Annotated in this window: 97 protein-coding genes and 1 tRNA gene (2 of these 98 cut by a window edge); 54 read left to right on the plus strand and 44 right to left on the minus strand. The window is 63.7% G+C overall.

Annotation, left to right across the window (positions count from 1 at the left end):
- Positions 1-24 carry the beginning of an NAD(P)/FAD-dependent oxidoreductase gene (locus ACNFG0_RS00520; RefSeq protein ID WP_416763755.1) on the minus strand. 1266 nt of this gene lie to the left of the window's left edge, so 24 of the gene's 1290 nt are visible here — the first part of the coding sequence; its start codon is at positions 22-24; the stop codon falls past the left edge of the window.
- Between the two features lie 344 nt (positions 25-368).
- On the opposite strand from ACNFG0_RS00520, the gene ACNFG0_RS00525 reads away from it, so the two are divergent.
- The 4 genes from ACNFG0_RS00525 (at position 369) to ACNFG0_RS00540 (ending at position 8098) form a co-directional block, all read left to right on the plus strand.
- Positions 369-1256: a LysR substrate-binding domain-containing protein gene (locus ACNFG0_RS00525; RefSeq protein WP_416763756.1), complete on the plus strand. Its 888-nt coding sequence runs from the start codon at positions 369-371 to the stop codon at positions 1254-1256.
- A 95-nt stretch (positions 1257-1351) separates the two neighbouring features.
- Complete coding sequence (gene aguA / locus ACNFG0_RS00530) at positions 1352-2461, plus strand: agmatine deiminase (protein WP_416763757.1); 1110 nt, start codon at positions 1352-1354, stop codon at positions 2459-2461.
- Entirely contained in the window at positions 2461-3558 is a 1098-nt protein-coding gene (locus tag ACNFG0_RS00535; protein WP_416763758.1) for an extracellular solute-binding protein, read from the plus strand. Before aguA ends, ACNFG0_RS00535 begins: the two co-directional genes overlap by 1 nt.
- An 82-nt stretch (positions 3559-3640) precedes the next feature.
- Positions 3641-8098, plus strand: coding sequence for an NEL-type E3 ubiquitin ligase domain-containing protein (locus ACNFG0_RS00540; RefSeq protein WP_416763759.1), 4458 nt, complete (start codon positions 3641-3643; stop codon positions 8096-8098).
- Positions 8099-8107: 9 nt separating this feature from the next.
- Here ACNFG0_RS00540 and ACNFG0_RS00545 read toward each other — a convergent pair whose 3' ends face one another.
- The 8 genes from ACNFG0_RS00545 to ACNFG0_RS00580 all read right to left on the minus strand — a co-directional run bounded on the left by ACNFG0_RS00545 (position 8108) and on the right by ACNFG0_RS00580 (position 18254).
- Complete coding sequence (locus ACNFG0_RS00545; protein ID WP_416763760.1) at positions 8108-10081, minus strand: DNA topoisomerase III; 1974 nt, start codon at positions 10079-10081, stop codon at positions 8108-8110.
- 222 nt (positions 10082-10303) lie between these two features.
- Complete coding sequence (locus ACNFG0_RS00550; RefSeq protein WP_196143259.1) at positions 10304-10738, minus strand: GNAT family N-acetyltransferase; 435 nt, start codon at positions 10736-10738, stop codon at positions 10304-10306.
- A complete protein-coding gene (locus tag ACNFG0_RS00555; RefSeq protein WP_196143258.1) occupies positions 10731-11897 on the minus strand; it encodes a cupin domain-containing protein in 1167 nt (388 codons plus the stop codon). The genes ACNFG0_RS00550 and ACNFG0_RS00555 overlap by 8 nt, the downstream gene beginning before the upstream one ends.
- An 81-nt stretch (positions 11898-11978) precedes the next feature.
- A complete protein-coding gene (gene purB / locus ACNFG0_RS00560) occupies positions 11979-13349 on the minus strand; it encodes an adenylosuccinate lyase (protein WP_196143257.1) in 1371 nt (456 codons plus the stop codon).
- 233 nt (positions 13350-13582) lie between these two features.
- A complete protein-coding gene (gene hflD, locus ACNFG0_RS00565) occupies positions 13583-14209 on the minus strand; it encodes a high frequency lysogenization protein HflD (RefSeq protein WP_196155419.1) in 627 nt (208 codons plus the stop codon).
- Positions 14206-15330 carry a tRNA 2-thiouridine(34) synthase MnmA gene (mnmA, locus tag ACNFG0_RS00570; protein WP_196143255.1) on the minus strand — a complete coding sequence of 375 codons (1125 nt, stop codon included), beginning with the start codon at positions 15328-15330 and terminating at the stop codon, positions 14206-14208. The genes hflD and mnmA overlap by 4 nt, the downstream gene beginning before the upstream one ends.
- A gap of 58 nt (positions 15331-15388) precedes the next feature.
- The gene (locus tag ACNFG0_RS00575; RefSeq protein ID WP_196155418.1) at positions 15389-15829 is read right to left on the minus strand and encodes an NUDIX hydrolase; all 441 of its coding nucleotides are present in this window, start codon (positions 15827-15829) and stop codon (positions 15389-15391) included.
- Between the two features lie 199 nt (positions 15830-16028).
- On the minus strand, positions 16029-18254 hold the full coding sequence (locus ACNFG0_RS00580) for an NADP-dependent isocitrate dehydrogenase (protein WP_196155417.1): 2226 nt from the start codon (positions 18252-18254) through the stop codon (positions 16029-16031).
- 429 nt (positions 18255-18683) lie between these two features.
- Here ACNFG0_RS00580 and icd point away from each other — a divergent pair, with 429 nt between their 5' ends.
- Positions 18684-19940, plus strand: coding sequence for an NADP-dependent isocitrate dehydrogenase (icd, locus tag ACNFG0_RS00585; protein WP_196143252.1), 1257 nt, complete (start codon positions 18684-18686; stop codon positions 19938-19940).
- A gap of 70 nt (positions 19941-20010) precedes the next feature.
- Here the strand turns inward: icd and cspD are convergent, their stop codons facing one another.
- Positions 20011-20268 (minus strand): cold shock domain-containing protein CspD, encoded by a 258-nt coding sequence (cspD, locus tag ACNFG0_RS00590; RefSeq protein ID WP_196143251.1) that lies wholly within the window; start codon positions 20266-20268, stop codon positions 20011-20013.
- Positions 20269-20497: 229 nt separating this feature from the next.
- Here cspD and clpS point away from each other — a divergent pair, with 229 nt between their 5' ends.
- Positions 20498-20860, plus strand: a complete 363-nt coding sequence (gene clpS / locus ACNFG0_RS00595) for an ATP-dependent Clp protease adapter ClpS (RefSeq protein ID WP_043212233.1) — start codon at positions 20498-20500, stop codon at positions 20858-20860.
- Positions 20861-20890: 30 nt separating this feature from the next.
- The gene (clpA, locus tag ACNFG0_RS00600; RefSeq protein WP_196143250.1) at positions 20891-23161 is read left to right on the plus strand and encodes an ATP-dependent Clp protease ATP-binding subunit ClpA; all 2271 of its coding nucleotides are present in this window, start codon (positions 20891-20893) and stop codon (positions 23159-23161) included.
- A 161-nt stretch (positions 23162-23322) separates the two neighbouring features.
- Here the strand turns inward: clpA and infA are convergent, their stop codons facing one another.
- The 3 genes from infA to aat all read right to left on the minus strand — a co-directional run bounded on the left by infA (position 23323) and on the right by aat (position 25088).
- Positions 23323-23541 (minus strand): translation initiation factor IF-1, encoded by a 219-nt coding sequence (infA, locus tag ACNFG0_RS00605; protein WP_002553999.1) that lies wholly within the window; start codon positions 23539-23541, stop codon positions 23323-23325.
- A gap of 103 nt (positions 23542-23644) precedes the next feature.
- A complete protein-coding gene (locus tag ACNFG0_RS00610; protein ID WP_084855706.1) occupies positions 23645-24352 on the minus strand; it encodes an arginyltransferase in 708 nt (235 codons plus the stop codon).
- Between the two features lie 55 nt (positions 24353-24407).
- Positions 24408-25088, minus strand: a complete 681-nt coding sequence (aat, locus tag ACNFG0_RS00615) for a leucyl/phenylalanyl-tRNA--protein transferase (RefSeq protein WP_416763866.1) — start codon at positions 25086-25088, stop codon at positions 24408-24410.
- Between the two features lie 384 nt (positions 25089-25472).
- On the opposite strand from aat, the gene ftsK reads away from it, so the two are divergent.
- The 6 genes from ftsK to cysG all read left to right on the plus strand — a co-directional run bounded on the left by ftsK (position 25473) and on the right by cysG (position 32983).
- Complete coding sequence (ftsK, locus tag ACNFG0_RS00620; protein ID WP_196143249.1) at positions 25473-27887, plus strand: DNA translocase FtsK; 2415 nt, start codon at positions 25473-25475, stop codon at positions 27885-27887.
- A gap of 62 nt (positions 27888-27949) precedes the next feature.
- Entirely contained in the window at positions 27950-28573 is a 624-nt protein-coding gene (gene lolA, locus ACNFG0_RS00625; RefSeq protein ID WP_196143248.1) for an outer membrane lipoprotein chaperone LolA, read from the plus strand.
- 11 nt (positions 28574-28584) lie between these two features.
- Complete coding sequence (locus ACNFG0_RS00630; RefSeq protein WP_196143247.1) at positions 28585-29910, plus strand: replication-associated recombination protein A; 1326 nt, start codon at positions 28585-28587, stop codon at positions 29908-29910.
- Positions 29907-30281, plus strand: coding sequence for a fluoride efflux transporter CrcB (gene crcB / locus ACNFG0_RS00635; protein ID WP_196155414.1), 375 nt, complete (start codon positions 29907-29909; stop codon positions 30279-30281). The genes ACNFG0_RS00630 and crcB overlap by 4 nt, the downstream gene beginning before the upstream one ends.
- 26 nt (positions 30282-30307) lie before the next feature.
- A complete protein-coding gene (serS, locus tag ACNFG0_RS00640; protein ID WP_196143245.1) occupies positions 30308-31588 on the plus strand; it encodes a serine--tRNA ligase in 1281 nt (426 codons plus the stop codon).
- Positions 31589-32983: a siroheme synthase CysG gene (gene cysG, locus ACNFG0_RS00645; RefSeq protein ID WP_196155413.1), complete on the plus strand. Its 1395-nt coding sequence runs from the start codon at positions 31589-31591 to the stop codon at positions 32981-32983.
- A gap of 123 nt (positions 32984-33106) precedes the next feature.
- Here the strand turns inward: cysG and ACNFG0_RS00650 are convergent, their stop codons facing one another.
- The 8 genes from ACNFG0_RS00650 to ACNFG0_RS00685 all read right to left on the minus strand — a co-directional run bounded on the left by ACNFG0_RS00650 (position 33107) and on the right by ACNFG0_RS00685 (position 39045).
- Positions 33107-34066: a glutathione S-transferase family protein gene (locus ACNFG0_RS00650; protein ID WP_416763761.1), complete on the minus strand. Its 960-nt coding sequence runs from the start codon at positions 34064-34066 to the stop codon at positions 33107-33109.
- Between the two features lie 96 nt (positions 34067-34162).
- On the minus strand, positions 34163-35164 hold the full coding sequence (locus ACNFG0_RS00655) for a glycosyl transferase family protein (RefSeq protein WP_416763762.1): 1002 nt from the start codon (positions 35162-35164) through the stop codon (positions 34163-34165).
- Entirely contained in the window at positions 35161-35496 is a 336-nt protein-coding gene (locus ACNFG0_RS00660) for a TusE/DsrC/DsvC family sulfur relay protein (RefSeq protein WP_196143241.1), read from the minus strand. Before ACNFG0_RS00660 ends, ACNFG0_RS00655 begins: the two co-directional genes overlap by 4 nt.
- Complete coding sequence (gene tusB, locus ACNFG0_RS00665) at positions 35493-35789, minus strand: sulfurtransferase complex subunit TusB (protein ID WP_196155411.1); 297 nt, start codon at positions 35787-35789, stop codon at positions 35493-35495. Before tusB ends, ACNFG0_RS00660 begins: the two co-directional genes overlap by 4 nt.
- Positions 35789-36148: a sulfurtransferase complex subunit TusC gene (gene tusC / locus ACNFG0_RS00670; RefSeq protein WP_416763763.1), complete on the minus strand. Its 360-nt coding sequence runs from the start codon at positions 36146-36148 to the stop codon at positions 35789-35791. Before tusC ends, tusB begins: the two co-directional genes overlap by 1 nt.
- A 1-nt stretch (position 36149) precedes the next feature.
- A complete protein-coding gene (gene tusD / locus ACNFG0_RS00675; protein WP_196155409.1) occupies positions 36150-36542 on the minus strand; it encodes a sulfurtransferase complex subunit TusD in 393 nt (130 codons plus the stop codon).
- Between the two features lie 87 nt (positions 36543-36629).
- Positions 36630-38009, minus strand: a complete 1380-nt coding sequence (locus ACNFG0_RS00680; RefSeq protein WP_196143237.1) for a nucleobase:cation symporter-2 family protein — start codon at positions 38007-38009, stop codon at positions 36630-36632.
- 364 nt (positions 38010-38373) lie between these two features.
- A complete protein-coding gene (locus tag ACNFG0_RS00685) occupies positions 38374-39045 on the minus strand; it encodes a Bax inhibitor-1/YccA family protein (RefSeq protein ID WP_084855691.1) in 672 nt (223 codons plus the stop codon).
- A 135-nt stretch (positions 39046-39180) separates the two neighbouring features.
- Here ACNFG0_RS00685 and ACNFG0_RS00690 point away from each other — a divergent pair.
- From ACNFG0_RS00690 to ACNFG0_RS00700, 3 genes are all read left to right on the plus strand, one after another.
- A tRNA-Ser gene (locus ACNFG0_RS00690) sits at positions 39181-39268 on the plus strand.
- Positions 39269-39885: 617 nt separating this feature from the next.
- Positions 39886-40245, plus strand: a complete 360-nt coding sequence (locus tag ACNFG0_RS00695) for a DUF6713 family protein (protein WP_416763764.1) — start codon at positions 39886-39888, stop codon at positions 40243-40245.
- Between the two features lie 128 nt (positions 40246-40373).
- Positions 40374-40892, plus strand: coding sequence for a DUF1993 domain-containing protein (locus tag ACNFG0_RS00700; RefSeq protein ID WP_416763765.1), 519 nt, complete (start codon positions 40374-40376; stop codon positions 40890-40892).
- Positions 40893-40985: 93 nt separating this feature from the next.
- Here the strand turns inward: ACNFG0_RS00700 and ACNFG0_RS00705 are convergent, their stop codons facing one another.
- Both ACNFG0_RS00705 and ACNFG0_RS00710 read right to left on the minus strand, forming a co-directional pair.
- Complete coding sequence (locus tag ACNFG0_RS00705; RefSeq protein WP_416763766.1) at positions 40986-42743, minus strand: OPT family oligopeptide transporter; 1758 nt, start codon at positions 42741-42743, stop codon at positions 40986-40988.
- Between the two features lie 368 nt (positions 42744-43111).
- A complete protein-coding gene (locus ACNFG0_RS00710; protein ID WP_416763767.1) occupies positions 43112-43813 on the minus strand; it encodes an EthD domain-containing protein in 702 nt (233 codons plus the stop codon).
- A gap of 285 nt (positions 43814-44098) precedes the next feature.
- Between ACNFG0_RS00710 and ACNFG0_RS00715 the strand changes: the two genes are divergently transcribed.
- The 4 genes from ACNFG0_RS00715 to ACNFG0_RS00730 all read left to right on the plus strand — a co-directional run bounded on the left by ACNFG0_RS00715 (position 44099) and on the right by ACNFG0_RS00730 (position 50495).
- Positions 44099-45478: a purine-cytosine permease family protein gene (locus ACNFG0_RS00715; RefSeq protein WP_416763768.1), complete on the plus strand. Its 1380-nt coding sequence runs from the start codon at positions 44099-44101 to the stop codon at positions 45476-45478.
- Positions 45479-45765: 287 nt separating this feature from the next.
- A complete protein-coding gene (locus tag ACNFG0_RS00720; protein WP_416763769.1) occupies positions 45766-46485 on the plus strand; it encodes a TorF family putative porin in 720 nt (239 codons plus the stop codon).
- Between the two features lie 350 nt (positions 46486-46835).
- Positions 46836-48185: a hypothetical protein gene (locus ACNFG0_RS00725; RefSeq protein WP_416763770.1), complete on the plus strand. Its 1350-nt coding sequence runs from the start codon at positions 46836-46838 to the stop codon at positions 48183-48185.
- A gap of 114 nt (positions 48186-48299) precedes the next feature.
- Positions 48300-50495: an OsmC domain/YcaO domain-containing protein gene (locus tag ACNFG0_RS00730; RefSeq protein ID WP_416763771.1), complete on the plus strand. Its 2196-nt coding sequence runs from the start codon at positions 48300-48302 to the stop codon at positions 50493-50495.
- A 388-nt stretch (positions 50496-50883) separates the two neighbouring features.
- Here ACNFG0_RS00730 and ACNFG0_RS00735 read toward each other — a convergent pair whose 3' ends face one another.
- Together ACNFG0_RS00735 and ACNFG0_RS00740 are read right to left on the minus strand one after the other, a co-directional pair.
- Complete coding sequence (locus tag ACNFG0_RS00735) at positions 50884-52005, minus strand: ATP-binding protein (RefSeq protein WP_416763772.1); 1122 nt, start codon at positions 52003-52005, stop codon at positions 50884-50886.
- Positions 52006-52159: 154 nt separating this feature from the next.
- Complete coding sequence (locus tag ACNFG0_RS00740) at positions 52160-53170, minus strand: helix-turn-helix domain-containing protein (protein ID WP_416763773.1); 1011 nt, start codon at positions 53168-53170, stop codon at positions 52160-52162.
- Positions 53171-53381: 211 nt separating this feature from the next.
- Here ACNFG0_RS00740 and ACNFG0_RS00745 point away from each other — a divergent pair, with 211 nt between their 5' ends.
- The 4 genes from ACNFG0_RS00745 (at position 53382) to ACNFG0_RS00760 (ending at position 56300) form a co-directional block, all read left to right on the plus strand.
- Positions 53382-53726 (plus strand): hypothetical protein, encoded by a 345-nt coding sequence (locus tag ACNFG0_RS00745; RefSeq protein ID WP_416763774.1) that lies wholly within the window; start codon positions 53382-53384, stop codon positions 53724-53726.
- On the plus strand, positions 53716-54366 hold the full coding sequence (locus ACNFG0_RS00750; RefSeq protein WP_416763775.1) for a Dabb family protein: 651 nt from the start codon (positions 53716-53718) through the stop codon (positions 54364-54366). The genes ACNFG0_RS00745 and ACNFG0_RS00750 overlap by 11 nt, the downstream gene beginning before the upstream one ends.
- Positions 54363-55235, plus strand: a complete 873-nt coding sequence (locus ACNFG0_RS00755) for an SDR family NAD(P)-dependent oxidoreductase (protein WP_416763776.1) — start codon at positions 54363-54365, stop codon at positions 55233-55235. The genes ACNFG0_RS00750 and ACNFG0_RS00755 overlap by 4 nt, the downstream gene beginning before the upstream one ends.
- A gap of 84 nt (positions 55236-55319) precedes the next feature.
- Positions 55320-56300 (plus strand): NADP-dependent oxidoreductase, encoded by a 981-nt coding sequence (locus ACNFG0_RS00760; protein ID WP_416763777.1) that lies wholly within the window; start codon positions 55320-55322, stop codon positions 56298-56300.
- A gap of 75 nt (positions 56301-56375) precedes the next feature.
- On the opposite strand, the gene ACNFG0_RS00765 is transcribed toward ACNFG0_RS00760, so the two are convergent.
- Complete coding sequence (locus ACNFG0_RS00765; protein ID WP_196143172.1) at positions 56376-57755, minus strand: DUF1329 domain-containing protein; 1380 nt, start codon at positions 57753-57755, stop codon at positions 56376-56378.
- A gap of 243 nt (positions 57756-57998) precedes the next feature.
- Between ACNFG0_RS00765 and ACNFG0_RS00770 the strand changes: the two genes are divergently transcribed.
- Entirely contained in the window at positions 57999-58862 is an 864-nt protein-coding gene (locus tag ACNFG0_RS00770; RefSeq protein WP_416763778.1) for a diguanylate cyclase domain-containing protein, read from the plus strand.
- Between the two features lie 141 nt (positions 58863-59003).
- Complete coding sequence (locus tag ACNFG0_RS00775) at positions 59004-60905, plus strand: potassium transporter Kup (RefSeq protein ID WP_416763779.1); 1902 nt, start codon at positions 59004-59006, stop codon at positions 60903-60905.
- A gap of 69 nt (positions 60906-60974) precedes the next feature.
- Here ACNFG0_RS00775 and ACNFG0_RS00780 read toward each other — a convergent pair whose 3' ends face one another.
- Both ACNFG0_RS00780 and ACNFG0_RS00785 read right to left on the minus strand, forming a co-directional pair.
- Complete coding sequence (locus tag ACNFG0_RS00780; protein ID WP_196143169.1) at positions 60975-61511, minus strand: AAA family ATPase; 537 nt, start codon at positions 61509-61511, stop codon at positions 60975-60977.
- A 135-nt stretch (positions 61512-61646) separates the two neighbouring features.
- A complete protein-coding gene (locus tag ACNFG0_RS00785) occupies positions 61647-63620 on the minus strand; it encodes a BCCT family transporter (protein ID WP_196143168.1) in 1974 nt (657 codons plus the stop codon).
- Between the two features lie 76 nt (positions 63621-63696).
- Between ACNFG0_RS00785 and ACNFG0_RS00790 the strand changes: the two genes are divergently transcribed.
- From ACNFG0_RS00790 to ACNFG0_RS00835, 10 genes are all read left to right on the plus strand, one after another.
- A complete protein-coding gene (locus ACNFG0_RS00790; RefSeq protein WP_196154422.1) occupies positions 63697-63885 on the plus strand; it encodes a hypothetical protein in 189 nt (62 codons plus the stop codon).
- 55 nt (positions 63886-63940) lie between these two features.
- Positions 63941-64240: a hypothetical protein gene (locus tag ACNFG0_RS00795; protein ID WP_196143166.1), complete on the plus strand. Its 300-nt coding sequence runs from the start codon at positions 63941-63943 to the stop codon at positions 64238-64240.
- A 217-nt stretch (positions 64241-64457) separates the two neighbouring features.
- The gene (locus ACNFG0_RS00800) at positions 64458-67289 is read left to right on the plus strand and encodes a xanthine dehydrogenase family protein molybdopterin-binding subunit (RefSeq protein WP_416763780.1); all 2832 of its coding nucleotides are present in this window, start codon (positions 64458-64460) and stop codon (positions 67287-67289) included.
- Positions 67282-67821, plus strand: coding sequence for a (2Fe-2S)-binding protein (locus ACNFG0_RS00805; protein ID WP_084858839.1), 540 nt, complete (start codon positions 67282-67284; stop codon positions 67819-67821). Before ACNFG0_RS00800 ends, ACNFG0_RS00805 begins: the two co-directional genes overlap by 8 nt.
- Positions 67822-67823: 2 nt before the next feature.
- Entirely contained in the window at positions 67824-69035 is a 1212-nt protein-coding gene (locus ACNFG0_RS00810; protein WP_416763781.1) for a cytochrome c, read from the plus strand.
- Positions 69036-69038: 3 nt separating this feature from the next.
- Entirely contained in the window at positions 69039-70010 is a 972-nt protein-coding gene (locus ACNFG0_RS00815; protein ID WP_416763782.1) for an XdhC family protein, read from the plus strand.
- Positions 70007-70567 (plus strand): nucleotidyltransferase family protein, encoded by a 561-nt coding sequence (locus ACNFG0_RS00820; RefSeq protein WP_196143162.1) that lies wholly within the window; start codon positions 70007-70009, stop codon positions 70565-70567. The genes ACNFG0_RS00815 and ACNFG0_RS00820 overlap by 4 nt, the downstream gene beginning before the upstream one ends.
- A gap of 172 nt (positions 70568-70739) precedes the next feature.
- Complete coding sequence (locus ACNFG0_RS00825) at positions 70740-72287, plus strand: AMP-binding protein (RefSeq protein ID WP_416763783.1); 1548 nt, start codon at positions 70740-70742, stop codon at positions 72285-72287.
- Positions 72288-72302: 15 nt separating this feature from the next.
- The gene (locus ACNFG0_RS00830; protein ID WP_416763784.1) at positions 72303-73466 is read left to right on the plus strand and encodes an acyl-CoA dehydrogenase family protein; all 1164 of its coding nucleotides are present in this window, start codon (positions 72303-72305) and stop codon (positions 73464-73466) included.
- A gap of 103 nt (positions 73467-73569) precedes the next feature.
- On the plus strand, positions 73570-74838 hold the full coding sequence (locus ACNFG0_RS00835; protein ID WP_416763868.1) for an MFS transporter: 1269 nt from the start codon (positions 73570-73572) through the stop codon (positions 74836-74838).
- Between the two features lie 34 nt (positions 74839-74872).
- Here ACNFG0_RS00835 and ACNFG0_RS00840 read toward each other — a convergent pair whose 3' ends face one another.
- Entirely contained in the window at positions 74873-75829 is a 957-nt protein-coding gene (locus tag ACNFG0_RS00840) for a LysR family transcriptional regulator (RefSeq protein ID WP_196143159.1), read from the minus strand.
- A gap of 326 nt (positions 75830-76155) precedes the next feature.
- On the opposite strand from ACNFG0_RS00840, the gene ACNFG0_RS00845 reads away from it, so the two are divergent.
- The 4 genes from ACNFG0_RS00845 to ACNFG0_RS00860 are packed head-to-tail and all read left to right on the plus strand — an operon-like array spanning position 76156 to position 79933.
- Entirely contained in the window at positions 76156-77928 is a 1773-nt protein-coding gene (locus ACNFG0_RS00845; RefSeq protein WP_416763785.1) for a DUF1302 domain-containing protein, read from the plus strand.
- A 22-nt stretch (positions 77929-77950) separates the two neighbouring features.
- On the plus strand, positions 77951-79261 hold the full coding sequence (locus ACNFG0_RS00850; RefSeq protein ID WP_416763869.1) for a DUF1329 domain-containing protein: 1311 nt from the start codon (positions 77951-77953) through the stop codon (positions 79259-79261).
- Positions 79261-79647, plus strand: a complete 387-nt coding sequence (locus ACNFG0_RS00855; RefSeq protein WP_196154413.1) for a YidH family protein — start codon at positions 79261-79263, stop codon at positions 79645-79647. Before ACNFG0_RS00850 ends, ACNFG0_RS00855 begins: the two co-directional genes overlap by 1 nt.
- Positions 79640-79933, plus strand: coding sequence for a DUF202 domain-containing protein (locus ACNFG0_RS00860; RefSeq protein WP_416763786.1), 294 nt, complete (start codon positions 79640-79642; stop codon positions 79931-79933). The genes ACNFG0_RS00855 and ACNFG0_RS00860 overlap by 8 nt, the downstream gene beginning before the upstream one ends.
- Positions 79934-79973: 40 nt before the next feature.
- Here the strand turns inward: ACNFG0_RS00860 and ACNFG0_RS00865 are convergent, their stop codons facing one another.
- Positions 79974-81935 carry an alkyl/aryl-sulfatase gene (locus ACNFG0_RS00865; protein WP_416763787.1) on the minus strand — a complete coding sequence of 654 codons (1962 nt, stop codon included), beginning with the start codon at positions 81933-81935 and terminating at the stop codon, positions 79974-79976.
- A 134-nt stretch (positions 81936-82069) separates the two neighbouring features.
- Positions 82070-82987, minus strand: a complete 918-nt coding sequence (locus ACNFG0_RS00870; protein ID WP_196143155.1) for a LysR family transcriptional regulator — start codon at positions 82985-82987, stop codon at positions 82070-82072.
- A 77-nt stretch (positions 82988-83064) separates the two neighbouring features.
- Here ACNFG0_RS00870 and ACNFG0_RS00875 point away from each other — a divergent pair, with 77 nt between their 5' ends.
- From ACNFG0_RS00875 to ACNFG0_RS00895, 5 genes are read left to right on the plus strand one after another with little or no spacing between them, the layout of a single operon-like run.
- A complete protein-coding gene (locus ACNFG0_RS00875) occupies positions 83065-84303 on the plus strand; it encodes a 3-hydroxyacyl-CoA dehydrogenase NAD-binding domain-containing protein (protein WP_416763788.1) in 1239 nt (412 codons plus the stop codon).
- On the plus strand, positions 84300-86078 hold the full coding sequence (locus ACNFG0_RS00880; protein ID WP_196143153.1) for an acyl-CoA dehydrogenase C-terminal domain-containing protein: 1779 nt from the start codon (positions 84300-84302) through the stop codon (positions 86076-86078). Before ACNFG0_RS00875 ends, ACNFG0_RS00880 begins: the two co-directional genes overlap by 4 nt.
- Positions 86079-86114: 36 nt before the next feature.
- Positions 86115-87278, plus strand: a complete 1164-nt coding sequence (locus tag ACNFG0_RS00885) for an iron-containing alcohol dehydrogenase (RefSeq protein WP_196143152.1) — start codon at positions 86115-86117, stop codon at positions 87276-87278.
- Positions 87278-87709 (plus strand): acyl-CoA thioesterase, encoded by a 432-nt coding sequence (locus tag ACNFG0_RS00890; protein ID WP_416763789.1) that lies wholly within the window; start codon positions 87278-87280, stop codon positions 87707-87709. The genes ACNFG0_RS00885 and ACNFG0_RS00890 overlap by 1 nt, the downstream gene beginning before the upstream one ends.
- Positions 87710-87735: 26 nt before the next feature.
- Positions 87736-88920, plus strand: coding sequence for an acetyl-CoA C-acyltransferase (locus tag ACNFG0_RS00895; protein ID WP_416763790.1), 1185 nt, complete (start codon positions 87736-87738; stop codon positions 88918-88920).
- A gap of 122 nt (positions 88921-89042) precedes the next feature.
- On the opposite strand, the gene gudD is transcribed toward ACNFG0_RS00895, so the two are convergent.
- Together gudD and ACNFG0_RS00905 are read right to left on the minus strand one after the other, a co-directional pair.
- Positions 89043-90413: a glucarate dehydratase gene (gudD, locus tag ACNFG0_RS00900; RefSeq protein WP_416763791.1), complete on the minus strand. Its 1371-nt coding sequence runs from the start codon at positions 90411-90413 to the stop codon at positions 89043-89045.
- A 19-nt stretch (positions 90414-90432) separates the two neighbouring features.
- Positions 90433-91773, minus strand: a complete 1341-nt coding sequence (locus ACNFG0_RS00905) for an MFS transporter (protein WP_196154405.1) — start codon at positions 91771-91773, stop codon at positions 90433-90435.
- A 295-nt stretch (positions 91774-92068) separates the two neighbouring features.
- Here ACNFG0_RS00905 and ACNFG0_RS00910 point away from each other — a divergent pair, with 295 nt between their 5' ends.
- The gene (locus ACNFG0_RS00910) at positions 92069-92791 is read left to right on the plus strand and encodes a FadR/GntR family transcriptional regulator (protein WP_416763792.1); all 723 of its coding nucleotides are present in this window, start codon (positions 92069-92071) and stop codon (positions 92789-92791) included.
- 88 nt (positions 92792-92879) lie between these two features.
- Here the strand turns inward: ACNFG0_RS00910 and dkgB are convergent, their stop codons facing one another.
- The 3 genes from dkgB to ACNFG0_RS00925 all read right to left on the minus strand — a co-directional run bounded on the left by dkgB (position 92880) and on the right by ACNFG0_RS00925 (position 96057).
- A complete protein-coding gene (gene dkgB, locus ACNFG0_RS00915) occupies positions 92880-93683 on the minus strand; it encodes a 2,5-didehydrogluconate reductase DkgB (protein ID WP_416763793.1) in 804 nt (267 codons plus the stop codon).
- A gap of 243 nt (positions 93684-93926) precedes the next feature.
- On the minus strand, positions 93927-94421 hold the full coding sequence (locus tag ACNFG0_RS00920; protein ID WP_196143146.1) for a DUF934 domain-containing protein: 495 nt from the start codon (positions 94419-94421) through the stop codon (positions 93927-93929).
- Positions 94405-96057 (minus strand): nitrite/sulfite reductase, encoded by a 1653-nt coding sequence (locus ACNFG0_RS00925; protein WP_196143145.1) that lies wholly within the window; start codon positions 96055-96057, stop codon positions 94405-94407. Before ACNFG0_RS00925 ends, ACNFG0_RS00920 begins: the two co-directional genes overlap by 17 nt.
- Before the next feature lie 216 nt (positions 96058-96273).
- Between ACNFG0_RS00925 and ACNFG0_RS00930 the strand changes: the two genes are divergently transcribed.
- Positions 96274-97353 carry an ABC transporter substrate-binding protein gene (locus tag ACNFG0_RS00930; protein ID WP_196154401.1) on the plus strand — a complete coding sequence of 360 codons (1080 nt, stop codon included), beginning with the start codon at positions 96274-96276 and terminating at the stop codon, positions 97351-97353.
- Positions 97354-97621: 268 nt separating this feature from the next.
- Here ACNFG0_RS00930 and ACNFG0_RS00935 read toward each other — a convergent pair whose 3' ends face one another.
- Together ACNFG0_RS00935 and metH are read right to left on the minus strand one after the other, a co-directional pair.
- A complete protein-coding gene (locus tag ACNFG0_RS00935; RefSeq protein WP_416763794.1) occupies positions 97622-97840 on the minus strand; it encodes a DUF2970 domain-containing protein in 219 nt (72 codons plus the stop codon).
- A gap of 252 nt (positions 97841-98092) precedes the next feature.
- On the minus strand, positions 98093-101800 hold the full coding sequence (gene metH / locus ACNFG0_RS00940; protein ID WP_416763795.1) for a methionine synthase: 3708 nt from the start codon (positions 101798-101800) through the stop codon (positions 98093-98095).
- Positions 101801-101975: 175 nt separating this feature from the next.
- Between metH and ACNFG0_RS00945 the strand changes: the two genes are divergently transcribed.
- From ACNFG0_RS00945 to nfuA, 3 genes are all read left to right on the plus strand, one after another.
- A complete protein-coding gene (locus tag ACNFG0_RS00945) occupies positions 101976-104276 on the plus strand; it encodes a fatty acid cis/trans isomerase (RefSeq protein ID WP_416763871.1) in 2301 nt (766 codons plus the stop codon).
- A 180-nt stretch (positions 104277-104456) separates the two neighbouring features.
- Entirely contained in the window at positions 104457-105491 is a 1035-nt protein-coding gene (locus ACNFG0_RS00950; protein WP_196143141.1) for an acyltransferase family protein, read from the plus strand.
- A gap of 58 nt (positions 105492-105549) precedes the next feature.
- Positions 105550-106134: a Fe-S biogenesis protein NfuA gene (nfuA, locus tag ACNFG0_RS00955; protein ID WP_043206916.1), complete on the plus strand. Its 585-nt coding sequence runs from the start codon at positions 105550-105552 to the stop codon at positions 106132-106134.
- Positions 106135-106349: 215 nt separating this feature from the next.
- Here the strand turns inward: nfuA and nudE are convergent, their stop codons facing one another.
- From nudE to ACNFG0_RS00970, 3 genes are all read right to left on the minus strand, one after another.
- Positions 106350-106901, minus strand: coding sequence for an ADP compounds hydrolase NudE (gene nudE / locus ACNFG0_RS00960; protein WP_196143139.1), 552 nt, complete (start codon positions 106899-106901; stop codon positions 106350-106352).
- 94 nt (positions 106902-106995) lie between these two features.
- Positions 106996-108123 (minus strand): helix-turn-helix transcriptional regulator, encoded by a 1128-nt coding sequence (locus ACNFG0_RS00965; protein ID WP_196154400.1) that lies wholly within the window; start codon positions 108121-108123, stop codon positions 106996-106998.
- 139 nt (positions 108124-108262) lie between these two features.
- Positions 108263-109306: a Rieske 2Fe-2S domain-containing protein gene (locus ACNFG0_RS00970; protein WP_196143137.1), complete on the minus strand. Its 1044-nt coding sequence runs from the start codon at positions 109304-109306 to the stop codon at positions 108263-108265.
- 187 nt (positions 109307-109493) lie between these two features.
- Here ACNFG0_RS00970 and ACNFG0_RS00975 point away from each other — a divergent pair, with 187 nt between their 5' ends.
- The 3 genes from ACNFG0_RS00975 to ACNFG0_RS00985 all read left to right on the plus strand — a co-directional run bounded on the left by ACNFG0_RS00975 (position 109494) and on the right by ACNFG0_RS00985 (position 111504).
- Complete coding sequence (locus tag ACNFG0_RS00975; RefSeq protein WP_416763796.1) at positions 109494-110324, plus strand: SDR family NAD(P)-dependent oxidoreductase; 831 nt, start codon at positions 109494-109496, stop codon at positions 110322-110324.
- Complete coding sequence (locus ACNFG0_RS00980) at positions 110311-111237, plus strand: alpha/beta hydrolase (protein ID WP_196143135.1); 927 nt, start codon at positions 110311-110313, stop codon at positions 111235-111237. Before ACNFG0_RS00975 ends, ACNFG0_RS00980 begins: the two co-directional genes overlap by 14 nt.
- Positions 111238-111330: 93 nt before the next feature.
- Positions 111331-111504 carry a hypothetical protein gene (locus ACNFG0_RS00985; RefSeq protein WP_196143134.1) on the plus strand — a complete coding sequence of 58 codons (174 nt, stop codon included), beginning with the start codon at positions 111331-111333 and terminating at the stop codon, positions 111502-111504.
- A gap of 4 nt (positions 111505-111508) precedes the next feature.
- On the opposite strand, the gene ACNFG0_RS00990 is transcribed toward ACNFG0_RS00985, so the two are convergent.
- Entirely contained in the window at positions 111509-112099 is a 591-nt protein-coding gene (locus ACNFG0_RS00990) for a TetR/AcrR family transcriptional regulator (RefSeq protein ID WP_230390294.1), read from the minus strand.
- Positions 112100-112267: 168 nt separating this feature from the next.
- Here ACNFG0_RS00990 and ACNFG0_RS00995 point away from each other — a divergent pair, with 168 nt between their 5' ends.
- A complete protein-coding gene (locus ACNFG0_RS00995) occupies positions 112268-114025 on the plus strand; it encodes an FAD-dependent oxidoreductase (protein ID WP_416763797.1) in 1758 nt (585 codons plus the stop codon).
- 141 nt (positions 114026-114166) lie between these two features.
- Here the strand turns inward: ACNFG0_RS00995 and ACNFG0_RS01000 are convergent, their stop codons facing one another.
- Both ACNFG0_RS01000 and ACNFG0_RS01005 read right to left on the minus strand, forming a co-directional pair.
- The gene (locus tag ACNFG0_RS01000; protein WP_196154396.1) at positions 114167-114922 is read right to left on the minus strand and encodes a glucose 1-dehydrogenase; all 756 of its coding nucleotides are present in this window, start codon (positions 114920-114922) and stop codon (positions 114167-114169) included.
- A 65-nt stretch (positions 114923-114987) separates the two neighbouring features.
- Positions 114988-115062, minus strand: partial view of a VOC family protein gene (locus ACNFG0_RS01005; protein WP_196154395.1) — the 3' end only. The gene runs 432 nt beyond the window's last position; 75 of the gene's 507 nt are visible here — the last part of the coding sequence; the start codon falls outside the window, past its right edge; the stop codon is at positions 114988-114990.

Genomic DNA, 115062 nt, shown 5'->3' on the forward strand with positions numbered 1-115062 from the left:
GTGTTGAGCGGATTGCTTGAACATGCGGGCCTCGTGAAATTTTTTGTTATTTATTTCATGAAAAAATAGCAGATAAATTTCACCGCGCCAGTCGCCATCATTTGCAGATAAGATCCTGTTGTGACCCATCGCGCAGAGAACAAGCGGCTAGCGCCGCGCCCCTGTGGGAGCGGCGGTGCGGCGGTCCTACTTGTCCCGCGATCAAGGGCGAAGCCCTTGCCAGGCGACGGTGATATCGGGCCCGGCCCAACCGCGGGACAAGCCCGCTCCCACAGGGCCCTGCAAAATCAAATACTTATGCGTTGTTCTATGAGCGGGCTCGCCCCGCGATTGGCTGCACTGCAGCCCCTTGGACTCAGGAACCCCCCATGCGCCGCCTGCCTTCCCTGACTGCCCTGCGCACCTTCGAATGCGCCGCCCGCCATGGCCACTTCGGCCGTGCCGCTGCCGAGCTGTGCGTGACCGACAGTGCGATCAGCCATCAGATCCGTCAATTGGAGGAGCAACTCGGCGTGCCGCTGTTCGAGCGGGCGGGGCGCCAAGTACGCCCGACCGCTGAAGCCGAGCGCCTGTTGCATCACCTGCAGCAGGCCTTCGAACTGATCGGCAAGGCCTGCGACGAGCTGCGCGATCCGGCGTCCCAGGCCGTGCTGAGGGTCGCGGTGACGGCAGAGCTCGCGCAGAAGTGGCTGGTGGCCCGGCTTGCCGACTTCAGCAGTCGCTACCCGCACATCACCCTGCATTTGCACGAGCAGCCGATCGACGCCGGTGCCCCGGCGGTGGACGTCGACCTTGCCATCACCTACGGCACCAGCGCGCTGGACGCCAGTACCCATTTCGTCCGGCCGCTGCCGCTGTTGCAGTTCTTCCCGGTGTGCAGCCCGGGCCTGTTCAACCAAGGTGGACTCAAGCGCCCACGGGACCTGGTGCGCCATTGCCTGCTGCATGACGACCAGGACGGCCGCACCTGGACCACCTGGCTGGCCACCCACGCCGAAGATGCCTTGCCCACCCGCCAGCTGTATTTCCCCCATGCGGCGCTGGCCTTGGAGGCGGCGGTGCTGGGGCAGGGCGTGGCCATGGGCGATAACCTGACCTGCCAGGCCGACCTGCAAAGCGGGCGGCTGGTGCGGCCGTTCACGGCCAGTGTGACCGCACAGGGCCAATACGCCCTGGTATGCGAGCGCCTGCGCCTGGAGCGGGTGGCCGTGGCCGAATTCGTCGATTGGTTCATCGAACAGATCGCCGAACCCTGAATTCAATTCATCAATCGCTGAGTTTTCATCGTTGGAAGCCCCTGGCGCTGCGGCGTAGCGTGCAGTCATCACTCACCGATGACGAGGTTCGACCCATGGCGCGTACGCTGACCACCACTCCCAAGGCCGATGGCTTCCGCCTGCCTGGCGAATTCGAGCGCAAGACCCGCTGCTGGCTCGGCTGGCCGGAGCGCCCGGATGTCTGGCGCAACGGTGGCAAGCCGGCGCAGAAGGTCTGGGTCGATATCGTCACCGCCATCGCCTCCAGCGAACCTGTGACCGTGTGCGCCTCCGCCGCCCAGTACGGCAACGCCCGCCGTCTGTTGCCGGCCCAGGTGCGGGTAGTGGAGATGACCTGCAACGACACCTGGTTCCGTGACAGCGGCGCCTGTTTCGTGGTCAACGACAGCACCGGCGAAGTACGCGGGGTGGATTTCGAATTCAATGCCTACGGTGGCCTGGATGGCGGCCTCTACTATCCCTGGGACAAGGACGATCAGATCGCCCAGAAGATGCTGGAAATCGAGCACCTGGACCGCTACCGCGCCCCGTTGATCGCCGAGCTGGGCGGCATCCAGAGCGATGGCCAGGGCAGCCTGCTGACTACCGAGCAGTGCCTGCTCAACCGCAACCGCAATGCCCACCTGGGCAAGGAGGAAGTCACCCGCCGCCTGCAGGACTACCTGGGTGCCGAGCAGGTGATCTGGCTGCCGCGCGGCTGCAAGTTCGACGAAACCGATGGTCATGTGGACGACCTGGCCTGCTTCGTACGCCCCGGCGAGGTCGTGCTGCAATGGACCGACGATCGCAACGACCCGCAGTGGGAGATCTACCAGGAGGCCTACGACATCTTGCGCAGCACCCGCGACAGCCGAGGCCGCGAGTTGAAGGTGCACAAGCTGCCGCAGCCGCAGGTACTGGAATGGACCGCCGAAGAGGCCGCAGGCCTCGACCAGGTCGACGGTACCCATCTGCGTCAGGCAGGTACCCGGATCTGTGCTTCGTACATCAACTACTACGCTGGCAACTCGGCCATCGTCGTGCCGCTGTTCGGCGACCGCAACGACAGCGTGGCCCAGGCGACCCTGGCCGAGCTGTTCCCCAACCACCGCATCATCGGTATCGAGCACTCGCGGGAGATCCTGCTCGGTGGCGGCAACGTCGCCTGCATCACCATGCCTCAATACGCTGCCGGAGACCGCTGATGAAACCGACCGCCCTTGCCCTGGCGCTCGCCCTGGGTTGTGCCGTGTCGGCGGCCCAGGCAGCCGACGCACAACAGCCGACCGTCAACCTGTACATCTGGGGCGAGTATCTCGCCCCGGACACCCTGGCCAACTTCGAGAAAGAGACCGGCATCCGTGTGGTGGCCGACCACTTCGACTCCCTGGAAACCGCCGAGACCAAGCTGCTCACTGGCGGTAGCGGCTACGACCTGGTGCTCAGCGCTGGCCAGCACCTGAGCCGGGCGATCGCCAGCGGCGCGCTGCAGCCGCTGGACAAGCGCCAGTTGCCGCACCTGGCGGGCATCGGCGAGGAGTTCCGCCAGCATATGGCGGTGTTCGACCCGGGCAATCGTTATGCCGGTACCTACGCCTGGGGCACCACGGGCGTGGGGTACCAGGAACAGGCGGTGGCGGCGCGGCTCGCGGATGCGCCGCGTGACAGCTGGGCGATGCTGTTCGACCCGCAGGTGGTGGCGAAATTCGCCGACTGCGGTGTGAGTTTTCTAAATGATCCCAACGAGGTGTTCGCGGCAGCCATGCGCTACCTGGGGCTGGACATCAACCAGCAGCGCATGGAGGATCTGAAGGCCGCCGAGGCGCATCTGCGCAAGATCCGCCCGTATATCCGTTATTTCGACAATGACCGCAACATCAACGACCTGGCCAATGGCGAGACCTGCGTGGCGATGTCGTGGAACGGCAACGTGGCCATCGCCCAGGCCCAGGCCGAGCAGGCCGGCAAGACGTTCAAGCTCGACTACCAGATTCCCAGGGAAGGCACGCTCATCTGGCTGGATGCGCTGGTGGTACCCAAGGACGCGCCGCATCCGGAGGCGGCCTGGAAGTTGATGGACTACCTGATGCGACCGGAGGTGATCGCGCCCATCACCGACACCATTCACTACGCCAATGCCATCACGGCAGCAGACAGCCTGGTGGATGCGCAGATCCGCAATGCACCGGGCACCTATCCACCTGCGCAGGTGAGGGCGCGGTTGTACAGCAAGAACGACAATGGCAAGGCGTTCAACCGAGCGCTGACCCGGGCGTTCAGCCGGCTCAAGAGCGGAACCTGAGACGGGTAGTAGCCTGGTACCGGTCGTGGTGGGCAGGGGGTGATTAATCTCGCCCCCTTCCTACACAGTCGGAGGCAGGCACATGGGTAACGTTTCCCAAGGCGTGGACACGCTGGCAGTCGCGCAACAGTTCCAGGATCGCCTGATCGCCAGGCGTTTGCCCGGGTGGATTACCCAGGTGCACGACATGTATTACCCGGATCTGGTGGAGGCGCTGGAGGATGGCCTGGCAAGCCGACAGCGCCTGGCCCGCTACTGGGCCCGGATAGAGCAGATCGACGTTTTCGGCAAACGAATGCTCCAGGCTGCGATGCACGAACAGGTGGGTGCCGATGTCGATATCGACACCCAGTACTTTCGTCGCCAGTACTTCTTCACCTCGCCTGAACAGAGCCCCTGGGCCGGCCGCTTACCCTTGCAGGATACCGATTATTACGACGTCCCTTTGCTGAGTGCTGCCTTACGCAACTTCACGCTGGATGAAACCAAGCCTGATGGCCAGCCAAAGCACAATAGGTTGGTCGACGTATCCGGCAATACCGTGGCACAACCGAGTGCGCGGGCATTTGCCGAGCTGTGCCGGACACTTGACCTGGGCGTGCAATACCAGCAGCACCTCGACTCGGTTTTCAAGTCCTCGGCAGGTAACGGTCTGGATTTCAAGCAGTCCATAGCGCAACTGCAGCGCTCTTCCATGTTGCTCGATGCCTTCAAGGCGTATGAACAAGACGTTTTGTCGTGGGACGAACTGGGTGTGGTGATCGCGCTATATCGGCACGGCAAGCCAGGGGGTTTGGAAGGGGCTCCTGTCATCGCCTGCCGACTAGGTGCATTCGCTTGCGATCTGCAGCAGATCGTCGTGCTGGTTGCCGTCGAGGAGCACCAGCTGGCGAATACCAGCAAACGCGTGCTGGTTCATATACCAGGCGATCCGCACGGCCCCTGGCACACAGCCAGCAACATCAACGACTTCGCCAGAGGCACTTTGGCAAAGCGCTTGGCCCAGGCTGAGTACCGACAGTTCTTCAGGCGATTCGTGCGGTATCGCGACAGCCAACGTTTCTTTTCCGCTGCCCTGAGTCGCCTGGACAACGCGGTAGCGCTGAAAATAAAGGGCCTGGACGAAAGCTTGAAGACCTACCCCACGCCATTGTTCGAGCATCTGGCGGCGGCGCGCGTCGCCCAGGTCAAGGACGATGCTGCAATGATCGCCACGCCGGTGGCGCGACTGGACCGCGCCGTGCAGAAGGCACATGACCAGCGCCTGGAGGCTGAAGGCAGGACGTTGCTGGAAATGGCACAGCTGTTCGTGCCGGAGGTTGGCGAGATCCTTCATCTGGCGCATGTATGGAGCATGCTCGAAGAGGTGTTTCACGCCATCGAGGATTGGCGGGACGGAGACACTACGGCCGCGCTCGATCATGTGGTTCATGTCATCGATGGCATGACGCTCTCGGGCGGGGTGGGCGAGGGGTTCGACACATTGCGGTCGAACTGGGCACGGGCCGAGGTGGTGGACCAGTTGGTGCCAGTCCTGCTGGAGGACGGTACGGAGAAACTGTGGAACCAGGACCTTGCGCCGTTTCTCAGCGAGCCGCCGGCTGAGGCAGCATCGGATGAGCTTGGGGTCCGCAGCCTGGGCGAACGGCACTGGATAGAGATCGATGGCCAGTTCTATGAAGTGCTCAAGCGTGACCATGACACCTGGCATTTGAAATCCCAGGATGGTCATGCCCCGGAAGTACTGCACAACCAGGCAGGCGCCTGGCGGCTTTGGTGCGAGCAGCCGGTGGAATGGACAGATGCCCGGCGTATGTTCCGGCGCCTGGGCGGGGCATTCGGCAAGCTTCGTGACGAACAGATCGACCAGGTCATGGCGATACATGGCCTGGATGCCGACTACCTCAGGGGGTTGCATGTGTATGCCAGGGCACCGGACGCCGAACTGGTCGATACGGTTCAGCGGGTTCGGTTGGTCAACCGCGTGTACGACTTGGCGAGCCGGTTGCATTACGGGCAACCGATCCTGGACCAGGCATTGCTTTCGCGGGTACGAGACTTGAGACCGACGGGTGATACGAGCGATGACAACTTGGCTGACCTGGCCTGGACGCACCGACGCGAACTCTTCCAGCACCTGTACCGCGAGCTGGACGCCGTTACGGATGACACACGTCTCTTGCGCCAGACGTTTGCTGGCCTGCATCGCCTGGCGGCAGAGCAGTTATTGCACATCACCAGCGATGACGACCTGCAAGCGCTGGAGAACGGACAGGTTCCGCCACGCCTGGCTGAATGGGCCGGCGTACATGCCGCACGGATCCGCAGTGTGCGTGCATTCGAGGCGTTGTGCTTTGAAATACCGCAGGGCCTGGACCTTGCCCGCTTGGCAGTGAGCCTGCTGGAAGCGTTCCCCGACGCCGTTGCCGGGCCAGGCTGGGAACTGATCGTTGACGACGGGCAGGCGCCTTCACTGAGGTTCCAGGGCGAAGACGTCATGTTCAGCCTGATCTGCCAGGATGGGCAGTTCCTTTTACGTGATGACCAAGGGCGGGATATCGGTGAACCGGGGGAGTTGTTCCTGACCCTTGCCAGCGCTTTCGCGCAGGGACAGGACGAAGGCTCGGGCGAGGACGAAACCTTTGCGTTGACGTTGCGGGCCCGCTTGGTCGGGCTATTGCTCGACCGCCGCGAGCAAGTGGCGCAGGCGTTGGCCAATGGTCGTGCATTCCTGGCTTTGCCTGATTTGTCTGTAGAGCAGGACGACTACACGTTGAGCAGTGATCTATATCAGGTCGGCAAGCGCCAACCCAAGTCCCTTCAAACACGGTTGCGCTACTTCTATCCAGATTTCAGCGACGAGGAAGTCGAGCAGTGGTTGCAAGGGATTCGCAACAAGGGCCAGATTCCTGGCGTGGTGCTCGGCGAGCTGAAAGTCGAATACCGTGCGTTGTGTGAAAACCTCAATTATTGGGTCTGGGTGGACGGTCTGAGTTCGCCGAGGGAGATAAAGTGCCGTCGTCTGGCCAAGGCGCTTTTGATCACAGCCTGGAAGCGATTGATTCCCCGAAAGACCCGTGCGCGTGACGAGCCGGACGATATATTGACGATCGCGGGCGTCTTGTTTTCGCGGCTGACAACGCTGCCGAGCTTGTTCCCCGGCGTTGAGTTTCCGCACGTTTCAGAATTGTTGCTGCGGGCAATGCCGTTGAAGCGGATACCGAGCACGTTCCTCGCTGCATTCGTCAATTTGCGACGGTTGGAGGTGACCGGTTGCAAGATCGAGCGGGTGCCTTTGCACAAGGCATTCGATACGAAGTTGAACGTACTCGACCTCTCCAACAACAAGATTGACCTGGACGGCATTCAGTCCACCTGGGTGTCTCGCTGCAGGTCGCTGGTCTATTTGAATCTGTCCAACAACCCGTTGGGGCGGGCGCCTGATATTCGATCCTTGCCAATGCTCAATACACTATTACTCAACAACGCCAACCTGGCGTCCATGCCTACAGGAATTGTGCTGCATGCCAGAATCTCCAACTTCGATATACGGGGCAATGCCCTCATCAGCATCCCCGGTACGGTCATTCGTTCGCAGTTGTGGGCGCAGGGCAGGGTCCGTATTGACGATCCTCTATACGCACCTGGGCCGAGGGACTGGCAGGAGCCGAGGGGGAGCGAAGTGCCGATGCGCTTGCGTTGGCAAGACCGTGTCGATCCGACGGTCAGAGACAGCATGGCGTTGGCCTGGGTCGAGCTGGAGCAGTACCCCGAGGCGCATGAGTTCTTCACGTTGGTGGCGAGGGTGGCCAGGTCGATAGGCTTCTCCAAGGAAGACCACGCCACTGATTTGGCCAACCGCTTGTACACCCTGATGGTGGATTTGATGGATGATCCGGCGTTGAGGGCGCACTTGTTTGCATTGGCCGTGAACGCACACTGCGAAGACAATGCCATTACCTGCTTCAGCAATTTGGAGATAAACCGGACGGTATGGGCCGCGGAGCGCGATGGTGTCGCGGAGGAGGCGCTGGTGGGCCTGCTGGGAAGACTGTGGCGGCTGGACCAGGTAGACGAAGCTGCCCGCGAGCATGCATTGAACATGAGAGGCGACGGGCGCGAGGCGGTGGAGGCCTTGCTGTATTTTCGGATCGGGCTCAATGACGCGTTGGATCTGGGCCTCAACCGGTTGACCATTCGCCACCGTATTTTCGCCGAGGCAGATGAGGAAACCCTCGACGCGATACGGGACAGGATCACGTCGGAGCAGACCGAAAGCATCCTGGTCGAGGCCCTGCTGCAGCGCAGCGTATGGGTGAGCCACCTGGAAAAGACCTATGCTCATAGGTTTGAAGTGCCCCAGGCACTCCAGGATGAATACAGCACGCTTTGCGACGCGGGGGACGATGAAGGCGCGGCGCAGCTGTGGGGAGTGATCCAGGCCGTGAAACCGGGCATGTTGCGTACGCTCACCAGCGAGGCACTGAGAAAGTACGGGGCGAGCTGGAAGGTGCCGATCATTTACGACCTGGCGATCTGAGTTCGCCCGTCAGCGAGTTACCTTGCGTCGGCTCGGCCTGACTTTGCCGTTGGCCGCTTTGGTGGCTTCACCCGCCGCCTTGGCCTTGGGGCTACTTTTGCGCTTCTTTTTCCACGGCGCGCCTTTGCCCGAAGCGGGCACGGGCGGGCCGCTGATGGTCAGGCGCATGCCGCTGCAGCGCTGCACCAGTTTGCCCATCCACGCCGACTGCCGGGCGACGAACTCTTCCAGGCTCATTTCGCCGCTCTGCACCATGTCCAGCGCCTGTTCCCAGATGGCCGTGGTGCCAGGGTCGGCGATGGCCCGGGGCACGGCGTCGATCAGGCTGAAGGCCGCCGGGGTGGCGGCCAGGGCCTTGCCGTTCTTGACCAGATAGCCCCGATCGAGCAGGCCCTGAATGATGCTGGCGCGGGTGGCTTCGGTACCGATGCCGGTGGTTTCCTTGAGCTTCTGCTTGAGCAGCGGGTCGTCGACCAGCTTGGCGACGTTCTTCATGGCCTTGATCAGGTCGCCCTCGGTGAAGGGCTTGGGCGGCTGGGTCCATAAGTCCTTGAGTTGCAGACCCTGCACGGCGCAGCCCTGGCCTTCGCGCAGCGGTGGCAATACTTGAGCGGGCGGCGCCTCGCGGCCTTTGGTTGGGGTCAGCGCCTCGGGCAGGGCGCGGCGCCAGCCTGGCTCGACGATCTGCTTGCCCACCGCGCGCAGGGCGTGGCCGGCGCAGTCGAACTCGGCCTGGGTGCGGTCGTACTCGTGGTTGGGCAGGAACTGCGCCAGGTAGCGAGCACGGATGAGCGTGTACACCGCCTTGTACTTGGGTGGCAGGCGCGAGGGGTCGCTGGCGGCGGCGGTGGGGATGATGCCGTGGTGGGCGCTGACTTTGGCGTCGTTCCAGGCACGCGAGCGGCGTTGCGGTTCCAGGTGCGGCTGCAGCGGCGCCAGGCTGGCGTCGGCGCGTTGCAGGGCCGCCAGGATCGCCGGCGCCTCGGCATGCTGGCTGAGTGGCAGGTAGCCGCAGTCGCTGCGCGGGTAGGTGATCAGTTTGTGGGTTTCGTACAAGGCCTGCGCGATGTCCAGGGTTTCCTGGGCGCCGAGGCCGAGCTTCTTCGAGCACACTTCCTGCAGGGTGCCCAGGTCGAAGGCCAGGGGGGCGGCTTCGCGTACGCGCTCGGTGGCGACCTGGGTCACCTGGGCGCTGCCAGCGGCGCCGATGGCGGCAGCGGCCTGCTGGGCCAGGGCCTGGTTCAGGCAACGGCCCTGGTCGTCGCAGGCGTCTTCGGGCGCGCGCCACTGGGCATTGAAGACGCTGCCAGCGCTTTCCAGCTGCACCTCGATGGCCCAGTAGGGCACGGGCACGAAGTCGGCGATGCTACGGTCGCGGTCCACCACCAGGCGCAAGGTCGGTGTTTGCACCCGGCCTACGGGCAATACGCCCTGGTAGCCGGACTGACGGCCGAGCAGGGTGAACAGGCGGCTCATGTTCATGCCGATCAGCCAGTCGGCACGGGAGCGGCCCAAGGCCGAATGGTACAGGCTGTAGGTTTGCTGTCCCGGCAGCAGGCGGGCCAGTGCCTTGCGGATCGAGGCGTCGTCCAGGGCCGAAAGCCACAGGCGCTGGACAGGCCCTCGGTAACGGCAATGCTCCACCAGCTCGCGGGCGATCATTTCGCCTTCGCGGTCGGCGTCGGTGGCGATCACCAATTCCCGGGCTTCGCCGAGCAGCCGCTTGACCGCCTTGAACTGGCTGGCGGTCTTGGGCTTGACCAGCATCTTCCATTTCTCGGGGATGATCGGCAGGTCGGCCAGGTTCCAGCGCTTGTAGCGTTCGTCGTAGCTGTCGGGCGGGGCGGTTTCGAGCAGGTGGCCGATGCACCAGGTCACGCAGACGTCGGGGCCCTGCCAGCAGCCGTCGGCCTTGCGGTTGGCGCCGAGGACCTTGGCGATGTCTTTTGCCTGGGAGGGTTTTTCGCAGAGATACAGGCGCATGGCCGGGATTGCTTCATCGAGAAATGATGAGCACTAGAATGCGCAAGCCAGGGCGTGTAGGCAAGCTTTATCTGGATGGATATACAGTTTTTCGGGTGGCGCAGACCTATAGGAGCGGCCTCGTGCCGCGAAAGGGCCGCAAAGCGGCCCCGGTGCGCCAAGGTAGCTGGGGCTGCGTGCTACCCGCTCGCGGCACGAGGCCGCTCCTACAGGGGTGTGGCGTCAGGCCAGTTCGCGCGAGTCGCGCACCATGTCCACGTGCGGGATGCCGGCCTCGAGGAATTCCTCGCTGACGACGCGGAATCCCAGGCGCTCGTAGAACGGTGTGGCATGTACCTGGGCGCTGAGCATCTGCTGCTTGAGGTCGCGGTTCTGCGCCTCGACGATCACCGCGCGCACCAGCATGTCGCCGACCTTCAGCCCACGCCAGTCCTTGAGCACCGAGATGCGGCCGATGGTGCCGTCGGGCAGCAGCCGGGCGGTGCCGATCGGGTAGTCGCCTTCCAGGGCCAGGAAGTGCAGGGCGTCCTGGTCCTCGGCGTCGAACTCCAGCTCCGGCGGAATGTGCTGCTCGGCAACGAACACCGCTTCGCGGATGCGGCGGATATCGGCGTTGTCTTTGTGCCAGTCGGCGAGGCGAACGCTGATCTTATTCATTGGCAAATCCCAGGCTTCCTTGTTTGACCAGTTGGCAAAGCAGTGTCAGCCCTTCTTCGTCTTCGAGCCACTGTACGAGGTTTTCGATGTGCAGGGCGTCGGCGGCGCACACCAGCTTCAACAGCTCGCGCAGGTGGCCCGAGAGCAGGCGGCTCTGGCCGCTGGCGAACAGCAGCAGGTTGTCGTCGACTTCCGACCAGGCCAGGCGCGCGCTGGGATTGCGAATCAGGATGGCGCCCTGTTCCAGGCTGTCGATCAGGTCGTCTTCGCTCAGCTCCTCGCCCGACACCAGCTCCGGATAACGCGGCTCGGTCATGAACTGGCCGAACCAGGTCAGCAGCAGGCGCTCGTCACCCATGTGCTCGGCCAACAGTGCCTTGAGGCGGTCCAGGGCGTCATGCTGGATCTGGTGGGGGTCGCTGGCCGGCTGGGCGTCGGCGTCGCTGTAGCGCTCTTCCTCGGGCAGGAACTGGCTGAGGAAGTCGGTGAAGTGGGTCAGTACCTCGGCGGCGCTCGGGGCGCGGAAGCCTACCGAGTAGGTCAGGCAGTCGTCCTCGGCCACGCCATAGTGGGCCAGGCGTGGCGGCAGGTAGAGCATGTCGCCCGGCTCCAGGGTCCACTCGTCGCTCTGTTCGAAGTCGGCCAGGATACGCAGGTCGGCGTGCTCGATCAGCGGGCTGTCGCTGTCGCACATCTGGCCGACCTTCCAGTTGCGCTTGCCGTGGCCCTGGAGCAGGAACACGTCGTAGTTGTCGAAATGCGGGCCGACGCTGCCGCCGGGCGCGGCGAAGCTGACCATCACGTCGTCGATGCGCCAGCTGGGCAGGAAGCGGAAGTGCTCCAGCAGTTCGGCCACTTCCGGCACGAACTGGTCCACGGCCTGGACCAGCAAGGTCCAGTCACGCGCCGGCAGGTCGGCGAAGCTGTCCTCGGCGAACGGGCCGCGGCGCAGTTCCCAGGGGCGCTCGCCGTGCTCGAGCACCAGGCGCGACTCGACTTCCTCTTCCAGGGCCAGGCCGGCCAGCTCGTCGGGGTCGAGGGGGCTTTCGAAGTCCGGGAAGGCCTGGCGCACCAGCAGGGGCTTCTTCTGCCAATAGTCACGCAGGAATTCACGGGCTGTCAGGCCACCAAGCAGCTGCAGTGGAGTATCAGGATTCATGTTCAACCTATTGAAAAAACTTAGTTTTTATCCGGGAATAAAAACGCCCGGCCAAGCCGGGCGTTGAACGCGAGGGTCAGCTTAGATGCGCTTGGCCTGGGCTGCCGCGTTACCGATGTAGGTCGCCGGGGTGAGCAGCTTGAGCTCGGCCTTGGCTTCGGCCGGCATGTCCAGGCCGTCGATGAAGGTCAGCAGCGCTTCAGGGGTAATGCCCTTGCCACGGGTCAGCTCCTTGAGCTTCTCGTAGGGGTTCTCGATGTTGAAGCGGCGCATGACGGTCTGGATCGGCTCGGCGAGCACTTCCCAGCAGGCGTCCAGGTCGGCGGCGATGCGCTGGGTGTTGATTTCCAGCTTGCCGATACCCTTGAGGCTGGCTTCGTAGGCGATGACGCTGTGGGCGAAGCCCACGCCCAGGTTGCGCAGCACGGTGGAGTCGGTCAGGTCGCGCTGCCAGCGGGAAATCGGCAGCTTGCTGGCCAGGTGCTGGAACAGCGCGTTGGCGATACCCAGGTTGCCTTCGGAGTTCTCGAAGTCGATCGGGTTGACCTTGTGCGGCATGGTCGAGGAGCCGATTTCGCCGGCGACGGTCTTCTGCTTGAAGTAGCCCAGGGAGATGTAGCCCCACACGTCGCGGTCGAAGTCGATCAGGATGGTGTTGAAGCGGGCGATGGCGTCGAACAGCTCGGCAATGTAGTCATGCGGCTCGATCTGGGTGGTGTAGGGGTTGAACACCAGGCCCAGCTCGTCTTCGATGAAGGCGCGGGCGTTGGCTTCCCAGTCGACCTGCGAATAGGCCGACAGGTGGGCGTTGTAGTTGCCCACGGCGCCGTTGATCTTGCCCAGCAGCGGCACGGCGGCGACCTGGGCGATCTGGCGCTCCAGGCGGTACACCACGTTGGCCAGTTCCTTGCCCAGGGTGGTCGGCGAAGCCGGCTGACCGTGGGTGCGCGACAGCATCGGCACGTCGGCGTACTGGTGGGCCAGGGCGCGGATGGCGTCGGCGATCTGGCGCATCAGCGGCAGCAGCACTTCGTCACGGCCGGCGCGCAGCATCAGGGCGTGGGACAGGTTGTTGATGTCCTCGCTGGTGCAGGCGAAGTGGATGAACTCGCTGACCTTGGCCAGTTCCGGCAGGGTCGCGGCCTGCTCCTTGAGCAGGTACTCGATGGCCTTGACGTCATGGTTGGTGGTGCGCTCGATTTCCTTGACGCGCTCGGCATGCTCGAGCTTGAAATCGGTGGCCAGGCTGTCCAGCAGGGCGTTGGCTTCGGCGGAGAACGCCGGCACTTCGCCGATCTGCGGGTGGGCGGCCAGGCGTTGGAGCCAGCGCACCTCGACCAGGGCGCGGAAACGGATCAGGCCGAATTCGCTGAAGATGGGGCGCAGGGCCTGGGTTTTGCCGGCGTAGCGGCCGTCTACAGGGGAAACCGCAGTGAGCGAGGAGAGCTGCATGGGGTGTTCTCGGACAGTCAGGCTTTTGGAAGGGCGCATATCATACATGAAAAATGCGCCCGAGTCGGGTGGCTGACCAAAGGTCAGGCCATATATCAGGTGCGGCATTGTGTATTGCCTGTTCCGGCTCTATCGCCGGCAAGCCGGCACAGGATTTGCACTGTGCCCAAGGCCGATGCAGTACCTGTGGGAGCTGGCTTGCCGGCGATAGGGCCGGAACTGTCAAACCCCTGTCAGGAGGGGCTGCGCATCATGTCGTACAGTTGGTTGAGCAACTTGCGCCGGCTGAACACCAGCTGCCAGCGGTGCCCGCCCAGTTGGCGCCACAGGCGCGCGGCGCGGATGCCAGCCAGCAGCAGGGCGCGGATCTTCGAGGCGTTACCGGCCTGCTGCAGGAAGCGCATGTCGCCGTGCACCTGGATCCGCTGGCGCAGAGTGCTCAGGGTGTCCTGGTACAAGGCTCCACTGGAAGCGATGACATTATCGTGAACCAGGCCGAAGTGGTCGGCCTGGGCCTGGATCTGCGGCAGGCGCTTGCCGATGGTGTCGAGCATGTCGTCGCGCTTGGCCAGCTGGCGCTCCAGGCCCAGCATCGACAGGGCATAGCGCAGAGGCTCGCGTTGCAGGCTGCTGGGGTCGCGCTCCAGGGCACCGACCAGCGCACGGTAGCCGTCACGCAGGTTCAGGTCGTCGCCGCCGAACACCTCCAGGGTGTCCTTGGGGTCGCGGACCAGGAGGCTGCCGAGCATGCAGCCGATGTTGGCCTCGCTGGCCTGGCCGGTGCGGGCGATGCGGTCGACCAGCACCGCGGCCTGGAACACGCCGCCCAAGGCGACCAGTTGCTCCTGGATGTTGTTCATTGGCGCGGGCTCCAGGGCTCGGCAGCCTCGATCACGCCGCCGCCCAGGCACACCTCGCCATCGTAGAACACCACCGACTGGCCTGGCGTGACGGCGCGCTGCGGCTCGTCGAACACCGCGCGGTAGCCGCTCTCGGTGCGTTCCAGGGTGCATGCCTGGTCGCCCTGGCGGTAGCGCACCTTGGCGGTGAGCCGACGCGGGTTGACCAGGTCGATCGGGTTGACCCAGAAGATATCCGAGGCCAGCAGGGCGCGGGAGAACAACCAGGGGTGTTCATTGCCCTGGCCGACCACCAGCACGTTGCGGGTAAGGTCCTTGTGCAGCACGTACCACGGCTCGTCGCCGGCGTCCTTCAGGCCGCCGATGCCCAAGCCCTGGCGCTGGCCGATGGTGTGGTACATCAAGCCGTGGTGGCGGCCGATCACTTCGCCGTCGGTGGTCTCGATGTCGCCGGGCTGGGCGGGCAGGTACTGCTTGAGGAAGTCGCTGAAGCGGCGCTCGCCGATGAAGCAGATGCCGGTGGAATCCTTCTTCTTGGCCGTGGCCAGGCCGTGTTTCTCGGCGATGGCGCGCACCTCGGGCTTTTCCAGTTCGCCCACCGGGAACAGGGTGCGGGCAATTTCCTTGCCGCCGACGGCATGCAGGAAGTAGCTCTGGTCCTTGTTCGGGTCCAGGCCCTTGAGCAGCTCGGTGAGCTCGCCGGTGTCGCGACGGCGCACGTAGTGGCCGGTGGCGATCAGGTCGGCGCCCAGGGACAGGGCGTAGTCGAGGAACGCCTTGAACTTGATCTCGCGGTTGCAGAGGATGTCCGGGTTCGGCGTACGGCCTGCCTTGTATTCTTCCAGGAAGTGTTCGAAAACGTTGTCCCAGTATTCGGCGGCGAAGTTGGCGGTGTGCAGCTTGATGCCGATGCGGTCGCACACGGCCTGGGCGTCGGCCAGGTCTTCACGGGCGGTGCAGTATTCGGTGCCGTCGTCTTCTTCCCAGTTCTTCATGAACAGACCTTCCACCTGGTAGCCCTGCTCCATGAGCAGAAGGGCGGAGACGGAAGAGTCCACGCCGCCGGACATGCCGACGATGACGCGGGTCTTGGCGGGGTCTTTGAGTGCTGGGCTGGTCATGGCTACCGGTGTGTATCTGGGGGAAAAATTCCGATTCTATCAGGCCGGGGGCTTCGCGTCAGTCGCGTAGCAGTGTGAGGCTGTGCAGCGGGCCGGCGAGGTAGTCGTCCAGGCAGCGTGGCACCAGCTCGCTGCGCCAGCGTGTAGGGTCGGCCAGCAGCGCTTCACGGGTCAGCCAGACAGCGCGCACGATGTCGCTGTCCAGGGCGCGGCCTTCGTGGTGACGCACGGGGCGGGCGGCGAAGCAGATGCGCTGGTAGGTCACGCCGTTGCTGGGGGCGGTATAGAGGTAGATGCCGACCACGCCGGTGAGTTCGACCTCCCAGGCGGTTTCCTCCAGGGTTTCGCGCAGGGCGGCCTGGGGCAGGGTCTCGTTGGGCTCCAGGTGGCCGGCGGGTTGGTTGAACACGTGCTGGCCGGCCTTGAACTCTTCTACGAAGAGGAACTTGCCCTCGTGTTCGACGATGGTGGCGACGGTGATGTGGGGTTGCCAGGTCATTGATATGTCCCTTTGGATTGCTGGGGCCGCTTTGCGGCCCATTGCCGGCAAGCCAGCTCCCACAGGCACTGTGCAAACATAGAGCCTGATGCAGTACCTGTGCAGGCTTGCCGGCGATGGGCTGCAGAGCAGCCCTTGTTCCCAGAAAGCACAAACCCCGGTGCGTGGCCGGGGTTTGTGCTGTTACTTCAAGCGAACCTTACAGGGCGGCGATGGCGCTGTTCAGGGTCTGGCTTGGGCGCATCACCTTGGCGGTCAGCTCGGCATCCGGGGCGTAGTAGCCACCGATGTCGGCCGGCTTGCCCTGGACGGCGGCCAGTTCGGCGACGATGGTCGCTTCGTTCTCGGCCAGGGTCTTGGCCAGAGGGGCGAAGCGTGCCTGCAGGGCAGCGTCGTCGTTCTGGGCGGCCAGTGCCTCGGCCCAGTACAGGGTCAGGTAGAAGTGGCTGCCGCGGTTGTCGATACCGCCGACCTTGCGCGAAGGCGACTTGTTGGTATCGAGGAACTTGCCGGTGGCCTGGTCCAGGGTGTTGGCCAGGACCTTGGCGCGCGGGTTGTCGTAGGTGTTGCCCAGGTGCTCCAGGGAAGCGGCCAGGGCCAGGAATTCACCCAGCGAGTCCCAACGCAGGAAGTTCTCTTCGACCAGCTGCTGCACGTGCTTAGGTGCCGAACCGCCGGCACCGGTTTCGAACAGGCCACCGCCGTTCATCAGCGGAACGATCGACAGCATCTTGGCGCTGGTGCCCAGCTCCATGATCGGGAACAGGTCGGTCAGGTAGTCGCGCAGTACGTTGCCGGTCACCGAGATGGTGTCCTTGCCTTCGCGGATACGGGCCAGGGAGAACTTGATGGCATCGACCGGAGCCAGGATGCGAATGTCCAGGCCGCTGGTGTCGTGGTCCTTCAGGTACTTCTGCACCTTCTCGATCATCACGCCGTCGTGGGCGCGGGCAGGGTCGAGCCAGAACACCGCCGGGGTGTTGCTCAGGCGGGCACGGTTGACGGCCAGCTTGACCCAGTCCTGGATCGGCGCGTCCTTGGTCTGGCACATGCGGAAGATGTCGCCGGCCTCGACGCTCTGCTCCAGCAGCACCTGGCCCTTGCCATCGACCACGCGTACGACGCCGTCGGCCTTGATCTGGAAGGTCTTGTCGTGGGAACCGTACTCTTCGGCTTTCTGCGCCATCAGGCCGACGTTCGGCACGCTGCCCATGGTGGTGGGGTCGAAGGCACCGTTGGCCTTGCAGTCTTCGATCACGGCCTGGTAGATGCCGGCGTAGCAGCGGTCAGGGATGACGGCCTTGGCATCTTGCAGTTCACCGGCGGTGTTCCACATCTTGCCCGAGTCGCGGATCATCGCAGGCATCGAGGCGTCGACGATGACGTCGCTCGGTACATGCAGGTTGGTGATGCCTTTGTCGGAGTTGACCATGGCCAGCGCCGGGCGAACGGCGTACAGGGCCTGGATGTCGGCTTCGATCTCGGCCTGCTTGTCGGCTGGCAGGTCCTTGATGCGGGCGTACAGGTCGCCGATGCCGTTGTTGGCATTGAAGCCCACTTCGGCCAGTGCAGCGGCGTGCTTGGCCAGCACGTCGTTGTAGAACTCTTCGACGATGACGCCGAACATGATCGGGTCGGAAACCTTCATCATGGTGGCTTTCAAGTGTACCGACAGTAGCACGCCGGAGGCCTTGGCATCGGCGATCTGCTCGGCGATGAAGGCTTTCAGGGCCTTGCGGCTCATGACGGCACAGTCGATGACTTCGGCGGCCTTGACGGCGGTCTTTTCCTTCAGGACGGTGGTGGAACCGTCCTTGGCGACCAGCTCGATGCGCAGGCTGTCATCGCCTTCGATCAGCGCAGCTTTCTCGCTGCCATAGAAGTCGCCCTGGGTCATGTGGGCAACGTGCGACTTGGAGTCGGCAGCCCAGGCGCCCATCTTGTGCGGGTGCTTGCGGGCGTAGTTCTTGACCGACAGCGGGGCGCGGCGGTCGGAGTTGCCTTCGCGCAGTACCGGGTTCACCGCAGAGCCCTTGATGCGGTCGTAGCGGGCGCGCGACTCTTTTTCTTCCGCGGTGGCCGGCTCGTCGGCGTAGTCCGGGATGTTGAAACCCTTGGCTTGCAGTTCCTTGATCGCGGCCTTGAGCTGCGGTACCGAGGCGCTGATGTTCGGCAGCTTGATGATGTTGGCTTCAGGGGTGGTAGCCAGCTGGCCCAGTTCCGCCAGGTGATCGCCTACTTGCTTCTCTGCGCCCAGTTGCTCCGGGAAGGCGGCGAGGATGCGGCCAGCCAGGGAGATGTCGCGGGTTTCGACGGCGATGTCAGCCGAAGCGGTGAAGGCTTCGATGATCGGCAGCAGCGAGTAGGTGGCGAGGGCGGGGGCTTCGTCGGTGAAGGTATAGATGATCTTGGAACGGGTGGGCATGCGGGTTAACTCTCTGTGTGCTGAGCGTGCTCGAGTCTCGTGGTGCGCAGGGTAGGCGCATCGCTCTGGCAGTGCCATGAGCGGAAAGTCGAGAGGCTGCGAGCGGTGATGGTGGATGCATCAGTCGAGCGTCAAGTGCTGGGCTGCGGTAACAGCACAGGCTTAGTGGCCAGGCTTGGTATCCATTCATGGCCAAGGGCGGTCCGCATTTTGCCTAGGGATCGCCCCGATGACCCTTCGGTCGCGGCGCAGTATACCAAACCATTCGGGCGATTCAGCAAGGCCAAGTGATATCGGCCCATTTATAAGACCAAAGACGTATCTGCAATGTGGTCGGTTGTCGCATCCCTTGCAGGTCGGCGGATGTGGTTTAGGCTCATTGGATCGCAGGATGTCCAATCACACCTGGAAAAAGCGGAGTAGTGCAGCATGGGATACCAGAAAATCAAGGTTCCGGCGGACGGTGCCAAGATCACCGTCAATGCAGACCATTCGCTCAACGTTCCCGACAACCCCATCATCCCGTACATCGAGGGCGACGGTATCGGTGTCGATGTTTCGCCGGTGATGATCAAGGTGGTGGATGCCGCCGTGCAGAAGGCCTACGGTGGCAAGCGCAAGATCGCCTGGATGGAAGTGTATGCCGGCGAGAAGGCCACCCAGGTATACGACCAGGACACCTGGCTGCCCCAGGAAACGCTCGATGCGGTGCGCGACTACGTCGTGTCGATCAAGGGCCCACTGACCACGCCAGTCGGTGGCGGCATCCGCTCGCTGAACGTGGCCCTGCGCCAGCAGCTGGACCTGTACGTCTGCCTGCGCCCGGTGCTGTGGTTCCAGGGCGTGCCGAGCCCGGTCAAGAAGCCGGGCGATGTCGACATGGTGATCTTCCGCGAGAACTCCGAGGACATCTATGCCGGCATCGAATGGAAGGCCGGTTCCCCGGAGGCGAACAAGGTGATCAAGTTCCTCAAGGAGGAAATGGGTGTCACCAAGATCCGTTTCGACCAGGACTGCGGCATCGGCGTCAAGCCAGTCTCCCGGGAAGGCACCAAGCGCCTGGTTCGCAAGGCCCTGCAGTATGTGGTGGACAACGACCGCGAGTCGCTGACCCTGGTGCACAAGGGCAACATCATGAAGTTCACCGAAGGGGCCTTCAAGGACTGGGGCTACGAGGTGGCCCGGGACGAGTTCGGCGCCGAGCTGCTCGACGGCGGCCCATGGATGAAGTTCAAGAACCCCAAGAGCGGCCGTGAGGTGATCGTCAAGGACGCGATTGCCGACGCCATGCTCCAGCAGATCCTGCTGCGCCCAGCCGAATACGATGTGATCGCGACCCTCAACCTCAACGGCGACTACCTCTCCGATGCCCTGGCGGCCGAGGTCGGCGGCATCGGCATCGCCCCGGGTGCCAACCTCTCCGACACCGTGGCCATGTTCGAGGCTACCCATGGCACTGCGCCCAAGTATGCCGGGCAGGACAAGGTCAACCCGGGTTCGGTGATCCTCTCGGCAGAGATGATGCTGCGCCACATGGGCTGGACCGAGGCGGCCGACCTGATCATCAAGGGGACCAATGGCGCGATCGCCGCCAAGACCGTCACGTATGACTTCGAGCGCTTGATGGAAGGGGCCACGCTGGTCAGCAGCTCCGGCTTCGGCGACGAAATGATCAAGCACATGTGAGGCCAATGAAAACCGGCCAGCCCTTGCGGGGCTGGCCGGCTGCCGATGTGCCTGCAGAAGGTGGGGCGGGTCAGGCCTGTACGGTGTCGCCTGCCGGCTGGGCCTCGACCTTGGCCTGGGTGGCGCCAGTGTTGGCGATGTTCACGGCGTGCAGCCCTTTAGGACCCTGGACGATGTCGAAGGTCACGGACTGGCCAGCTTTGAGCGTCTTGTAGCCGTCCATCTGGATATGCGAATAGTGGGCGAACAGGTCTTCGCTTTTACCCTCCTCGTTGACGAAACCATAGCCCTTGGCATTGTTGAACCACTTGACTTTACCGCTCGCCATCCTCATGTCCCTCTGCAAAGGACTCCATCACTGGAGTATCATCCGGTCATCCGCATACGAACCATGCGAAAAAATCTGGTTGACTGCGCGGATCTTTATCGACCACGGTGGGTTCTTATTGGTTGTAACACCGTTTTGCCGATAGTCAAGGTCAGACGGCGCCCGCGCCGGAAGCGGCCTGCGCGGTCAACCCACTACCTTAACCTGTCGATATGATGAAATTCTTTCCATGCAACCACTCAGCCAGATTCGACTAACATTCAATCAGGATCGCCCGCAATCGAACGAGGACGACGGCTCCGGTCTGGCGGTACAGGAAGCCAAGCCGATCCTGCAGGCGCCACCGATGTACAAGGTGGTTTTGTTCAACGATGACTACACGCCAATGGATTTCGTCGTCGAAGTGCTCGAGACGTTCTTCAATCTGAACCGCGAGCTGGCGACCAAGATCATGCTGACCGTCCATACCGAAGGGCGGGCAGTGTGCGGATTGTTTACCCGTGACATCGCCGAGACAAAGGCCATGCAGGTCAACCAATACGCCAGGGAAAGCCAGCATCCGCTACTCTGTGAAATCGAGAAGGACGGTTAATCGCCGACCACTTGGGTATGAGGTGAAGCTATGTTAAACCGCGAGCTCGAAGTCACCCTCAATCTGGCCTTCAAGGAGGCTCGTTCGAAGCGTCATGAGTTCATGACCGTCGAACACCTGCTGCTTGCACTCCTTGACAACGAGGCCGCCGCGACCGTTCTTCGCGCCTGTGGTGCCAATCTCGACAAGCTCAAGCACGACCTGCAAGAGTTCATCGATTCCACCACACCGCTGATTCCCGTTCATGACGAGGACCGCGAAACCCAGCCGACCCTGGGCTTCCAGCGCGTCCTGCAGCGTGCCGTGTTCCATGTGCAGAGCTCCGGCAAGCGCGAAGTCACCGGCGCCAACGTGCTGGTGGCGATCTTCAGCGAACAGGAAAGCCAGGCCGTGTTCCTGCTCAAGCAGCAGAGCGTGGCGCGCATCGACGTGGTCAACTACATCGCCCATGGCATCTCCAAGGTGCCGGGCCACGGTTCGCACAGCGAAAGCGACCAGGACATGCAGGACGAGGAAGGTGGCGAAGCCGCGTCCTCGAGCAACCCCCTGGACGCCTATGCCAGCAACCTGAACGAACTGGCCCGCCTGGGCCGCATCGACCCACTGGTGGGTCGCGAACAGGAAGTCGAGCGGGTCGCCCAGATCCTCGCCCGCCGGCGCAAGAACAACCCGCTGCTGGTCGGTGAGGCTGGCGTGGGCAAGACCGCCATCGCCGAAGGCCTGGCCAAGCGTATCGTCGACGGCCAGGTGCCTGACCTGCTGGCCCAGAGCGTCGTCTACTCCCTCGACCTCGGCGCCTTGCTGGCCGGTACCAAGTACCGCGGCGACTTCGAGAAGCGCTTCAAGGCGCTGCTCGGCGAGCTGCGCAAGCGTCCGCAGGCGATCCTGTTCATCGACGAGATCCACACCATCATCGGTGCCGGTGCGGCATCGGGCGGGGTGATGGATGCGTCCAACCTGCTCAAGCCGCTGCTGTCCTCCGGGGATATTCGCTGCATCGGTTCGACCACGTTCCAGGAGTTTCGCGGTATCTTCGAGAAGGATCGGGCCCTGGCGCGGCGTTTCCAGAAGGTCGACGTCACCGAGCCGTCGGTGGAAGACACCGTGGGCATCCTGCGTGGCCTGAAGGGCCGCTTCGAGACTCACCACAACATCGAGTACAGCGACGAGGCCCTGCGCGCCGCCGCCGAACTGGCTGCGCGCTACATCAATGACCGGCACATGCCGGACAAGGCCATCGACGTGATCGACGAGGCCGGCGCCTACCAGCGCCTGCAGCCGGAGGCCAACAGGGTCAAGCGCATCGACGTGTCGCAGGTCGAGGACATCGTCGCCAAGATCGCGCGGATCCCGCCCAAGCATGTCACCAGTTCCGACAAGGAACTGCTGCGTAACCTCGAGCGTGATCTCAAGCTCACCGTGTTCGGCCAGGATGCCGCCATCGACTCGCTGGCGACCGCGATCAAGCTCTCCCGTGCCGGGCTCAAGGCGCCGGACAAGCCGGTCGGTTCGTTCCTGTTCGCCGGCCCCACCGGCGTGGGCAAGACCGAGGCCGCACGCCAGTTGGCCAAGGCCCTGGGCGTCGAGCTGGTGCGCTTCGACATGTCCGAGTACATGGAGCGGCATACCGTGTCGCGCCTGATCGGTGCACCGCCAGGCTATGTCGGGTTCGACCAGGGTGGCCTGTTGACCGAGGCGATCACCAAGCAACCGCACTGCGTGCTGCTGCTCGACGAAATCGAGAAGGCCCACCCGGAAGTCTTCAACCTGCTGCTGCAGGTGATGGACCACGGGACCTTGACCGACAATAACGGGCGCAAGGCGGACTTCCGCAACGTGATTCTGATCATGACCACCAACGCCGGCGCCGAAACCGCCGCGCGGGCCTCGATCGGCTTCACCCAGCAGGACCACACTTCCGATGCCATGGAAGTGATCCGCAAGAGCTTCACGCCCGAGTTCCGCAACCGTCTGGACACCATCATCCAGTTCGGCCGCCTGAGTCACGAAACCATCAAGAGCATCGTCGACAAGTTCCTCATCGAACTGCAGGCGCAGCTCGAGGACAAGCGTGTGCTGCTGGAAGTCAGCGATGACGCCCGCGGGTGGCTGGCCGCCTCCGGCTACGACGTGCAGATGGGTGCACGGCCCATGGCGCGGCTCATCCAGGACAAGATCAAGCGGCCGTTGGCCGAGGAGATCCTGTTCGGCGAGTTGTCCGAGCATGGCGGGGTGGTGCACGTCGACCTGCGTGATGGCGAGCTGGTGTTCGACTTCGAGACCACGGCCGAGGTTGCGTGACAGCAGGGCCACGTTGCGGCCCATCGCGAGCTTTGCTCGCTCCTACGGGATGCATAACCCCGTAGGAGCAAGCGCAGCTCGCGATGGCTGCAAAGCAGCCCTCTATATCTGACAGGCATAAAAAAGCCCGGCACATGGCCGGGCTTTTTCATGGCTGGAGCTTAGCGCGCACGGTAGGTGATGCGGCCCTTGCTCAGGTCGTACGGCGTCAGTTCGACGCGGACCTTGTCGCCAGTGAGAATGCGGATGTAGTTCTTGCGCATCTTCCCAGAGATGTGCGCGGTTACGACGTGCCCGTTTTCCAACTCCACGCGGAACATGGTGTTGGGCAGGGTGTCGACGACAGTACCTTCCATTTCGAAGCTGTCTTCTTTCGACATGCAGTAAAGCCCTCGGTATCCAGTGATGGCCCGACGCACAACTGCACCGGGCAAAAAAAGTGGCGTGGATTATGCCCGAAAACTGTGTTTTAAGCCAATGCTTTCAATTGAGGGTAACCCACCGCTGGTTGATCAGCAGTTCGATAGGCCGGTACTGGGTCTTGTAGTTCATTTTCTTGCAGTTCTTGATCCAGTAACCCAGGTAGACCGCTTCCAGGTCCTGGCGCAGGGCTTCGGTGATCTGCCAGAGGATGGCGTAGCGCCCCAGGCTGCGGCGTTCTTCTTCCGGTTCGTAGAAGGTGTAGACCGCCGACAGGCCGTTGGGCAGCAGGTCGCACACGGCCACGGCCATCAGCCGGCCTTCGAGGCGGAATTCATAGAACCAGCAGAACGGCAGGTCGCGTACCAGGAAGGTGGAAAACTGGTCACGGCTCGGCGGGTACATGTCGCCATCGGCGTGGCGTTGCTCGATGTAGCGCCGGTAGAGGTCGAAATATTCTTCGCGAAAGGCCGGGCGGGCGGCGGTGACGGTCAGGTCGGCGTTGCGCTTGAGGATGCGTCGTTGCTGGCGGTTGGGAATGAAGCGCGCCGCCGGGATGCGGGCAGGCACGCAAGCATTGCAATGCTGGCAATGGGGGCGGTACAGGTGGTCGCCACTGCGGCGGAAACCCATTTCCGAAAGGTCGGCATACACATGCACGTCCATCGGTTGGCTGGGGTCCAGGAACAGCGTAGTCGCCTGCTCGTCCGGCAGGTAACTGCAGGCGTGGGGCTGAGTGGCATAGAACTTCAACCGCGCCAGCTCTGTCATGATCGACCCCTCGGCAAGACTTTGATTTAAGTGTAAGCCAGCTGGCAGAACTCGCCTAGCGAGCCCAGGTGGCTGTGTTGGGCTGGTCGAGGTGGCGCGCCAGGTGCTCGGCGAAGCTGGCCCTGCTGATGGCGCGGGCGCCAAGGCTGTGCAGGTGGTTGGTCGGCATCTGGCAGTCGATCAGTACGAAGCCGGCGGCCTTCAGGTGCTCGACCAAGGCGACGAAGCCCACTTTGGAGGCATTGTCGGCGCGGCTGAACATCGATTCGCCGAAGAACAGCCGACCCATGGCCAGGCCATACAGGCCGCCGACCAGTTCACCGTTCTGGCGCACCTCCACCGAGTGGGCGATGCCGCGCCGGTGCAGCTCGCAATAGGCCGCTTGCATGCTGTCGGTGATCCAGGTGCCGTCGGCGTAGTCGCGCGGGGCGGCGCAGGCAGCGATGACCGCAGCGAAGTCGGTATCGAAACTGACCTGGCAATGGCCCTGGCGGATGAACTTGGCCAGCGAGCGGGATACATGCAATTCGTCGGGGAACAACACGGTGCGAGGGTCGGGTGACCACCAGAGGATCGGCTGGCCGTCCTGGTACCAGGGGAAGCAGCCATGGCGATAGGCCTGCACCAGGCGCTCCGGGGTCAGGTCGCCGCCCGCGGCGAGCAGGCCGTTGGGGTCGTGCAGGGCCTTGTCCAGGGGCGGGAAGGTCAGGGAATCGCGGGTCAGCCAGGTGAGCATGGTCTTTCGGTGGTGGGGGAGGGGAGAGGGCAGCATGGCGTGCAGGGTCGAGGAGGTCAATCTCTGGCCTTGTGCCGGCCTGGCGTCGTAGGAGCCGGATTGCCGGCGATGGCGGTGGGTCAGACCGCTGTGCGGGGCGATTTCATGCACATGCATGCCGCCACCGGCACCATCCGGCGTATTTGCTGTCACACCTGTGCAAAAACACAGCATAAGCCTTTGTCACGAAAGTAAATGCGTGCTCAAATTGCACCCATAGGGAATCCGCCCCGTTCATGCCCGTGGCGCGCTGCCATGGCGACTGGCGGGCAGTAATGTTAAAAGTAGTGGTTCATTGACCGGACACACTACTGGACGCGCAGCAAGCGCAGGAATAGACGCGTTTTGAAGAAATCCACCGCAACCCCGACCCCCTTGCCCGTGCCCCTGTGGCGCCAGCAGCTGCATTACCGCCTCAAGGAAGGCGCGCTAATCGCTGTCGGTGCCCTGTGCCTGTACCTGTGGATGGCACTGCTGACCTACGACACGGCAGACCCGGGCTTCAGCCACACCAGCAACGTCGACCAGGTGCAGAACGCCGCCGGCCGTGCCGGTGCCTATTTCGCCGATATCCTGTTCATGGTGTTGGGCTACTTCGCCTACATCTTCCCGTTGCTGCTGGCGATCAAGACCTGGCAGATCTTCCGTGAGCGCCACCAGCCCTGGGAGTGGAGCGGCTGGCTGTTCTCCTGGCGGCTCATCGGCCTGGTGTTCCTGGTGCTGTCGGGCGCGGCCCTGGCGCATATCCATTTCCACCCGCCGGCGAGCATGCCGTTCTCCGCGGGCGGCGCCCTGGGCGAGAGCCTGGGCGAGCTGGCGCGCAACCTGCTGAACGTGCAGGGCAGCACCTTGATGTTCATTGCCCTGTTCCTGTTCGGCCTGACGGTGTTCACCGACCTGTCGTGGTTCAAGGTGATGGACATCACCGGCAAGATCACCCTCGATCTGTTCGAGCTGGTGCAGGGCGCGGCCAACCGCTGGTGGGAGGCCCGCAACGAGCGCAAGCGCCTGGTGGCGCAGCTGCGCGAGGTGGACGAGCAGGTCGACGAAGTGGTGGCGCCGGTGGTGCCGGACAAACGCGAACAGGCCAAGGCCCGCGAGCGCATCATCGAACGCGACGAGGCCCTGACCAAGCATGTGGCCCAGCGCGAACAGCAGCCGGCCCCGGTGATCATGCCGGCCCCGGTCAAGGCGCCGGAGCCGAGCAAGCGGGTGATGAAGGAAAAACAGGCGCCGTTGTTCGTCGACAGCGCCGTCGAGGGCACCCTGCCATCGATCTCCATCCTCGACCCGGCCGAGCAGAAGAAGATCGAATACTCGCCAGAGTCCCTGGCCGGTGTCGGCCACCTGCTGGAAATCAAACTCAAGGAATTCGGCGTCGAAGTATCGGTGGACTCGATCCACCCGGGCCCGGTGATCACCCGCTACGAGATCCAGCCGGCTGCCGGCGTCAAGGTCAGCCGTATCGCCAACCTGGCCAAGGACCTGGCGCGTTCGCTGGCCGTGACCAGCGTGCGCGTGGTCGAGGTCATCCCCGGCAAGACCACCGTGGGTATCGAGATCCCCAACGAGAACCGGCAGATGGTGCGCTTCTCCGAGGTGCTCTCTACGCCGCAGTACGACGAGCAGAAGTCGCCGGTCACCCTGGCCCTGGGCCACGACATCGGCGGCAAGCCGGTGATCACCGATCTGGCCAAGATGCCGCACTTGCTGGTGGCTGGTACCACCGGCTCCGGTAAGTCGGTGGGCGTGAACGCGATGATCCTGTCGATCCTGTTCAAGTCCAGCCCGGAAGACGCGCGGCTGATCATGATCGACCCGAAGATGCTCGAACTGTCGATCTACGAGGGCATCCCGCACCTGCTGTGCCCGGTGGTCACCGACATGAAGGACGCTGCCAACGCCCTGCGCTGGAGCGTGGCCGAGATGGAGCGGCGCTACAAGCTGATGGCGGCCATGGGTGTACGTAACCTGGCCGGCTTCAACCGCAAGATCAAGGACGCCCAGGAGGCCGGTGAGATCATTCACGACCCGCTGTATCGCCGCGAGAGCATGGACGACGAGCCGCCGGCACTGAAGACGCTGCCGACCATCGTGGTGATCGTCGACGAATTCGCCGACATGATGATGATCGTCGGCAAGAAGGTGGAAGAGCTGATCGCCCGTATCGCCCAGAAGGCCCGCGCCGCCGGTATCCACCTGATCCTCGCCACCCAGCGCCCCTCGGTGGACGTGATCACCGGCCTGATCAAGGCCAACATCCCGACGCGTATGGCGTTCCAGGTGTCGAGCAAGATTGACTCGCGGACCATCATCGATCAGGGCGGTGCCGAACAGTTGCTTGGCCACGGGGACATGCTCTACATGCCGCCGGGCACCAGCCTGCCGATCCGCGTGCATGGCGCATTCGTCTCCGACGACGAGGTCCATCGCGTGGTCGAGGCATGGAAGATGCGCGGTGCGCCGGACTACAACGACGACATCCTCAACGGCGTCGAGGAGGCCGGCAGCGGCTTCGAAGGCGGCGGCGGTGGTGGTGGCGACGGCGACGACCCGGAAGCCGACGCCCTGTACGACGAAGCGGTGCAGTTCGTGCTGGAAAGCCGCCGGGCGTCGATTTCCGCGGTGCAGCGCAAGCTCAAGATCGGCTACAACCGTGCCGCGCGAATGATCGAGGCGATGGAGATGGCCGGCGTGGTCACCCCCATGAACAGCAACGGCTCGCGGGAAGTGATTGCCCCGGGTGGCCCGCGCGATTGATGATCACCTTGCCGGGTGCCAATGGCGGTGCCCGGCCTACCCACTGTTCGACGAGGATTCCCATGCGCGCGATTCGCATGCTGTTGGTTTCTGCCCTGGCCCTGGGCGCGGTGTCGGCCCATGCCGACGAGAAGGATGTGGCGCGCCTGACCCAGTTGCTGGAAAAGTCCCAGACCCTTTCCGCCCGTTTCTCCCAGCTGACCCTGGACGCCAGCGGCACCAGCTTGCAGGAGACCAGCGGGCAGATGTCGGTCAAGCGCCCAGGCCTGTTCTACTGGCACACCGATGCGCCCCAGGAGCAGGTGGTGGTGTCCGATGGCCAGAAAGTCACCCTGTGGGACCCGGACCTGGAGCAGGCCACGGTCAAGAAGCTCGACGTACGCCTGAACCAGACCCCGGCGCTGCTGCTGTCCGGCGATGTGTCGAAGATCAGCCAGAGCTTCGACATCACCTCCAAGGAGCAGGGCGAAGTCATGGACTTCACCTTGAAGCCCAAGACCAAGGACACGCTGTTCGACTCGCTGCGCGTGTCGTTCCGCCGCGGGCTGATCAATGACATGCAACTGGTCGACAGCGTGGGCCAGCGTACCAATATCCTGTTCAACGGGGTCAAGGCCAACGAGCCGATCCCGGCGAGCACGTTCCAGTTCAAGATCCCGGAAGGCGCTGACGTCATCCAGGAATAACGAGAGCCATCATGGACCTGTTTCGAAGCGAACCCGTCGCCCAGCCCCTGGCCGCCCGGCTGCGTCCGTCCAACCTGGACGAGTACGTCGGCCAGGAGCACCTGCTGGCGCGCGGCAAGCCGCTGCGCGAGGCGCTGGAGCAGGGTGCGCTGCATTCGATGATCTTCTGGGGGCCACCCGGGGTCGGCAAAACCACCCTGGCGCGGCTTCTGGCGCAGTTCTGCGACGCACACTTCGAAACGGTGTCGGCGGTGCTTGCGGGGGTCAAGGAGATCCGCCAGGCCGTCGAGGTGGCCAAGCAGCAGGCCGGCCAGTACGGCCGCCGGACCATCCTGTTCGTCGACGAAGTACACCGCTTCAACAAGTCCCAGCAGGATGCCTTCCTGCCCTATGTCGAAGACGGCACGCTGATCTTCATCGGCGCCACCACCGAGAACCCGTCTTTCGAGCTGAACAACGCCTTGCTCTCGCGGGCGCGGGTGTATGTGCTCAAGAGCCTGGATGAAGCGGCCCTGCGTAAACTGGTCAACCGCGCCCTGACCGAAGAGCGTGGCCTTGGCGCGCGCCAGCTGCGGGTGGGCGACGAAGCCTTCCAGATGCTCATGGCCGCCGCCGACGGCGATGGCCGGCGCATGCTCAACCTGCTGGAGAACGCCTCGGACCTGGCCGACGATGGCGAGGAGATCGGCGTCGAGCTGCTGCAAAGCCTGCTGGGCGACAGCCGCCGACGCTTCGACAAGGGGGGCGAGGCCTTCTACGACCAGATTTCTGCGTTGCACAAATCGGTGCGGGGCTCCAACCCTGATGCGGCCCTGTATTGGTATGCGCGCATGCTCGACGGTGGCTGCGACCCGCTGTACATCGCCCGCCGCGTGGTGCGCATGGCCAGCGAGGACATCGGCAATGCCGACCCTCGTGCCCTGAGCCTGTGTCTTTCGGCCTGGGACGTTCAGGAACGCCTGGGTAGCCCAGAAGGCGAACTGGCGGTGGCCCAGGCCATCACCTACATCGCCTGCGCGCCGAAGAGCAATGCGGTGTACATGGGCTTCAAGGCGGCCATGCGCGAGGCGGCCGAGCACGGCTCGCTGGAGGTGCCGCTGCACCTGCGCAATGCGCCGACCAAACTGATGAAACAACTGGGCTATGGCGAAGAATACCGCTATGCCCACGACGAGCCGGACGCCTACGCCGCAGGCGAGGACTACTTCCCCGAGCAGCTCGAGCCGCGCCAGTACTACCAGCCAGTGCCGCGAGGCCTGGAGTTGAAGATCGGCGAGAAACTGCGCCACCTGGCCGACCTCGACCGCAGCAGCCCTCGCCAGCGGAGAAAACCATGATTGCCCTGGTCGCCGCGGTCAGTGCCGGCGGTATAGCCGGCACCTTGCTGCGCTTCGCCACGGCCAATTGGGTCTCTGCCCACTGGCCACGCCACTTCTATCTCGGTACGCTGGCAGTCAACTTGGTCGGCTGCCTGCTGATCGGCCTGCTCTACGGCCTGTTCCTGCACAAGCCGCTGGCACCGGTCGAGTTGCGCGCGGGCCTGATCGTCGGCTTTCTGGGTGGCCTGACGACGTTTTCCTCTTTTTCGCTGGATACCGTGCGCCTGATGGAAAGCGGGCAAGTACCGCTGGCCCTGGGTTATAGCGCGATCAGCGTAGTGGGCGGGCTGTTGGCCACTTGGGCCGGCCTGTCCTTGACCAAATTCTGAACCAACACACACAACGAGAGAACGATATGCTCGATTCCAAACTGTTACGCGGCCAACTTCAGGAAGTGGCGGATCGCCTGGCCTCCCGTGGCTTCAGCCTGGATGTCGCGCGCATCGAATCACTGGAAGAGCGCCGCAAGGCGGTGCAGACTCGCACCGAGCAACTGCAGGCCGAGCGTAACGCCCGTTCCAAGTCCATCGGCCAGGCCAAGGCCAAGGGCGAGGACATCGCCCCGCTGATGGCCGACGTCGAGCGCATGGCCAACGAGCTGGCGGCCGGCAAGACCGAGTTGGACGGCATCCAGGCCGAACTGGACGCGATCCTGCTGACCATCCCCAACCTGCCGGACGCCAGCGTGCCGGTCGGCGCCAGCGAAGACGACAACGTCGAAGTACGTCGCTGGGGCACCCCGAAGGTCTTCGATTTCGAGATCAAGGACCACGTCGCCCTGGGCGAGATCAGCGGTGGCCTGGACTTCGAAGCTGCCGCCAAGCTGTCCGGCGCCCGCTTCGCCGTGCTGCGCGGCCCGATCGCCCGCCTGCACCGCGCCCTGGCGCAGTTCATGATCAACCTGCACACCGGTGAGCACGGCTACGAAGAGGCCTACACCCCATACATGGTGCAGGCGCCAGCCCTGCAAGGCACCGGCCAGCTGCCGAAGTTCGAGGAAGACCTGTTCAAGATCAGCCGCGAAGGCGAGGCCGACTTCTACCTGATCCCGACCGCCGAGGTATCGCTGACCAACCTGGTGGCCGACCAGATCCTCGACGCCAAGCAACTGCCGATCAAGTACGTCGCCCACACCCCGTGCTTCCGCAGCGAGGCCGGTGCCTCGGGGCGTGATACCCGCGGCATGATCCGCCAGCACCAGTTCGACAAGGTCGAGATGGTGCAGGTAGTCGAGCCTTCCAAGTCCATGGAAGCCCTGGAAGGCCTGACCGCCAACGCCGAGCGTGTGCTCCAGCTGCTGGAGCTGCCGTACCGCGTGCTGGCGCTGTGCACTGGCGACATGGGCTTCGGCGCGGTCAAGACCTACGACCTGGAAGTCTGGGTGCCGAGCCAGGACAAGTACCGTGAGATCAGTTCCTGCTCCAACTGCGGCGACTTCCAGGCTCGCCGCATGCAGGCCCGCTGGCGCAACCCGGAAACCGGCAAGCCGGAGCTGGTGCACACTCTGAACGGTTCCGGCTTGGCCGTGGGCCGTACCCTGGTAGCGGTGTTGGAGAACTACCAGCAGGCCGACGGCTCGATCCGTGTGCCGGATGTACTCAAGCCCTACATGGGCGGTGTCGAGGTCATCCGCTAAATGGACTACCTGCCGCTGTTCCACAAGCTGCAGGGCGGCCGGGTACTGGTCGTCGGCGGTGGCGAGATCGCCTTGCGCAAGGCGCGCCTGTTGGCCGATGCCGGCGCCGCGCTGCGGGTGGTCGCGCCGGATGTCGACGGCCAGCTGGCCGCGCTGGCCCGCGAGGGCGGCGGTGAAGTCCTGGTGCGTGGTTACCAGGCCGGTGACCTGGACGGTTGCCGTCTGGTGATCGCAGCCACCGACGACTCCGGGCTCAATGCCCAGGTCTCGGCCGATGCCCAGGCGCGTAGCCTGCCGGTGAACGTGGTGGATGCGCCTGCCCTGTGCACGGTGATCTTCCCGGCCATCGTCGACCGCTCGCCCCTGGTGGTGGCGGTGTCCAGCGGCGGCGACGCACCGGTGCTGGCGCGCTTGATTCGTGCGCGGCTGGAGGCCTGGATTCCAGCCGCCTATGGCGAGCTGGCCGGGCTGGCGGCGCGGTTTCGCGACAAGGTCAAGGCGCTGTATCCGGACGTCAACCAGCGTCGCGGCTTCTGGGAGGATGTATTCCAGGGGCCGATCGCCGAACGCCAGCTGGCCGGGCAGGCCAGCGAGGCCGAGCGCCTGTTGCAGGCGAAGGTCGATGGTGCAGCGGTGCAGCAAGGGGGCGAGGTGTACCTGGTCGGTGCCGGTCCGGGCGATCCGGACCTGCTGACCTTCCGTGCCCTGCGGCTGATGCAGCAGGCCGACGTGGTGCTGTACGACCGCCTGGTGGCGCCTGCCATCATCGAGATGTGCCGGCGCGACGCCGAGCGGATCTACGTGGGCAAGCGCCGCGCCGACCATGCGGTGCCCCAGGAGCAGATCAACCGCCTGCTGGTGGACCTGGCGCGCCAGGGCAAGCGCGTGCTGCGGCTAAAGGGCGGCGATCCGTTCATCTTCGGCCGCGGTGGCGAGGAAATCGAGGAGCTGGCTGAAGAGGGCATCCCGTTCCAGGTGGTGCCGGGTATCACCGCGGCCAGTGGTTGCTCTGCCTATGGCGGCATTCCATTGACCCATCGGGACTATGCCCAGTCGGTGCGCTTCATCACCGGCCACCTCAAGGACGGCACCAGCAACCTGCCCTGGCAGGACCTGGTGGCGCCGGCCCAGACCCTGGTGTTCTACATGGGGTTGGTGGGGTTGCCGACCATCTGTGCCGAGCTGATCCGCCATGGGCGCGCGGCCAGTACGCCGGCGGCGCTCGTGCAGCAAGGGACTACCCGTCATCAGCGGGTGTTCACCGGAACCCTGGCTGATCTACCCGAGCTGGTGGCACGGCATGAAGTGCATGCGCCGACCCTGATCATCGTCGGGGAAGTGGTGCAGTTGCGCGACAAGCTGGCGTGGTTCGAAGGGGCGCAGCAGGACGGTTGAATGAAAAGGGGGCCGCTGTGCGGCCCTTTCGCAGCATGAGGCCGCTCCTACGGGTGGTGATGCGCTACCGCTTGTAGGAGCGGCCTCATGCTGCGAAAGGGCTGCAGAGCAGCCCCCGCTGGTTCAACCCTGCCAGATCCCTTTCCCCGCTAGCCGCTCCCGATCATGGGGCTGGTTGAAGTCCTGCAGTGGCCCCTTGGGCACGATCCCATTCGGGTTGATGGTCTTGTGGCTCATGTAATAGTGCTTCTGGATATGCTCCATGTTCACCGTGCCTGCCACGCCCGGCCACTGGTACAGCTCGCGCAGCCAGTTGGACAGGTTCGGGTAGGCGGTCAGGCGACGCAGGTTGCATTTGAAGTGGCCGTGGTACACCGCATCGAAGCGCACCAGGGTGGTGAACAGGCGTACATCGGCCTCGGTCAGGTAGTCACCGGCCAGGTAGCGCTGGCGGCTTAGCAATTCCTCCAAGTGGTCCAGCTCGGCGAACACCTCGTCGAATGCCGCCTCATAGGCATCCTGGGTGGTGGCGAAGCCTGCGCGGTATACGCCATTGTTCACTGCCGGGTAGATGCGTTCGTTCAATGCATCGATGGTCGCCCGCAGCGGCTCGGGGTAGAGGTCCAGGCGGTTGCCGGTCAATTCGTCGAAGGCGCTGTTGAAGATGCGGATGATTTCGGCTGACTCGTTGTTGACGATGCGCTTTTCCTGCTTGTCCCACAGCACGGGTACGGTCACGCGCCCGGTGTAGTGCGGGTCGTCCTGGGTGTAGCGCTGATGCAGGTACTGCAGGGCGTCCAGGTGGTCGCCGGTAGAACCTTGCTGCTGGTCGAAGGTCCAGCCATGCTCGCCCATCAGCCAGCTCACCACCGAGACGTCGATCAGCGGCTCGAGGCCCTTGAGGGCACGAAAGATCAGGGTGCGGTGGGCCCAGGGACAAGCCAGCGACACGTACAGGTGATAGCGCCCGGCTTCGGCGGCCGGCAATGGGTTGCGGCGTTGGCTGGTCTCGCGCTGGAACGCGCCGTCCTTGCTGTTCTGGTACCACTGGTCGTGCCAGCGGCCGTCGATCAAAAGGCCCATGGTGAGCTCCTCGGCACAAAGTCGTTTGTCGTTGGAGCTCAGTCTAGGCAAAAGCGTTCGAATAAATAGCGCAAAGACCGCGCCATTTAGATCGATTCATTCGATGTGTTTGCGGTTCACCCAATAACTGCGTGCAGTCTCGAACGCCTGTTCCCGGTGGTGGCCAAGCCCGCGCAGGGCCAAGGCCATGGTGGCCACCACGGCCAGTTCGCCATAGCTGTCGTCGGCCTCGCTGCGCCATACCGCGAGCAGGTGCTCCGGTTGCAGGCTGGCCGGCTTGACGTGGCGTTGTGCGCTCAATGCCGGCCATTCTTCGTCCCAGGCATCGCCGGCAGTGGTGCCGTAGAGGTGGCTGATGACATCGGGGTTGACCTCGATCTCGCCGCCGTCCCCCTTGATCACCACGGCATGGTCGCCCAGCAGGCGGCTGGCTTCGCGGTGCACGGCCTGATAGCCGGGGTGGAAGATGCTTTGCAGGCCGCAGCGAGCGCCCAGGGGGTTGAGCACGCGGGCCAGGGAGTGGATGGGCGAGCGCAGGCCGAGGGTGTTGCGCAGGTCGATCATCCGTTGCAGCTGGGGCGCCCAGTCTTGCAGGGGCGCGAAGGCCAGGCTATGCGTGTCCAGGGCTTTGGCCACCGAGGGCCAATCACGGCACAGGGGGATATCCAGCAGGCCCAGCAGCTGCTCGCTGTACAGGCGCCCGGCGGTATGCGCGCCGCCGCCATGCATGAGGATGCGTGTGCCGTTGGCGGCCAGGCACTTGGCTGCCAGCAGGTACCACGGCAGGTGGCGCTTCTTGCCGGCGTAGGTGGGCCAGTCCAGGTCCACGGCGATGCCGGGCGCCTGCAACTGCGCACGTAGGGCTTCGGTGAAACCGGCCAGCTCCTCGGCGCTTTCTTCCTTGTGCCGCAGCAGCATCAGGAAGGCGCCCAGTTGGGTGTCCTCGACCCTGCCTTCGAGCAGCAAGGTCATGGCCGCACGGGCTTCTTCGCGGGTCAGGCCGCGGGCGCCGCGCTTGCCTTTGCCGAGGATGCGCACGAATTCGGCGAAGGGGTGTTCGGCCGGGGTTTGCAGGGTCAGCGGGCGAGGGTCGGTCATATGCAATTGGTCGGCTTGGGCAGGCCCGCGAGCTTCGCGGCCAGTTTGGCGGGAGTGCCGTTGAACAGGCGGTTCAGGTGCGGGCTGTTGCCCTTTTCCGGGCCCAGCTTGAGCGCGGTGTACTTGATCAGCGGGCGCGTTGCCGGCGAGAGCTGGTATTGGGCGTAGAACTGGCGCAGCAGTTCAAGGACTTCCCAGTGATCGCTGGTCAACGGAATGCCTTCGCGCGCTGCCAGGGCTTCTGCGACGGGGTGGGACCAGTCTTGCAGATCGACCAGAAAGCCGTCCTTGTCCAGGGCGATCTGCCGATCGCCGATAGTCAGCGTACTCATAGCCAGCTGTTGACCTTATCGTGATGCAGGGAAAGCTCGACGAACGCGGGATAGTCCACCGTCTGGGCCAGCGTGCTGTCGATGGCCCGCGCCTGCAGGTCTTCGGCAAGGGCGAATAGGCGGCCCTGCAGGCCGGCGGCCTGGAGTTTGCGCAGCGGCTCGCTGCCTGGGCGCAGGGCATAGACCGCATCGCCGCACAGCAGCAGGGCGTCGTCGGCGCCCAGCAGGCGCAGGCAGCTGTCCAGGCGGTTGTCGCCGAAGGGCGAGTGGTTGATTACATGCAAGGTCGTCATCAGAGCGTCATCACCTGGTCGAAACGGGCAATCAAGGCGACCAGGGCTGCGTCGTCGAGCACCTGTACCGGCAGCTCCAGGGCATCGCCGGCCAGGCCGCGTTCGGCCAGGCTGTGGCCACAGGCGAACAGCTCATCGACGCCGAACATCGGCAGCGCCTGGAGGTTCGCCGCCAGGTTCTTCTGTTGCAAGGTTGCAGGCTGCTGGCCAGGGGCGAGCTGGAACACACCGTCGTCGAGGAACAGCATGCCCAGCGGCAGGTCGAAGGCGCCACCGGCCAGCGCGATGTCCAATGCCTCGCGGGCGGACGGGCCGTTCCAGGGCGCCTGGCGGCTGATGATCAACAGGGACTTGGCCATTTCAGTCGCCTCCGAAGCAGACCAGGCGGTCGGCGGTTTGCGCAGCTTCATGCAACTGGCCCAAGCCGGACAGTTCCCATGGCTTGGGCAGGTTCACCGCCGGGCGTTGGTAGCGGTTGGCTTCGGCTTCGTCGAGCACCCCACGGCGCAGGGCCGCGGCGATGCATACCACGGCGTCGAGCTGGTGGGCCTCGATGAAGGCACGCCACTGGGCGGCGATGTCCTGTTCGTCCTGGGGCGCAACCACGTTGGCCGAGGCGCTGTGCACCCCGTCCTGATAGAAAAACAACCGGGCAATCTCATGCCCGCCTGCCAGCGCTGCCTCGGCAAAGCGCAGGGCGCGGCGCGAGGAGGGCGCATGGGCCGGTGAAAAGACCGCGATAGCGAATTTCATGGACAACTCGTGCAAAGGAATGCGGCCATGATAAAGCAAAAAGCCCGCGCAGGCAGGCGCGGGCTTTGTCGGCTGGCCAGGCGCCTATCAGGCGTTTTCCTTGCTCTCCGGCAAGAACCAGTTCAGCACCAGGGCGCAGATGCCGCCAGTGGCCACGCCCGACTCCAGCACATTGCGCAGGGCCGATGGCATGTGCGCCAGGAACTCCGGCACCTGGGCCACGCCCAGGCCCAGGGCCAGGGACACAGAGATGATCAGCAGCGCACGGCGGTCCAGGCGGGTGCTGGCCAGGATATTGATTCCCGACGCGGCGACCGCGCCGAACATCACCATGGCCGCGCCACCGAGCACCGGCTCCGGCACCGCCTGGATCACCCCGGCGACACTCGGGAACAGGCCCAGCAGCACCAGCATGACGGCGATCCATACGCCGATGTGGCGGCTGGCGATACCGGTGAGCTGGATGACGCCGTTGTTCTGGGCAAAGATCGAGCTGGGGAAGGTATTGAACACACCGGCCAGCAGCGAGTTGGCGCCATTGACCAGTACGCCGCCCTTGATGCGTTGCATCCACAGCGGCCCTTCGACCGGCTGGCGCGAGACCTTGCTGGTGGCGGTGACGTCACCGATGGCTTCCAGGGAGGTGACCAGGTAGATCACCAACATCGGAATGAACAGCGCCCAGGAGAAGCTCAGGCCGAAGTGCAGGGGCATCGGTACCTGGAACAGCGCCGCCTCGTGCATGCCGGTGAAATCCAGACGGCCCAGGTAACCGGCCAGGGCATAGCCCACGGCCAGGGCGATGACGATGGCACAGCTGCGCATCCACACCACCGGGATACGGTTGAGCACCACGATGATCGCTAGCACCACGCCCGACAGCAGCAGGTTTTCGCCGTTGGCGAAGGTACCATTGCCCATGGCGGTGAAGCCGCCGCCCATGCTGATCAGGCCGACCTTGATCAACGTCAGGCCGATCATCAGCACGACGATCCCGGTCACCAGCGGCGTGATCAGGCGTTTGACGAAGGGCAGGATGCGCGACACACCCATTTCCACGAAGGATCCGGCGATCACCACGCCGAAGATCGCCGCCATCACGCCTTCCACCGGCGTGCCTTGTTTGACCATCAGCGCGCCACCTGCGATCAGGGGCCCGACGAAGTTGAAGCTGGTGCCCTGCACGATCAGCAGCCCGGCCCCGAACGGCCCGAAGCGCTTGCACTGGACAAAGGTAGCGATACCGGAAATCACCAGCGACATGGACACGATCAGGTTGGTATCGCGCGGCGATACGCCCAGCGCCTGGCAAATCAGCAGGCCCGGGGTGACGATCGGGACGATGATCGCCAGCAGGTGCTGCAGCGCAGCCAACAGGCCGATCAACGGCCGCGGCTTGTCCTCGAGGCCGAGGACCAGTTCATTGACAGGCGCCGCCGCGCCCGGCCCGTGTTCGATGGAACTCATGGGAAAGCTGCCCCGGAAGAAAAAAGGAGCGCATTCTACGGGGCGAGGCGGGTTTGGGGTAGTGGGAAATGCCTGAGCGTTGCGCCTCGGGCCGCCAGCCCTTTGGGCTGCACTGTCATGCAAAGAACAAACGGCCAGCGCTGCTCCCCTGTAGGCGCGGGCTTGCTCCGCGATCAAGGGCTAAGCCCTTGCCAGGCGACGGTGATATCGAGCCCGGCCTAATCGCGGTTGCAAGCCCGCTCCCATAGGGGTTGTAAAATCAAATCGTTATGCGTTGTTCTATGAGGGCAGGCTTGTCCCACGATGGGCACGCATCACCCATAAAAAAGCCCGCCGAAGCGGGCTTTTTCTGCATCAACCTCGATCAGTCATCGCGCCCCATGAGGCCAAACAGCTGCAGAAGGCTGACGAACAGGTTGTAGATCGATACATACAGGCTGATAGTCGCCATGATGTAGTTGCGCTCGCCACCGTGGATGATCGCGCTGGTCTGAAACAGGATGCACACCGACGAGAACAGCACGAAACCGGCGCTGATCGCCAATTGCAGGCCGCTGATCTGGAAGAAGAAGCTGGCCACCACGGCACCCAGCAGGACGAAGAAGCCGGCAGTGATGAAGCCGCTGAGGAAGCTCATGTCCTTGCGGGTGATCAGCACGTACGCCGACAGGCCACCGAACACCAGGGCGGTCATGGCGAAGGCCGAGCTGACCACTTCGGCGCCACCGCTCATGCCCAGGTAGCGGTTGAGGATAGGGCCGAGGATGAAGCCCATGAAGCCGGTGAGGGCGAAGGTGGACACCAGGCCCCAGACCGAGTCACGCAGCTTGGCGGTGAGGAAGAACAGACCATAAAAGCCGATCAGCACCACGAACACGTTCGGGTAGCCGACGCGCATTTGCTGGGCCACGAAGGCCATGACGCCGCTGAAGGCGAGGGTAAGCGCCAGCAGGCTGTAGGTGTTGCGCAGGACACGGCTGACCTCCTGCTGCTCGGCCTGCTGGCCGTGTTGTACGGCATAATCCTGTTCGCGCATGGCGACACTCCTTGATGAAACCTGTGGGTTTGAAACGTGTGGTTGCAATGAGGATATCAGAGCTGCCGCAACCCGCGACACAGAGAGTTTGACAGCTTGTTTCATTACGGTATGATTGCCGCCGCAAAGCAAGCTGGAAGCGTGGCCGAGTGGTTTAAGGCAACGGTCTTGAAAACCGTCGATGGGCAACTATCCTAGAGTTCGAATCTCTACGCTTCCGCCATATTCAAAGCCCTGATTTATCAGGGCTTTTTGCGTTTTTGAGGCATAGAAAATCTAACCATGCCTTCGGGCGAATGTCGCGGAACTGGAGTTGGCCGACCCGGCCGGCCAGTACTGGGTCGCCAGGGGGGCGACTGCGGCCTTAACCGCTTCCTCTCGAGCATCGTCCCAGCGATGGCGAAGCATGAGTGTCGTGACCCGCCTTCCATTGTCGATCAGCAGTCAGTATGTATGGATCCGTGAGCCGCGTTACGCTCCAGAATCTTCCTAATCAGGGCACTCAGGCTGCTTTCCACGCCATACACCTCGAGCATGATTCTCAGCTTCTTATGGGGCTTCTTTTGCTTCACGCCGAGGGCATCGCCCTAAATGTCATCCCGCCTCATCACCAGCACGTCTGCAGGTCGCTGGCCCGTCAAACGCTTGGTCCATGGCATCTTTCAGTTTGCCCACCGCTTTTGCATATACTGCACTCCAAATCGAGTCGTTCGCATAGCCGGTGGGGCCGATAAGGCCAACATTTGGAATTGTGCGGAGCGTCCAAGGCCCCAGGTGTGCTTGCTCATCGTGTGAGCCTCAATAGGACCGCATTGGCCACTAGCTGAAGGGATTGCTTACATGGAAAGAAGCTATTTCGTAACAATGCTTGCACTGATCCTTCATCAAATAGATGCCGCGTACTGGCAGGAGTGGGAGATGTTTTTCCTACCGGGCGGGGTGCAGGGCTTCTTGCTGTTCAATATCTTCGCAATACCTGTGGTTCTGGTTGGGTATCGAAACGTGTTGCTGGGTGCGGTCAACGCGGTGGTCTTTGCAAAAATTTGTGCTGGACTTGGCCTGATCACGTTCCTCATCCATGCCGGTTTCGGCTTGGCTGGCTTTCACCAGTTTCATCTGCCTGCTTCGATATCCATCCTAATGCTGTGCTTGGTCGGCTCCTTATGGCTGATGGCTAAAATCCGCTTCTCGGTACCGTGAGGGGCGGCGCCGTTTGTTTGACCCGACATTGGTGCGCATTCATCAGCACTGCAGAGCAACTTGAGTGGTTCAGAATGATGAACGTTGGCCACTGGTATCCATGTCGAATAACTACTTAGGGAAAAGATATGTCCATCTATGCAATCACTATCCCCTGTTTCGCCCAAATGTTACGGGCCCTATCGGCTCTTTTGTCCAAGGGAGAGTCCTGCGCGCTTGAAAGGGGCTACGATCCGGTAATCTTGCTTGAGTCTCGGCTAGCACCTGACATGCACAATCTTTCTCGGCAGGTTCAATATGCATGTGTCCAGGCGCAGGAGGCGGTTCAGCGGCTTACACATCAGCCGCTTGAGACGCTCTCGCCGCCAGAGGACATCGCATCGGCGAAGGCGCTGATCGAGCGAACGTTGCGGCTTCTGGAAGCGGCTGATGCCGTAGCGATAGATGCAGCAGCTGACCTCAAGATCGCAATCGAGCTACCAAATAACATCACCTTTGATATGACCGGCAGTGAGTACGCAGTCGATTGGGTTACACCGCAGTTTTACTTTCATCTCGTTACGGCCTACAACATTCTGCGTCACAATGGCGTTCCGCTCGGAAAAGCCGATTACGTGCAGCACATGTTCGCCTATTTGCGACAGTGAACCACCCGCTAGACGGGCGCTTAGGAAATGTGCCGAGACCCGCTACTGGTTATGGAAAACGTCTCTAGGGTTAGCACAGACCAAATCGCCCATCTACAACGCCCGAAGCATCTCCCAGAACGAAGCCCCCACACCCAAAATACTCTCACCAGCAATCAACCCCGCCGCCGCCGTAATCGCGAATCGCTCAGTGACACTCGGCCAACGGCAGCTAACCAGCCAAGTGAGTACCGCACCCAAGCCCATCATCATGCTGATCGATGCCGGCAATATGAAAGCCAACCCCAACGCTGCCGTACTCGGCAGCCAGCGTGCCAACCATTGCGGCAGCAGGCTGTCCAACACGCCAAGCAGCACGCCAATAAAGCTTCCGGTCACTATCGCATAGCGGATTTCCGGCGAAAGTGCCTGCAGCCCCTGGGTTAGCGTTTGGGCCACCGCCTTCCAGGTCGCTACGGCCGGTGCGGGCCATTGCTCGGTGAGCAGCAGGGCCTGCGGATCGGGAATCAGCATCAGGTAGACCAGTACGCCAAACACGCTGCCGATAAAGATGCCGATGCATTGCGCGATCAACTGCTTGTGCGGCGTTGCGCCGATCGCCTGGCCGACCTTGAAGTCGTTCATCAGGTCGGTGGATTGCCCGGCTGCGCCACCCGCCGTGTTGGCGCTCATCAGGTTGATGGTCACCTGGCCCGGGGCGATCAGCCCGAAGCTCAGTTGCGACAGCTTGCCGATAGCGCCGATCGGCGCGATGCCGGTGGCGCCGACCACGCGCGCGGCGACCACCGCCAGGCAAACCGCCAATGGAATGCTCAACAGAGCCATCCACCAATCAATGCCGAACAGTAGGACTTGCAGGGGCACGATCAGCGCGATGGAGAGCAGTAGCCCCGAAGCAGGCCACGGGGAAAACCGTATCTGGGGGCTCGGTGTGCGATTTGCCTTGAGGTCGGCGGGCAATCGTCGGTGCGCTTGCAATAGACGAACAGCCAAAGACGTCAGGGTCGCACAAACCATCAGGCTCACCCCCGGCCATAACAACCACTCCACCAGTGCGGCAAACTGTGGGCCGCTGGCGTTTGGGGCGAGCACCACCAGCGCATGGTCGATCAGCCTGGGCGCTAGCCCGCCCCATGCCAGCGCGGCGCCGAAGAGCAACGTCAGGCCCACGCGAATGCCGATGATGCTGCCAAAGCCGATGAGCATCAGCGAAGGGTCGGCAGTGAAGGTCAGGCGTTCTAACGTGGGTGTGGGTGACCAACGCGGTATCGTCCAGGCGAACACATCAATCCATTTCACCAGCGCTGACAGCAGCGCGGCGCTGAACAGAACCTTGATCCGCGCCATGGCTTCACGCCCCTGGCTGTAGATCTGCTGCAAGGTCTCCAGGGTAGCCATGCCTTCGGGAAACTTCAGGTTAGGGTCGGCGAGCAGGGTGGGGCGCAGGTACCAGGCGATCCAGATGCCCAGGAAGCTCACGGAGAAGACCCAGGCCATCATGGGCACCGGGTCCAGCTGGTGGCCGGTGAGCAGTGTATAGGCGGGAATGGGCGCGACAAGCCCGCCGGAAACGATGGAGGCGGCGGCCGAAGCCACGGTTTGGTTGATGTTGCTTTCGTGCAGCGACCATGCCGGCAGGCCCTTCCTGCCTCCCGCCAGGCCCTGCCACAGGGCACAACCGACCAGCAAGGCGATTATCGACATGTTGAACGACCAGCCGATCTTGAGCCCCGCATAGACATTCGATGGCGTGAGCAAAATGCCCAGCACCGCGCCGGTGAGCACGGCCCGCAGGCTCAGTTCACGTTCTACGCGAATCGTTGAGAAAACGGTGGGTGGAGCATGTCCCATGGCAATCCTTTGTAGAAGTTACAGGCGCCGTCTGGACTACTGAGTTCCGAATGCCGCTAAGGTTCACCGTAGACACTCCGTAAGCGGCGGCTCGGGAACACAGCGGCTTATCATGAGCGTTTGCTATCGACACCTAACTGCCGGTGTACTCAGCGGTAATCTTTTGTGGGAGATTAACCAGCCCTTCGGGCTGTGCTGTCGCGCAGAGCATAAAGCACCTCTGTGGGAACGGGCTTGTCCCGCGATCAAGGGCGAAGCCCTTGCCATGACGAGATATCGGGCCCGGCCGATCGCGGGGCAAGCCCCCACAGGGGAGAGTTCGATCACGGCTGTGTGGCCAGCCCTTGAGGCCAGGCGAAAGTGCCCATTCACAGTGGGTACTGGCTGGTGGGCAGCACGCCCAGCTGGTCGAAGTCGATGAACCGTTGGCAGCTATCCATCATCACCGCGAGGTTGTGCTGGAACTTCGCCGCATCGCCCGGTGCATCGAAGAACGCCTGCGGGTCGTTCATGGCGGCGGGCGGGAAGCACTCCTCGACGATGGCCGCCAGCGGCGCGGCACCGGGGGTGAGCACCTGCACCACCAGGTTCTGCACGTATTCGAAGTTGTCCTGGGTATCGATGGCCACCCGCGTGTGGTAGTTCTGCCACACCTCGAGCCAGGCCTCATGGGTCAAGCGTGCTGGCCGCTGAAGGAAGGCCAGTTGCGAGAACCCGTGGGTGCGCTGGCCGGGCTGGGCAGGGAAGCGGGTGTTGCGGATAGGCACCGATTCGCACACCAGGTACCCGGCGATGCGTGCGCAGCTGGCGTGCAGGGTGTCGTCGAACGGGCGACGGAACTCGGCGATGGCGGTGTCGAGCCAGAAGCTCAGCACGGCCTGGGGCAGGGGGCCGGCCTGTTCCTGGCGCAGGCCCTGGGCGGGGCTGACGTCGGCATCGGCGAGGTTCAATTGCAGGTGCCGGGCGCCGAGGGTCTGCAGGCGGTCGGCGAGGGGGCCGCGCAGTGCAGCGGCGAACGACTCGGAGGTGTCTTGCTCAGGTTGCCAAAGCAGGTAGATGACTTTCTGCACGAAGCTCTCCTTACACACGGCGTGGTCGGGAATGACCTTGAGCGGACCATGGTCGGCCTTCGGTGTGGCTTTGGAATCCTCTGAACGGACTAGACGGTGATACCGCGTCTAGCCAACTAGCAAGAACCAGCAAGATTCAATCCAAGGGGGTTGCCACATCGCTGCCAGAAGCCGACGAACTGCACCTGTAAGTCGTTGATAGCTATGAAGTGTTCGTCGCCAGGCCGAATGGGGTTCGGTTGCCCGGCTGATAATCCGCCGAATAACAACAATTAGGAAACGCCCGTGAAGCTGGAAACGCGAAGTATCGAGTTTGTCCCCCACGCCGAACGCTATGGTTCACCCAAACGGCTGTTCACGATCTGGTTCAGCTCCAATTTCCAGGTGACGGCCCTGATGGTCGGCACCTTGGGTATCGCCTCAGGCCTGAGCTTTGCCTGGACATTGCTCGGCCTGCTGGTCGGCAACCTGGTGGGCACCATCTTCATGGCCGCGCACTCCGCCCAGGGGCCTCACCTGGGCGTGCCGCAAATGATCCAGAGCCGGGCGCAGTTCGGCGTGCATGGCGCTGCGATTCCATTATTGGTGATGGTCACGGCCGCCGTGCTGTTCCTGGCCGCCAGCGGCGTGCTCATGCGCGACGCCTTGAAGGCCTTGCTGCCGATCAGCGACGACCAGGCGATCATCCTGGTCGGCGTGCTGACATTCGTCATCGGCTTCATCGGCTACGAGCTGATCCACCGCCTGGGGGCGTGGATGAGCCTGCTGTCCACCCTGGTGTTCGGCGGCGCCCTGGTGTTGATCCTGCTGCACCCCGGCGAGGCCGGGGTGAATACCTCGCTCAGCAGCGGTTTCTCCTGGACGGCCTTCAACCTGGTCGTGGCACAGGCGGCGTCCTGGACGCTCGGGTATGGCCCTTACGTAGCCGACTATTCGCGCTACCTGCCGGCAAACGTGAACACCCGCACCACATTCTGGACAACCTATTGCGGCTGCGCGCTGGGCTCGTTCGCCATGATGGCCCTGGGCGCCTTGCTGGCCGTCGCCATCCCATCCGCGCTCGGCCACGACCCTGCCACCGCCATCGCCACCTTGTTCGGGCCCTGGGCGCCGCTGGCGTTGGGTGTTATTGCGCTGGGCGTCATCCAGTACAACGTGCTCTGCCTGTACAGCGCCTACATGTCGTCGGTGACCATCTTCGGCGCCTTCGGTGAACTGCGGCACGTCACGGCGTCGGCAAAAGCGCTGATCATGGCCGTGCTGACCGTGGCGGCGACGCTGATCGCTATCGCCACCCAGTACCGGTTCGACACTTTCTTCGCCGACATCCTGATCGGCCAGCTCTACCTCCTGATCCCGTGGAGTGCGATCAACCTGGCTGACTACTACTGGGTCTGCCGTGGGCACTATGAAGTCGGGGAGCTGTACAACGCCAAGGGGCGCTACGGGCGCTTCAATCGCCGCACGCTGGCGGTGTATACCGTCTCGATCATCGGCACCATTCCGTTCATGAAGCTGTCGTTCTACACCGGCTTCGTCGCGAACTGGCTGGGGGCGGATATCAGCTGGGCGGTGGGCCTGGTCCTGGCGGGGGCCTTGTATTGCATGGTCAACAGCCAGCCTGCGGCCAAGTCTGCAGCGCTGCAGGCGTCCGTACCTGACTGAGGGCCAACCTGGCGCCGCTCCCCAAGGGAGCGGCGGCCTGTTCTCCAGCGCCCAAGCCAGAACCCATCTCCTGTTGCCGGTTGAGTGCGGGGCCGGTGTCGTCGATCAGCAGCACTACCTGCGCGTCGTTGCGCTCGAGCGTGACCGTCGTCCGGCGTCGCTTTGCACCCACGCGGGCCTTGCCGTATTACTGGACACCGGGGCATGACCAAATGGCCACGGTTCCCCCCGGCAACCAACCTCGTTATCCTCTTGCTCTTCAAAGCAGGCATTCCAGGACGGTGACCATGACCAGGCACTGGCTGGTGCCGAGCATGGCGCTGCTTTTCTGCCCCATGCTGTTGGCCCAGCAGATCCAGCGCGAACTGGGCGATTTCGACTTCAAGCTGGGCACGACCGCTTCACGCACCATGGCCCAGGGGCTGATTTCCCCCAGCGCCGTCGGCGCCTTTCATGGTGGCCTGGACCTCAGCCACCCCAGCGGCTGGTACGTCGGCCAGTACGCCCCCAGCGTGGGCCTGTCCCCTACCTCGACCCTGCGCCTGGATAGCTACCTGGGTTACAAGCGGCGCTTCGACGACAGCCTGGGCCTGGAGGCCGGCTTGATCCACTACAGTCAACCGAACCTCGCCGACAGCGACAGCTATGCGCTGTACGGCGGTGTTTCGGTATTCGGCAGCCGTTTCGGCGGCGCCCTGCGCGACAACCCCGGTAACCGCACCGGCACGCTGTTCGCCGATTTCGGCCAGTTGCCGCTGTTCGATGTCGGCCTCACCGTCAAGCTGGCCCATCATCGCCTCGGCACGCCTTTCACCATCGGCGACGGCAGCCATGTCGACACGTTCAACGACTGGTCGCTGGAGCTCTCGCGCCCCTGGCTGGGCATCGACCTCAACCTGATCTACAGCAACTCCGACCTGCGCGGTGGTGGTTGCGACGCCTATGCGGGCATCAACAGCTATTGCGAAAGCATGGTGACGCTCAAGGCCCAGCGCAGTTTCTTCTGAGGCCGCCACGGTCCATTGCGGTCCTGCTCACAGTTTGATGTGAAAAGGATGGCACTTTTCCCAGGATGGCCTACACCTGTTAGCAAGGAAGACGGTCAATGATCGACAGGAGTCGACATGCGCCATTTCTCGCCCCTTCATCTTCTCTCCTTTCTGGTCGCCCCTGCGCTCGTCGCGGGGGGCGACCGCGTTCGTCCCAGCGGCACTGCCAAGGAGGCCCACGACCCAGTCCAGCCGTGAAGCCGGCCCTGGCCGGTGCCAGGGCCCAGACCAACAACAATGATGGAAGCCCCGCATTGGTGGGCAAGGGCCCGAGCGATGCCCGGCTTGTGCGATCAAGGAGATCCGTGATGACCCCGTTCCAAGGAAAGCCTGCAGCCTTGGCCATGACGGCCGCCCTATTCAGCCTCGCGGCCCAGGCCGGCACCTACCCGGACTATGGCTATGCACCGCCCGCCAGCTACAAAGGCCCGACCTTCACCCTCAGCCAGAGCTACCCCAACACGCCGCCCCAGGGCACCTTGCCGGCGTTCTTCAAGTTGCTGCCGGCCAAGCCGGACAACAACTTCGAGACCTGGCGCGCCTACATGGATGCGGCGAAGGCCTATTGCTTGGAAGGCAACGTCGAAGCCGACTGGTACGTGCAGAACAACAAGGTGCGCAAGTGGTACCACATGCCCTGGCAGCACTACGGGCCGCTGGGTCGCGAAGGCATCCACGGCCTGACCAAGGAAGCGCAGATCCAGGCCAGGCAATTGGCGGCGGGGCAGACCGCGACCGGGCAGACCTACGCGGTGGGTATCTACAACGACATCGGCGCCTATACCCTCGGCCAGGTCTGGAAGGACCCGCAGAACCCCGACCCGAGCTTCACCTCCAAGCCCAACAGCTTTGCCAACGGCACAGTGGTGTGCAAGGCACTGTTCGCCGATATCGACCGCAGCACGGTGCCGTTCCTGGCCAACCCTGTGCTGTGGCAGGGCTATATCACCGAGACGTTCCAGTCCGCCAACCGCAAGTTGAAGGAAGTGGCGCTGATCCAGATGGACATCGCCGTGCGCGATACCCGCATGAGCGACACTGGCTGGCTGTTCGGCACCTTCCAGTACAACGGCGCCAAGACCGGCAAGGCCGGCTGGGACAACCTGGTGCCGGTGGGCATCATGTGGGGCAACGACCCGCAGGTCACCAGCAACGACTACACCAACCCGGAGCCGACCGTCACCAAGATCAACCCCGCGTTGCAGCAGACCGCGATCAACGCCGATACCCAAGAGCTGCCGCCGACCCACCTGGGCTGGAATGGCCGGCTCAACGGCCCGGTGGACAACCCCAACAGCTCCTGCCTGAGCTGCCACATGACCGCCGAGGCGCCCCAGGTGGCGATCATGAACCCGCTGTTCCAGGCGGACCCGCCAGCGGTGGGCTCGGCTGACTGGATGAAGTGGTTCCAGAACATCCCGGCCGGGGTGCCGTTCACGGCAGGCACCCAGAGCACCGACTACAGCCTGCAGATGTCGGGCGGCCTGGTGAACTTCTACCAATGGAAATGCGACATGAGCGGCATCTACGCCGATGGCGCCAACGCCTGTGCCAAGGTTGCGAGCATGAAGCTGAAGATGGCCAAGCCCGGCCATGGCGCACCGCAGCCGATGCAGCGGGTGATTCGCGACCCGAGCCTGGAGCAATTGCTGGAATGACCCCGGCATGCCTCCGGGCACGGGTTGCCCGGAGGCATGAAAGGTTAGCCGTTTCGCAGCAAAACCCGGATAATGGCAGCCATTTTGTTCTGCTTTTTATCACGGTATTCCCGCATGGAAATCAAGGTCAACTTTCTCGACAACCTTCGTCTTGAAGCCAAGTTCGATGACTTCACGGTCGTGGCCGACCAGCCCATCCGCTACAAAGGCGATGGTTCGGCCCCAGGCCCATTCGACTACTTCCTGGCGTCGTCGGCCTTGTGTGCGGCGTATTTCGTGAAGGTGTACTGCAATACGCGCAACATCCCCACCGATAACATCCGCCTGTCGCAGAATAACATCGTCGACCCGGAGAACCGCTACAACCAGGTTTTCAAGATCCAGGTCGAGCTGCCGGCCGACATTAGCGAGAAGGACCGCCAGGGCATCCTGCGCTCCATCGACCGCTGCACGGTCAAGAAAGTGGTGCAGACCGGGCCGCAGTTCATCATCGAGGAAGTCGAGAACCTGGACGCCGATGCCCAGGCGCTGCTGTTGGTGAACCCTGGCAACGATACCAGCACCTTCATCCCCGGCAAGGACCTGCCGCTGGAGCAGACCATCGCCAACATGTCGCAGATCCTCGCCGATCTGGGCATGAAGATCGAGATCGCCTCGTGGCGCAACATCGTGCCCAACGTGTGGTCGTTGCACATCCGCGACGCGCAGTCGCCGCTGTGTTTCACCAACGGCAAGGGTGCCACCAAGGAAAGTGCCCTGGCGTCGGCCCTGGGTGAGTTCATCGAGCGCCTGAACTGCAACTTCTTCTATAACGACCAGTTCTGGGGCGAGGAAATCGCCAACGCTGATTTCGTCCACTACCCGGACGAGCGCTGGTTCAAGCCGGGCCGCAAGGATGCCTTGCCGGCAGAGATCCTCGACCCGTACTGCCTGGAAATCTACGACCCCGAGGGCGAGCTGCGTGGCTCGCACCTGTATGACACCAACTCTGGCAACGTCGAGCGGGGCATCTGCTCGCTGCCGTACGTGCGCCAGTCCGATGGCGAGGTGGTGTACTTCCCGTCCAACCTGGTCGAGAACCTGTTCCTGAGCAATGGCATGAGCGCCGGCAATACCTTGGCCGAGGCGCAGGTGCAGTGCCTGTCGGAGATCTTCGAGCGGGCGGTCAAGCGCGAGATCCTCGAAGGCGAGCTGGCCCTGCCGGATGTGCCGCAGGAGGTCCTGGCCAAGTACCCTGGCATCCTGGCCGGTATCCAGGGGTTGGAAGAGCAGGGCTTCCCGGTGCTGGTCAAGGACGCTTCGCTGGGCGGCGAATTCCCAGTGATGTGCGTCACCCTGATGAACCCGCGCACCGGTGGCGTGTTCGCCTCGTTCGGCGCCCACCCAAGCTTCGAGGTGGCGCTCGAGCGCAGCCTGACCGAATTGCTCCAAGGGCGCAGCTTCGAAGGCCTGAACGATCTGCCGCAGCCTACCTTCGAAAGCCATGCGCTGACCGAGCCGAATAACTTCGTCGAACATTTCATCGACTCCAGCGGCGTGGTGTCGTGGCGGTTCTTCAGTGCCAAGGCCGATTTCGAGTTCGTCGAGTGGGACTTCTCCGGCCAGGGCGAGGACTCCAACGCCGAGGAAGCCGCCACCCTGTTCGGCATTCTCGAATCGATGGGCAAGGAAGTGTACATGGCGGTGTACGAACACCTCGGGGCGACCGCTTGCCGCATTTTGGTACCGGGCTATTCGGAAATCTACCCGGTGGAAGACCTGATCTGGGACAACACCAACAAGGCCCTGGCGTTCCGTGCCGACATCCTCAACCTGCACCGCCTCGACGACGCTGCCTTGCAGGCGCTGGTCGAGCGGCTGGAGGACAGCGAGCTGGACGACTATACCGACATCAAGACCTTGATCGGCATCGAGTTCGACGACAATACCGCCTGGGGCCAGTTGACCATCCTCGAGCTCAAGCTGCTGATCTACCTGGCCTTGCAGGAGTTCGAAGCGGCCAAGGAGCTGGTCGAGGCGTTCCTGCAGTTCAACGACAACACCGTCGAGCGCGGGCTGTTCTACCAGGCTTTGAACGTGGTGCTGGAAGTGACGCTGGACGATGAGCTGGAGCTGGCCGATTACGAGGTCAACTTCCGGCGGATGTTCGGCGATGCGCGGATGGATGCGGTGCTGGGCTCGGTGCAGGGCAGCGTGCGTTTCCATGGCCTGACGCCGACCAGCCTGAAGCTCGAAGGGCTCGACCGGCATTTGCGTTTGGTCGAAAGCTACAAGAAGCTGCACCGTGCGCGGGCCAATGCGGTGGCGTAGGTTCGCCACCAGAATCTTGTGAGAGATCAACCTTTCGACTGCGCTCCGCGCAATAAATAGCTGCCTTTGCCTTAATAATTGGGGCCGCTACGCGCCCCATCGCGGGACAAGCCCGCTCAGGATCACGCAAACCTTGCCGATGACGGGTTCCTTGTAGGAGCGGGCTTGTCCCGCGATGGTAGGTAAGATCATGCCACTGCGGGCGGGCGCCGCGCTGATCGTGCTGGCCACGGTCATGACCGTATGCCGCATGGCTTCGGCGCACTGAGGCCCCTGAGGTCCAATCGCCGGCAAGCCGGCTCCCACAGGTACGGCGGGGTCTTTGAAAACCACGCAGGCCTGGTGGGAGCCGGCTTGCCGGCGATTGGGCACGATAAAGGCGCCGGCCTCAGCCTGTCGGCATGATCACCCGGAAGCGGGTGCCCTGGGCATGGCTGGATTCCACCTCGATATGCCCACCGTGGCCTGCGACGATCTCCGATACGATGAACAGGCCCAAGCCCAGCCCGGTGGGCTTTTCCTGTTTGTCCGTATACCGGGTGTAACGTCCTTTGGGACTGAACAGTGAGGGCAGGGCGCTGGCGGGAATCGGTTCGCCGAAGTTATGCACCTCGAGGATCACCCGCTCGCCGTCGCCACTCAGTAGGACCCTGATCGGCTGACGCGCTTGGCCATGACGGACCGCATTACCGATCAGGTTCGAGAACACCTGGGACATCCGCGCCCCATCGAACGCGCCGGCAATGGTTCGCTCATCGACCTGCACGATGTCGAGCCCGGGGTTACCGGCTTTGATTTCCTCGATTACAGCCTTGCAGACCTGGTTCAGCTCCGTGTGCGCACGAACGATCGGGATGCCTGTGCCCAGGTTGCAGTGCGCAAGGTCCAGCAGGTCCTTGACCATCTGGTTCGCCCGTTGCGCGCTGGTGGCGATCTGGGTCGCGACGTCTTTCTCGCGGCTAGTCAACTGGGGGCTCTTGCTCAGCAGGGACGAGCCCATGAGCACGGCGGTCAAGGGGGAACGCAGGTCATGGCCGAGCACGCCAAGCACGGTTTTGCGCGTCGACTCGACCTCCTGCCCATAGGCACCGATCGATTCGACCAGCGCCTGGTCGATCGCCTCGTTGAAGCGGATCATGTCGTCGACCTGGTAACTATGCTCCACCGGGTCTCGCGCCAGCCACAGGCGCAGCACGCTCGACCTCAGGGCGCGGTATTCCGACACCATCTGGTCGAGGGTGAAGCCATCGATGAGGCGAAGCACGGCGTGGGTCTGGGCGGCGGTCTCCCGGCTGGACGAGGGGCCTAGGCCATGGGACTTGGCGATCTGCTGCTGTTCTGTCTGTGGCATGCGCATGTCCTGGGCCACCGTGCGCAGGATGTATTCGGCATGGTTGCGCAGGCCATTGGCGCTCAGGTCCCGGTTCGGTGTCTCTACAGACCGTGCAAATGCTTCCCACGTTTGCAGGATGCTTTCCATGTTGTCCAGGATAAACGTTGAAAGTCGCATGGCAGACCTTATGCATCAATGCGTCTGATGGGAGTGTGTTTTCTCGGTGCATGAACAGGCGCGATACCGCTCATGAGCACACACGTACTGGAAATAGAGTGTTAATGCTAGAACGGGTTTGAGCGCCGAGCCATATTGTCAAAGTGATATCGCGCTAGCCGTTCGCGCCACTCTGTTGGGCGCGATAACGGCTGGGTGCCTTCCCGGTCCAGCTGAGGAAAGCTCGGCGAAACGCCGCTTCACTGGCGAAGCCCAGGTGGCCGGCGATGCGCCCGATCGTCCAATCGGTATCGCGCAGGCAGCGCTGCGCCGACTCGCACAGGCTGAGCCGGCGCAGCGCCTGATAGCTGGAGCCTTCGGCGGCCAGGCGCCGACGCAAGGTCGGCAAGGTGGTGCCCAGGGCGGCGGCAATGGCGCTCAACGCCGGCACCTCCCGTTCATGGCTCAGCGCTGCATCGAGGAAACCGCGCACTTGCTGAGTGATCGCCACTGCGCTTGGGGGCGCTCCGATCAGGCGGAACGGAAAGTCCACCAGGAACAGCGCCAGCTCTGCAGGCGTGCGTATCACCTGACGAGACAGCAGTGCGGCATCGAAGCTGAAACCGTAGGTGCGCCTACCGACAGCGACTGGCGCATCGAACAGGCCGAGGAAGGGGGCAGCATCCTCGCGCTGGGGGTGGGCGAGAAAGACCTGGTCGGGCCGCAGTGGCTGCCCAATGAGCCAACCGAACAACTGCAGGTAGCAGAACAGCCCGGTCAGGTCCACCAGGCATGCCGCACTGCTGCGCTTGTGGCGCAACGAGTCCATGTGGAAGGTGGCCGTCGTGCCTTGGACCTCCAGGCTCAGGCTGCCTGCGCGCGGGTCGAGCATGGCGCAGAACTGCGCGGCACAGGCAATGGCTTCGTCCAGGTGCCCGCAACTGAGCAGGCAGCGGCACATCAGGTCAACCTCGGCCTTGCGCATCGGCGGTTGTCCTTCGCCTTGGGCGACTTTCGCCTCCAGTTGCTCGATGGCCTGGCGATACAGGGCGACAAAGCGCTGCGCCGAGGACTGCAAGGCCGATGGTGGCGGCTCCAGCGCGAGGTTGTTGCGTTGCAGTTCCGCCAGCAGGCGGGTGTCCAGGCCCTGGGGAACTCGAACCGGTGCTGTGGAGTGCAACGCCATCTTCAACCTCGCCTGCTGATCGTTTCGGTGGTGGTGGGTGAGCGAACCTGTAGCGGTCTGCCCCTGGCTGCTATGGCTCAATGGACGGCAAGCCCGCGCTGAAAACGCGGCGAACCCTGCAACTTTCGCGGAGTACCCGGAACATGGGCATCGCTGTCACTCGCTTGTGGAATCGCACCAGCCTGTCACCTGAACAGAGGATGGGCAAGTCATGATCCAGATCCTGGATGAAATCCTGCTCGAGCCCCAGCAGCTCCCAGCGGTGCTCGAGGCGTTGGACGCGCTCTACCTACCGCACAGCGCCGCCCGTGGGCTGACCTTGCTGCAGCGCTGGGTGTCGCCGCCGGTGGCTGTCGCTGGCGAGGCCAACCGCCTCTGGTTGCTATGGCAGGTACCCGATGTGTGGGGCTACTACGGCATGCGCCTGGGCGCCGATGCCCAAGTGCTGGCGTTCTGGAATGTCGTCGATGGCGTGTGCCAGCAGCGTGCTCGGCATGTGCTAGGAGACGCAGGCCAGCCTTTGGCCACTGCGCAGGAGTCTGACGATGTGGCATGAAACCGTGCAGCTGTACTTGGCGTCGGGCTTTGCCGCGAGCACTCTGGAGGCGCGACTGCGGTACCAATTGCAGGCTTTGCCTGGCCTGGTCTTCTTCAACTTGGGGCAAAACCTGCCCGGCAGCTGGGGGAGCGGCGATTTCACCCTGGATCTGTGCTTTGCCAGCCACGCCTTCCAAGAGAACGCCGAGGCTTGCCTGTCACAGCTGCCCGGCCTGGCCCATGTGGACCGGGTGGCCTATCAGCGTGTGGCCGGCGGCCAGCGAGCACCCGGGCTACGCGACGGTACCTGGCGCACCTTGCTGTTTCGTCTGCGTGAGGGCCGCAGCCCAGCCATCGTCGAAGCCCTGGAGCGGGACCTGCTGCGCATGCCGGCCTACATGCAAGGCATCGGCAACTGGCAATTGGGCCGGGTCCGCTGCCCGGGCCGCTGGACCCATGTCTGGCAGCAGGAGTTCGCTCGCCTCGAAGACCTCCAGGGGGAATACCTGACCCACCCCTTCCACTGGGGTTGGGTGGACCGCTGGTTCGACCCGGAATGCCCCGAGTGGGCCGTCGAGGCCATTTCCCATGCCTTCTGCCCCCTGGCCAGCAGCCTCCTGACCCGTCCGCTTTCCCCTGACCGCAAGGAACAGCCATGACTGAAACAACGCAATTGCTGGCCGGCAAGGTCGCGCTCGTCACCGGTGCCAGCCGTGGTATCGGCCGTGCCATCGCCCAACGCTTCGCTGCCGAAGGGGCCACGGTGGTGATTAGCGCGCGTACGCTCGAACCCACGTCCGGCGTGCAAGGCTCTTTGGCCGAAACGGCCGAGCTGATCACCCAAGCCGGTGGCCAGGCAATCGTCCTGACTGCGGACCTCGAAGTGGCGGCCCAGCGCGACAGCCTGGTTTCGCGGGCTGCCGAGGTGGCAGGCGGCCTGGACATCCTGGTGAACAATGCCGGGTACGCCGAATACGACAGTGTCGAACACATGCCCATGGCGGTGTACGAGCGCACCCTGGACCATTACCTGCGGATCCCGTTCGTGCTCAGCCAGGCGGCCATCCCGCTGATGCGCACCCGAGGTGCGGGTTGGATCCTCAACCTGGGCTCGGTCACGGCCTTGCCGCCCCAAAGGCCCTTCCAAGATTTCGAGCGCTTCGGCGGGATTGCCGTCTACGCGGCGGCCAAGGCAGCCATAAACCGCTTCACTCAAGGGCTGGCCGCGGAGCTCGAGGCCGACAACATCGCAGTCAATTCGGTGGGGCCGAGCACCGCTATCCGTACCCCGGGCGGGGGGCGGTATATCCCCGAGGACTATCCCACCGAGCCTGTCGAGTACCTGGTCGAAACCGCCTTGGCCCTGTGCCAGCTGCCGGCCCACAAGCGCACCGGCCTGGTAGCCCACAGCCTGCATTTTCCCCTGGCACATCAGTTGCCCGTGCACACGCTGGACGCTCGGAGCAGGCTGCCGGCCGCGACCATACCCGAATGGGCGCACCCTGCCATCGAGCCCCTGGGCATTTGATACGGCCGGTGATGCAGCCATCGCGCGGCGACCGACCTAGGTCGCCGTTGTTTTTCAAGCAAGGACACAAAGAGAGGTGTTGCGATGCGCGCTGTAGTGATTGACCAACTGGGAACCTCGCAGGTGTTGCGCCTCGCGACGCTCGACCAGCCGTTACCGGGCCCCGATGACGTACTGGTACGGGTGCAATGCGCCGGGGTCAACCCGGCCGATTGGAAGTGCCGCGAAGGCTACCTGGAGGGCTTTCTTACCTACCGTTTCCCGTTCGTCCTGGGCTTCGATCTGGCCGGGACCGTAGTGGCGGTGGGCGAGGGCGTTACAGGTTTCACTCCTGGGATGCGGGTGTTCGCGCAGAGTGATGTGGGGGCCGGCAACTGGGGTAGCTATGCCGAGTATTGCTGCGTGAGGCAGGATTCTGTCGTGCCCATCCCTGAGGGCCTGGGCTTCGCCCAGGCTGCGTCGGTACCGACCCCGGCCTTGGCGGCCTGGGCCGGGCTGTTCGACGATGGTGGGTTGCAGGCCGGGCAGAAGGTGCTCGTGCATGGCGGGGCTGGGGCTGTCGGGACCTTCGCCATCCAGTTCGCCAAGGCCGCCGGGGCGCAGGTCGTGGCGACCTGTAGTGCAGGGAACCTTGGCTATGTCGAGGCGCTGGGCTGCGACCAGGCGATCGATTACCGCAGCCAGGATATCCTGGCCGCTGTGAAGCAGTGGTCACCCGCAGGCGTGGACCTGATCCTCGATTGCGTGGGCTGCGCCAGCCTGCCGGGCGCTCTGGACATGCTGTGCCCTGGCGGGCTGCTGGTGGCGATTCTGACCCTGGCCGAAGGCGATGCCGGCCCTGACCATGCCGCAGCGGCCCAGCGCGGACTGCGCACGGCCGTTACCTACAGCAAGATGCCCAGCGGTGCCAACCTCGCCCGCATCGCTGCCTTGCTGGCCGAAGGGCAGGTGCGCACGCCGCGCATCCAAATCCTGGCATTGGCACAGGTGGCCCGCGCCCACGACCTGCTGCAGCATGGCGGCGCGAAGGCCAAGTTGGTCCTGCAGGTGGCGGACGGCGACTGACTCGCCACCAGGCTGTCGCATAAAAAGCGGCCCCGGCCGGGCGATCTTCCATCACCCGACCGGGGCCGCGTGGTTTCACTGGCCGAGCTTGCGCAGGTTGCCGGCGGAGAAGTAGCCCGCATCGAAGCGCGCATCATTGAGCCGGGCGGTGGCGCCCATGCCGTTGACCAGGCGGTCCACCAGGTACGAACCGGCGATCAGGTCGTGGAATACCGCGACCCGCGCGTGGAAGGCCTGGACTTCATAGGCATAGACCGACGTCTGCACGTTGGTGCGCCAGAGCTGGCCCTTGGCGTCGTAGTTGTCGGCGAGCGCGGCGGTCCAGCTGTCCTCGTCCAGGTACAGGCGGCGCTTGGCATATGTGTGTCGGCTGCCGGGGCGCAGCTCGGCCTCCAGCACCCAGACACGGTGCAGCTCATAGCGCACGGCATCGGGGTTGAGGTGGCCGTGCTCGGTGAGCAGCGTGTCCAGGGGCTGGTCGGGGTCATCTAGCGTGTAGTTGTTGTAGGGGATGTACATTTCCTGCTTGCCCACCAGCTTCCATTGGTAGCGGTCTGGGGCACCGTTGAACAGGCGGTCCTCGTCCATCACCCGGAAGCCTCCCACTCCATAGGGCGTGTCATAGCCGACCGTGGGCGCGCGTCGTACGCGCCGGGTACCGGGGATGTACTGCCAGCTCTGGCGGGGCTGGGCGACCGGGTTGCTGAATTCGTTGGTGAGGATGATTTCGCCTTTCTTGCGGGTCGGCTCCAGGGTGCTGATCATCGCGTAGGCTTGGATGCCGTCGTAGGCTTCGGCCTTGCCGCTGGGGTTGTCCCAGGGCGAAAGGATCTGGTAGCGGACCTTCTCGAATACTCGGTTCTGGTTGGAGAAGGTCAGCGCCATCAGGTAGGTGGCTTCTTCTTTCCAGGCGCGGCTGGGCAGGTTGTGGTTCCAGATCAGCTCATAGCCGTTTTTCGGAACCGGGAACGGCGAGGCGCCGTAGGCGTTGGTCACGCCGTAACCGTCATTGACGAGCTGCGCATTGAGGGCGTTGTAGCGGATGTTGTGTTCCACCTCCTGCGAATAGCGGAAATCCCGGTGGCTGGGGTAGACGACGATCCGATAGGTTTGCGGGTAGCGCTTGAACAAGGCTTTCTGCCCATCGGACAGGCGGCTGGCATGCTCGGCCATGTTCTGCGCGGTAATGGTGAACAGCGGCTTTTCCCCGGCGTAGGGGTCGGGACGCTTATGGCCGGTGCCGGCGAAGCTGACATGAGGTGGCGTACCGCGCCATTTGCCGCTCCAGGCCGGGATGCTGTTGTCGGCATTTCCTGCTTTCTCGGCCCCCATCGGGGTCAGGTCGTTACCCAGGCGTGCGGCTTCATCCGCGCTAACCTGGGCCAGGCTCGGGAAGCTCGCGCTGGCAAGGCCTATGGAGAGCAAAAGGGGCAGCAGGCGGGGTGTGCAAGTCATCTTGTTGTTCTCGTCTGTTGGGGGCACGAAGGCCTGCACCGGGCGCAGGCTCGCCGTCATTGAGCCATAGGGCCCCAGGGGGCACCGCCACCGCTTCGCTCAGCCATCATTACCGAAACGCTCATGGCATCCGATTGCAAGCGTCGGTGCCGGCTTGACGCGGCCTTGCCACATGCACTAGAACACACACACCTTCGCCGTCGGGCTATGCTCAAGCCCGTATGAATCGGACCCCGCCGACCTATGCCCGTTGACCTGCAAGCGCTGTACCCACGGCTGATCCACCTGATGCTGGATACGGTCTTCGTGGTCGATCGGGACAACCAGATCGTGTTCGTCAGCGATGCTTGCCAGGCGCTGCTGGGCTACCTGCCCGAGGAGTTGGTCGGCACGCCCATCACCCAGTACATGCACCCGGACGACCTGGCGGCGACCCGTGCGTCGATCATCCGTGTCATGAACGGCCAGTCCCACATCGATTTTCGCAACCGCTACATTCGCAAGGATGGCGCTATCGTGCACATTCTGTGGGCGGCCTGCTGGTCGGAGGAGGTGGGGGCACGGATCGGCGTCGCGCGCAACGTGACGGCCCTGACCCAGGCCGAGGAGGAGCTGCGGTTCCTGGCTCACCACGACCCGCTGACGAAGCTGACCAACCGCTCGGTGTTCAATGTGCGCCTGGACGCAGCCCTGCGCGCGGCGCGCCGCCACGGCAGCACCTTGGCGCTGTTGTTCCTGGATATCGATGATTTCAAGGGCATCAATGATGTTCACGGCCATGCCATCGGCGACCGGGTCCTGTGCGCGGTCGCCCGGCGCCTGGAGGGCTGCATGCGTGAGACCGACACCGTGGCGCGGATGGGCGGCGACGAATTCACCGTGTTGTTGACGGACATTGAAGCCCACGGCGCCGTCTACGAGAAGGTCGAGCAGATCCTCGCCGCCATGGCCGAGCCGCTGGGTGGCGAGCTTGGCGGATTGAAGATGCCGTCCTGCAGCATCGGCGTGGCCTGCTACCCCGGCGATGGCGAGGATGCCGATACCTTGCTCAGCCATGCCGATGGCGAGATGTACCGGGTCAAGCGGTACCGCTCGATCGCTGGGTGAGGGCGGGCCGAGGGTATCCGCGTGTCGGCAGGATCGGCACGCGGGTCCACCAGGGCGCGATCTTTACGCGCTTTTTACGGCTCAAATGATGGCGTGAAGCGATACTTAGCGCGGTTTACCGTCTGCCCAGAGAAGTCACCCGTGAGCGAAGCCGCGACTGCTGCGAATCATTCCCCCTCTTCGAAAACCACAGGCCTTGGCCTGCTCGTCGCCGCTGTCGGCGTGGTCTATGGCGATATCGGCACCAGCCCGTTGTATACGCTCAAGGAAGTGTTCGCCGGGCATTATGGCGTGCAGCCCACCCCGGAAGGCGTGCTCGGCGTGTTGTCGCTGGTGTTCTGGTCGTTGATCTGGGTGGTGTCGGTCAAGTATGTCCTGTTCATCCTGCGCGCCAGCAACCAGGGCGAGGGCGGCATCATGGCCCTGACCGCGCTGGCGCGGCGGGCTGCGGCGCCCTATCCGCAACTGAGCCGGGTGCTGGTGCTGCTGGGCCTGTTCGGTGCGGCGCTGTTCTACGGCGACAGCATGATCACCCCGGCCATCTCCGTGCTTTCGGCGGTGGAGGGGCTGGAGCTTGCCTTCGACGGGATCGGGCACTGGGTCGTGCCGCTCTCGTTGATCGTGCTGGTGGCACTGTTCCTGATCCAGAAGCACGGAACCGCGCGCATCGGCATCCTGTTCGGGCCGGTGATGGTGCTGTGGTTCGTCGTGCTGGGTGCGCTAGGTGTGCACGGGATCGTGCAGCGGCCCGAGGTGCTGCAGGCGCTCAACCCGGCCTGGGCGGTGCGTTTCTTCGTCCTGCACCCAGGCGTGGGCGTAGCTATCCTGGGAGCGGTGGTTCTGGCCCTGACCGGCGCCGAGGCGCTGTATGCGGACATGGGGCATTTCGGCCGCAGGCCCATCGCCCGGGCGTGGTTCATGCTGGTGCTGCCGGGGCTGGTGCTGAACTATTTCGGGCAGGGAGCGCTGATCCTCGGCAACCCCGAGGCGGTGCGTAACCCGTTCTACCTGCTGGCCCCTGGCTGGGCGTTGCTGCCGATGGTCGCTCTGGCCACGCTGGCCACCATCATTGCCTCCCAGGCGGTGATTTCCGGTGCCTTCTCGCTGACGCGCCAGGCCATCCAGTTGGGCTATGTGCCGCGCATGTTCATCCAGCACACCTCCAGCGAGGAGCAGGGGCAGATCTACATCGGTACGGTGAACTGGGCGTTGATGGTCGGCGTAGTGTTGCTGGTGATCGGTTTCGAGTCTTCGGGCGCACTGGCGGCGGCTTACGGTGTGGCGGTGACGGGTACCATGCTGATCACCACGCTGCTGTCGTCCGCGGTGGTGCTGCTGGCGTGGAAAACCCCGCGCTGGTTGGCCATCCCCATGCTGCTGGGCTTCCTGCTGGTCGACAGCCTGTATTTCGCCGCCAATGCACCGAAGATCCTGCAGGGCGGGGCATTCCCGGTTGTCACTGGGGTGGCGCTGTTCATCCTGATGACCACCTGGAAGCGCGGGCGCAAGATCATCGTCGAGCGCCTGGATGAAGCTGCGCTGCCGCTGGATCTGTTCATCGCCAGCCTGCAGGCCCAGCCGCCCCATCGTGTGCAGGGCACGGCCGTGTTTCTGTGTGCCCGTACCGATGCCGTGCCGCATGCGTTGTTGCATAACCTATTGCACAACCAGGTGTTGCACGAGCAGGTGGTGGTGCTGACCGTGGTGTCGGAGGACGAGCCTCGGGTCAGTGCCGACAAACGCTGTGAGGTCGAGGCCTTCGGCGAAGGGTTCTTCCGCGTCACACTGCATTTCGGCTTCATCGAGGAGCCCGACGTACCGCTGGCCTTGAGCCTGTGCCAGCGTGAAGGGCTGGACTTCAGCCCAATGCGCACCACCTACTTCCTTAGCCGCGAGACGGTGATCGCCACCCGGCGCATGGGCATGGCGCGGTGGCGCGAGCAACTGTTCGCGTTCTTGCTGAAGAATGCCAACAGCAACCTGAAGTACTTCCAGTTGCCGCTCAACCGGGTGATCGAATTGGGTACCCAGGTCGAAATGTGATTTGAGACGGTTTCGCACCCGCCCATTCACCGGCGAGCCGGCGCCCACCAGCCCTCGACGGGCGGTGTTTCAGTGGCCGGCCAATGCGCGCAGCAAAAAGTCGGCGCGTTCGGCGACAGAGGTTCTGGGAAGCAGCGATACCTGATAGCCGAGGGCAGGATAGACGCCCTGCAGTTGCTCGAATTCCTCCAGCGCAGCCTGCATGCCGTGGCGCCGTTCTGCATCCTGCACATAGATCTCAGGCCAAGGCGGCGTCAGGAATACCTGCCGGCGATAACGGCAGGACTCGGCCGCGGCCGCCAGCACAGGCTCGCCCGTGAGGCGCTCCAGGGCCGCGGCGGCATCGATCATGCCACGGTCGAAGAACACCCATTGCGCATTTTTCTGCGCAGCCGACGCGTAGTCGGCCTGGGCCATGTCCATCACCCGGTGCAGAAAACCGACCAGGTCGAGCCAGGGCAGCGCCTGGCCCTGTTCGCGCAGCTGCTGCTGTACCACACGCCGCCCGGGCTCTTCGATCACGGCATGGCCGCGTCGCTCGAGCTCAGCCAGCAGCGTGGACTTGCCGCCGCCCGAGCAGCCGGAAATGATCACGAAGTTGTCCATCGACCAAAGGCTCCAGAAAATTTCAGCCGAACCTTATACCGTTTCCTGGCGCCAGCGCCCGGCATAGTTCCGTGCGAACCGCCCGGCGAGGCGCCCGGAGCGGGAACCGCGCTGGGTGGCCCAGCAAGGCGAATGTCACCTGACCACGTGCAGGTAATGCAGGTGGCGCTCGTACTGATCGAGGATATCGCCAATCACATCGTCACGCCCCCAGCCCATGATGTCGTAGTCCTGGCCGCCTTCGCGCAGGTGCACTTCGGCGCGGAAGTACTTGCGCGCATCGGTCGCGTCCTCGGTGTCACGCATGACGAAGCTGGGTGTATTGAAGGCACGCGGGCGTACTTCATACAGGAACCGCCCTTCGCCGGCATGGGAGAGTTCCAGGGTCACACGTCCGTCGTCGCGTTCGTTCACCGTGACTTCGTAGCCTTGCTTGCGCAGCTCGACGGCCACTTCTTCGCAGGCGGGCTTGACCACCTCGGCGATGAAGCGTGTGACATGAGCCCGGCGCGGCATCATGGCGATATTGCGCAGGCGTCGTTGCCAACCCCCATGGGGTTGACGGGTGTGCCGAGGTGCCGGTAGCGCCTGGTTGCGCAGGCCGCGGCGTGTCGCATCCAGGTTCAAGGCCTTGAACAAGCCCCAGATCGCGGTGAGCAGGATGACCGCGAAGGGCAGTGCACTGGCGATGGTTGCGGTCTGCAACGCCTTGAGCCCGTTGGCCAGCAGCAGCGCGATGGCGACCGCACCAATGCTCACCGACCAGAAGATGCGTTGCCACAGCGGCGAATGGCCCTGCCCGGAAGAGGCCAGCATGTCCACGACCAGTGCCCCGGAGTCGGCCGAGGTGACGAAGAACACCACGACCATCAGCACGGCGACCAGCGAAACGATGCTGGAAAACGGGAAGTGTTCGAGAAACACGAACAGCGCCAGGGAGCTGTCCTGGCCGACCACCGTCGTCAGCTCTTTCACGCCGTCGTTGAGGATCATGTGGATCGCCGAGTCGCCGAACACGGTCATCCACAGCAGGGTGAAACCTGCCGGTACGAACAACACGCCACAGACGAACTCACGGATGGTTCGGCCTCGGGAGATGCGCGCGATGAACAGGCCGACGAAGGGCGACCAGGACAACCACCAGCCCCAATAGAGCAAGGTCCAGCCGCCGATCCAGTCGGTGGGCTCGTAGGCGTAGAGGTTGAACGTCTTGTTGACGATGTCCGAGAGGTAGGCGCCGGTGTTCTGGATGTAGGTTTGCAGCAGGAACACGGTTGGCCCGAGCAGCAGCACGAACAGCATCAGCACCACGGCCAGGCCCAGGTTGAGCTCGGAAAGGATGCGAATGCCCTTGTCCAGCCCGCTGGCCACCGACAGCGTGGCCAGGGCGCAGGTGACGGTGATCAGGATCACCTGGACCGTCGAGTTCACCGGCAGGCCGAACACATGGTGCAAGCCGCTGTTGATCTGCAGCACACCGTAGCCCAGCGAGGTCGCCACACCGAACACGGTGCCGAGAATGGCGAATACATCCACGGCGTGGCCGATCGGCCCGTGAATCCGCTCGCCGATCAACGGGTAGAGGGCCGAGCGCAAGGTCAGGGGCAGGCCGTTGCGAAAGCTGAAGTAAGCCAGGATCAGGGCGACGATGGCATAGATCGCCCAGGCATGAAGGCCCCAGTGGAAGAAGGTGATCTTCATGGCTTCGCGCGCGGCGGCTACGGTACCGGGATCGCCTACCGGAGGGTTGGTAAAATGCATGACCGGTTCGGCTACGCCGAAGAACATCAGGCCGATGCCCATGCCGGCGGAGAAAAGCATGGCGAACCAGGTGCTCTTGCGGTAGTCCGGTTCGCTGTGGTCGGGGCCCAGCTTGATGTCGCCGAAGCGGCTGACGGCGAGGAACACCACGCTGATCAATACCAGCGCCACGGTGAGGATATAGAACCAGCTGGCATTGGTGACGATCCAGGCCTGGACCTGTTCGAACAGTGTTTGGGCATGCTCCTGGAATGCCGTGGCGTACAGAACGAGCAGAAAGATAAGGATGGCGCTGCTGTAGAAGACGGGGGGGTTGAGGGTACTCCTGGGTTTTGCGGCTGCAGTCATTGCGGCAGTTTTCTCCTTTTTTAAACATTGCAAGCGCAGCTAGGCACGCAAGCATTTTCCAAGGTTAGCACCTTGAATGAACGCCGTTGCCGAGGCTGGCGAGCTCGAAGGAACCAACAACCGTACCGTCCGTGACGAAAATTCTCAAATGTGTTCCCCCAGGGCAGGGTCCGAAAATGCCCCTGCATGGGCCATTTTGGCGTTGCAGGTATTGCTGTGCCTGCTTTACTTCAAACGGGCTTCGCTTGCGTTCGAAGCTGCTTGAATGCCTTATCCGGGCGCACCGGCCTTGCCCTGTTTCTGAACGCTGGAGTAGCAGCATGTGGGCCAAGACACCTTCTGAAGTCGCCTCCTGGGGCCTATGTGCGTTGCTTGTCATCAGCCTGGCCGCCACCGCCGGCTGCACCCGAAAAGCGAGCACCATGCGTTACGCCGCCGCCACCCAAGGCTCGAACTGCTTCGCCAAGGCGCTGCCGACGGCGGGCGAAGGCGGCCTGGCCTGGGGCGCGAGCCTGGGCATCGCCCGGCAGAAATCTCTCAACAATTGCATCCGCTACGCCGGCCGATCCGGCGGTACGCCCAACACCTGCCAAGTGGTATTGGCGCGGTGCAAGCGCTAGCCGGTAGCCGCACCGCGCCTCGGCGCAATGACGTAGGCGCGACAAGTTGCCCGCTTGACTTTGCCAGGCGCGCGGTGAGTGCGTTAAACTTGACGCCAAGGTCAGTTTTTGTGGTCCCCACTCCGACCTGCTTTCGGAACGTCAATGATTCCGCCCTCCGAGCTATCAAGTACCAGAATACGTCATGGGCAGGCTCGCTCTGCCCAGAGGATGAAGCATGACCAACCGTGATATTTCCCGGCGCGCCTTCCTGCAAGGCGGCGTGATCGCTGGCGTGGGGGTGACTCTCGCGCCGCTCGGCAGCCCGGCGTTCGCCGCCCTGATGGAAAACAGTGTCACCACTTCGCCGCAGAAGTGGATGAGCCATGATGGCAAGGCGCGCTTTCGTAACGATGCGTTGTCCAAGGTGTGCGGCAACAAAGTGTTCGCCCGCGACATCCGCGCCAAGGACATGCCCGGCTGGCCCCAGCAGCAGGGCCACGCCCTGTTGCTCAAGACCACCAAGGCCGACCGCATCTATGCAGGCTACGACCTGGCGTGGCTGGGCGCCGACCTGCAGCCGGACCGTGTCGTCACCGCTGCCGACCTGGAAAAGGACGGAATTGCCTGGCCCGAGGCCCATTCGCCGGATCCTCTGCTGCCGCCTGGCAAGGTGCCAATGTTCATCGGCCACCCCGTGGCGATCCTGATCTGGCACGATTTCGAGCGTTTCCGCCAGGCCAAGCTCAAACTGCAGTTCAACGACAAGGCGATCCGCTATGGCGCCCAGGCGCCGCTGTACCAGCGTGACCCCTATGGCAGCTTCCGCTTCGTGCGGGTCGGCGGCCAGACGCCGTTCGATGAGGACATCTTCTCGAGCCTGAAGAACTCCATGCTGTTCCCCACCATCCTTGCGCGCAAACCGGTGTGGACCGCCGAGCCCAAGCAGCACGGCACCCTGACCGAGCAGGGGATGTTCTACGCCCAGCGCATGGATGAGCAGCTCAAGCAGCCGCCGCAGGATTGGCTGCTGTTCGACGAGCGCTACAAGACCCCGTCGATCGAGCCCGCAGCGCTGGAGCCGGACAACGGCAACGGCTGGTACGACCCGGCCACCGGCACCCTGCATTTCGTCGTGGCTACCCAGTGCCCGTTCGAAGTGGCGCAGGAATGCGTGCACATGATCAAGCCGTCGCGCTTCGCACTGAACAATCTGAACATGCACCCCGGCTACACCGTCGGCTACGGCTCCAAGGACAACAACATCTTCGTGTTCTATGCCGCCGTCGCTGCGTTGTATGGGGCCGGTGTGCCGATCCGCCTGGCCAACGACCGCTACGAGCAGTTCCAGAGCGGCATCAAGCGCCACCCGTTCGACATCCGCTACCAGCTGGCCGTCGACAAGAACGACATGAGCTTCAAGATCTTCCGCGCCGACATGAGCGTCGACGGGGGCGGGCGCATCAACTACAGCCCGTCGGTGGCTGCAGTGGGGGCCACCGCCGCGCAGTCGATCTACTACATGCCGCAGAGCGACCTGGCGGTGACCGTCTACCACTCACGGGGTGTCGAAGCCGGCTCCATGCGTGGCTATGGGACCCTGCAGAGCATGGCCGCCACCGAGATGATGGTCGATGAAGTCGCCAACCGCCTCGGCGTCGACGCCATCGAGCTGCGTCGCAAGAACGCGCTCAAGTCGGGCATGAAGAACACCCAGGGCGCCGTGCCCGCCGGTGCCTTGCGCCTGCACGAGATCCTCGACAAGGCCAGCGCCCACGAGGTGTGGAAGAACCGCGACGCGCACAAGAAAGCGATGGAAGCCAAGGACCCGCACAACTGGTACGGCGTCGGCTTCGCCATCTGCCAGAAAGACTTCGGCACCGGTGCCGAAGCACCCATGGCCAGCATCGAGTTCACCGCTGATGGCCGTATCAGCCTGCGCCACATCGGCACCGAGCTGGGCACTGGCATGTCGACCTCCCAGGCGTTCGTGGTCAGCGATTTCCTGGGGCGCCCGGCCGACGAGGTGACCACCGCAGAAACCGAATGGCCGGAACTGAAATTGGCCACCAGCGGCAACCCCTACCTGATGAGCCAGGCCGAGCAGGACGCCGCGCTGCGTGACCCGCGCTGGGTCGGCAAGCTGGCCTCGCCGTCATCGGCCACCAACTCGGCTTTCTACTTCAGCCATGCCACCCGTGAAGCGGCGCGTGTGCTGTTCAACCACGGCCTGTGGCCAGCGGCGCTTTCGCTCTGGCGCCAGGGCCCGTTTGGCGGCCAGGCCAACCCGCTGGTGGTACGCCGCGAGAACGCGGTATGGGTCAACGGCGAGCTTACCGGCAACGGCCTGTCGCCCATCCCGTTCGCGGAGCTGGCGAAGAAGGCCCATGAAATGGGCCTGGTCACCGGCGTCAGCGTGCATGCGTTCAACCGTTGGAGCTGGGCTGAAGCCGACTTCGTCATCGACGGCGTACGCGAGCGCCTGCCGCTCGATGCGTTGGCGGTCAAGTACGGCGACGGTGCCCCGAACGCGAAGAAGGCGCAGATGAACAGCGCCAGCTACCACCTGTTGGACCGACAGAACGCGGCCTATCCGGCCACCCAGCTGAACAATGCCATGGTGACCTACTACAGCCCGGTGGCCACGCTGGTGGAAGTGAAGGTGAACAAAGGCAGTGGCGAGGTCCAGGTGCTCAACCACCACAGCTGGGTGGAGTGCGGCCGGGTGCTGGTGCCGGAACTGGTCAAGGGCCAACTCGAAGGTGGTATCGCCATGGGCATCGGCCATGCCTTGACCGAAGAGATGCCGCTGTACGAGGGCGGCCCGGGCGAGGGGAACTGGAACTTCAACCGCTATCGCCTGCCGATGGCCAAGGACGTGGCAGTCTGGAAGCAGACCAGCGAAATCCTGCCACCACTGTCGCCCACCGACCCTTCCAAGGGTATCGCCGAAGTGGTGATGATCCCGGTGGTCGGTGCCATCGGCAACGCCGTGGCCCATGCCATCGGCAAGCGTGTTCGCGACCTACCCATCACTCCAGCCCGCGTCAAGGAGGCCCTCAATGGCTAACCGTCCGCTCCAGATGACCCTCAACGGTCAACCCGTCGGTCCGGCCGAGGTCCCCGAGGACCTGGCGATGATCGACTACCTGCACGAATACCAAAACCTCACCGGCTCGCGCCTGGGCTGCGGCCAGGGCATCTGCCACGCCTGCGTGGTCATCGTCGACAACCCCGACGGCACCAGCGAGGAAGTGCGCACCTGCATCACCGGCGCGCACTACTTCGAAGGCAAGAAAGTGCGCACCATCGAAGGCCATGCCAAGCATGACGAGGCCGGCAACCTCAGCGAACTGAACCCGATCCAGCAGAAGTTCGTCGACCGCTTCGCTTTCCAGTGCAGCTATTGCGCACCAGGCTTCGTCAACGCCGCCACCGTGCTGGTGGAGAAGGCCCAGCGCCAGCCGTTGAAGAAAAGCGAGCTGGAAGGCGCCATCGAAGCCAGCCTCGGCCATCACATCTGCCGCTGCACCGGGTACGTGCGTTACTACGACGCCACCCGCGAGGTGCTCAGCGACCTCGGCCTGGTCAAGGAGGGTTGAGCATGCTGCGAGTTCTTTCCGGCCTCGCCCTGGCCGTGGGCGCGGTTCTGTCGCTCGGTGCCCAGGCGGCTGACGAAGCCCTGGTCAAGCGCGGCGAGTACCTGGCTCGGGCGGCCGACTGCATGGCCTGCCACACCGCCAAAGGTGGGGCGCCGTTCGCCGGTGGCCTGCCGATCCATTCGCCGTTCGGCACCATCTACGGCACCAATATCACCTCGGACAAGCAGTACGGCGTCGGTGACTACAACAGCGACGAGTTCTTCGCTGCCCTCACCGAGGGCAAGCGCAAGGACGGCGCCAACCTGTACCCGGCCATGCCCTATACCTCTTACCACTTGCTCAAGCGTGAAGACGCCGATGCGATCCATGCCTACCTGATGACGGTGCCGCCGATCAACCGGCCGGCACCTGAAACCAGCCTGAGCTTCCCGTTCAACGTGCGCATGGGCCTTACCGGGTGGAACATGCTGTATGGCAAGAGCGTCCAGCTGCAGCCCACCGAGGGCAAGAGCGAGGCCTGGCAGCGCGGCCAGTACATGGTGGAAGTGCTTGGCCACTGTGGCGAGTGCCATACCCCGCGTAACAGCATCGGCGCCCTGGAGCAGGACAAGCGCCTGACCGGCGGCCTGCTCGGCGGCTACCTGGCGCCCAGCCTGCTGGCCCAGGACCTGGCCGAGCGTGGCTGGACCCAGCCGGACCTGACCACCTTCCTCAAGCACGGCATCAGTGCCCAGGGCAGCATGTTCAACGAGATGTTCCCGGTGGTGCACCACAGTACGCAGCACCTGGAGGATGCCGACCTGGCCGCGATGGCCACCTACCTGCTGGGCGACCAGCCGCCAGCGGCCAAGGTGGTGCAAGCAGTACCGGTGGACAAGCTTGGCGAAAGCGCCCTGCGTGGCCGCCAGCAGTACCTCAACGTCTGCGCCGGGTGCCACGGCGTCGAAGGCGAGGGCAAGCCGCACATCGCGGTGGCCATGCAAGGCAATACCGTGCTGCGCCAGGCCGACTCGCGCAACCTGGCCAAGGTGATTCTCGAAGGCATCCGTGAGCAGCAGTTCACCGGCTTCGAGCGCATGCAGCCGATGCCGGGCTTTGCCGACAAGCTCGACGACCAGCAGGTCGCCGACCTGGTCAACTACCTGCGCGAAGCCTGGGGTGGCTTGCCGGGCGACCTCAGTGCGCAGCAGCTTGCGCACCTGAGCGCGGAGTGAGCCGTGCAGCATCTTGACCTGCAAGTGGTGCGCCAGGCCTTGCAATGGTCTGGCGCCGGCCAGCGTGTTTGGTTGTGCAGCGTGCTCTTCACCTACGGCTCGGCGCCCCGTGCGCCGGGCTCGCTGCTGGCGGTCAACGATCGCGGGCAGTGGGTAGGTTCGCTGTCCGGTGGTTGTGTCGAGGAAGATTTCCTCGCACGGGTCGCCGAAGGCGAGTTCGCAGCGCCTGCCACCGTGGTGCGCTACGGCGATGGCAGCGACACACGTTCGAACATCCGCCTGCCCTGCGGTGGCGTACTGGATGTGCTGGTGGAGAACCTGCCTGCCGATTGCCTGGTTCAGGCGCATTTGCGTGAGCTGGAGTCGGCGCTGCTTGGTCAGCGCCGGCTGCTTCGCCACGTGGACCTGCGCAATGGCCAGCGCCGGCTCGACGACGATCACAGCCAAGGCCCCAGGGTGGTCTACGACACCGACACCGTTCGCCTGCGGGTGGGCGCGGCCCAGCGCCTGCTGCTGGCGGGGTATTCCAGCGTCGCGCATTTCTGCGCCGAGTTCGGCAAGGGGCTGGGGTTCGAGGTCATCCTCTGCGACCCCCGCGACGAGGTGCTCGAAGGCGTGGTACTCGATGGCATCGAGGTCCGCCGCGAGCTGCCTTCGGTGTTCATCGCCAATGGCGGCTGCCATGGCGATACGGCGGTGGTGGCGTTGACCCATGACCCGAAGATCGATGACCTGGCGATGCTCGAGGCGGTGCGCACCGAGGCGTTCTATATCGGTGTGATGGGCTCGCGCACCACTTCGGACAAACGCCGTGAGCGTCTCCAACGCATCGGTGGCCTGGACGCGGGGCAGCTGGCCCGCATCCATGCGCCCATCGGGCTGAACTTGGGCAGCAAGACACCAGCGGAAATCGCCTTGGCGGTGCTCGCCGATATCCTGCGTACCCGTAGCGGCATCGCCCGCGAGGCGCTGTGACGGTCGTTGCGCTGGTCCTGGCGGCCGGGTGCAGCGCGCGCTTTGGCAGTGACAAGCGTCGTGCCGCCCTGGCAGAAGGGACCAGCGTGCTAGGGCAAAGCGTCGAGCACGCCCTGGCGGTGTTCGACGAAGTGCGGGTGGTGCTGCGTGATGGCGAGTGCGCCCAGGACCTGGGCCTGCCGCAAGGCTGTTCGGTGGTGCACAGCTCCGATGCTGCGTTGGGCATGGGCCACAGCCTGGCGGCAGGCGTTGCCTCTTTGGGCGACAGCTCTGCACAGGCGGTCGCGGTCGTGCTGGGGGACATGCCATGGATCAGCTGTGCGACCCTGCGTCGGTTGGCCGAGGCGGCCTCGGCGTCGAACATCGTATTGCCTCAGCATGCAGGGCGGCAGGGGCATCCAGTGGTGTTCGGTCGCGTATTCTGGCCAGCGCTGATGAAGCTGGTGGGTGATGAAGGGGCTCGTCGGGTGGTCCGGGCGAACCCAGCTCATTGTGTCGCCGTGGCGGTGGACGATGAGGGTGTGCTGCGCGACGTGGATACGCCAAACGCTTTGTAGAGGGGCGAGATGCTCTGCGTCTCAGGCAAGCATGGGCCACGCTTGCCCGGCATCATCGTGTGCAACCATCCAGCTAAAACCGCTATAGCTCGCATCAACAACTGGTATTACTCGCTCCACGTCCACGCTGTTTAGCATCGACTCGGTCTTTACTGTCGACGAGAACAACAACGTGAACCTCGGAAAAATAACCAGTCGAAGTGCAAGGTACTGGCCAGAGCGGTTGGCCGTGATCGATCGCGACACCCGCCTGACCTTCGCCCAGCTCGAACAGCGCACCAACCAACTGGCCTCTGCGCTGCTGGCCCAGGGCATCAACCCTGGCGAACACGTCGCTATCCTTGCCGCCAACCGGGTCGAACTGGTGGAGGCGGAGATCGCTTTCTACAAGACCGGCATGGTAAAGGTGCCGGTCAACGCGCGTCTGTCCTTGGACGAAGTCATCCAGATTCTCAACGACTCGTGCAGTGTCGCGCTGATCGCCGAACCGTCCTTCGCCCAGGCCCTCATCGAGCGACGCGCGGCGGTGCCGGCGTTGCGCCTGATCGTCGCGTTGGGCGAGCAGGGCGGTGATGTCGCTTACCCGGCACTGCTGCGTCAGGGTAGCGCCGAGCCCATTGCCTGTGACCCTGACGATGACGCATTGGCCGTGCTGCACTACACCTCGGGAAGTTCGGGCGTGCTCAAGGCAGCGATGCTCAGTGTCGGCAACCGCAAGGCGCTGATCCGCAAGAGTATTGCCAGCCCCACCCGTCGCGCAGCGCCCGGCGATGTGATGGCCCACGTCGGCCCCATTACCCATGCCAGCGGTATGCAGCTCATGCCGTTGCTGGCGGTGGGTGCCTGCAACCTGCTTCTGGAGCGCTATGACGACCAGCTGTTGCTGGAAACCATCCAGCGCGAGCGTGTCACCCGGCTGTTCCTTGTGCCGGCGATGATCAATCGGCTGGTGAACTTCCCTGGGGTCGAACGTTTCGACCTGAGCAGCCTGCGGCTGGTGATGTACGGAGCCGCGCCGATGGCCCCGGCGCTGGTCAAGCGCGCCATCGAAGTATTCGGGCCGATCCTGGCGCAGGGGTACGGCGCAGGCGAAACCTGCTCCTTGGTCACGGTGCTGACCGAACAGGACCATTTGTGCGAGGACGGTGACTTTCGTCGCCTGGCGTCATGCGGCCGCTGCTATTTCGAGACGGACCTGCGGGTCGTCAATGAGGATTTCCAGGACGTGCGACCAGGCGAGATAGGCGAAATCGTCGTCAAAGGCCCGGACATCATGCAGGGCTACTGGCGTGCTCCGCAGCTCACTGCCGAAGTGATGCGCGACGGCTATTACCTCAGCGGCGACCTGGCCACGGTCGATGAGCAGGGCTACGTGTTCATCGTCGACCGCAAGAAGGAGATGATCATTTCCGGTGGCTTCAACATCTACCCGACCGAAGTCGAGCAGGTGCTGTACGGCTTGCCGCAGGTATTCGAAGCCGCCGTGGTCGGCGTGCCGGACGAACAGTGGGGCGAGGCGGTGCGGGCGGTCGTGGTGCTCAAGCCTGGCATGGTGCTCAGCGAGCGCGACATCATCGACCACTGCGCACAGACCCTGGCCGGGTTCAAGAAACCTCGTGCCGTGGACTTCGTCAGCGAACTGCCCAAGAACCCCAACGGCAAGGTGGTGCGCCGCCTGGTCCGCGATGCGTACTGGCAACACAGCGAACGCCGCATCTGACTCGAGGAGCACATCATGTATCAGCCAAGCGAGAAGGCTAGCCAAATCATCGAGGCTATCGGTGGTTTCATCCGTGACGAGATCATACCCCTGGAACAACGTGAGGGGTTGAGCTGGGCCGAACCGCACCCCTATGGGGTGCTCAGGCAGGTCTGGCAACGTTCCTGCGAACAGGGTTTCTACAACATCATGCTGCCTGAAGCGCTGGGCGGTGCCGGGCTCAGTGCATCCGAGCTGTGTGCGGTCAAAGAGGCCACGGTGCTGACCGGCTCGATGCTGGCACCCCATGTGCTCGGCGAATTGTCCGGCCCGCCGCGCATCGGCCACCTGTTCAAAGTGGCGAGCCCCTGGCAGGTCGAGTCCTTCCTGCAACCGGTGTGTCGCGCCGAAAAAGCCGTATGCTTCGCGCTGACCGAGAGCGAGGCGGGCTCCGATGCTTCGGCGATCAAGACCGTCGCGCGCCGTGACGGGGACCATTACCTGCTCACCGGCAGCAAGCGATACATCTCCGGCGCACCTTATGCCGATGTCGCCGTGCTGCTGGCCGTCACCGGGCCGGGCCGTGGCACCCAGGGAATTTCTGCTTTCTTCGTCGATCTCAAGGCGCCAGGGGTGCGGGTCGAAAGCGATTACGCGGTGATGTCCGGCGGCGGTGCGCATGGCGATATCTTGCTGGATGACGTCCGCGTACCGGTGGCCAGCCGCATCGGCGAAGAGGGGCAAGGGTTCAAGCTGGCGATGGGGCGGATTACCCTCAACCGCCTGCTGCATTGTCCAACGCTGTTGGGGTTGGCCGGGCTGGCGCTGAACTTGTCGGTCGACTACGCCCGCACGCGCAAACAGTTCGGCCAGCCGATCGCCATGTTCCAGTCGATCAGTCACATGATCGCCGACATGGCCACTGAGCTGCATGCAGCGCGCAGCATGGTCTATGCCACGGCGGCGCTGAATGACGCAGGTGGCGATATCCGCACCCAGGCCTCGATGTGCAAGCTGTTCGTTTCCGAAGCGGCATTCCGCATCGCTGATCGCGCCGTTCAGATCCATGGGGGCGCCGGGCTGTTGCGTGGCCATCCGGTGGAATGGATTTTCCGTGCGACGCGTATGATGCGTATCCTGACCGGCACCAGCGAGATCCAGCGCAATACCATCGCCAAGGGAATACTGATGCCTGACTAGCGCGCCCCCTTGTAGGTCCGGTCATACCTGGCCGGACATCTCGATCAGAACAATAAGAGAGACGATCATGACTGATACTTCCGCGCGCCCGGGCACGGCCTGGATGATTGCGATATTGCTGGCTTTTTTGATGCTGGTGAATTTCCTCGACAAGGTGGTGATCGGCCTGGTGGCAGTGCCCATGTCCAAGGAGCTGGGTCTGACACCTACCGAGTTCGGCCTGGTGGCAGGGGCCCTGCACTGGCTATTCGCCGTTTCTGCCGTCATCGGCGGTTTCATGGCCAACCGTCGCCCTACGCGCACCCTGCTGCTGGGCATGGGAGTGTTCTGGGCATTGATTCAATTGCCGATGCTGTTCGTCAGCTCGCTCTGGGCCATTGTCGCCTGCCGGGTATTGCTGGGCATCGGCGAAGGGCCGGCATCGCCGGTGGCCACCCATGCCTTGTACAAATGGTTCGCCAATGACCGGCGCAACTTGCCGGTCGCCCTCCTGCATACCGGCAGTGCCCTGGGGCTGTTGGTGGCCGGCGCGATGATTCCCTGGATCAGCCTGCATTATGGTTGGCGCATGAACTTCATCGTCCTGGCGGTGATCGGTGCGGTGTGGTGCCTGTTGTGGTTATGGCTGGGGCGAGAGGGCACACTGGACCGCATTCGCCCCGGCCAGCTGAAGGTGGACGATGAGCATGTGCCATATGGGCGGTTACTCAGCGATCGCACCGTGCTGAGCAATTACCTGTGCCATTTCGCGGCCAACTGGTCGCTGGCGCTGACCCTGACTTGGGTGCCGAGCTACCTGGAGATTGGGCTGGGCATCGACGCGATCATGACCGGTAAGATGTTCGTACTGTTCGTGGTGGTGACGACGCCGTTGAGCCTGTTCATGGCCTGGCTGTCGCAGCGCTTGCTGCGTGGCGGGTTGGTGTCGCGTTGGTCGCGTGGCGCATTCGTGTCGGTTTGCCTGATCGTCAGTGGGTTATTGGCGGCGGCATTGTTCCTGCCAGGGCTGTCCACCACCGTACGGATCATCAGCCTGACCTTGAGCGGTGGTCTGGCACTGGTGATGTATTCGGTGGGGCCTGCGATGCTTGCCGAATTCACGCCAGGTACCCAACGTGGCGGGGTGTTGGCGATCGGCAACGGCATCGCTTCGCTGGCCGGCATGGCCGCGCCGGTAATGACGGGCTTGCTGGTGCAGGGGGCCGGTGCCGAACACCCGGCAGGATACGCGCAAGGGTTTCTGGTGTGTGGCGCGGTTCTGGTGATTGCGGGTCTGGTCGGGCTGTTCTGGATGGACCCGCAAAAGACCCTACGACGGTTGCATCGCAAAGAGCCAGGCATCCAGGTACGGGTCGACCAGCCCTATACCTGAGCGCGAGGCGCCAGCAGTGCCCACTGCATGGCAGTCAGGGCTCTACCGCCAGGCCTGATTCGTATTCGGCCTGGCGTTCGATCAAGCTGCCTTTCCACTGATCGTTGCGTACGGCTTCGATCAGCAAGCCCCTGACCAGGTCACGCATGCATGCAGCCGCGAACGACAGAGGTTTGTGTTGCGAGTGCGCCAGTGAGATGGTCCGGGTGATGCGTGGCTCCACGATCAAACGGGCGCAGGTAGGCTCCAGCAGTTCCACCAGCGGAGGCCAGTTGCTGATGGTCGCCGCCAGGCCCGCGCGTACCAGGCTGCTGATCCCTGGCGCGGACTGCTGCTCATAACTGGAGTCCAGGACGACGCCGGCCTCCATCGCTGCTTGCTCGACCCGTCGACGCAGGTGCAGGGCACGGGGTGGCATCACCAGTTGCGTTGCCGCGGCCTCGGCCAGGGTGATCGGCGAAGCGTCGCCGCAATGCCCGGGTGTACCTACCCAGTAAAGGTCTTCGGTAAACACCGGCTCGGCAATCACATGGTCGAGTTCCTCGGCATTGGGCACGACACCGAAATCCACTTTGCCCAGCTCGATCGCCTGGCCACCTTCGCGGCTGAGCCCATCCCAGACCGTCAGCTTGATGCCGGGAAATTTCGACTGCCCATGGGTAATGATCGCTGGCAGCAACAACGCCGACGCGGTGGCGGGAATGGAGATCGCCACATGGCCCATGGGGTTGCCCCGGCTGGACTTGAGCTCGTCTTTGACCGAATCGAGCTTCTGGATCACCGACCGGGCGACTTCGTACAACTGGCGCCCGGCATCGGTCAGCGCTATGCCGTCGTGCTGGCGCGCCAGCAATTGCATTTCCAGCTCGTTCTCCAGCAACCCGATCTGCCGGCTCAGGGCGGGTTGAGCGATGAACGCGCGACGTGCGGCATTGGAGAAACTGCCAGCCTCGACAATGGCAATGAGATAACGCAGCTGTTTCAAGGTCATGGGCAGTCTCTGGCTATGCCGAAGTGATATGGCAACTATCCGAACACGCTATTTGTGGTGCCCAGGTAGCGTACTTAGTATCCATTAATACCGCATCCGGAGGATATCTGGCCAACCCATTGAACCGATGTTTATCTGCGTGACCTGCTCTGGGGCGAGCCTTCTGGGTGTTTCAAGCTCCCGTTCGAGTCCCGTGCCTGCAAAACATCTCACTCTCTAATAAACACAATAAGAGGTCAGGAGTGATGGCACCCTTTATTCGCGGTCTTTGCCGGCCGTCTGTATTTGTAGTGTCTTGTTGTTTCCCTTTTTGCGTATCCCATGCCATGCAATTCCAATGGGGAGACGTCGAGGGACAGTTCGATTCCTCGCTGTCGTTTGGTGTGAGCCTGTCTACGTCAAACCCCGATCCTGATCTGCATACCAGTGCCAACAGTGACGATGGCCGTTTGAACTTCGGCTCGGGCGATGTGTTTTCGGCGCCGCTCAAAGGGACTCATGATCTGGAGCTCAAGCACGATAACGTCGGTGTTTTCCTGCGCGGAACCTATTGGTACGACACGGCCCTGCGTGACCACGACCAACGCTTCAAGAACGTCGAGGACAATAATCGCAAGCGTTCGGCCAAGACCGCGGGCGCGCAGTTGCTCGATGCCTTCGGTTACTACCTCTATGACATCCAGGGGCAACCCGGCTCGGTACGCTTGGGCAAGCAGGTGGTGAACTGGGGAGAAAGTACCTTCATCCAAGGTGGCCTCAATGTGATCAATCCTTTCAACCTCTCGGCCTTGCGTCGACCTGGTTCGGAGGTGAAGGATGCGCTGGTGCCGGTGAACCTGTTCTACGTTACCCAGAACCTGACCGAGGCGCTGTCGTTCGATGCGTTCTACCAGTTGGATTGGGAACAGACCCAGCTGGACAACTGTGGGACCTATTTTTCCAATAACGACTTTTTGCCCGATGGCTGCGATGGCCTGGATGTCGGGGCGAAGTTGCTCGGTAATGCTGCTGCCGTGGCCGGGCTGACGCCGTTTGGGGTCAACCTGACCGAAGAGGGCGTCCGCATTCCCCGGGCCAGTGACCAGGATGCACGCAATACGGGCCAGTGGGGCGTCTCCCTGCGCTGGTACGTGAGCGCGCTGGATACCGAATTCGGCGTCTATGCGGCCAACTACCACAGTCGAACGCCGTACATGGGGACCATTAGCAGCCCGTATTTCAACAATACCGGCTTCGCGTCGCAATTGTGCGGCAACCTGGGCATCGGGCCGGCCGGTTGTGGTGCGTTCCTGAATTCTTCGTCAGGGCAATCGCTAGCGGGGGCGCTACGGCTGGGTACGGCCCAGTACATGGTGCAGTATCCGGAGGATATCCGCCTCTATGGCCTGTCGTTCGCCACCACTCTGCGCAGTGGCACGGCACTGCAAGGCGAACTGAGCTATCGGCCGAACATGCCGATGCAACTGAACGGCACCGACATCATCCAGTCGCTGCTCAATGTCGATGCGCGTTCGCCTCTCGTCGGCGACGGGCTGCGACCCGACCAGGCAGGCGCTGCATTCGATGGCTATCGGCGCAAGGAAATGACCCAGCTGCAAGTCAGCGCGGTGCATTCTTTCAACCAGGTGATGGGGGCCAGTCAGCTGTTCCTGGTGGGCGAAGCGGGTGCGACCTATGTCGGTGGGCTGGAAGGCCGCTACGGGCCGCGCTACGGCCGATCCGGCACGTTCAATAGCGGCGAGCTGGCCGATAACAGCGTTTGCCAGGCCATCTCCAAGACGCCGCAGCACTGTAATGACGAAGGCTTTCTCACGCCGTTTTCCTGGGGCTATCGGCTGCGGGCGACCTGGGTCTATCCAAACCTGATCGCAGGCTTCGACCTGCGCCCGAACCTCTCCTGGTCCCATGACGTGCATGGCACAGGGCCGGTGGAAGGTTCTGCATTCAGTGAAGGCTCCAAGGCGATCAGCATCGGCCTGGATGCCACGTTGGCCAGTACCTATAGCCTGAGCCTGGCGTACACCGACTATATCGATGGCGACTATGGCACCCGTGGCGATCGCGACTTTGTCTCGATCGGCCTGGGCATCACCTTCTGAGGAGGTAGCGATGAGAACATGCATGGTAATGCTTGGCATGCTGGTGGTGATGGGCGCGCAGGCGGCCGGCCAACTGCCCGAAGAATTGACCCCCGTAGGTGCCGAGCGTGGCGCCAGCGCCGACGGGCGTATTCCCGCCTGGCAAGGCGGACTGGCGAGCTCCCAGCAACGCTTGGGAAGCAACGGCACGCCGCTGGATCCTTATGCCGACGAACAACCCCTCTACCGGATCACGGCGCATAACTACCCGCAGTACCAGGACCAGCTGTCTGCCGGCCAGATCGCCTTGCTCAAGCGCTTTCCCGACAGCCTCGATCTACCGGTGTATCCCACCCACCGCAGTGTCGCGGTACCTCGTGAGGTCGCCGTTTCCGCCGCGCACAATGCAGGTAGGGTGCGCTTGAGCGACGACGGTAACGGGTTGCAAGGGTTCAGTGGGGTGATCGCCTTCCCCCAGCCCAGCAACGGTCTGGAGGTGATCTGGAACCATTTGACCCGCAGCCGCAACGCCAGCTACAGCTTGGTCTGCGACAGTGTCACTCCGCAGAAGAACGGGCGCTTCGTACTGATGAGCGCCCGCCAGGATTTCGCCCGCCCCGAGAGCCTACAGGGCAAGGCTGCGGACAACATCCTTTATTACTTTACCTATCGCATGACCGCTCCGTCCCGGCTCGCCGGTGACGCGATGGTGGTGCATGAGACACTCGACCAAGTGGCCGAGCCACGCCTGTCCTGGGTCTACAGCGCCAGTCAGCGACGGGTGAGGCGGGCCCCGGCACTGGCCTATGACACCACCGGCCCAGGCACGGCAGGCCTGCGTACGGCAGACAGCCGCGACATGTTCAACGGCGCGCCGGACCGCTACGACTGGACGCTGGTGGGCAAGAAGGCACTGCATGTGCCGTACAACAGTTATCGCCTGGCCTCGCCGAGCCTGCGCTACCGTGAGCTGATCCAGCCTGGCCATGTCAATCCGCAACCCACCCGTTACGAGTTGCACAGGGTGTGGGTCGTCGAGGCGACCCTCAAGCCTGGAGCTCAACATGTCTATGCCAAGCGGCGGTATTACATCGACGAAGATACGTGGGCGATCCTCGAGGCGGATCTGTACGACCGCAATGGAACGCTCTGGCGCACATCCCAGGCCCACAGCTTCTATCATCCCGTTGGCGAGGCCGTGGTCAATGCCATGGAGGTGACCTACGACCTGAAAAGTGGTCGCTACCATGTCTCAGGGCTGACCAACGAGCAGCGTCAACCCTTCGTCTTCAACCTGCGTACCAGTGTGTCTTTCTTTTCCCCTGGTGCCTTGCGCAGCTTTGGTGTGCGCTGATGGCCTCCCATGAACCGCGTCCGATGGGGTTGCAAATCTTGCTTGGCGGTGGCGAAGCGCCCGACCCCCGCTTCACCCTGGCGAACGAGCGCACTTTCCTGGCCTGGATTCGCACGGCGTTGGCCTTGCTCGGGGGTGGGGTCGCCATCGAAGCCTTCGGCGCACAGGCTTTCGAACCCCGTCTGAGAATAGCCATGGCGATGAGCCTTGTGGTGCTCAGCCTGTTGCTGAGCGCCGGTGCATGCCTGCGCTGGCTCCAGGTGGAACGGGCGCTGCGCCAGCGCCGGCCGCTACCTTTGCCCGCGCTGGTACCGGTATTGGCCATGGGTAGTGCATTGGCCGCCGTGTTGGCTGGCAGCATGTTCTGGTGGTGCTGGGGTGGCTGACCCGGGTTTGCAGGCCGAGCGAACCGAGCTGGCCTGGCGACGCACCGCGTTGGCGTTGACGATCATCGTTTGCCTGGCCTGGCGTGCCGAGGCACCGCTGCTGGCGAGCCTGGCCCTGGTGGCCGTGCTGGTGCTGCTAGGGAGGCAAGGGCGCCGGTATCGGCAAGGGCTGCAGATGCTCGAGAGCGAATGCGCGCACGCTGTGCCAGGGATGATCCTGGGGCTCGGCGGGACGGTTTGCGTGCTGGCGATGGCGGCGCTGTGGGGGCTTGCGAGCGGCGTTTGAACAGGGGCTGGCAGCGTGTCGGCTGCCAGCCTGCCAGCATTCAGGGCGTCACTATGTTGAAGCGGGCATCGGCTTCTTCCAGCCCACCCATCAAGCGCAGGAACTTCAGGCGCTCACCTTTGATCGTGATGTCGCCCAGCGTCGCCTCCTTGAGAAAACCGGTCTGCTTCAACGCAACCCGGTCCAGCGTGGCCTTGCTCATGGTGACTTCGACATCTGCCTGGGCGTGTCGGGCCAGGTCTCGGTGAGTGAGCACGCCATTGCGCAGGGTCAGGGCGTAATCCTCGTCCAGGTCGGTGAATCGCCAGTTGATGGTCAGGTCATTGTCCGCCGCGCTCAGGGCATTCACACGCACCCCCAAATAATCGAAGAACAGCGTTGGCGTCAGGGCGCGCACCATGTCATCGGCGTTGCCACGACCACCGGTAGTGGCGGCAACGCCGCCACGCAGCTCCTGGGCACCGCTGAGGTAAGCGTTGCGCCAGGTGGCATTCTCGCTCTGGTAGCCCAACTGTTCCAGGGCGTCGGCTTGGAGTTCACGGGCCTCGCTGTTGTCGGGCTCGGCGAAGACCAGGTGATTGGTCAACTGGGCAACCCAGCGATAGTCGCCCTCACCGAAGGCCTTGCGCGCCTGACGCAGTACCTGCTCGCTACCGCCCATTGCCGCGACATAGCGAGCTCCGGCCGCTTGTGGGGGCAAGGGGTTCAGGTTCGCCGGGTTGCCATCGTAGAAGCCCATGTAGCGCTGATAGACGGCGCGCACGTTATGACTGAGCGAGCCGTAGTAGTCGCGGCTGTACCATTTGGCGGCCAGCCGTGGTGGCAAGGAGGTCAATGTGTCGGCGATCTCCATGGGCGTCAGGCCCTGGTTGATCAGGCGCAGGGTCTGGCTGTCGATGAAGGCGTACATGTCGCGCTGGTCGGCCAGGTATTCGCGGATGGCCGGACCACCCCAGGTAGGCCAATGGTGCTGGGCGAAGACGACCTCGGCCTTGTCGCCATAGCGCACCAGTGACTGGTCCAGGTAGTGCGCCCAGATCTTTGGGTCGCGCACCAGAGCGCCGCGCAGGGTGAGCACATTGTGCTGCACATGGGTGGCATTCTCGGCCATGCACAGGGCCTTGAAGCGCGGGAAATAGAGGTTCATCTCCGCCGGCGCCTCGGTACCGGGGGTGAGCTGGAATTCGACCTCGACACCGTCGAGGGTCAGGTGTTCCAGCGGTTGGCTGATCTCCCGGGTCGGGGCGATCAGGCTGACCGTGGCATTGGCCGGTACACCCTTGCCCAGACCTGCATCCACCTGGCCGCGCTCGCCTCGCGGGAGCCCTGCGCCGTACATGTATTGGGCGCGGCGCTTCATGGCCGGGCCCGCCAGGACGTTCTCGCCGATGGCATGCTCGAAGAAACCTTGTGGGGCGATCACCTGGACTTTGCCTGCCTTGACGTCCGCCTCGTCGATCACCCCGCGCACACCACCGAAGTGATCCACGTGCGGGTGGGTGTAGATCACGGTCGTGACCGGCTTGCGCGGGCGGTGCTTGAAGTACAGCGCCATGCCGGCCTTGGCGGTCTCCACCGACAGCAGCGGATCGAGCACGATCAGGCCGGTGTTGCCCTCGATGATGGTCATGTTGGCCAAATCCAGGCCGCGGATCTGGTAGATGCCTTCGGTGACCTGGAACAAGCCGGCGATGCGATTGAGCTGGGCCATGCGCCACAGGCTGGGGTTGACGGTCGCGGGCGCAGCGCCCGGGTTCAGGAACGCGTACTGGCCCATATCCCAGACCGTCTTGCCTTCGGCATTGCCGATGACGCCGTCATAGCGCTCCACCAGGCCGCGTTCGGCGGACTCGAAGTCTCCCCGGTCGGCGAACGGCAAGCGCTGCAACCACTGCTGGTTGTTCTGCAAAGTAAAGGCCGTGGCATCCTTGGCGGGCGTGGTGGCGAAGCTTGCCAGCGGTGTCATCAGGGCAAGCGCAAGCAAAGACGGAGGGAGGCGCATCGGGGAGTCCTTTTTCTTGTTGGAGTGACCGTCGTCACCCGGTTCGTCGACCCGGGCGGCGTCCCACTGTAGGGAGCCGATCAAGCCACAGCCAATACCAGAGCGGCATGGCGACCATCGTGCTTTGCGATGGATCAGCCCGGTGCGATCGCAAGGATCTGCTCCACCAGCCAGGCCAGGGCCGGGTCATGCTGACGGTGGGTGAGGTGGACCAGCTCGAGGGCGAAAGGCTCCAGCGCGAACGGTAAGTCATACAACGCCAAGGGCAACAGCGTGGCGAACTGCCGTGCCAGTTGGGTCGGCAGCACGACGCAAAGGTCGGTGCTGGCCGCCAGGTGCGCGGCTTGCAGATAGTTGGGCGTGGTATAGACGATCCGCCGGGCCAGGCCCTGTTCGGCCAGCCATTGGTCAACCATGCCACGCGTCTGGCCGCCATGCACCCATAGGTGGCGCAGGTCAAGGAAGCGCTCGAGGTCAAGGGGCCCGTCGAGCATCGGATGTGCCTGGCGTACCGCCACTTGCAAGGTCTCGCTGCGCCAATGGTGGCGGCTGAAACGGGCCGGCACTTCGTCGAAGCGGCCCAATACCAGATCCAGTTCACCTCGATCCAGCGCTTCGGCCGGCAGGTGTGGAGCCAGGTGCAGGACGTCGATGCGCACATGCGGTGCCAGCGTCTGCAGACGGGCGAGCAATGTGGGCATGCACAACTGCTCGACGAAGTCCGTGAGGGCGATGCGCAACTGCTGGTGGCTGCGCAAGGGGTCGAACGCCTCCGCGGTCGAGAGCGTTTGTTCGATCTGCTGCAGGGCTGCCCGTATCGGTGCTTCCAACGCCAATGCCCGAGGTGTCGGGCGCATACGCCGGCCGACGCGCACCAACAGCGGGTCGCCCAGCAGCGTGCGCAGGCGGGCCAGAGCGTTGCTCACCGTAGGCTGGGTCAGCGCCAGGCGCTCGGCCGCGCGCGACACATTCTGCTCACGCAGCAACATGTCGAAGATACGAAGCAGGTTCAGATCGAAGTTCATATTATTCATATGGAAAATATATGGCATATGAAAATGAAATTTCAAAAATACTTACGACCTGCATAGGGTGACGGCTGTCCCTTTGAGCAGCAGGAGCAGCGCGCGTGAGTACCCCCTTCGACATCCAGCAAGTCGCCGTAATCGGTGCTGGCACCATGGGTCGCGGCATCGTCGTCAGCCTCGCCAGTGCGGGGCTGCCCGTGCTGTGGCTGGAAAGCAATGCTGCGACACTGGAGGCTGGCCTGGCGATGGTCAGCCAGACTTGGGCTCGGCAGGTCGACCGCCAGCGCATCACCCAGGCCCAGGCCGATGCCAACCTTGCACGGGTGCAGGCAGTAGACGGTTACGCAGCCTTGTCCCACGCCGACCTGGTGATCGAGGCCGTGTACGAGAGCCTTGCGCTCAAACAGGAGATCTTCCGCGCGCTGGACGCTCATCTCAAGCCACAGGCGATTCTGGCCAGCAATACATCGGCGCTGGACATCGACGCCATCGCTGCCGTCACGGCCCGCGCTTCCCAGGTGCTTGGGCTGCATTTCTTCAGCCCGGCGCACGTCATGAAACTGCTGGAAATCGTGCGTGGCGAACAGACCGCCAACGAGGTGCTGGAGGTGAGCCAGGCACTGGCAGCACGCCTTGGCAAGGTGGCGGTGGTAGCGGGCAATTGCCCGGGTTTCATCGGCAACCGTATGTTGCGCACCTATGTCGCCGAAGCGCGCAAGTTGCTGCTTGAAGGCGCCTTGGCGCACCAGATCGATGAAGCCCTTCAGAGGTTCGGCTTCGCCATGGGACCGTTCCGGATGTACGACGTGGTCGGCATCGACCTTGAGTGGCGTGCTCGCCAACTGGCAGGGCAGGGCATGGAGTCGCCGTTGGTGCAGGTGGACAACGCACTGTGCGCGCTTGGCCGTCTGGGCCAGAAAGCCGGGAAAGGTTATTACCGTTATGCCCCCGGCAGCCGCGAGGCCGAACACGATCCTCAGGTCGATGCCTTGGTGCTCAAGGTTTCACACGAGCTCGGCTACCGCCGCCGAGACATCGATGAGCAGGAGATTCTGGAGCGCTGCCTGTTGGCGCTGGTCAACGAGGGGGCGAAGATCCTCGAGGAAACCATCGCCACCAACGCCAATGACATCGACCAGGTCTGGCTCAATGGCTACGGGTTCCCCGCCCAGGCCGGCGGGCCGATGAGCTGGGCGGATGCGCAAGGTGTCGCGAGTATCCTCGGGCGCCTGGAGCGCTTGCAAGGTGTGTTGGGCGAGCATTGGCGACCCGCGGCGTTGTTCTACCCGTTGGTGGCCGGTGGCAAGCGCTTGGCCGATGTGCAGGAGGGCCGGGTATGAATTATCGGGCGCCTTTGCGCGAGATGCGTTTCGTGCTGCACGAACTGTTCGATGTCACCCAGCACTGCCAATTCCTGGGCACCGGGCTGGATCGCGATACCCTCGATGACGTGCTGGAAGAGGCCGCGCGTTTTGCCGGTGAGGTGGTCGCCCCGCTCAATCGCGACAGCGACGAGCAAGGGTGCAGCCTGCAGGACGGCCAGGTCCGCACGCCGGATGGCTTCCGGGAAGCCTACCGACAATACGTGGATAACGGCTGGGCGGGCATGACCGGGCCACAAGCATACGGTGGCCAGGCCTTGCCGCAGATGGTCGCGGCCTGCTTCCACGAGATGCTGATGGCCGCGTCGCTGTCCTTTCGCATCTATTCGGGGCTGACCGAAGGCGCTGTGTTGGCGTTGCATCGCCATGGCAGCGAAGCACTGAAGCACACATGGTTGGGCAAGCTGGTCAGCGGTGAATGGACCGGCACCATGTGTCTGACCGAACCCCAGGCCGGCACCGATCTGGCTTTGTTGCGCACCCGGGCAGAGCCACGGGCCGATGGCAGTTACAGCATCATCGGCAGCAAGATTTTCATCAGCGGCGGCGACCAGGACCTGACGGACAACATCGTCCATCTGGTCCTGGCCCGCCTGCCCGATGCGCCGGCCGGGGTGAAGGGCATAAGCCTGTTCCTGGTGCCCAAGGTCTTGCCCGACACTGGCCTTGGCAATGCCCTGGGTTGCGGTGCTCTTGAGCACAAGATGGGCATCAAGGGCGCTTCGACCTGTGTGATGAATTTCGACGGTGCCCAAGGCTGGTTGGTGGGGGAAGCCAACCAAGGGTTGGCCTGCATGTTCACGATGATGAACGATGCGCGTTTCCAGGTTGGCCTGCAGGGTCTTGGTATCGCCGAAGCGGCCTTCCAGGGAGGCTTGGCCTACGCGCGCGAGCGTTTGCAATCGCGATCGCTGAGCGGTGCCGTGGCGCCTGAAAAGGCTGCTGATCCGATCATTGTCCACCCCGATGTGCGGCGCATGCTGCTGACCCAGAAGACGCTGACCGAAGGTTGCCGCATGTTGGCAACCTATACCGCACGCCAGTTGGACCTGGAACAGGGTGCGCCGCACCCCCATGAGCGCCACCAGGCCGGTCGCCGTGCTGCCTTGCTCATTCCTGTCGTCAAGGCATTCTTCACCGATGTCGGCCAGGAAGTGGCAAGCCTGGGTGTACAGATACATGGCGGGCACGGGTATATCCGTGAGTGGGGCATGGAGCAGTTGATGCGCGACAGTCGCATCACCCAACTCTATGAAGGCACCAACGGTATCCAGGCACTGGACCTGGTGCGGCGCAAACTGATCGGTGATGGCGGTGCCGAGCTCAACGGGTTGATCGACGAGCTTGCCCTGCACGCCGATGCAGCGGGAGCCCAGGCCTCGTTGCAGGCCATGGGCGCCGCAGTCAGCCAGCGCCTCGATGAATGGCGTGTGCTGGGCGAGCGCGTCATCGAACGCTGCCAGCACGACCCCGAGGAAATCGGCGCCGTCTCGGTGGACTTCCTCGCCTACTCGGGCTACGTCCTGCTGGCGGCCTTCTGGCTGCAAGCGGCCAGGCATGCCGATACCGCGTTGACGCAGGGTAGCGACGAAGCTGCGTTCTACCAGGCCAAGCTGCAGGCTGCCGAGTTCTATTGGCGCCGGATATTGCCTCGTGCCACTGCCCACCGAGAAGCGTTGTTGGGCGGCGCGGGCTGCCTGATGACGATCCCCGAGAGCGATTTCGCTTTCTGAGCACCCCTGCCTCTACTGGAACAAGGAGCAACCGACATGCAGCCGTTCAGTTTTGCTACCGCTGGCCAGATTCTCAGCGAGGCCGGGGCCGTGCGACGTCTGGCCAGCCTGTGCCGTGAGCGCGGCGCGCGCCGCGTGCTGATCGTCACCGACCCGGGCATTGCCCGCCTGGGCATGCTCGACGACCTGTTGCCTGGCTTCACGGCCGCGCAGGTGGGTGTAGCGATTTTCACGGAAGTCGCGGCCGACCCCGGCCAGGCTTGCGTGCTCGCCGCGGTGAAGCGTGCACGGCATATCGGTGCCGACCTGATCGTTGGCTTCGGCGGCGGCAGCTCCATGGATGTCGCCAAGCTGGTCGCCCTGCTGGCGCATCCCGAGAGCCGTCAGCCGCTCGAAGCGCTGTACGGTGTCGATCAGGCCAAGGGCCAACGCTTGCCGCTGATACAAATACCCACCACAGCCGGTACTGGCTCGGAGGTGACACCGATCGCCATCGTGACCACCGCTGGCAATGTCAAGATGGGCGTGGTTTCGCCGTTGCTGTTGCCGGACCTGGCGTTGCTCGATGCCGACTGCACCTTGGGCCTGCCCGCCGCCGTAACGGCGGCGACGGGGATCGACGCCATGGTCCATGCGATCGAGGCCTACACCAGCAAGCTCAAGCGCAACCCGCTGTCCAGCCTGCTGGCCCGTGAGGCGCTGCGGTTGTTGGCTAGCAATCTCGACCAGGCGGTGTACAACGGCGGTAACCTTCAGGCGCGTCAGGCCATGCTGCTGGGGGCCTGCCTGGCCGGGCAGGCGTTCGCCAATGCACCGGTGGCAGCCGTGCACGCGTTGGCCTACCCGCTGGGCGGGCATTTCCATATTCCCCATGGTCTGTCCAATGCCTTGGTACTGCCACATGTGCTGCGTTTCAACTTGCCGGTGGCGGCAGCTGACTATGCCGAGTTGGCGCCGGCCCTGTTGGGGGAACGCCTGCGTGCTGGTGACCGCCATTGTCAGAGCGAGCAGTTCGTCGCGGAGCTGGCTGAGCTTGGGCCACGGTGCGGGCTGCCCGGGCGCTTGCGGGATGTCGCGGTCCCCAGGCACAGCCTCGGTCAATTGGCCGAGGATGCCATGCGCCAACAACGGCTGCTGGTGAATAACCCACGTGAAGTCACCGCCGCCGATGCTCTGACCATCTACGAGGCGGCTTACTGATGGATGAAACCAGGCAGCGTCAGCGCTATCGGCACTTCACCACCATCACCACCCGTTGGCACGACAACGACGTCTATGGCCATGTGAACAACGTTATTTATTACGGTTTCTTCGACAGTGCGGTGAACCGCCTGCTGGTCGAGCATGCAGGCCTGGACATCCACGCCGGGCCGGTGATTGCCCTGGTGGTCAGCTCCAACTGCCAATACCACGCCTCGGTCGCGTTCCCCCAGTCCATCGAGGTCGGCCTGGCGATCAGCCGGTTGGGTAACAGCTCGGTGCATTACCAGCTTGCGGTGTTCCGCGAGGCGCATGAGCAAGCCTGTGCCACCGGCAATTTCGTGCATGTCTTCGTCGACCGCGATAGCCGTCGCCCCACGCCGATACCCAGCCGTTTACGCCAGGTATTGAGCGATCTGCTGCAGGATTGATGCTTATTTCACGAGGAAGCCGAACCATGAAAGATGCGGTTATCGTTTCAACTGCTCGCACACCGATCGCCAAGGCCATGCGAGGCGCATTCAATACCCTCAAGACACCCAGCATGACTGCCATCGCCATCCGTGCCGCCGTCGAGCGGGCTGGTATCGAAGCCCAGCAGATCGAGGACCTGGTGCTGGGCACCGCGATGCAGAGCGGTACCGCTGCGATCAACCCGGCGCGCCTTTCGGCCCTGGCGGCGGGCTTGCCGGTGTCGGTGAGCGGGCAGACCATCGACCGTCAATGTGCGTCGGGTTTGATGGCCATCGCCATCGCTGCCAAGCAGATCATGGTCGATGGCATGGAAGTGGTCATTGGTGCGGGGCAGGAGCAGATCAGCCTGGTCCAGGAGGCCCACAATCGACTGGCGAGCCAAGCCCAGGATGGCAATGTATTGCGCATGAGCGAACATGCCTACATGCCCATGCTGCAGACCGCCGAGCTTGTCGCACGCCGTTATGGCATCAGCCGCGATGCGCAGGATGCCTATGCCGTGCAATCCCAGCAGCGAACATCGGCTGCCCAGGTGGCTGGCCTGTTCGATGAGGAAATCGTGCCGGTCACCACGCGCTGCAAGGTGGTCGACAAAGCGAGCGGGGCGGTCAGCTATCAGGACGTGTGCCTTGCACGGGATGAAGGTAACAGGCCCACCACTACGTTCGCTGACCTACAGGCCCTCAAGCCGGTACTCGAAGGCGGCTGCGTGACGGCCGGCAACGCCAGCCAGCTTTCCGATGGTGCCAGCGCCTGTGTATTGATGGAGGGCGCTGCCGCTGCGCGCCGGGCGCAGGCGCCATTGGGTCTTTATCGCGGGATTGCAGTGGCAGGGCTGGCGCCGGAGGAAATGGGGATCGGGCCTGTGCTGGCGGTGCCCAAGCTGCTCCGCCAACACGGCCTCACGGTGGACGATATTGGCTTGTGGGAGCTCAATGAAGCTTTTGCCTGTCAGGTCTTGTACTGCGCCCAGCGCTTGGGGATCGACCCGGCGAAGTTGAACGTCAACGGCGGCGCCATCGCCATTGGGCATCCCTATGGCATGAGTGGGGCGCGGATGGTGGGGCATGCACTGCTGGAAGGAAAGCGGCGCGGGGTCAAGTTCGTCGTGGTGACGATGTGCGTGGGCGGCGGGATGGGGGCTGCGGGATTGTTCGAAGTGTTGTGACAGGGATATTGCCCGTTCAGGCCCAGAAGGGTTCAGGGCAGGGGCGCAGCTACGCCCGGGACGTGCCGTGAAAGCTGGCATGGAAAGGCTGCCCGGCTGTTGGCCGGGCAGCTGGGACAGGCTCAGCGCACCAGGCAGGGGCGCTTGTTGTCGAAGGTCCAGCCGGGGATGAGGAACTGCATGGCGACGCTGTCGTCGCGCGCGCCCAGGCCCATCTGGCGATAGCATTCATGGGCCTTGGCCAACTGGTCTTCATCCAGTTCGATGCCCAGCCCCGGACGCTGTGGCACCTTGACGAAACCATCGACGATCTTCAGTGGCTCACGGGTCAGGCGTTGGCCGTCTTGCCAGATCCAGTGGGTATCGATGGCGGTGATGTCACCTGGAGCGGCAGCGGCCACCTGGGTGAACATCGCCAGCGAGATGTCGAAGTGGTTGTTCGAATGCGAACCCCAGGTCAGGCCCCAGTCATGGCACATCTGGGCGACCCGTACCGAGCCCTGCAGCGTCCAGAAGTGCGGGTCGGCCAGGGGAATGTCCACCGATTGCAACTGGAAGGCGTGGCCCATCTCACGCCAGTCCGTGGCGATCATGTTGGTGGCGGTGGGCAGGCCGGTGGCGCGGCGGAACTCGGCCATCACTTCGCGGCCTGAGTAGCCATTCTCGGCGCCGCACGGATCCTCGGCGTACGCCAGCACCTGATGCTTGTCACGGCACAGGGCAATGGCCTGCTTGAGTGACCAGGCGCCATTGGGGTCCAGGGTGATGCGTGCGTCGGGGAAGCGTTCGGCCAGGGCGGTCACCGCTTCCATTTCCTCCTCGCCGCGCAGTACGCCGCCCTTGAGCTTGAAGTCGCTGAAACCGTAGCGGGCGTGGGCGGCCTCGGCCAGGCGAACCACGGCCTCGGGCGTCAAGGCGCGTTCGTGGCGCACGGCGAACCATTCATTGTCGGCATCTGGTTCGCTGCGGTAGGCCAAGGTGGTGTCGTTGCGATCGCCGATATAGAAAAGGTAGCCGAGCATCTTCACGGCATCGCGCTGCTGGCCTTCGCCGAGCAGGGCGGCCATGGGCACGCCCAGGTGTTGGCCGAGCAGGTCGAGCAAGGCCGACTCCATGGCCGTCACGGCGTGCACCGTGATGCGCAGGTCGAAGGTCTGCAGGCCACGGCCGGCGGCGTCGCGGCTGGCGAACGTCTGGCGCATGGCGTTGAGCACGCGCTGGTAGTGGCCGATAGGCTGGCCGATCACCAGGGCGCGGGCGTCTTCGAGGGTCTGGCGGATGCGTTCGCCGCCGGGCACTTCACCCAGGCCGGTGTTGCCGGCGCTGTCGCGCAGCACCACCACGTTGCGGGTGAAGTACGGCCCGTGGGCGCCGCTGAGGTTGAGCAGCATGCTGTCATGGCCAGCCACCGGGATGACGCGCAGCTCGGTGACCACCGGCGTGCCCTTGTCGAGCGACTGTGTGGCGTGATGCGGGGAAGTCTGGATGTTCATCTAAGCGTACCTGCAGGTTTCAGTGGCTTTGGCTCAGGGCCGAGTGGGAGTTGGGGGCGTCTGCGCTTTTAGGGCGGGTCCGTACGAAGAAGACCAGGATCGCTGCCAGGATCGACGTCGCCGCCAGGGCATAGAGACCTCCTTGGATCGAGCCGGTCTGCTGTTCCAGGGCGCCGAAGGTGGCCGGTGCAACGAACCCGCCGAGGTTGCCCAGGGAGTTGATCAGGGCGATCACTGCTGCGGCGATGCGGGCATCCAGGTAGGCCTGCGGGATCGGCCAGAACAGCGAGGAGGCCGACTTGAAACCGATGGCGGCAAAGCACACGGCGATGAAGGCGAATACCGGTCCGGCGGTGGTGGACAGGAACATGCCGAGGCCTGCGATCAGCAACGCTGCTGCGACCCAGGCTTGCTGGAACTTCCAGCGCGCGGCCATGGCGGCGAAGGCGTACATGGCGATGATCGCGATCAGCCAGGGGATCGAATTGAGAAGCCCCACCTGCATGTCGCTCAGGCCACCCATGGCCTTGATGATGCTCGGCAGCCAGAAGGTGGCGGCGTAGATGGTCAGCTGGATGCAGAAGTAGATCACGCAGAACAGCACGATCTGGCGGTCACGCAGCAGGTTCCACAGCGACGGCCGTGGGCCGCTCATGGCTTCGCGCTCCTGTTGCTCGCGTTCGATGGCCTGTGTGAGCGCGTGCTTTTCCTCGGTGCTCAGCCATTTCGCATCGGCAGGGGTGGAATCCAGCCAGAACCATACGGCAAAGCACAGCAACACCGAGACCATGCCTTCGATGAACAGCATCCATTGCCAACCGTGCAGACCAAGGCCTTGGATTTGCATCAAGGCACCGGCCAGTGGACCGGAGATCAGCGACGCGGCGGCCGAGCCACTGAGGAAGATGGCGATGGCCTTGCCGCGTTCACCTGCCGGCAGCCAGCGCGTGAAGTAATAGATGACGCCAGGGAAGAAGCCGGCCTCGGCGACCCCCAGCAAGAAGCGCAGGATGTAGAACTGGGTTTCGTTCTGCATGAAGGCGGTGGCGCTGGCCACCAGACCCCAGGTCAGCATGATGCGGGTCAGCCACAGGCGTGCGCCGACCCGCTGCAGCAGGATGTTGGACGGCACTTCGAACAAGGCGTAGCCGATGAAGAACAGGCCGGCACCCAGACCATAGGCCGCCGCGCCGATTCCCAGGTCACTTTCGATGTGTGGGCGGACGAAGCCGATGTTCACCCGGTCGATGTAGTTGACGATGAACATGATGACGAACAGGGGCAGCACATGGCGCTTGACCTTGGCTACCGCACGGCCGAGAACGTCGTCCTCGGCGGCCGGCTCTACGAGCTGGTGCATGACCGATCTCCCACTAGTTGTTTTTGTGCGGGGTTGGATTTGAATGGCTTGTATGACATGTCGAGGTCAATCATAGGAGCGGACCTTGTTGTACGACAAGTAGAATTTTTACGGAAAAAATCAAAATACAACTGACAGAAAGGAGATAATTACGCCAATTATGTGGCTATATTCGCTTAACTGGTAATTTTATAAGCGCTGCAAAAAGACCAGTTAGAACCAGAAATACACTGTTGTCATACAAGTTGACTTGTTAGACTTCGCACTATCGACATTCCCTCGTGCGGAGATACACATGGCATCACAGCCACGCAAGCGCAGCCATACGCGCGCCCATGACTTGGTTTCCGACTTAACCCAACGCATCCTCCTGGGCACCTTCAGGCCGGGCGACAAGCTGCCTTCGGAAAGCAGCATCGTGCGTGAGCAGGGTGTCAGTCGTACGGTGGTACGCGAGGCGCTGTCCAAGCTGCAGGCCTCAGGCCTGGTGGAGACGCGCCATGGCGTGGGGACCTTCGTCCTCGAGCGGCAGCGCCAGGCAGGCCTGCACCTGGGAATCGAGACCGCTGTGGGAGTGCGCCAGGTGCTGGAGTTGAGGATCGGCATCGAAGGCCAGGCCGCCGCCTTGGCGGCGTTGCGCCGTACCGATGAGCAGATGCGGCGCATGCGTCAGGCGCTGGATGACTACCAGGACCTGGCGGCCGCGGGCGACAGCTGCATCGAGGCCGACCGGCGTTTTCACCTGTTGATCGCCGAGGCCACGGGAAATGTCTACTTCACCGAGGTGATGAACCAGCTGGGACGGGCGATGATCCCGCGCGATCGCATCGATCCGGCCGAACGAGCCGGCGCCAACCTGGCCCGGCATGCCTATCTTGCCAACCTGGAGCACGAGGCGATCCTCAATGCGATTCGCCGGCAAGACCCCGATGCCGCGAGGGCCGCCATCTGGCTGCACCTGGCCAACAGTCGGGACCGGTTGCTGCCTGATATCGGCAGTGTCGCGCACGCGAGGTGAACGCGCGGGGTTACAGGTACCGCGGCCCGATGTAGGAGCGGCCTTGTGCCGCGATGGGGCGCGAAGCGGCCCCAGGTTGCTTATGGGATCAGTCCCAGGCCGGCGCCAGGCCGTCAGGGCTGACTTCGCGGCCATTGCGCTCGAGGGTGGCGATACGTGCCATGTCTTCGTCGTCCAGGCGCAGGTCGCGGGCGAGCAGGTTGCTGGCCAGGTTCTCGGGCTTGGTGGAGGAGGGGATGACTGCATAGCCCAGCTGCATCGCCCAGGCCAGGGCGACTTGCGCCACGGTGGCTTTGTGCTTGGCGGCGATTTGTGCCAGCACGGGGTCTTTGAGCACCTTGCCGTACGCCAGGGTCATATAGGACGTCACCGTGATGCCTTGCGTCTTCAGGAAGTCGGTCAGCTTGGCATTCTGCAGGTACGGGCTGAGTTCGATCTGGTTGGTGGCGATCTCGCCTTTGCCGACCACCTCGATGGCCTGGCGGGTCAGCTCGATGTTGAAGTTGGATACGCCGATCTGGCGGGTCAGGCCTTGCTGCTTGGCTTCGGCCAGTGCACTCATGTACTCGCCAAGTTCGACGCCATTGCCCGGGGCCGGCCAGTGGATCAGCAGCAGGTCGACATGGTCGGTGCGCAGCTTGGCCAGGCTTTCGCGCAGGCTCGGGATCAGTTTGTCGGCCGCATAGTTGTCGACCCAGATCTTGGTGGTGATGAACAGTTCGCTACGTGGCACGCCGCTCTGGGCGATGGCTTGCCCAATGTCGGCTTCGTTGCCGTAGATCTGCGCCGTGTCGATAACGCGGTAGCCCAGCTCGAGCGCGGACTTGACCGAGTCGATGACGGCCTGGCCGGTGAGGCGGAAAGTGCCGAGGCCGAAGGAAGGGATGCTCATTGATCTGCTCCTGGTGAGTATGACAGGGATCGAATCCAGGGCCCTGAGGGATGGAATCGGTCGAATTGAGAGCAGTGTGCGGGTTTGTCGTGGATTGATTAAGACGCCGAGGGGTCAAGGTCATTTGAGCTGGAGTCACGAATGATGCCGTGGCTCGTGAGTGAAACCTGTGCAATGGGTCTGCACGATGCAGAAACGACACGGCCCGCCTGAGGGCGGGCCGGTCGATGCAGCGGGTGGCGATCAGCGACGACGGAACAGCGGCAGCGGCTCGTCCGTGGCGCCCTGGTAGGTCACCGAGAAGTCCTTCAGGCCTTGCAGCGCGTCTTCCGGGTCCTTGTCGGCACGGATGGCGAAGGCGTCGAAGCCGCAGCGGGCCATGTAGAACAACTGGTCGCGCAGCACGTCGCCGATGGCGCGCAGCTCGCCCTTGAACTTGTAGCGGTCACGCAGCAGGCGCGCATTGGAGTAGTTGCGCCCGTCGGTGAATGCCGGGAAATTCAGGGCGATGACCTGGAAGTGCTGCACGTCGTCACCGATTTCCTCGGCTTCCTCGTCGCTGTCCAGCCACACGCCCAGGCCGCCGTCTCGGGCCTTGAGCGCGTGGGCATGGTCACGCCACATCTGCAGCGGGACGATGTAGTCGTCGCAGTTGGTCAACTCGTCGAACGACGTTTGCTTGGGCAGAAGGTGCCAGGTTTCGTCGACCAGTTGGTTGTTCTTAATGATTCGCTGCATAGACGCGTTCCTTGAAAGGGTCGATACCGATGCGCTGGTAGGTGTCGATGAAGCGTTCTTCCTCGGTACGCTGTTCCACGTACACGTCGATCAGCTTCTCGATCACGTCGGCCATTTCGTCCTGGGCGAAGGACGGGCCGAGGATCTTGCCCAGGCTCGCATCGCGCGCGGCATTGCCGCCCAGGGAAACCTGGTAGAACTCCTCGCCCTTCTTGTCCACGCCAAGGATGCCGATGTGGCCGACGTGGTGGTGGCCGCAGGCGTTCATGCAACCGGAGATGTTCAGGTCGATTTCGCCGATGTCGAACAGGTAGTCCAGATCGTCGAAGCGGCGCTGGATGGATTCGGCGATCGGAATCGACTTGGCGTTGGCCAGGGAGCAGTAGTCGCCGCCCGGGCAGCAGATGATGTCGGTCAGAAGGCCCACGTTCGGGGTGGCGAAGCCCAGCTCGCGCAACTCCAGCCACAGGGCGTGCAGCTGGCGCTGCTCGACGTCGGCAAGGATGATGTTCTGCTCGTGGGAAGTGCGCAGGAAGCCGAAGCTGTAACGCTCGGCCAGGTCGGCCACGGCGTCGAGCTGCTTGTCGCTGATGTCCCCCGGGGCGACGCCGGTAGGCTTGAGCGACAGGGTGACGGCGACGTAGCCAGGCTTCTTGTGGGCGCGGGTGTTGCGCGCGCGCCAGCGGGCGAAGCCAGGGTAGTCCTGGTCCAGCGGGGCGTAGTCGACGTTGTCGAGGGCCAGGTAGGCCGGGTCGACGAAGTGGCGCGAGACGCGCTGCAGTTCCGCTTCGGTGAGGGTGGTCGGGCCGCCGCGCAGGTGGACCATTTCGGCCTCGACCTTCTCGGCGAACACTTCCGGGGTCAGGGCCTTGACCAGGATCTTGATCCGCGCCTTGTACTTGTTGTCACGACGGCCGTAACGGTTGTACACGCGCAGGATGGCATCGAGGTAGCTGATCAGGTCCTGCCAGGGCAGGAATTCATTGATGAACGAGCCCACCACCGGGGTACGGCCCAGGCCGCCGCCGACCAGGACGCGGAAGCCCAGCTCGCCGGCCTCGTTGTACACAGGCTCCAGGCCGATGTCGTGCACTTCGATGGCCGCGCGGTCTTCCTTCGAGCCGTTGATGGCGATCTTGAACTTGCGCGGCAGGTAGGCGAATTCCGGGTGGAAGGTGGTCCATTGGCGGACGATCTCGCACCATGGGCGCGGGTCGATCACTTCGTCGGCGGCAACGCCGGCGAACTGGTCGGTGGTGGTGTTGCGCAGGCAGTTGCCGCTGGTCTGGATCGCGTGCATCTGCACGGTGGCGAGCTCTGCCAGGATATCCGGGATGTCTTCCAGCGCCGGCCAGTTGTACTGCACGTTCTGGCGGGTACTGATGTGGGCGTAGCCCTTGTCGTAGTCGCGGGCGATCCTGGCCAGCACGCGGACCTGGCGGGCGTTGAGCTGGCCGTACGGCACGGCGACCCGCAGCATCGGGGCGAAACGCTGGATATAAAGGCCGTTCTGCAGACGCAGAGGGCGGAATTCTTCTTCGCTCAGCTCACCGGCCAGGTAGCGGCGGGTCTGATCCCGGAACTGCTTGACGCGGTCCTCGATGATCCGCTGGTCGTACTCGTCGTATACGTACATATAAGTCCTGTCTCAGGCTGCAGGCAGCTATTCGCGCGCACGGCCGCGCACTCCGCATCGGAGCCGAGGCACGATATCAGGTTGTGTTTATGCGCTAAAGTGATGTTTTTGCATATGAAAAGAACCAATCGGACTAAGTGAGACTGACTGCCATTTCCTCCCGTCCTTGCTGGGTCTGTTTATAATCCCAGGTTTGCTTCGCAGGGATGTATTCGCATGCTCAAGGCCTTGTGCCGGAGCCTGTGCCTGAGCCTGCCCCTGGCAGCGGCGAGCGCACAGGCGGCCTCCGTGGTGTTCCTCAACCCGGGCTATTCCAACGAAACGTTCTGGGTGGGTTATTCGCGCTTCATGCAGGCGGCGGCCGACGAGTTGGGCATGGAGCTGCAGATCGAATACAGCGAGCGGCGCACGGACCTGGCCTTGACCCAGGCCAAGACCGCGCTGGCCGGGCCTCGGCGACCGGATTACCTGGTGCTGGTCAACGAGCAGTATCTGGCCCCGGAAATCATCCGCCTGTCCCAAGGCCTGGGCGTCAAGCTGTTCCTGGTCAACAACGGCCTGACCGAGGCCCAGGCGCAGAGCATCCAGGCCCAGCCGGGCAGGTTCGCGCCCTTGCTCGGCACGTTGACCGGCAATGACGAGCAGGCCGGGTACCAGATGCTGCGCGAAATGGTCGCGTTGTTGCCGCCTGGCACCGGCCCGGTGGACCTGGTGGCGTTCTCCGGGGTCAAGAACACGCCGGCATCGCAGTTGCGCGAGCAGGGCATGCGCCGCGCCTTGGCCGATTTCCCCCAGGTACGCCTGCGCCAGGTGGTCTATGGGGGTTGGAATCGCCAGCGTGCCTATGAGCAGGCCCAGGTGCTGCAGGCGCGTTATCCGCACACGCAGTTGGTGTGGGCGGCCAACGACGAGATGGCCTTCGGTGCCATGAAGGCGTTCGAGGAGGCGGGGCGGATTCCTGGTCGGGACGTGATCTTCAGCGCCATCAACGGCTCGCCCGAGGCCCTGCGCGCGCGTATCGAAGGGCGCCTGGGGGTGCTGATGGGCGGGCATTTCACCTTGGGCGGCTGGGCCATGGTCATGCTCCACGACGATGCCCAGGGTCTGCCGATCAACCGTGACGGGATGAGCGAGCATCGGATCCCGGTGTTGCAATCGATCGACCAGGACAAGGCGCGGCGTTGGCTCGACTTGCTACAGCAGGACGACCTAGGCATCGATTTTCGCCGTTACAGCGCCCAGGGCCGCCCGGCCGACTTTCGCTACCCATTTTTGGCGTCGCCCGTCGAGTATTGAAAACCCTGCTTGAGGGAAGGGCATTGCTGGTCTTAACTGCTGGTTGAAGTGCATTCCCATAACCACTACAAGAGGCAATGCAATGGGAAATTCGACCAAGTTGCGCAAAGCTGACAGCAGTGTCGACGCCTGGGCGATCCTCTGCCTGATCATCCTCGTCGTTGTGGCCGCCGTGTATTGGGTCAGCCACCAGTAACGCCGTTTTCTTCAGACCGTGAGTGAAACCCAGAACCGCCTGCGGAAGGGACATCCGCGGGCGGCTTGCGTTTCAGCGGGCGGTGAGGTGTAGGGCCAACTGCACCAGGCCGATCAGAATCAGGATGAACACCAGCGTGAACAACGTGCCGAGCGCGATGAAATGGCTAGCCTTGCCATGGGTGAAGTCGCGGGCGCGGTTCTTGCCACTTTGCACGCCGAAGGCGGCGGCGAGGATGCTGTGCAGCATCTGCCAGAAGGTGGGGGCTTTGCCTGGGTCTTTGTCGTCCATGAAGGGCTCCTGGAAACAGAGGCAATCAGGGACAGTGTAGACCGGTGTTTGGAAGGGCTCGCTGAGCCCCAATCGCGGGACAAGCCCGCTCCCACAAGGACCTGCAAAATCAAAAAGTTATGCGTTGTTCTATGGGAGATCACCCAGCCCTTCCGGGCTGCGCTGTCGCGCAAAGAACAAGCGGCTAGCGCTGGTCCCCCTGTGGGAGCGGGCTTGTCCCGCGATTGGGCTGCGAAGCAGCCCCGTGTGCGATCAGCTGTCGTAACCCAGATTCGGTGCCAGCCAGCGCTCGCTGACGCTGACGTCCTGCCCCTTGCGCGCGCTGTAGCGCTCGATCTGGTCCTTGTCGACCTTGCCCACGGCGAAGTACTGGGCCTGTGGGTGGGCGAAGTACCAGCCGCTGACCGCCGCTGCGGGGAACATGGCGAAATGCTCGGTCAGGTACACGCCGCTTGGGCCGGTCTGGCCGATGGCCGTGCCATCGAGCAGGCGGAACAACGTGGCCTTCTCGGTGTGGTCCGGGCAGGCCGGGTAACCCGGGGCAGGGCGGATGCCGCTGTACTGCTCCTTGATCAGCGCCTCGTTGTCCAGCTGCTCGTCCTTGGCATAGCCCCAGTACTGCTTGCGCACCTGCTCGTGCAGCCATTCGGCGCAGGCTTCGGCGAGGCGGTCGGCCAGGGCCTTGACCATGATCGAGTTGTAGTCGTCGCCTTTCTCCTGGTAGGCCTTGGCCACTTCCTCGGCGCCGATGCCAGCGGTGGTGATGAAGCCACCGACGTAGTCGGTCAGGCCGCTGTCCTTGGGTGCGACGAAGTCGGCCAGGGAGAAGTTGGGCTTGCCGTCCGGCTTGATGGTCTGCTGGCGCAGGTGGTGCAGAGTGGCCAGCTTCTCGCCGCTGTCGCCGTACACCTCGATGTCATCATGGGCGACCTGGTTGGCTGGCCAGAAGCCGAACACCGCCCGGGCGCTGATCAGCTTCTCGTCGATCAGCTTGTCGAGCATCTCGCGGGCGTCCCTGTACAGCGCCGTGGCGGCCTCGCCGACCACTTCGTCGGTGAGGATGCGCGGAAACTTGCCGGCCAGGTCCCAGGATATGAAGAATGGCGTCCAGTCGATGTATTCGGCCAACACGCGCAGGTCGATGTCGTCCAGCACCTTGACGCCGGTGAAGGAGGGCACCGCCGGGGTGTAGCCGGCCCAGTCGTATTGCGGCTTGGCGGCGATGGCCTGGTCGTAGCCCAGGCGTTCGGTGCGGGCACTGCGGTTGGCGGTGCGCTCGCGCACTTCCACGTATTCCTGGCGGGTCTTCTCGACGAAGGCCGGCTTGAGTTCCTTGGACAGCAGTTGGGTGGCTACGCCTACCGCGCGCGAGGCATCGGTGACGTAGACCACGGCATCGTTGCTGTACTTGGGCTCGATCTTCACGGCGGTGTGCGCCTTGGAGGTGGTAGCGCCGCCGATCATCAGCGGCAGGTCGAAGCCTTGGCGCTGCATCTCGCGGGCAACGTGGACCATCTCGTCCAGCGACGGGGTGATCAGGCCGGACAGGCCGATGATGTCGCAGTTCTGCTCGCGGGCGGTCTGCAGGATCTTTTCCGCCGGCACCATCACACCCAGGTCGACGATGTCATAGCCGTTGCAACCGAGCACCACGCCGACGATGTTCTTGCCGATGTCGTGCACATCACCCTTGACCGTGGCCATGAGGATCTTGCCCTTGGCCTCGGGGGTGTCGCCTTTCTCGGCCTCGATGAAGGGGATCAGGTGGGCCACGGCCTGCTTCATCACCCGGGCGGACTTGACCACCTGGGGCAGGAACATCTTGCCTGCGCCGAACAGGTCGCCGACCACGTTCATGCCGCTCATCAGCGGGCCCTCGATGACCTCGATGGGGCGCGCGCATTGCAGGCGGCACTCCTCGGTGTCCTCGACGATGAAGGCGGTGATGCCCTTGACCAGCGCGTGCTCAAGGCGCTTTTCAACCGGCAGGGCACGCCATTCTTCGTTTTCCACTTCCTTGGCCGCGCCGCCGCCCTTGTAGTCGTCGGCGATGGCGAGCAAGGCGTCGGTGCCGTGCGGGGTGCGGTTGAGCACCACGTCCTCGACCTTTTCGCGCAGCGCGGCGGGGATCTCGTCGTAGATCTCCAGCTGGCCGGCGTTGACGATGCCCATGGTCAGGCCGTTCTTGATGGCGTGGTAGAGGAACACCGAGTGGATCGCCTCGCGCACCGGGTTGTTGCCACGGAAGGAGAACGACACGTTGGACACACCGCCGCTCGACAAGGCGAACGGCAGATGCTCGCGGATGTAGGCGCAGGCTTCGATGAAGTCCACGGCGTAGTTGTTGTGTTCCTCGATCCCGGTGGCCACGGCGAAGATGTTCGGGTCGAAGATGATGTCTTCTGGCGGGAAGCCCACTTCATTTACCAGAATGTCGTAGCTGCGCTGGCAGATTTCCTTCTTGCGCGCGGCGGTGTCGGCCTGGCCGACCTCGTCGAACGCCATCACCACCACTGCGGCGCCGTAGCGCTTGCACAGGCGGGCATGATGCTTGAACTGCTCGACGCCTTCCTTCATGGAGATCGAGTTGACGATGCCCTTGCCCTGGATGCACTTGAGGCCCGCCTCGATCACTTCCCACTTGGAGGAGTCGATCATGATCGGCACGCGTGAGATGTCCGGCTCGCCGGCGATCAGGTTGAGGAAGCGGACCATGGCAGCCTGCGAGTCGAGCATGCCTTCGTCCATGTTGATGTCGATCACCTGGGCGCCGGCCTCGACCTGTTGCAGGGCGACTTCCAGGGCTTCGGTGTAGTTCTCCTCGCGGATCAGCCTGGCGAACTTGGCGGAGCCTGTGATGTTGGTGCGCTCACCGACGTTGACGAACAGCGACTGGCGATCGATGGTGAACGGCTCCAGGCCCGACAGGCGGCAGGCCTTGGGAATGTCCGGGATCTGACGGGGCTTGTACTTGGCCACGGCCTCGGCGATGGCCTGGATGTGCGGCGGCGTGGTGCCGCAGCAGCCGCCGATGATGTTGAGGAAGCCGCTGGCGGCGAACTCCTCGACCACCGCGGCCATTTCCGCCGGGGTTTCGTCGTATTCGCCGAAGGCGTTGGGCAGGCCGGCGTTGGGGTGGGCCGAGACGTGGGTGTCGGCCTTGGTGGCCAGCTCTTCCAGGTACGGGCGCAGGTCCTTGGCGCCGAGAGCGCAGTTCAGGCCCACCGAGATTGGCTTGGCGTGGCGCACCGAGTTCCAGAACGCCTCGGTGGTCTGCCCGGACAAGGTGCGACCGGAGGCGTCGGTGATGGTGCCGGAGATCATGATCGGCAGCTCGACGTCGTCTTCCTCGAACACCTGCTGCACGGCGAAGATCGCCGCCTTGGCGTTGAGGGTGTCGAAGATGGTCTCGATCAGCAGCAGGTCGGCGCCGCCTTCGATCAGGCCACGGGTGGCCTCGGTGTAGTTCTTCACCAGTTCGTCGAAGGTGACGTTACGATAGCCCGGGTCGTTGACGTCCGGCGAGATCGAGCAGGTGCGGCTGGTCGGGCCGAGCACGCCGGCGACGAAGCGGGGTTTGTCCGGGGTTTCCAGGGTCTTGGCGTCGGCGACCTGGCGGGCGATGCGTGCACCTTCGACGTTGAGCTCGTACACCAGCGCTTCCATGCCGTAGTCGGCCTGGGAGATTTGCGTGGCGTTGAAGGTGTTGGTCTCGAGGATATCGGCACCGGCGTCGAGGTAGGCCTTCTCGATCGAGGCGATGACATCGGGGCGGGTGAGCAACAGCAAATCGTTGTTGCCCTTGACGTCGCTTGGCCAATCGGCGAAGCGCGTGCCACGATAGTCGTGTTCCTCCAGACGGTAGCTTTGGATCATAGTACCCATGCCGCCGTCGAGGATCAGTATGCGCTCCTTGAGTGCGTGCTGGAGTGCTTGTAAACGAGCGCTGCGGTCGGACATAGGAACTACCTGGTCGGGCAAAATTCAGAAGGTGCTGAATAATAACAAAGCTGCACGGATTTTAGACGTGTTGGCCATTTGCATGAATTTCGTTCATGTTGACGGGCACGTAGCAAGCACCCAGGGACCGGACAGGCAAATCGTGATGGCTTTCAAGAACCAGGACATTCGGCACATGGTGCATCGTTTACTTGCTGGCGCCTTCGCCCTGCTGATCAGCGGCGTGGCGTCCGGGCAAGCTTCCCAATCGAGCCCGGCGATTTCATACACCCGGGACATCCAACCGATCTTCACCGAGAAATGCGTGGCTTGCCACGCTTGCAATGACGCCGCCTGCCAGCTCAAGCTGGAAGCGCCCGAGGGCGCGGTGCGCGGGGCCTCCAAAACCCCGGTGTACCAAGGCGAGCGCAGCAAGGCCGTGCCTACCACGCGCCTGTTCTACGATGCCCACAGCGAGGAGGCCTGGCGCAAGAAGGGCTTCTATTCGGTACTCGACAGCCAGGGCAGCCAGGCGGCGCTGATGGCGCGCATGCTCGAACTGGGCCACAAGACCCCGCTCACGCCCAATGCCAAGCTGCCCGAGGACATCGTCCTGGGGCTCAACCGCAACAACATGTGCCCCTTGCCCCATGAGTTCGATGCCTATGCCGGCGCCCACCCGAAGGAAGGCATGCCGCTGGCGGTCACCGGCCTGACCGACGCCGAGTACCAAACCATGCAGCGCTGGCTGGCCGCCGGCGCGCCGGTCGAATACCAGCCGGTCCAACCCAGCCCGGTCGAAGCCAGGCAAATCGCCGAATGGGAAGAGCTGTTCAACCGCCCCGGCTCTACCGAGGCGCTCGTCGGCCGTTGGCTGTACGAGCACCTGTTCCTGGCGCACATCCATTTCGTCGGCGGTGAGCCGGGCCACTTCTTCCAATGGGTGCGTTCGCGCACGCCCAGCGGCCAGCCGGTCGACCTGATCGCCACGCGTCGCCCCAACGACCCTCCGGGCACCGACTTCTACTATCGCCTGGTCCCGGTGCAGGGCGTGATCGTGCACAAGACCCACATCACCTACCCAATGGGCCCGCAGAAGCTCAAGCGGGTCAAGCAGCTGTTCTACAGCGGCGACTGGCACGCTACGGCCTTGCCCGGTTATGGCCCGCGCCACCGCTCCAACCCCTTCGAGACCTTCGAGGCGATCCCAGCGGTGGCCCGCTACCAGTTCATGTTGGATAACGCCGAGTACTTCGTGCGCACTTTCATCCGCGGCCCGGTGTGCCGTGGGCAGATCGCCACCGATGTGATCCGCGACAACTTCTGGGCACTGTTCCAGGAGCCGGCGCACGATCGCTATGTCACCGATGCCCAGTACCGCGGCGAGGCCACGCCGCTGCTGGCCATGCCCGGGCAGATCGACGATGTGGGGAGCGTGCTGAGCCTCTGGCACGCCTACCGCGACAAGCGCAACGAGTACGAGAAGCTGCGCCGCGAGGCCTACGCCGAAATGCCGGCACCGAGCTGGTCCACCTTGTGGGCCGGCAACGACAATGCGTTGCTGACCATCTTCCGTCATTTCGACAGCGCTGCGGTGAGCAAGGGCCTGATCGGTGACGTGCCGCTGACCATCTGGCTGTTCGACTACCCGTTGTTCGAGCGCACCTATTACCAACTGGCGGTGAACTTCGACGTGTTCGGCAACGTTTCGCACCAATTGCAGACACGCCTGTACTTCGACCTGATCCGCAATGGCGCCGAGGTCAATTTCCTGCGCCTGATGCCGGCCGACCAGCGTGGCGAGATCCTCGGCGACTGGTACCAGAACAGCGGCAAGGTAAAGATGTGGCTCGACTACGAAGACATCGACACCAGCACCCCGAGCGGTCTCGCCCTGGATGCCAGGCATCCCAAGCGAGACTTCGGCCTCAAGCTGCTGCAGCGTACCGGCAGCCTCAATGCCGCCCCTGACCCGATCAACCGTTGCCAGGGCGCCCATTGCTCGCGTGCGCAGATGACCGCCGAGTTCCAGGATGCCGAGCAAAGCCTCAGCCGCTTGGTATCGCGCCCGGCCGCAGGGCTCAAGGTGATCGGCCAGTTGCCCGAGGCGACCATGCTGCGCATCGAAGGGCAGGGCGGCCAGCGCCAGGTCTACAGCCTGCTGCGCAACCGCGCCCACAGCAATGTGGCCTTCCTGCTGGGCGAGGCCTACCGCTACCAGCCGGGGCTGGATACTTTGACTCTGTACCCAGGCGTGCTCAGCAGCTACCCGAACTTCATCTTCAACATCCCTGCCCGGGACGTGCCGGAGTTCGTCGAAGACATGGAAGCTGCCCGCGACGACACCGCCAAGTTCGAACGGATCGTCCAGCGCTGGGGCGTGCGCCGCAGCCACCCGCAGTTCTGGCGCTACTTCCATGACCTGAACACCTTCATCAAGGAGACCGAGCCGGTGGAGGCGGGGGTGCTGGACATGAACCGCTACGAGAACCTTTGATCGATTGCCGGGGAAGGCGCCTGACCTTTCCCGGTTTGCCGCGGTCCGACCCCTGGGTGGTTCCGGTTGCAACCCAATCGCGAGGCAAGCCCGTTCCTACAAGGCTGTGGGGGCGAGCTTGCCCCGCGATCGAGCGAGCATGCGCCAGAACCTCAATGCACCAGGACCGCAGGAACCGACATGCTGTATTCGCTTCAGGCTCTCCGGGCGTTCGCCGCCTGGGTGGTTGTGTGCCACCACTTCATGCAGATTTTCTTCGACTTCCACGCCACTGGCCCTGTCGGCCAACTGCTTGCCGAACGCGGCGCCGTTGGCGTGGACATCTTCTTCGTCATCAGTGGCCTGGTGATCTATCTTTCGACCCGCGACAAACCTATGGCGCCCGGGCAGTTTCTGCTGAACCGGGTGTTGCGCATCGTACCAGCCTACTGGTTCTACACCCTGCTCATGGGCGCGCTGATGCTGGTGGCCAGCCGCTGGATGCCGCACCAGGTGTTCGACTGGCAGCACCTGGTGCTGTCGCTGCTGTTCATTCCGGCGGAGAACCCCGGTGGCTACGGCTTGTACCCGACCCTCAACGTCGGCTGGACGCTGAACTTCGAAATGTTCTTCTATCTGCTGTTCGGCCTGGCCTTCCTGGTGCGTCGGCGCCACCACTTGCTGCTGGTGACCGGTGCGCTGTTGCTGGTCAGCGAAGTGCTGGGGCGGGTCGGGGTGCTCAGCCGCTTCTACAACAACGGCATCATCTATGAATTCCTACTGGGCATCGGCATTGGCGTGCTGTATCGCCGGGGCCTGGTACGCGAAGGGTTGTGGCTGCCGCTGGTGGTACTGGGCCTGGCCGGCTTCGCCCTCTACCACCTGGATGCCTCGGTGCGCCTGCTTCATTGGGGCCTGCCTAGTGCGCTGGTGGTGCTGGCCTTCGTCGCGCTCGAGCCGTATTTCCATGGCAACCGGGCGCTCAAGGCCTTGGGCGACTGCTCCTATTCGGTGTATCTGATGCATGTGCTGGTGCTCTATGGCGGCTGGTTCGCCAGCCAACGCCTGAACCTGGACCCCTACGGCGTGTTCGCCGTCTGCGTGCTGTCCATTGGCCTCATGTCGTGGCTCAGCTACCAGTGGCTCGAGCGTGGTCTGCACCGTCGCCTGCAGGCTTGGCTGCAGGCACGCGGGGACCAGCGGCAGGCGTTTGCGCTTTCCCGAGTCAAATACTAGGACTTTGTTCGAAGGCCAGGTTGGCGTACACTTGGCCGCAAGTCTGTGAGGAACTTCCATGAGCGCTATAACCATTACCGACGCCGCCCATGATTACCTGGCCGATCTGCTCTCCAAGCAGAACACTCCGGGTATCGGCATTCGTATTTTCATCACCCAGCCGGGTACCCAGTACGCCGAAACCTGTATCGCCTACTGCAAGCCGGGCGAAGAGAAGCCCGACGACACCGCCGTCGGCCTGAAGAGCTTCACCGCCTACATCGACGCGGTCAGCGAGCCGTTTCTCGAGGATGCGCTGGTCGACTACGCCACCGACCGCATGGGTGGCCAGCTGACCATCAAGGCGCCGAACGCCAAGGTGCCGATGGTCAATGAGGACAGCCCGCTCAACGAGCGCATCAATTATTACCTGCAGACCGAGATCAACCCGGGCCTGGCCAGCCACGGCGGCGCCGTGAGCCTGGTGGATGTGGTCGACGACGGCATCGCCGTGCTGCAGTTCGGTGGCGGTTGCCAGGGCTGCGGCCAGGCTGACGTTACCCTCAAGGACGGTATCGAGCGCACCTTGCTCGAGCGCATCCCGGAGCTCAAGGGCGTGCGCGACGTGACCGACCACAGCAACAAGGAAAACGCGTACTACTGATCCTGTTCGCAGGTCAACATCCTGGGGCTGCTGTGCAGCCCTTTCGCGGCACAAGGCCGCTCCTGCAGAAGCGGCTTCGCGCCTGGGCCGGACGGGGCTCCGATCTTGTAGGAGATTACCCAGCACTTTGGGCTGCGCTGTCGCGCAGAGAACAAGCGGCTAGCGCCGCCCCTCTGTGGGAGCGGGCTTGTCCCGCGATGGGGTTGGCGCCGATATCAAGCACGTTGCGCCAGCGCGCCCATGGCCATGAACAGAGCGGCGATGGCCCGGGCTTCGTGCAGTTCACCGCGGGCTACCAGGGCCGGCACCTCAGCCAAGGGTACCGTCACACACTCCAGTGGCTCGGGCTCGTCACCACCGTCGTTGTTGCAGGGGCTGAGCTGCTCGGCCAGCACCACCCGGCAGCGGTGGCACAAATGGCCGGGCGCCAAGGTCAGCTCACCCAGCTCGGTCAGGCGGGCGGCACGTAGGCCCACTTCTTCCCCCAGTTCCCGCTGCGCCGCCTCCAGGTAGCTTTCCCCGGTGTCGGCTCCGCCCTTGGGCAGGCCGAGGATAGTCCCTTCGACGCCCACGGCGTATTCGCGAACCATCAGCACATGCGCAGGGTCAGGCATGGCCACCAGCAGCACCGAGCGATAACCGGTGCCGCGCAAGCGCTCGTACACCCGTCGCTGCCCATTGCTGAACTGCAAGTGCAGGGCTTCGATCTGGAAGTGGCTGCTTTCGGCCAGCAGTTCGGTCTTGAGGATGGTAGGGCTCTGGCGCATGGCGGGGCCTCTGCAAGCGGTAGGCGTCAGCGCTACTGTGCGCCGCCTGCCGGTACCTGCCATCGTCCGAGCGGACGATGGCGGCCAGGCCATGTCAGCCGAGGGTAGCGACGCTGCGCAGGATCAACCGCACGAGCATGGTCTGGCGGGTGACGCCGGTCTTGGAGAAGGTCGAGCGCAGGTGCGCCCGCGAGGTATTGCGGCTGATGCCCAGCTCCTCCGAGGCTTCGTCCAGGGTCAGGCCGTTGGCCAACAGCATGGCCAGCTGGGTTTCGGCAGGGGTGAAGTCGAACAGTGCGCGGACGATTTCCTGAGGCGCCGTGGACTGCTGCTCCGGGTCGCTGATGAAGATCACCACCGTTGGGCACTGCTTGCCTTCGCTCCACGCCGCCAGGGGCACCGAGCGCACGATGATGCCCAAGTCGGCGCGCCCGGACGGGCGCTTGACGCGCATGGCCTCGACCACTGAGGCCTGGTTGCCCTTCTGCGAGACCATGGCCTGGCGCACCAGGCGGCGGAATTCCTGGGTGTCGCGGGCGCTGCCGACTTGCAGGCCGTCATTGACCTGCTTGATGCCGTCCTTCTCCTGCAGCAGCCGTTCGGCCACCTGGTTGGTCTGCAGGACCTTACCGGTCTCGTCGAGGATGATGGTGCCCACGGCCATTTGGTCGACGGCACCGGCATACAGGTTGCGTTCGGTCTCGATGCGGTTGAGCTGCATGTGCACCTTGACCGAGCGTTCCAGGTGCGGGATGAAGCGCGCCAACAGGTGTTTTTCGGTGTCGACGAAGGCCGGGTCGTCGCGCCCACGGCTGATGCGCAGGCGGCACTGGGCGCCGTCGCTGGTGTTGATGTCCACGCCCAGGATATGGAACACGTCCACTGGCTCCAGGAAGTTGCGGAAGAACTCCGACTGCTTGAGCTCGGCCTCCGGCAGGTAGTCGGCCAGGGCGACCACCTCGCGGTTGGGCAGGCCCACGAACGGGTCCAGGGCGTAGAAATGCTTATTGTAGGAGGTGGTGGCTTCCGTGGATGTGCCGTTGGTGCTGACCATCAGGCCATCGACCTGGCTGCTGGGCGGGCGCAGGATGAACGTTACGTGCTTGCTGTGCAGAAGGCTGTTGAGCTGCGTGAGGAAGGTCACCCAGGGGATATTCTCCAAGGGGCCCTGGTAGAGCTGGCCGACCAGCTCGCTGAAGTCTTCGAGCGTGAGACTCTGCATGGGTGGGTACCGATTTTCTTGTTATTAGCATTGGCGTCGGCGAGCATAAACGGCGTCCTTGTCCGCGCGCAATGTCATGTTGCAAGGCCCGGCCAACGGTCGAAGCAGACCGTGCCGGGCTGTGCCAGGGGTGTCGCTGTCAAGCGCGTTCGCCGCTGCGTACGACGAACTGCTTGCTGTCACGGGTATCATCGGCCAGCAGCTCGACATCGGTATAGAACTGCTCGTACCAGCGGCGCAGCTGATACACCGGGCCGTCGCCATCGCACAGCAGCGGGTTGTCTACGCGGGTCTTGGTGTGCCAGATGGCCACGTCCTCATAGAACGCCTCCTGGGCCTGTTGCACATAAGCCTTGGCGATGGCCTGGTTTTCTTCCTCGCTCAGCCCCGGGATCTTCTTCACCAGCACGCCATAGCGCAGGGTGAAGCTGTCCAGGTCAATCGGCACGTGGCAGTTGAGCAAGATCGAGTGGATCGGCTGGCCGCCCATGGCGCCGGTCATCTCGGTGATCTGGTAGGCCGGGCCGTAGTAGGTGGCCACGGTGTTCAGCTCGCTGTCGCCGGACAGCCGTTCACTGCGCGCCCGCATGATCTGGGAGGCGGTGTGGCCCTCGAAGACGTTGCTGAACTCATCGACCGGCGCGCCATGCACGGTGCCGAAGTGCGCCATGTCGGCCACATTGTCGATCAGCTCGCGGCAGTTGGTATCGATCTTCAGCTCGGCAATTTCCCAGTGCGCCCAGGCTTCGTCGTAGCAGGCGTCGATGCGCGGGATGGCCTGTTCGGCGATCGGCGGGTTGCCTTGCGGGTCGTTCCAGACGAACAGCAGGTGGTTCTGCTCCATGATCGGCCAGCGCTTGATTTTGGCCCGCGGCGGAATGCGCTTGGCGTAGGGAATATCGTCGCATACGCCGTCGGCGTTCCAGCGCCAGCTGTGGAAGGGGCAGCGGATGGCGTTGCCTTCGATGCAGCCGGTACTCAGGTCGGCGCCCATGTGCGGGCAGTAGCCGTCGAGGATGTTCAGCTGGCCGTCCTCGCCCTGGAAGGCCACCAGGCGGGTGCCGAACACATCCAGGCGATGGGCCTTGCCATCGCGGTACTGGGCGGCCAGGCCCAGGCAGTGCCAACCGCGCGCATAGCGGTCTTCCAGCAATTTGGCTTCGATACGGTGCAGCGTGCTCATCTTGTTGTTCTCCGTGCTGTATTGGGGCCGCCGACGGTTTCGCACCATTGCGGGCACTGGCGACAGGTCTGGCTGTACCAAGGCGATTCTGCCGCCCGTGACGCAGCGGTCATCGTCTGAACGGACGATGGCCGGCGTCAGCCGGGCCGATCTACTGGCAGCCATCAGCCACGGGCAGGAGAACAAGATGGCGGGACAGGTAGCAGTGATCACCGGCGCGGCCAGCGGTATTGGCCGGGGCCTTGCCGAGCATGCGGCGCAGCTGGGCCTGCGCCTGGTGCTGGCGGATGTCGATGAGCGCAGCCTCGTGGCCCTGGCCGCATCGCTGCAGGGGCAGGGGGCCGATGTGCTGGCCTGCGTCACCGACGTGGGCGACGTCGAACAGGTCGCGCAGTTGCGCGACGCGGCGGTGGCGCGCTTCGGCGGGGTCGATCTGCTGTTCAACAACGCTGGCGTGATGCAGACCGGCTACAGCTGGGAGATCGATGCCGCACAGTGGCAGCGCATGCTCGACATCAACCTGCGCGGGGTGATCAACGGTGTGCGCTGCTTCATGCCGTTGTTGTTGGCGCAAGGGCGCCCGGCCCATGTGGTCAACACCGCTTCGCTGGCCGGCTTGATCAGCAGCCCGATGCTCGGCCCGTACAACGTGACCAAGCAAGCGGTGGTGGCATTGTCCGAGACCCTGCACTACGAGCTGTTGCAAGTGGGGGCATCGGTGTCGGTCTCGGTGCTGTGCCCGGGGCCGGTGGCCAGTGCCATCATGGCCTCGGATTCGGCAGGCGAGGGCGCGGCGGCGTCGCTGAACGCCATGCTCGATTCCAGCATCCGCGCCGGCATGGCCCCGCGCGAACTGGCCGCCCTGGTGTTCGAGGCAATCGCCCAGCAGCGTTTCTGGATCCTCCCGCACAAAGACTTCAAACCCGCCCTGGAGCTGCGTCTGCGTAGCATCCTCGAAGAAACCAACCCACGCTTTGCCATGCTCGACGTACAAGGAGAGACCCATGCCGCTCGATAGCCAGCTTGCCGCCGTATTGCAGGGCTTCACTGCCCAGGGCGAGCCCGACTATGCCACCCTCGATGCTCGCCAGTACCGCCTGCATGCCGACAACCTGATGCCACCGTTGCCGGGCGCTGACATGGCGGAGGTCCGCGAGCTGCAGGTCGCAGGTGCTGCAGGCGCGCTGGCAGCGCGCCTGTATCGCCCGGTGGCGCGGGATGCTTTGCCGCTGTTGGTGTTTTTCCATGGAGGGGGCTTCGTCATCGGTAACCTGGACACCCACGACAACCTGTGCCGCACCCTGGCCCTGGAAACCAGCGCAGTGGTGGTGTCGGTGGCCTACCGCCTGGCGCCGGAGGCACGCTTCCCGGCGGCTCCCGAGGACTGCTACGCGGCGACCCGCTGGCTGGTGGAGCATGCCCAGGCCCTTGGCGTGGACGGCAGCCGCGTGGCCGTCGCCGGTGACAGCGCCGGGGGCAACCTGGCCATCGCGGTCAGCCGCCTCGCCCGTGAGCGGCAGGGGCCGGCCATTCGTCACCAATGCCTGTTCTACCCGGTCACGGACGCCGCCTGCGACAGCGCTTCTTATGCCGACTTCGCCGAAGGCTACCTGTTGTCCCGGGCCATGATGGGCTGGTTCTGGGCGCAATACCTGGAGCACGCGGGGCAGGGGGACGACCCCCTGGCTTCGCCCCTGCGTGACGAACGCCTGCAAGGGTTGCCGCCCACCACCTTGCTGACCGCCGAGTACGATCCCCTGCGCGATGAAGGCGAAGCCTTCGCCGAACGCTTGCAGGCCGCGGGTGTTGCGGTGCGCCTGGCGCGTTGCGAAGGCATGGTGCATGGGTTCGTCAGCATGGCGCCGTTCGTCGAGGCGGCGGCCCGTGCCCTGCAGGGCGCCTGCGCCGATATCCGCCGGGCACTGTGCTGAGCGTTGCTTGCCTCGTCCATTTGGACGAGGCGGGCGGTGCGCGGCAATTCTAGTCTGGCTTCATACATCCCCCTCCTGTGTAGAGGAATGGTCATGAAAACAACAACAAGATTTTGCCTGACCCTGATCGTGTGTGCCTTCGCTGCTGCCTATGTGGCCGCGTTGACACGCCCCCTGCCCATGCCATTGAGCCTGGCCTATTACTGTCAGCCCAACTACCAGCCTTGCTACATGCCGGTGCCCAGCGCGATGCGCCTGTTGCCCTGAGCGGTCAGGCGCCCAGGTGGCGCAACAGGCGTACCTGCTTGCGGATCTGCACCTCATCGGCGGGCACCAGGCAATAGGCCAGGCATAGCCGGCTGACCAGGGCAATACAGTCGGCCAGGTTGGCAGCACCGCCATGGCGGGCGGCACAGGCCTCGAACGGGCCGGCCAGCACCTGCTGCCATAGCGGCGCGATGTCCTCGAGGATGTAAGCGAACACCTCAGGGCTGGCCGCCTTGGCCAGGTAGCCCTGGTGAAAACCACCCCGATGCTGGTCGCGGTAGCGCACGGCGAAGCACAGGCATTCCTCCAGGTAGCGCTCGAAGTCGTCTTCGAAAGCGCTCAATTGCTCCTGCATGGCGCTGAAGAAAGCGGCGTTCTCGCTGCTGATCACCGCCTGGACCAGCTCGTTCTTGGTTGCGAAGTAACGGTACAGCGTGCGCCGGGAAATATTGGCGCGGCGGGCCACGTCATCGATGGCGAAACCGTCCGGGCCCAGTTCGATCATCGCGGCCAGTGCGCATTCCAGGATTTGCTGGCGCCCTTGCTCGGCGCTGTCCATTCGGCTGGCGTCACCCCAGCGCAGTTGTCGGGTCATGGCGACACACCTTCATTCGTTTGTTCTCGAGCGACCGCGATTGTCGCAGCAAATGGCACGGCTGCAAATTTTTGTGACACACAATGACTCAAAATATAAAAGATGTGACATAGTGATTTTCCATGGAATGCCATGCGGCCTATGGCCGCCAACGGGGGAGGTGCATCGATGAACAATGACAATACCCATGCCGTGCACTGGGATGCCGTGTACGACGTGGTCGTGGTCGGCTCCGGGGCCGGAGCCATGACCGCGGCGTTACGGGCCCATGACCAGGGCCTGTCGGTCCTGATGGTGGAAAAGGCGGCCGAATATGGGGGCACCACGGCGATTTCCGGCGGGGGTATCTGGATCCCGTGCAACGACCAGATCGAAGGGCTCGGCGGCAGCGATTCACGGGAAGAGGCCCAGGCCTACCTGCGCGCGACTGTCGGTGAGGAGTACGACCCGGCGCGCATGGATGCCTACCTGGAGCAGGGGCCCAGGATGGTCGGCTACCTGGCCGCGCAGGCCCAGACCTACTTCCGTGCAGTGCCGCGCTACCCTGACTACTACCCCGAGCGCGAGGGCGGCAAGCCTGGCTATCGCACCATGGAGCCGGCCAGCTTCGATGCGGCGCGCCTGGGCGAGGAGTTCCAGCGCCTGCGTGCGCCGTCGCCTGCGACGCTCATCGCCGGGCGCATTGCCATGACTCAGGTGCAAGCCCATACCATTCTGGCCAAGGAGCCAGGCTGGCTCTGGCTCACCGCGCGCCTGGGCCTTGGCTACATGGCTGACCTGCGTTGGCGCCGGCGCACGCCCCGGGATCGACGCCTGACCTTGGGCAATGCGTTGGTCGCCAGCCTGCGCGCGGCAATGTTGGCGCGGGGCATCGAGCTGTGGTTGCAGGCACCGATGCGCGCCCTGCACAGCCATGACGGCAAGGTCAGCGGCGTGCTGGTCGAACGCCAGGGCCGCCCGTTGAACGTGCGTGCCGCATTCGGCGTCATCCTGGGGTGTGGCGGTTTCGAGGCCAACCAGCTCATGCGTGAGCAGTACCTGCCCAGCCCGACCCGTGCCCAGTGGTCCGCCGCACCACCGATCAACAATGGCGATGGGATCCGGGTGGGCCTGGAGCAGGGCGCCGGGGTGGCGTTGATGAGCCACACCTGGGGCGCACCCACCGTGCACGTGCCGGGCGAGGAGAAGCAACGCGCGCTGTTCGTCGAGCGGGCGTTCCCCCGCTGCATCATGGTCAACGGTAACGGCCAGCGTTTCGTCAACGAGGCCGCCCCTTATCCGGACATCATCTACGCGATGTACGCCGACCAGCAGCGCAGCGGTGCCAACGTGCCGGCATGGCTGATCTTCGATGCCGAATACCGCAAGCGCTACCCCTGCGGTGTGCTGTTGCCAGGCTCGGTGCAGCCGGACAGCAAGATTCCCGAAGGCTGGCTGGACAAGGTGATCTACCGCGCCGACAGCCTGGCGGCATTGGCGGGCAAGATCGGGGTGGATGCAGCAGGGTTGGAGCAGAGTGTGCGCCGCCTCAATCAACAGGCCGCCCAGGGTGTCGACGAGGACTTCGGCAAAGGCGCCAGCCTGTTCGACCGTTACTACGGTGACAGCAACTGCCGACCCAACCCTTGCCTGGGGCCGCTGGAGCGGGCGCCTTACTATGCGCTGCGTATCGATGCCGGTGAGCTGGGCACCAAGGGCGGCCTGTGCACCGATGCCGATGCCCGTGTATTGCGCCCTGACGGCTCGGTGATCGAGGGCCTGTACGCCATCGGCAACACCAGTGCGGCATTGATGGGCAAGACCTACCCGGGCCCAGGTTCGACCATCGGCCCGGCGATGACCTTCGGCTATATCGCGGCGAACCACCTGGCGCGCCAGGTGCCCATCGAACAGCCCGAAAGAGTGGCTGAGGGCGCCACCCATTGACGCTGCTGGGTCGGTTCTTGCCATAGGCAGGGCCGACCCAATCGCGGGGCAAGCCCGTTCCCACAAGCACCGCGCGGCTGTGGGAGCGGGCTTGTCCCGCGATCAAGGCCACCGTGATGGGGGCAGCGGCCCCCCTGCGCCTCAACCGAACGCGGTCCCCGCCAGCATGCCGCCGTCGATGATGAACTCCGAGCCCGTGCAATAGCTGGACTCGTCGCTGGCCAGGAACAGCACCAGATTGGCCACTTCCGCCGGCTGGCCGATACGCGGGATGGGCAAGCCCTTGTAGACCTGCGCCGGGTCGAAGTCGGCCATTTCCGGCGGTCGCGCCATCGCCGTATCGATCCCTCCTGGGTGCACCGAATTGACGCGGATCCCGCTGGCACCGAGCTCCAGCGCTGCCGACTTGGTCATGCCACGCACGGCGAACTTGCTTGCCGAATAGGCCGTGCCATACGCCACGCCCTCCATGCCGGCGGTCGACGACACATTGACGATCGAGCCGCCGCCCGCCTGGCGCATGGCCGCCAGCACCGACTTCATGCCCAGCCAGCAGCCGACCTGGTTGACCTCGATCACCCGCCGGTAATCCTCCAGCGAACAATGCTCCAGCGGCGCCATGCGCAGGATCGCGGCGTTGTTGACCAGCACATCCAGCTTGCCGAACCGGGCCTGGATCACCTCGACCGCAGCCTGCCACTGTTCGGCGCAGGTCACATCAAGAGGCTGGAAACACGCGGCTTCGCCCAGCTCGGCGGCCAACGCCTGGCCTTCGGGTTCCAACACATCGGCGATCATCACCTTCGCGCCTTCGGCAACGAACCGCCGTGCTTCTGCTGCACCCTGGCCGCGCGCAGCACCGGTGATCAGCGCGACCTTGCCTGCCAATCGACTCATCGTATAGCTCCTCTCTACTGCCTTGAAATAGCCCGGGCGGTATGCCGCGGGCATTGGATAAATGCTCAGGCGGCGACGACCCGGATCGGCTGTTCGCCATCCCAGTCGCGTGCCTGGGCGATGCCGTGGTCGATCATCTG

Source organism: Pseudomonas sp. NY15372 (assembly GCF_048068215.1).
GTDB classification, from domain to species: Bacteria; Pseudomonadota; Gammaproteobacteria; order Pseudomonadales; family Pseudomonadaceae; genus Aquipseudomonas; species Aquipseudomonas guariconensis_A.

What these genes read in the sequence shown, in the direction of transcription:
- ACNFG0_RS00525 (WP_416763756.1), top strand. Translation starts at nt 369, where the DNA reads ATGCGCCGCCTGCCTTCCCTGACTGCCCTGCGCACCTTCGAATGCGCC.
- aguA (WP_416763757.1), top strand. Translation starts at nt 1,352, where the DNA reads ATGGCGCGTACGCTGACCACCACTCCCAAGGCCGATGGCTTCCGCCTG.
- ACNFG0_RS00535 (WP_416763758.1), top strand. Translation starts at nt 2,461, where the DNA reads ATGAAACCGACCGCCCTTGCCCTGGCGCTCGCCCTGGGTTGTGCCGTG.
- ACNFG0_RS00540 (WP_416763759.1), top strand. Translation starts at nt 3,641, where the DNA reads ATGGGTAACGTTTCCCAAGGCGTGGACACGCTGGCAGTCGCGCAACAG.
- ACNFG0_RS00545 (WP_416763760.1), bottom strand. Translation starts at nt 10,081, where the DNA reads ATGCGCCTGTATCTCTGCGAAAAACCCTCCCAGGCAAAAGACATCGCC.
- ACNFG0_RS00550 (WP_196143259.1), bottom strand. Translation starts at nt 10,738, where the DNA reads ATGAATAAGATCAGCGTTCGCCTCGCCGACTGGCACAAAGACAACGCC.
- ACNFG0_RS00555 (WP_196143258.1), bottom strand. Translation starts at nt 11,897, where the DNA reads ATGAATCCTGATACTCCACTGCAGCTGCTTGGTGGCCTGACAGCCCGT.
- purB (WP_196143257.1), bottom strand. Translation starts at nt 13,349, where the DNA reads ATGCAGCTCTCCTCGCTCACTGCGGTTTCCCCTGTAGACGGCCGCTAC.
- hflD (WP_196155419.1), bottom strand. Translation starts at nt 14,209, where the DNA reads ATGAACAACATCCAGGAGCAACTGGTCGCCTTGGGCGGCGTGTTCCAG.
- mnmA (WP_196143255.1), bottom strand. Translation starts at nt 15,330, where the DNA reads ATGACCAGCCCAGCACTCAAAGACCCCGCCAAGACCCGCGTCATCGTC.
- ACNFG0_RS00575 (WP_196155418.1), bottom strand. Translation starts at nt 15,829, where the DNA reads ATGACCTGGCAACCCCACATCACCGTCGCCACCATCGTCGAACACGAG.
- ACNFG0_RS00580 (WP_196155417.1), bottom strand. Translation starts at nt 18,254, where the DNA reads ATGCCCACCCGTTCCAAGATCATCTATACCTTCACCGACGAAGCCCCC.
- icd (WP_196143252.1), top strand. Translation starts at nt 18,684, where the DNA reads ATGGGATACCAGAAAATCAAGGTTCCGGCGGACGGTGCCAAGATCACC.
- cspD (WP_196143251.1), bottom strand. Translation starts at nt 20,268, where the DNA reads ATGGCGAGCGGTAAAGTCAAGTGGTTCAACAATGCCAAGGGCTATGGT.
- clpS (WP_043212233.1), top strand. Translation starts at nt 20,498, where the DNA reads ATGCAACCACTCAGCCAGATTCGACTAACATTCAATCAGGATCGCCCG.
- clpA (WP_196143250.1), top strand. Translation starts at nt 20,891, where the DNA reads ATGTTAAACCGCGAGCTCGAAGTCACCCTCAATCTGGCCTTCAAGGAG.
- infA (WP_002553999.1), bottom strand. Translation starts at nt 23,541, where the DNA reads ATGTCGAAAGAAGACAGCTTCGAAATGGAAGGTACTGTCGTCGACACC.
- ACNFG0_RS00610 (WP_084855706.1), bottom strand. Translation starts at nt 24,352, where the DNA reads ATGACAGAGCTGGCGCGGTTGAAGTTCTATGCCACTCAGCCCCACGCC.
- aat (WP_416763866.1), bottom strand. Translation starts at nt 25,088, where the DNA reads ATGCTCACCTGGCTGACCCGCGATTCCCTGACCTTCCCGCCCCTGGAC.
- lolA (WP_196143248.1), top strand. Translation starts at nt 27,950, where the DNA reads ATGCGCGCGATTCGCATGCTGTTGGTTTCTGCCCTGGCCCTGGGCGCG.
- ACNFG0_RS00630 (WP_196143247.1), top strand. Translation starts at nt 28,585, where the DNA reads ATGGACCTGTTTCGAAGCGAACCCGTCGCCCAGCCCCTGGCCGCCCGG.
- crcB (WP_196155414.1), top strand. Translation starts at nt 29,907, where the DNA reads ATGATTGCCCTGGTCGCCGCGGTCAGTGCCGGCGGTATAGCCGGCACC.
- serS (WP_196143245.1), top strand. Translation starts at nt 30,308, where the DNA reads ATGCTCGATTCCAAACTGTTACGCGGCCAACTTCAGGAAGTGGCGGAT.
- cysG (WP_196155413.1), top strand. Translation starts at nt 31,589, where the DNA reads ATGGACTACCTGCCGCTGTTCCACAAGCTGCAGGGCGGCCGGGTACTG.
- ACNFG0_RS00650 (WP_416763761.1), bottom strand. Translation starts at nt 34,066, where the DNA reads ATGGGCCTTTTGATCGACGGCCGCTGGCACGACCAGTGGTACCAGAAC.
- ACNFG0_RS00655 (WP_416763762.1), bottom strand. Translation starts at nt 35,164, where the DNA reads ATGACCGACCCTCGCCCGCTGACCCTGCAAACCCCGGCCGAACACCCC.
- ACNFG0_RS00660 (WP_196143241.1), bottom strand. Translation starts at nt 35,496, where the DNA reads ATGAGTACGCTGACTATCGGCGATCGGCAGATCGCCCTGGACAAGGAC.
- tusB (WP_196155411.1), bottom strand. Translation starts at nt 35,789, where the DNA reads ATGACGACCTTGCATGTAATCAACCACTCGCCCTTCGGCGACAACCGC.
- tusC (WP_416763763.1), bottom strand. Translation starts at nt 36,148, where the DNA reads ATGGCCAAGTCCCTGTTGATCATCAGCCGCCAGGCGCCCTGGAACGGC.
- tusD (WP_196155409.1), bottom strand. Translation starts at nt 36,542, where the DNA reads ATGAAATTCGCTATCGCGGTCTTTTCACCGGCCCATGCGCCCTCCTCG.
- ACNFG0_RS00680 (WP_196143237.1), bottom strand. Translation starts at nt 38,009, where the DNA reads ATGAGTTCCATCGAACACGGGCCGGGCGCGGCGGCGCCTGTCAATGAA.
- ACNFG0_RS00685 (WP_084855691.1), bottom strand. Translation starts at nt 39,045, where the DNA reads ATGCGCGAACAGGATTATGCCGTACAACACGGCCAGCAGGCCGAGCAG.
- ACNFG0_RS00695 (WP_416763764.1), top strand. Translation starts at nt 39,886, where the DNA reads ATGGAAAGAAGCTATTTCGTAACAATGCTTGCACTGATCCTTCATCAA.
- ACNFG0_RS00700 (WP_416763765.1), top strand. Translation starts at nt 40,374, where the DNA reads ATGTCCATCTATGCAATCACTATCCCCTGTTTCGCCCAAATGTTACGG.
- ACNFG0_RS00705 (WP_416763766.1), bottom strand. Translation starts at nt 42,743, where the DNA reads ATGGGACATGCTCCACCCACCGTTTTCTCAACGATTCGCGTAGAACGT.
- ACNFG0_RS00720 (WP_416763769.1), top strand. Translation starts at nt 45,766, where the DNA reads ATGACCAGGCACTGGCTGGTGCCGAGCATGGCGCTGCTTTTCTGCCCC.
- ACNFG0_RS00725 (WP_416763770.1), top strand. Translation starts at nt 46,836, where the DNA reads ATGACCCCGTTCCAAGGAAAGCCTGCAGCCTTGGCCATGACGGCCGCC.
- ACNFG0_RS00730 (WP_416763771.1), top strand. Translation starts at nt 48,300, where the DNA reads ATGGAAATCAAGGTCAACTTTCTCGACAACCTTCGTCTTGAAGCCAAG.
- ACNFG0_RS00735 (WP_416763772.1), bottom strand. Translation starts at nt 52,005, where the DNA reads ATGCGACTTTCAACGTTTATCCTGGACAACATGGAAAGCATCCTGCAA.
- ACNFG0_RS00740 (WP_416763773.1), bottom strand. Translation starts at nt 53,170, where the DNA reads ATGGCGTTGCACTCCACAGCACCGGTTCGAGTTCCCCAGGGCCTGGAC.
- ACNFG0_RS00745 (WP_416763774.1), top strand. Translation starts at nt 53,382, where the DNA reads ATGATCCAGATCCTGGATGAAATCCTGCTCGAGCCCCAGCAGCTCCCA.
- ACNFG0_RS00750 (WP_416763775.1), top strand. Translation starts at nt 53,716, where the DNA reads ATGTGGCATGAAACCGTGCAGCTGTACTTGGCGTCGGGCTTTGCCGCG.
- ACNFG0_RS00755 (WP_416763776.1), top strand. Translation starts at nt 54,363, where the DNA reads ATGACTGAAACAACGCAATTGCTGGCCGGCAAGGTCGCGCTCGTCACC.
- ACNFG0_RS00760 (WP_416763777.1), top strand. Translation starts at nt 55,320, where the DNA reads ATGCGCGCTGTAGTGATTGACCAACTGGGAACCTCGCAGGTGTTGCGC.
- ACNFG0_RS00765 (WP_196143172.1), bottom strand. Translation starts at nt 57,755, where the DNA reads ATGACTTGCACACCCCGCCTGCTGCCCCTTTTGCTCTCCATAGGCCTT.
- ACNFG0_RS00770 (WP_416763778.1), top strand. Translation starts at nt 57,999, where the DNA reads ATGCCCGTTGACCTGCAAGCGCTGTACCCACGGCTGATCCACCTGATG.
- ACNFG0_RS00780 (WP_196143169.1), bottom strand. Translation starts at nt 61,511, where the DNA reads ATGGACAACTTCGTGATCATTTCCGGCTGCTCGGGCGGCGGCAAGTCC.
- ACNFG0_RS00785 (WP_196143168.1), bottom strand. Translation starts at nt 63,620, where the DNA reads ATGACTGCAGCCGCAAAACCCAGGAGTACCCTCAACCCCCCCGTCTTC.
- ACNFG0_RS00790 (WP_196154422.1), top strand. Translation starts at nt 63,697, where the DNA reads ATGAACGCCGTTGCCGAGGCTGGCGAGCTCGAAGGAACCAACAACCGT.
- ACNFG0_RS00795 (WP_196143166.1), top strand. Translation starts at nt 63,941, where the DNA reads ATGTGGGCCAAGACACCTTCTGAAGTCGCCTCCTGGGGCCTATGTGCG.
- ACNFG0_RS00800 (WP_416763780.1), top strand. Translation starts at nt 64,458, where the DNA reads ATGACCAACCGTGATATTTCCCGGCGCGCCTTCCTGCAAGGCGGCGTG.
- ACNFG0_RS00805 (WP_084858839.1), top strand. Translation starts at nt 67,282, where the DNA reads ATGGCTAACCGTCCGCTCCAGATGACCCTCAACGGTCAACCCGTCGGT.
- ACNFG0_RS00810 (WP_416763781.1), top strand. Translation starts at nt 67,824, where the DNA reads ATGCTGCGAGTTCTTTCCGGCCTCGCCCTGGCCGTGGGCGCGGTTCTG.
- ACNFG0_RS00830 (WP_416763784.1), top strand. Translation starts at nt 72,303, where the DNA reads ATGTATCAGCCAAGCGAGAAGGCTAGCCAAATCATCGAGGCTATCGGT.
- ACNFG0_RS00835 (WP_416763868.1), top strand. Translation starts at nt 73,570, where the DNA reads ATGATTGCGATATTGCTGGCTTTTTTGATGCTGGTGAATTTCCTCGAC.
- ACNFG0_RS00840 (WP_196143159.1), bottom strand. Translation starts at nt 75,829, where the DNA reads ATGACCTTGAAACAGCTGCGTTATCTCATTGCCATTGTCGAGGCTGGC.
- ACNFG0_RS00845 (WP_416763785.1), top strand. Translation starts at nt 76,156, where the DNA reads ATGCAATTCCAATGGGGAGACGTCGAGGGACAGTTCGATTCCTCGCTG.
- ACNFG0_RS00850 (WP_416763869.1), top strand. Translation starts at nt 77,951, where the DNA reads ATGGTAATGCTTGGCATGCTGGTGGTGATGGGCGCGCAGGCGGCCGGC.
- ACNFG0_RS00855 (WP_196154413.1), top strand. Translation starts at nt 79,261, where the DNA reads ATGGCCTCCCATGAACCGCGTCCGATGGGGTTGCAAATCTTGCTTGGC.
- ACNFG0_RS00865 (WP_416763787.1), bottom strand. Translation starts at nt 81,935, where the DNA reads ATGCGCCTCCCTCCGTCTTTGCTTGCGCTTGCCCTGATGACACCGCTG.
- ACNFG0_RS00870 (WP_196143155.1), bottom strand. Translation starts at nt 82,987, where the DNA reads ATGCCATATATTTTCCATATGAATAATATGAACTTCGATCTGAACCTG.
- ACNFG0_RS00880 (WP_196143153.1), top strand. Translation starts at nt 84,300, where the DNA reads ATGAATTATCGGGCGCCTTTGCGCGAGATGCGTTTCGTGCTGCACGAA.
- ACNFG0_RS00885 (WP_196143152.1), top strand. Translation starts at nt 86,115, where the DNA reads ATGCAGCCGTTCAGTTTTGCTACCGCTGGCCAGATTCTCAGCGAGGCC.
- ACNFG0_RS00890 (WP_416763789.1), top strand. Translation starts at nt 87,278, where the DNA reads ATGGATGAAACCAGGCAGCGTCAGCGCTATCGGCACTTCACCACCATC.
- ACNFG0_RS00895 (WP_416763790.1), top strand. Translation starts at nt 87,736, where the DNA reads ATGAAAGATGCGGTTATCGTTTCAACTGCTCGCACACCGATCGCCAAG.
- gudD (WP_416763791.1), bottom strand. Translation starts at nt 90,413, where the DNA reads ATGAACATCCAGACTTCCCCGCATCACGCCACACAGTCGCTCGACAAG.
- ACNFG0_RS00905 (WP_196154405.1), bottom strand. Translation starts at nt 91,773, where the DNA reads ATGCACCAGCTCGTAGAGCCGGCCGCCGAGGACGACGTTCTCGGCCGT.
- ACNFG0_RS00910 (WP_416763792.1), top strand. Translation starts at nt 92,069, where the DNA reads ATGGCATCACAGCCACGCAAGCGCAGCCATACGCGCGCCCATGACTTG.
- dkgB (WP_416763793.1), bottom strand. Translation starts at nt 93,683, where the DNA reads ATGAGCATCCCTTCCTTCGGCCTCGGCACTTTCCGCCTCACCGGCCAG.
- ACNFG0_RS00920 (WP_196143146.1), bottom strand. Translation starts at nt 94,421, where the DNA reads ATGCAGCGAATCATTAAGAACAACCAACTGGTCGACGAAACCTGGCAC.
- ACNFG0_RS00925 (WP_196143145.1), bottom strand. Translation starts at nt 96,057, where the DNA reads ATGTACGTATACGACGAGTACGACCAGCGGATCATCGAGGACCGCGTC.
- ACNFG0_RS00930 (WP_196154401.1), top strand. Translation starts at nt 96,274, where the DNA reads ATGCTCAAGGCCTTGTGCCGGAGCCTGTGCCTGAGCCTGCCCCTGGCA.
- ACNFG0_RS00935 (WP_416763794.1), bottom strand. Translation starts at nt 97,840, where the DNA reads ATGGACGACAAAGACCCAGGCAAAGCCCCCACCTTCTGGCAGATGCTG.
- metH (WP_416763795.1), bottom strand. Translation starts at nt 101,800, where the DNA reads ATGTCCGACCGCAGCGCTCGTTTACAAGCACTCCAGCACGCACTCAAG.
- ACNFG0_RS00945 (WP_416763871.1), top strand. Translation starts at nt 101,976, where the DNA reads ATGGTGCATCGTTTACTTGCTGGCGCCTTCGCCCTGCTGATCAGCGGC.
- ACNFG0_RS00950 (WP_196143141.1), top strand. Translation starts at nt 104,457, where the DNA reads ATGCTGTATTCGCTTCAGGCTCTCCGGGCGTTCGCCGCCTGGGTGGTT.
- nfuA (WP_043206916.1), top strand. Translation starts at nt 105,550, where the DNA reads ATGAGCGCTATAACCATTACCGACGCCGCCCATGATTACCTGGCCGAT.
- nudE (WP_196143139.1), bottom strand. Translation starts at nt 106,901, where the DNA reads ATGCGCCAGAGCCCTACCATCCTCAAGACCGAACTGCTGGCCGAAAGC.
- ACNFG0_RS00965 (WP_196154400.1), bottom strand. Translation starts at nt 108,123, where the DNA reads ATGCAGAGTCTCACGCTCGAAGACTTCAGCGAGCTGGTCGGCCAGCTC.
- ACNFG0_RS00970 (WP_196143137.1), bottom strand. Translation starts at nt 109,306, where the DNA reads ATGAGCACGCTGCACCGTATCGAAGCCAAATTGCTGGAAGACCGCTAT.
- ACNFG0_RS00975 (WP_416763796.1), top strand. Translation starts at nt 109,494, where the DNA reads ATGGCGGGACAGGTAGCAGTGATCACCGGCGCGGCCAGCGGTATTGGC.
- ACNFG0_RS00980 (WP_196143135.1), top strand. Translation starts at nt 110,311, where the DNA reads ATGCCGCTCGATAGCCAGCTTGCCGCCGTATTGCAGGGCTTCACTGCC.
- ACNFG0_RS00985 (WP_196143134.1), top strand. Translation starts at nt 111,331, where the DNA reads ATGAAAACAACAACAAGATTTTGCCTGACCCTGATCGTGTGTGCCTTC.
- ACNFG0_RS00990 (WP_230390294.1), bottom strand. Translation starts at nt 112,099, where the DNA reads ATGACCCGACAACTGCGCTGGGGTGACGCCAGCCGAATGGACAGCGCC.
- ACNFG0_RS00995 (WP_416763797.1), top strand. Translation starts at nt 112,268, where the DNA reads ATGAACAATGACAATACCCATGCCGTGCACTGGGATGCCGTGTACGAC.
- ACNFG0_RS01000 (WP_196154396.1), bottom strand. Translation starts at nt 114,922, where the DNA reads ATGAGTCGATTGGCAGGCAAGGTCGCGCTGATCACCGGTGCTGCGCGC.